Raw genomic sequence first — 115343 nt, forward strand, 5'->3', positions numbered from 1 at the left:
CACCGGCTTCGTCGTCCCGAACAGCTGGTCGGCCTCGGGCGCCTTGTAGAACGCGCTCAGGGCGCCGAAGCTGGTGTGCACGTCCCCGGCGGCCGAGGCGATCTTCGCCCCGCCCGTCGAAATCGACTTGACCTTCTCGTCGAGCGTGCCCAGGTTGCCCGTGAAGACCGGCACCTCGGCCGGGTTCACCGGATTCTCGTCGCTCACTTGCCCTTGTCCTCCGGCTGGATGCCGAGCGCCTTGAGGTCCACGGACTTCGCCGCGTCCTGGGCGTTCTTCGCGGCGGTCAGGTCGCCGGCGATGTACTCGTTGACGGCCTTGACCGTGCCGGTCAGGCAGGCCTCGATGCGCTCCGACATCGACTTCAACTCGGCCTGCCGGCCTTCCAGGTACTGCGAGAGGGCGGCCGCGACCGGGCCCATCGCGCCGTGCGACAACGAGGGTGCGCCCACGGGCACCGGGCCCTGGACCTCGACCGTCGCATGCGATCCCGGCACCGCCGTACCGGCGGCCTGCGCTGCCGCCTGCATGTCCGTCACCAGGTTGTTCAGCGCCGTCGAGAGGTCGCCGGCGTGTCCGCCGACGATCTTCAACTGGCCCTGGACGCCCTGCGGCTGGATATCCCAGTCACCCGCCATGTCGAGCTCCCCCGTTGTCCGTGCCTACTGGATCGGCCCGTGTCAGCCGATGTTGTCGACCGCGGTCTTGGCGCGGGCGACCGTCTGCTGCGCGGTGCTGTCGTTCTCCTCGAGCGTCTTGCGCAGCAGCGAGATGATGTTGCGCACCTCCTGGGAGACGTTCTTCCAGCGCAGCTCCTTGGCGTGGTACTCCTCGGACACGCCGTCGGCCTGGAAGTCGCCCATGACGGCCTTCACCTGCGCGTCACGCGCGGTCATCACCTGCTCCAGCTGCCCGATCACGCCCTGGATGTTGCGCTGCGCCTCGGACGAAGCACCGTGGTCGTAGGAACGACGGTCCGAACCCCCGCCACCGGCCATGACAGATCACACTCCCCGTTGAAGAACCTGCTGAAGAACCCGTTGAAGAACCTGCAGAGGACCTTGCGGAGCGCACCCTGCAGAGAAGGAACCGACGACCCGGTCGCGGTCAGCGGGCGCCGAAGCGCGCCGCGTCGAAGCGCGCGGACGTCATGTTCGTCTTCGCGTTCTGGCCCTGCTCCTGGTCACCCTGGCCGAAGGCCTGCTCCATGCCCGACTGACCGCCCAGGATCGCCGACAGCGACGAGTTCAGCGCGTTCGCGATCTCGTCCGCCCGCGACTTGAAGCTGTCGAACATCTGCTTGCCCTGACCGTTGAACTTGCCCTCCAGCGGCTCCGCCGCCGCCACGAGCTGCTTGACCAGCGCACCCAGATCCTGGTTCGAGGTCTTCGACCCCGACATCAGCGTCTGCAGCGCCTGGTTCCCCATGTCGAACTTCATACCGCTCCCCCGTCCGCTCGACGAATCGTAAGTATGTCCATTTCTATCAACCTATATCCCGCCCGCAAGGTGCGGCCCCCGGCTTGTGACCAACGTATGACACACCACCAGGCGTGTTGCCGCCGGTCGCCGCCGAGGCCTTCACTCACCCTTCAAATGCCGCACCAGACGCTCGAATTCCGTCCACCCGGAGAGGTCGGACGGATCCCCGGGCATCGGGTAGTAGTAGGCCGGCCGGGCCTTCGGACCCAGTCTGACAGGCTCCGCCGACAGCGGCGTCCGGCGGGCGCGGTCGTCCGGGACGGCCCGGACCTCCTCCGCGCCGAGCACGAAGGCCAGCGGCACGCCGGGGCCCTCGAAGTACGCGGGCACCGCCAGGTCGCGGCGGGCGCGGCGCAGCTGGAGCAGCATCGACTTGAGCCGGTGGCGGGTCACCAGTGCCTCGGCCATCCGCGGCAGGACGTCCAGCGGCGGCTCCTCGCCGGGCCCGTAGCCGAAGGCGAGGGTCACCTCCTCCTCGACGCCGGACTTGGTGCGGGTGACCTTCAGCGTGGCCAGGCCGGGGCGTTCGGGGCCGCCGACGACGACGAACCAGGTGGGCTCGGGTGCACGGGAGTAGGCGAGGTCGGTGAGCCGGCCCGGGGACCACGGCAGGTTGGCGGGCTCGGCGCTGCCCCAGCCGGCCGGCGGCTCGCCGGTCAGTTCGCGCCAGACGGTCTCCAGGGCGCCGCCGAGGACGAGGCGGGCGGCGGCCGGGTGGGCGGTGCGGAAGGTGACGGCCAGCTGGAGGTCGCCGGTGGCGGAGACGTCCTGGTAGGAGGCGGCGACCGGGGTGCGCGGGTCGTCCTCGGTGCCCTCCGGGTTCACCACGGTGGCGAACATGCCCTCCTGCCAGCGCAGGACGGCGCCGGTGAGGCCGTCGTAGTAGCCGTCCCGCTCGTCCTGGACGACCCAGCGGGACGGCCAGCCGGGCAGGTTGCCGCGGACGGCGGGGGACAGCGTGGTGCCGGCCGGGGTGACGATCTGCAGGCCGCGGTTGGACTCGGCGGCGGCCCGGAAGGCGTCGGAGAGCCAGGCGGTCATGGCGACCACCGGGCGGTCCATGATGACCACGGCGACCTTCTCGGTCAGCACGTCGACGGCGGGCTGCGCGGCGGCCGGGGTGGGCGCGGCGGTGATCCCGGCGGTGTCGACGACGGCCAGCGAGCGGGTCGCCTCCCGCGGCCACGCGGTGCCGTCGGCGAGGTGGGCGACGCGGGCCGCGAAGGTGCCGGCGAGCTTCTCGGCGTCCGGCACGCCGGTGGTGGCGCGGGCCTCGGTCCACCAGTACGGCACGCGCGGCGGGGTCGCGCCCAGCAGCCGCTCGGCCTCGCCCGGGACCTGCACCAGCAGCGGCGCCTCGACCGAGACCAGCGGCCGGGCCTGCTCGTCGAGGAGCTGGACGACCGCGCCCTCGCCCGTCGTGTCCAGGAGCTTGTCGGGGCCGCCGGAGAGGAGGCCGGCGAGCACCGTCCAGGCGTCCGGCATCCGCGGGGTGAGGGCGATGACGTCCTTGGTCATGTCGTCGAGTCCTTCGGTTACTCGGGCGTGTACACGGTCTGGACCAGCCGGTTCGGCTGGCCCCGGCGGACGATGACGCCGCGCCCGGCGGGCTGCAGCGCGGCGTACACGCCGGGGAACAGCTGCCCCTCGCCGCGGTCGCCGGTCATCACCAGCGCCGAGGCGCCGGACTCGCGCAGGCCCTGCACGAGCGGCTCGTACATGCCGCGCGAGGCGCCCGCGACGCGGCGGGTCACGACGAAGTGCAGTCCGATGTCGGCGGCGGAGGGCAGGTACGGCAGGAACGGCGCGAGCGGGCTCTGGCCGGCGGTGGTGAGGACGTCGTAGTCGTCGACGAGCACCACGATCCGCGGGCCGCCGCCGCGCCAGCGGCCCGGCTCCAGGTCCTCCAGCGGCGCGTTCTCGTCCGGCAGCCGCTTCTCCAGCTCGCCCGCGACGGCGGCGGCGAGGCCGGCGCACATCCGGGCGTTGTAGGCGTAGCCGCCGTTGTACTCCTCGGGGATCACGCCGCGCAGGCTGCGGCGCGGGTCCATCACGGCGAACACGATCTCGTCCTCGCCGTGCCGCTCGATCAGCCCGCCGGCGACGGTCTTCAGCAGGTTGGACTTGCCGCACTCGCTGTCGCCGAGGACCAGCAGGTGCTGGTCGTGGTGGAACAGGTCGAGCAGGACGGGTGCGAGCGCCGCCTGGTCCAGGCCGATCGGCACCCGCCGCGGCTCGGCGACCGGGCCGGGCAGCAGGTGCGGCTCCAGGACGTGCGGCAGCACGCGGACCGGCTGGGCGAGCTCGCCGGTCCAGGTGGCGCGGACGGTCCTGGCGCTCTGCTCCAGGACGGTGCCGAGCTCGCCGTTGTCGGCGAGGCCGTCGATCCGGGGCAGCGCGACCTGGGCGAACAGCCGCCCGTCGGTCAGGACGCGGCCGGGCTCGTCGGCGGAGAGGGTCTCGGAGAGCTTGCGCTCGATGCTGGATTCGCTTGGGTCGTTGAGCCGCAGCTCGGCCCGGGTGCCGAAGTTCGACTGGGCGGCGATCCGCACGTCGTTCCAGCGGAGCATGCCCGCCACGACGTGGATGCCGTAGCCGCCGCCGCGCTTGAGGATGTCGAGGACGGCGTCGTCCAGCTCCTCGAAGTCGTCGCGCAGCGCGCCGAAGCCGTCGATGACCAGGACGATCTCGGCGGAGGCGAGCTCCGGCAGCCGGCCCGCGGCGTGCAGGCTGCGCAGCTGGTCGACGGAGTCGATGTTGTGGTCGCGGAAGAGGTCCTCGCGGGCGGTGAGCATCGCCCGGACCTCCTCGACCGTACGGGCCGCGCGCTCGCGGTCGGCCCGGCCCGCGATGCCGCCGACGTGCGGCAGGCCGGCCAGCGCCTGGAGGCCGCCGCCGACCAGGTCGAGGCCGTAGACGCCGACCTCCTGCGGGGTGTGGGTGAGCGCGAGCGACAGGACCAGGGTGCGCAGCAGGGTGGTCTTGCCGGACTGCGGGCCGCCGATGAAGGCGACGTGGCCGCCGGCGACGGTCAGGTCCAGGACCCAGTTGCCCTGCCACTGCCGGGTGGGGTCGTCGAGCAGGCCGAGCGGCACCTGGAGGCGTCCGCGCCGGCCGGTGAGCTGCATGCCGCGCGGGCCGACGTCGAGCGGGCCGGCGACGCTGTCGAGCGCGATCGCGGCGGGCAGCGGCGGCAGCCAGATCCGCCGGACCGGGGGTGCGGCGTTCTCCAGCTGGCCGACGACGACGCCGAGTTCGGTCGGGCCGGTGGTGCGGCGGCGGGCGGCCGGCTCGGGGCCGTCCTGGTCCTCGGCCTTGGCCGGGGTGTTGAAGGCGCCGTACTCCAGGGCGAGCGGGCCGGCGTCCTCGTCCCCGCGCTGGACCGGGCCGCGGTAGGCGCCGGAGACGTAGCTGGCCTTGAACCGCTCGTAGTGGCTGGTGTCGACCTTGAGGTAGCCGAAGCCGGGCAGCGGCGGGAGGTGGAAGGCGTCGGTGGTGTCGAGGACCGTGCGGGACTCGTCGGCGGAGAAGGTGCGCAGGCCGAGCCGGTAGGACAGGTAGGTGTCCAGGCCGCGCAGGCTGCCGCCCTCGATGCGCTGGCTGGAGAGCAGCAGGTGCACGCCGATGGAGCGGCCGATCCGGCCGATGGACAGGAAGAGGTCGATGAAGTCCGGCTTGGCGGTGAGGAGTTCGCCGAACTCGTCGATGACGACGAACAGGTGCGGCAGCGGTTCGAGGTCGGGCCGGCGCTCGGCCCGCAGGGCGGCGTAGGAGCCGATGTCGGCGACGTTCCCGGCGTCCTTGAGGACCTGCTGGCGGCGCTTGACCTCACCGGCGAGCGAGGCGTGCACGCGCTCGACCAGGCCGGCCTGGTTCTCCAGGTTGGTGATCACGCCGGCGACGTGCGGCAGGTTCGCGAACGGGGCGAAGGTCGCGCCGCCCTTGTAGTCGACGAGGACGAGCGAGAGGTCCTCCGGCGGGTGGGTGGCCACCAGGGCGAGCACCAGGCTGCGCAGCAGCTCGGACTTGCCGGAGCCGGTGGCGCCGACGCACAGGCCGTGCGGGCCCATGCCCAGCTCGGAGGACTCCTTGAGGTCGAGCAGCACCGGCTCGTGGCCGTCGCTGATGCCGATCGGCACCCGCAGGAAGGCGCGTTCGCCGCGCGGGGCCCACAGCCGGGCGAGGTCGAGGTGGGCGACGTCGTCGATGCCGAGCAGGCCGGCGAACTCGACCGGGCCGCTCAGCGGGGCGTCGCCGAGCGACTCGGCGGACAGCCGCAGCGGGGCGAGCATCCGGGCCAGGCCCTCGGCGAAGGAGGGGCCGACCTCGTCCACGGTGCCGTGGGCGCTGATCGGCTGCTCCTGGCGGAGGTCCTCGATGAGCACCTGGTCGCCCTCGACCGTGATCCGCACGCCGATCTGGCCGGGTTCCTGGACGCGCCGTTCCAGCAGGTGCAGGACGGTGACGCCCATCTCGCGCAGGCCGACCGCGTCGTCCGGGCGCGGCAGGTCGACGGCGTCCTCGCCGTGCCCGTCGGCCACGACGAGCAGCCGGGAGGTCATCGACAGCGCGTCGGAGCCGGACAGGCCGCGGCGGACCTCGGTCGCGTAGGAGGCGCGGCGGCGCAGTTCGGCGCCGATCTGGCGGGCCAGCTGCGGCATCGAGGGGGCGATGCGGCGGGCGGCGACCGGGCCGTCGTACTGGTCGGTGTCGAGCAGGTGGGGGAGCCACTTGGCCCACTCCCAGTCGGGGAGGCGCTCGCCGGGCACGGCCAGGGCGACGGCGACGTCGTCGGGCGCGTGCAGGGCGGCGCTCTGGGTGAGCAGGGCGCGGGCGACCCGCAGGCAGTCCTCGCGCGGGCCGATGACGCTGACGTCGCCGACGCGGTCGAGCGGCACGGTGAGCGGGAGTTCGGTGCCGGTGCGGAAGCGGGTGGTGAGCGCCGAGGCCTCGTTGAGCATGAAGCGGTCGGGCGGGGTCATCGCGGAGGAGGCCTGCTGGCCGATCCGCAGGTCGCGCACGGGCATCTCGCCGGTGCCGACGCGGACCCGCAGGAAGTCGCCGTCGACGCGGCGGCGCTCCCACAACCGGGCCGGGTCGCGGACGATGTCGTACAGGGCGCCGGGCGGCGGGTTGAGCACGTCGGCGTGGTCGCCGCGGGCGCGCTCCTCGGCGGCGAGCTCCTCGCGCAGGTCCTCCAGGTAGGTGAGGTAGGCCTCGCGCTGGGTGCGGCGGGTGCGCTGGGCCTTGCCGCGCTGGGAGAACAGCAGGCCGACCGAGCCCAGGACGGTGACCAGCAGGATGATGGCGCCGAGTCCCGCGAACTGGCTGTTGCGGACGACGGTCATCATGATGACCGAGGACATGACGCCGGCCATCGGCAGCAGCGACATCGCGATGTTGCCGGCCTTGCCCTCGGGCAGGTTGGGCGGGGCCTCGATGGTGCGGGCCTCGGGGGCGGCCGGCGGACGGACCGTCCGGGCCGGGCGGTGGATCAGTCGGGTACTCATCGTCAGTGGCGCTTCTGGGAGAGCTGGAAGACGTCGGCGGCGAGCCGGGTGGCGGTGCTCCGGGTGGCGCGGGCGAGCAGGTCGGTCCGGATGACGCCGCCGGCCGCGAGGTGGCGGTCGTACGGGAGCACGTGGACGGCCGTGCCGGTGGCGCGCAGGGTGCGCACGGCCGCCTCGACGTCGACGCCCGCGTGGGGGGTCAGTTCGGTGACGACGACGACCGTCCCGGCGATGACGTGCGCGGGCAGGGCGCGCATCCACTGCAGGACGGCGTGGGTGCTGGCGATGCCGTCGAGGGTGGCCGGGGTGGTGATGACCCGGGCCTGGGCGGCGGAGAGCGCGACGCGGGCGACCTCGTCGGGCAGGGTCTGGCAGTCGACGACGGTGACGCCGAAGTAGCGGCGCAGCGCGACCATGACGCGCTGGTAGCCGCGGGCGTCGAGCATCGCGCCGATCTGGCCCTGACTGCCCGGCAGGAGCCAGGAGTTGTTCTGCAGCTGGACCAGGTAGCCGGTGATGTCCAGCAGCGACATCTGCGGCTTGACGATCTCGGCGAGGTCGCTGGCGGTCCAGCGCAGCGTCTCGGTGCCCAGCCGGATCGGCAGCGAGCCGAGCGCGGTGTCGGCCTCGACGAACAGGACCGGGTCCTGGCGGTAGTGGGCGTAGGTGGTGCCGAGCAGGGCGGCGACCGTCGACTTGCCGGCGCCGCCGCGGATCGAGGTGACGGCGATCTGGCGGCCGGTGGTCACCGGCTGCTGGAGGCTCTCGGCGATCCGCGTGATCTCGGCGACCTCGCGGGAGGCGGAGGAGGAGACGTTCTTCCACACCGCGTGCGCGGCCCGGGTGGCGAACGGCTCGCCGCCGCGCGGCTTGCGGCCGAGCGCGGTCAGGCTGCCGTCGACGGTGGGGCGGGACTCCGGCGTCCGCTGGGTCGTCACCTGCGGCTGCTGCTCGTACGGCTGCTGCGGGTACGGCTGTCGGCCCTGCGGCGGCTGGTACTGCTGCGCGGCGGGGTCCTGCGGCGGCGCCTGGTCGTACGGCACCCGGTCCTGCGGCGGTCCCGCGGGCGCGGGGCGGGCCCCGTCGGCCGGCGGTGGGCCCCACGCGGAACCGTCGAGCTGGGCCCGCAGATCGCGCAGGACGTCGCCCTGCCAGTTCTCCCCGTTCGACATGACTTCCTCTGCCCCTCCAGATCCGACCTGCTGACGGGTGGCTCAGAACTTGCTGAGCAGTTGCCCGTACACCCCGAACACCCCGACGGCCAGCGGGAACAGCCCCACCATGCCGATCGACTCCACCAGGTCGGCCACCCGGCGCAGCCGCACCTGGGTGTGCTCCGGCGGCTGCACCGCCAGCGCGACCAGCGGCAGCACCGCCGCGACGCACAGCACGGCCAGTGCCCCTGCCCCGCCGCCGTGCCCGACCCACAGCACCACCAGGCGCACCGTGAGCACCGCGGCCGCGGCGAGCAGCGCCACGACCTCGGCGACCAGCGGGAACGCCCGTGCCCGGGACAGCAGCACCACGGCGACGAGCGACGGTAGCACCACCGTCCAGGCCGTCGGCTTCGCGGCCAGCGTCAGCAGCCAGCCCGCGGCGGCGGCCGACGTGGCGGTCGCGATCGTGGCGAGCGCGAGGCCGCGGTGCGTCGCCGCGAGCGCGGTGCCCACCGAGTGCCGGCTGACCGACGCGCCGGCCGAGCGGCGGTCGTCCAGCGCGGTCAGGCCCGAGGCCATCAGGGCGAGCCGCGGCAGGACGCCGAGCAGCACCACCGAGAACAGCGCCATCAGGGCGCCCACCCGGGCCGGTTCGGTGTGGACGGCGGCCACCGCCTCCCACACCGCGGTGATCACGGTGAGGGCGCCAGCGCCGATCAGGCCGCCGCGGCCGAGCGGCGAGAAGAAGCCGAGCATGACGACGGTCACGGCGAGCGCGCCCGCCACCGCGGCCAGCCGCACCGGCGGCCCCCAGTGGTAGGCGTCCGCCGCGGTCCACGCGCCGAGGATGCCGAGCCCGCCCGAGGCCAGCAGCAGCGCCGTGGCCAGGCCCCGGTTGCCCTCCCCGATCTTCGACACCAGCGCGCCGGCGGCCAGCAGCACGGCGGCCACCGCGAGCAGTCCGCCGGCCAGCGGGGCCAGCGGGAACTCGTGCCGGGCCAGCACGGCGGCCGTCACGGCGAACGCCACCGTCGCGACCCCGGCGCTGCCCCGGCGCGCGGCCGGGCGCCAGCGCCAGGCGCGCAGGTCCAGGTCGTCGGAGACGAGGTCGACGACGTCGTGCACGACCGGGGCGGGCGGGGCGGAGTGCGCGCGGACCAGCCGCAGGACGGCGCCGTCGGCCACGCCCGCGGAGTCCAGGGTGCTGTCGTGCGGCAGCGCCGAGCCGTCCGGGGTCACCAGCTGGCGGGTCATCGGGCGGTTCGCGGCCCGGTCGTCGAGCAGCTGCAGCACGTCCGGGAGCAACATGCCGATCGGTGTGTCGGAGGGCAGGACCACGTCGGCCCGGCGCCGCTCCCCGATCAGGGTCACCCTGCTGAGACGGGCCGGGGAAGTCGTTGCTGTGCTCACCACTTGCGGGAACCTATCATCGCGACCTTTGCGACCTCTCGGGCCGATGCTTCTACGAATGGGCCGGTTCGGGGGACTTCGCGGCCTTTGTCGGTGCGGCCTGCTGCGTCGACTGCGGCCCGGCCTTCGGCGCCGACTGCGGGGTCACCGCGTGGGCCGCCGACGGGGACACCGACGGCGTGGGCGGGCGCGACGGGTCCGGCGAGTCGTGGGGCACCTGGAACTGTTGCTGCTGCTTCTGCTGGTCGGCCTTCTGCTTGGCCAGCGTGGTCTGCAGGAACGACCACCCGACGCAGCCGGCGCACAGCACGGCCGCGATCGCGATCCCCGCGAACACCTTCCCGAACCGCTCGTCGGCCGTCCGCCGCACCCGCTGCGCGCCGAAGAGCAGCGCGTCGCGCATCCTGCGCCGACGCACCGCCACCGACTCCAGCAGCTGACTGTCGTAGTCCCGTGCCATTCGCCGCCCGCCGTCTCCCCCGTGTCTTGCCTGTGCAACATAAGGCATGGGTCGGGCCGAAGCACACCCCGTCGGTGGGGGGAAGAGGCGGGGGCTTCGGGGCGGGGGGAGGAGATGGGGGGAAGGGGGACGGGAGCTGTGGGGGATTGGGGGAGAGGGGGAGGCGGCGTCGGGCGGGGGTCGGAGTGGGGGTCGGAGTGGGGGCCGGAGAGGGGGCCGGAGAGGGGGAGACGGAGTCAGGCGAGGGCCGGTGTGGGGAGGGAGCCGGCGGCGGTCAGGTAGGTGTGGGTGTCGGGGAGGGTCTCCAGCAGGGTGCGCTGGTGGCGCTTGATGCGGGTGAACGCGTCGTCGGCGGTGCGGATCGCGTGCGGGTGGTGGGCGAGGGACGGGGGCGGGGCGGCGGTGTGCGGGGTGAGGGCGGTGAGGAGGGCGCGCAGCGGGAGCTCGTCGGGGGTGGGGGCGAGGCCGGCGGCGTGGGCGTCGAGGACCTGGCGCAGGTGGTCGGGGGCCGGGACGGGCGGCGTGTAGGGGGAGGTGAGCCGGCGGAGCCGGGCGAGGTCGAGGGCCTGCTCGTGCAGGGCGGCGGCGGTGGCGTCGAAGCGGGCGGCCGGGGTCGTGCGGCCGTCGCGGGAGGGGAGGTCGCGCACCAGCCGGTCGAGCAGGGCGAGGGTGTCGGCGTGGTCCTCGTCCAGGGGGTCGGCACTGGCGGCGGCGGTGCCGAGGGCCAGGCAGTTCCCGACCCAGCTGCGGCGCAGCCGGCCCGCGGGGGTGGCGGTGTGGGTGACGACGGCGCCGGCCGGGGCGCCGAGGATCCGTTCGGCCTCGGCGGCGCCGGTGCGCCCGCTCGCGTAGGCGAGGCCGGTGGTGCGGCGGCCGAGGAGGGTGCGGTGCCAGGTGTGGCCCTCGGGGCGGGTCGTGACGGCGGTGTAGGGCGCGACGCCGTGGCGGGCGCTGTCGTGGGGGAGCGTGACGGTGGCGAGCGTGTCGGCGACGAGGCCGTCGGCGGCGGGCCGGAACGGTTCGCCGAGGATGCCGGTGAGCAGGCGGGCGGCGCGGCCGGTGCAGTCGAGGAAGAGGTCGGCCTCCTCGCGGCCGCGGGTCGTGTGCAGCGCGGTGACCAGGCCCGCCGGGTCGCGTTCGGCGCCGAGGATCTCCGCGCTGTGCAGTCGTACCCCGCAGGTCTGGACGGCGGTGCGGCGCAGGAAGTGGGTGAGCATCGCGGTGTCGGCGTGCCAGCCGTGGGGGAAGGCGGTGCGGCCGTCGAGCCAGCGCGGTGACTTCCGGGCGTCGAGCAGCGGCGGGGTGACGAAGCACGCGTGGTCGACGGGTTCCAGGGTGTGGCCGGTGCTGCGGCGCAGCTGCCAGAAGTCGGTGAGCGGGAAGCCTTCGCAGCTGGGGGTGGCGCCGGGGTTGGGCAGGTAGACCGGGTCGGGGCGCCAGCCCCGGTACCGGGTGGCCGCGTTGAAGGAGGCGCAGCAGGCGCGCAGCCACGTGCTCTCGGGGGTGCCGAGCCGGTCGAGGAGGTCGCGCCGGAAGGCGGGGGCGAGCGCGGTGACCTGCGCGGTGGGGCGTTCGGCGGTCTCGACGACCGTCACGCGGACGGTGTCCTGGAAGGCGGAGGCCAGCCGGGCCGCGGCGATCCAGGCGGTGAGCGTGCCGCCCGCGATGACGATGCGGTCGACGGGGGCGGGCGTGCGGGCGTCGAGGGTCATGGCGGGAGCGTCCAACGGCCGTGTATGGCGGGCCTATCGGGGATCTGTACCAGTGCTGCAAGACGGAGCGGAGGGCGGGTACAGACGGCGGTTCCAGTCTGTTGGTGCGGGGCCGGGGACGGCCCGACGCCACCGACGGAACGGAAACGAGGGAACGATGTTCGAGGAACTGAAGGTCGAGCACCCGCTGGACGTCCTGACCGAGATCGAGCGCAGCGCGGCCCTGGACCAGGACCTGCTGCTGCAGGACGGGGGGACGCCGTGGGCCGAGCTGCTGGCGGACTACGTCGACGCGCTGAGCGAACTGGCCGTGCGGGGCACCGCGGAGAACGGGTACATCGCGACCTACGGGCTGGACGAGGGCCACGCCGGTGGGTGCGGTTGAGGGCGGGCCGGCGGCCTGGTCCGGCGGCCTGACCCGGCGGCGGGAGCCTCGGGGTCAGGCCGCCAGGACGGCGGCGCGGCCGAGCCGGCCGAGGAGGCCGACGAGGGCCGGCATCCGGTAGCGGGCGGGGCGGTCGGCGCCGGAGCCGGGCTCCAGGAGCCGGGCGTCGCAGAGCCGCTCCAGGACGTCCTCGGCGTCGTCGAGGGGCAGGTCGAGCAGGGCCGCCGCGTCCGCCGCGGTGAGCGCGGCGAGGCCGGCGGCGGCCAGGACGGCGAGGGCGCGCGCGGCCGGGGCGTCGAGCGCGGCCAGGGCGGGGCGCAGCGCGGTGGTGATGTCCAGGCTGCCGATGCGCAGTTCGCCGAGCCGGCGTTCGGCGGGGGCCAGCCGGTCGGCGAGCCGGGCCGGGCGCCAGTGCGGGCGGTCGGCGAGGCGGGCGGCGGCGATCCGCAGGGCGAGCGGGAGGCGGTCGCAGTACTCGGCGATCCGGGCGGTGGACTCCGGGTCGGCGGCGAGGCGTTCGGGGCCGGCGATCGAGGCGAGCAGGCGGGCGGCCTCGGCGGGGCTCATCGGGCCGAGCCGCACCAGCCGGGCGCCCTCCAGGGCGGCGAGGTCCGGGCGCAGGCCGGTGACCAGGGTGCGGGTGGCGCCGCCGCCGGGCAGCAGCGGGCGGACCTGGGCGTCGTCGGCGGCATTGTCGAGCAGGACGAGCATCCGGCGGCCGGCCAGCAGGGTGCGGTAGCGCTGGGCGCGTTCGTCGAGGCCGTCGGGGACGTGGGCGGGCGCGGTGCCGAGGGCGCGCAGGAACCAGCCGAGGACCTGCCGGGGGCTGCGCGGGGTGCCGTCGGCGTCGCGCAGGTCGGCGTGGAGCTGGCCGTCGGGGAAGGCGTCGCGGGCGTGTTCGGCGGCGTACAGGGCGAGGGCGGACTTGCCGGTGCCGGGGGCGCCGGTGACGGTGACGTCCCTTCCGTCGTGCAACGCGTCGAGGACGAGCCGGAGTTCGGTCTCGCGGCCGGTGAAGTCGCGGGGCGCGGCGGGGAGCAGCGCCGGGCGGGCGACGGGCTCGGCGGTCGGCTCACCGACGGGTTCCGTGGCCCGCTCCGCGACGGTTTCGGCGGTCGGCTCCGCGACGGGTCCGGCGGCGACGGGCCTTTCGGCGGGCGCGGCCGGGGCGGCGGCGACGGCGACGGCCGCCCGCTCGGGCGCGGCCGGTCCGGCCAGGGTGCCGGTGAGGATCTCCTGGTGCAGGGCCCGCAGTTCGGGGCCGGGGTCGATGCCGAGCTCGTCGGCGAGCAGCCGCCGCGCCTCCTCGTACTGGGCGAGCGCGTCCGCCTGCCGTCCGGCCCGGAACAGCGCCGTCATCAGCTGGGCGCGGGCCCGCTCCCGGACGGGGTGGCCGGTGACGTGTCGGGTGAGGCCGGGCAGCAGTTCGTCGTGCCGGCCGAGCGCCAGGGCGGCCTCGGCGTGCTGCTCGACGGCGGCGAGGTGGGCCTCGGCCAGCCGGGGGCCCTCGGCGGCGGCCAGGTGCTCGGTGACGTCGGCGAGGGCCGGGCCGCGCCAGAGCGCGAGCGCGTCGGCGAGGCGGCGTTCGGCCTCGGCGTAGCGGGCGGCCCGCAGGTCGGCGCGGCCGGCGTCGGCGAGTTCGCGGAAGCGGTCCCAGTCGACGGTGGTGCCGTCGGTGTCCATCCGGTAGCCGGCGCCGTGGCGGTGCAGGCCGTGGCCGGCGCCGAGCCGGGTGCGCAGCCGGGAGACGTAGGTGTAGAGCTGGTTGGTGCTGGTCGCGGGCGGCTCCCAGCCCCACAGCAGGGTGGTGAGCCGCTCGTCGGGGACGACGCGGCCGCGGGCGAGCAGCAGGGCGGCCAGCGCGGTGCGCTGCTTGGCGCCGTCGAGCTCGACCGGGCGGCCGTCGACCGCGGCCGACACCGGCCCGAGAAGCGTGAAGTCCATGCCGGCCCCCGACCGTCCAGGGCCCGCGAACGCCCGCGGGCCGACCTGGGCGAAACGCTATTGACCTGCGGTTGTATCCGGCTGTTCGGTCGCTCTCGGATCGATTTCGACGGATCGAAAGCGCTTTGAAAGCGCCCCAAAACGCGGTCTCCGTAGCGTTCGTGTCGTACCGCAGGACACCGGGTCAGGCGGACGAACGAGAGGTCCTGGAGGCCACCGTGAACAGCGCTCTTCTCTCCGCCCGCAAGACCGCGCACACCGCGGTGGTCGCTCCGCTCGGCAGGCTCGCGGCGAGCGCGGCCGTGCTCCTCGTCGCGGTCGGCGGGGTGGCGGCCGGCCAGGGCAGCGCGGTCGCGGCGGACTCCTCGAACGCCTCGGTGCAGGCCGCCGCCATCAGCACCCACCCGGTCGGCTACACCCTGAAGAAGGACGACCCGTGGACCTGATCCCGCCGAGCGCCCGGACCGTCAGGGCTGCACGAGTTCGAACAGCCGCCCCGAGTCGACCGGTCCGCCGTCCGCGATCGCCACCATGAGCCGGTCGATCCGCTCCGACCAGCCGCCCGCGCCGACCTCGGCGAAGAGGCCCGACGCGGCCCGCAGCATCGCCACCGCGCCGTCGCGGTCCCCGCGCAGCGCCTGCACGCAGCCCAGCACCGCACCCGCCCTGGCCTGGAGGAACGTGTCCGGCACCGCCTCCGCGGCCTGGAGCGCGCTGCGCAGCACCGGCTCCGCCTCCTCGCCCCGGCCCTGGCACCACAGGGCCTCGCCCAGCGCCCTCAGCACGTGCGTCTCGCCGCGCCGGTCCCCGCTGCCGAGCACCAGCTCCAGCGCGCGCCGGCAGGCCTCCTCGGCCCGGACCCCGTCGCCCGCGCGGATCAGCGCCTCCGCCAGCCGGACGGTGCTCTGCGCCTCGCCCCGCACGGTGCCGAGCCCCCGGCTGCGCGCCACCGCCTCCGACGACAGCACCAGACTCGCCTGCGCGTCCCCGCGCTCCAGCTCGATCTGCGCCAGCAGGCCCAGCACATGGGCCTCGGCGTAGCGGTCACCGCCCCTGCGGAAGATCTCCAGGGAGCGGCGGCCGGTCTCCACGGCCCGGTCCAGGTCGCCGCGCTGGCGTTCGCACAGCGCCAGGTTGCGCAGGACCAGGGCGCGGCCCTGGTCCTGGCCCTGCTCCTCGAACAGGCGCAGGGCCAGGCCGAGCCGCCGGTAGGCGCTGTCGTGCTCGTACTGGACGATCTCCAGGGTGCCGAGCGAGTGCAGCATCGCCGCCTCGGCGAGGGCGTCGCCGGTGCGGTGGGCGGTGGCGAGCGCGGCCTCGGCGCCCTCGCGCCAGTCCTCCAGGTAGTTGCGGTTCTGGTAGAGGGTGACGGTGGTCATCACCAGGTCCCAGGCGTAGCCGGACTCGTCGTCGCGGGCGGCCTGCTGGATCAGTCCGTTGATCGCGGCGCGCTCGGCCTCGAACCACTCCATCGGGTCCTCGACCAGGTCGTCGGTGAGGTGGCGGGGCAGCGGGTGCAGCGGCGCGGTGCCCGGCACCACGGTGAAGTCGCCCCCGTAGACCCGGCGGTGGGCCTCCTTGGCGAGGCCCAGCCACACCGCGCAGGCCCGCCGCAGGGCCTGCCTCAGGTCACCTTCTCCGTCCTCGGCAAGCGCGCACTCGCGAGCGAAGAGGCGGAGGAGGTCCTGGAAGCGGTAGCGGACGTGGCCCGCGCTGGCGCTGAGCGGCTCCAGCAGCTGGGCGTCGACGAGCTGCTCGATGAGGTCCTCGGCGTCGACCGGGTCGATGTCGAGCACGGCGGCGCCGGCCCAGGCCGAGAACTCGGTGACGTTGAGCGAGCCGAGCAGCCGGAACATCCGGGCCGCCCCGGCCGGCAGGTCGCGGTAGCTGAGCCGGAAGCCGGCCCGCACGCCGCGGGCGTCCAGGCTGAGTTCGTCCAGCCGCCGGCGCTGGTCCTCCAGCCGGGCGACGAGGGTGCGCACCGTCCAGTGCGGTTTGGCGGCCAGGCGGGCGGCGGCGATCCGCAGGGCGAGCGGCAGGCGGTCGCACAGTTCGCTGAGCCGGGCCGCGCCGGCCGGGTCGGCGGCGAAGCGCTCGGCGCCGGCCACCCGGGACAGCAGCGCGACGGCCTCGTCCTCGCCGAGCGAGGGCAGGTGCAGCGGGACGAGCGCGTAGTCGCCGGCGAGCCGGCTGCTCAGGCTGTCGCGGCTGGTGACGAGCACGCAGCAGGTCGAACTGCCGGGCAGCAGCGGGCGGATCTGCTCGAAGGAGCGGGCGTTGTCGAGCACGATCAGCACCCGCCGGTCGTACAGGACGCTGCGGAACAGCGCGGTGCGCTCGGTCGGGTCGGCCGGGACCTGCGGCCCCGGCACGCCGAGGGCGCGCAGGAAGCGGTCGAGGACGGCGGACGGGCGGCGCGGCTCCTCCTCCTCGTCGTAGCCGCGCAGGTCGGCGAAGAGCTGGCCGTCCGGGAAGCGCGCGGCGACCTGGTGGGACCAGTGGACGGCGAGCGCGGTCTTGCCGACGCCGCCGGTGCCGATGATCGAGCCGACCGGCAGCGAAGCGCCGCCCTGGTGCTCCAGCAGCCGGTCCAGCGCGGCGAGTTCCTGGTGGCGGCCGGTGAACGCGGCGGGCACCGGCGGCAGGTGGGCGGGCACGGCCAGGGCCGGCGCCGCCGCGGGCGTCGTGGGCAGGGTGAGTTCGGGGGCGTCGTTGAGGATGTCCTCGTGCAGTTCCTGGAGCGTCGGCCCGGGGTCGATGCCGAGCTCGTCGGCGAGCAGCCGGGCGCCGTCGCGGTAGGCCTCCAGGGCCTCGGCGCGCCGGCCGGCCCGGTAGTGGGCGAGCATCAGGTGCGCCAGGGACTGCTCGCGCAGCGGGTGCTCGCGGACGAACGCGGTGAGGTCGCCGATGAGTTCGCGGTGCTCGCCGAGCTCCAGGCGCAGCGCGCTGAGCTGCTCGTGGACGTCCAGCCGCAGTTCGGACAGCCGGGCGGCCTCGGCCTCGACGGCGTCGGCGGTGATGCCGGCCAGGGCGGGGCCGCGCCACATCGCGAGGGCGTCCTCGTAGTGGGCGCGGGCCTCCTCGGCGCGCCCGCGCCGGGCGGCCTCCCGGCCCTCGGCGGCGCGCTCCTCGAACTCGACGGCGTCGATGCGGTGTTCGCCGGGGTGCAGCAGGTAGCCGGGGTGGCTGGTGACGATCAGGTCGTCGATGCCGATGGCGGTCTTGAGGGTCTTGCGCAGGCCGGAGACGCAGATGGCGATCTGGTTGCGGGCGGTGGCGGGCGGGCTGCCGTTCCAGACCGCGTCGGCCAGGGTGTCGACGGAGACCACCCGGCCGGGCGCGAGCAGCAGCATGGACATCACGGTGCGCTGGCGGGCGCCCTGGAGGGCGACCGGCCGTCCGTCGGCGCTGATGTCCAGCGGCCCCAGGATCCGGAACACCACCTGAAGCACGGCTGCCCTCCTCCACTCGGCCGCCGCCACATCCGGAATGGCCCCGACCTCTTCACTCTGAGTTACAGGTCGTCGGCGCGGGGCCGCAACGCGGACGGCAGCAAGCTGCCAGCGTTCAGCGGTGCGCGGCCCAGGAGGCGGGCGGGAGCACGCCGCCCGCCTCCCAACGGGCGGGCGGGGCCGGGTCGGCGGGGTCCCGCGCGGGCGCGCGGGTGCTCAGCAGGACGGCGATCGCGGCGAGCTCCTCCGCGGTGGGGCTGCCGCTGATGACCCGGAACAGGGCGGGCCCGAGCGGGCCTTCGAGCACGGACGCGGTCTCGCCGGGCATGACGCTCACTCCTTCGCTTACACCGGGGGGTTGCCGTGCTTGCGGGCCGGTCCGACGGCGTGCTTGGTCCGCAGCATGGCGAGGGCGTGGATCAGGGTGGCGCGGGTTTCGGCGGGATCGATCACGTCGTCGATCAGGCCGCGCTCGGCCGCGTAGTACGGGTGCATCAGCTCGGCCCGGTACTCCTTGACGAGCTGCCGGCGCATCGTCACCGGGTCGTCGGAGTCGGCGATCCGGCGCCGGAAGACGACGTTGGCCGCCCCCTCGGCCCCCATGACGGCGATCTCGTTCGAGGGCCAGGCGTAGGTGAGGTCGGCGCCGATCGACTGGGAGTCCATGACGATGTAGGCGCCGCCGTACGCCTTGCGCAGGATCAGCGAGATGCGCGGGACGGTGGCGTTGCAGTAGGCGTACAGCAGCTTGGCGCCATGCCGGATGACGCCGCCGTGCTCCTGGTCGACGCCGGGCAGGAAGCCGGGCACGTCGACCAGGGTGACCAGCGGGATCGAGAAGGCGTCGCAGAGCTGGACGAAGCGGGCGGCCTTCTCGCTCGCGCTGATGTCGAGGACGCCGGCCAGCCGCAGCGGCTGGCTCGCGACGATGCCGACCACCTGGCCGCCGAGCCGGGCCAGGGTCGTGATGACGTTGGTGGCCCACCGCTCGTGGACCTCCATGTGCTCGCCGTCGTCGACGAGCTCCTCGATCACCGCGCGCATGTCGTACGGGCGGTTGCCGTCGACGGGGACGAGCTCCAGCAGGCGGTCGTTGCGCCGCTCGGCCGGGTCGCCGGCGGGTGTGGCGGGCGGGGTCTCGCGGTTGTTCTGCGGCAGCAGGGAGAGCAGGTAGCGGACCTCGGCGAGGCAGGTCTCCTCGTCGTCGTACGCGAAGTGCGCGACGCCGCTGGTGCCGGCGTGGACGTCGGCGCCGCCGAGGCCGTTCTGGGTGATCTCCTCGCCGGTGACGGCGCGGACGACGTCCGGGCCGGTGATGAACATCTGCGAGGTCTCGCGGACCATGAAGACGAAGTCGGTCAGCGCGGGCGAGTACGCCGCGCCGCCCGCGCACGGTCCGAGCATCACCGAGATCTGCGGGATGACGCCGCTCGCCCGGGTGTTGCGCTGGAAGATGCCGCCGTAGCCGGCGAGGGCGGTCACGCCCTCCTGGATGCGGGCGCCGGCGCCGTCGTTGAGCGAGACGAGCGGCGCGCCCGCGGCCAGGGCCATGTCCATGATCTTGTGGATCTTCTGCGCGTGGGCCTCGCCCAGGGCGCCGCCGAAGATCCGGAAGTCGTGCGCGTAGACGAAGACCGTCCGGCCGTGGACGGTGCCCCAGCCGGTGATCACGCCGTCCGTGTACGGGCGCCTGGCCTCCAGGCCGAAACCCGTGGCGCGGTGCCGGCGCAGCGGCTCGACCTCGTGGAAGGAGCCCTCGTCCAGGAGCAGGTCGATGCGCTCGCGGGCGGTCAGCTTGCCCTTCGCGTGCTGGGCCTCGGTGGCCTTCTCGCTCGGCCCGTGCCGGACGTCCCGGCGGATCAGGTCGAGTTCGGCGACCCGGGCGGCCATGGTCATGAGGGGGGCTCCTTGGGTACGCCCGCGTCAGCGGGGGCGGAGGGCTAGCGGAGGGCTAGGTGCTCGCACAGGGCGAGGAGGGCGCGCCGGGCCGGGAGGTCGGGCAGGGTGTCCAGCGCGGTCCGGGCCCGGTCGAGGCGGCGGTGCATCACGGCCTCGGTCTCGGCGAGCGCGTCGGAGCGCTCGAACAGTTCCAGTGCGCGCGGCACGTCGGCGGCGGGCACGGGACCGGCCGCGAGCAGGGCGCGCAGTTCGGCATCGGCCGGGTCGGCGCCCTCGCGGGCGAGCAGGACGGGCAGGCTCGGCACGCCGGCGAGCAGGTCGGTGCCGCGCGGTTTGCCGCTGAGCTCGGCCGGCCGGCGCAGGTCCAGCAGGTCGTCGGCGACCTGGAAGGCGATGCCGAGCTGCTCCCCGTACTCGGTGAGCGCGGCGGCGGCGGAGGCGGGCGCGCCGGCCTGGACGGCGCCGATCGCCAGCGACATCGACAGCAGGGCGGCGGTCTTGCCGGCCGCCACGTGGAAGTAGTGGGTCACCGGGTCCACGTCGGGGCCGGGGCCGGTGAGTTCGCGCAGCTGGCCGGAGACCAGGCGCCCGGCGGTGCGGGCGTTCAGGTGGACGGCGGCCGGGCCGAGGTCGGCGGCGAGCTGGGCGGCGCGGGCGAGCAGCCAGTCGCCGCTGAGCACGGCGGCGCGCTCGCCCCAGCGGGCGTGCACGCTCGGGATGCCGCGCCGGGTGGCGGCGCCGTCCATGACGTCGTCGTGGCACAGCGAGGCGAGGTGGACGAGCTCGGCGATCGCGGCCGCCTGCGGGACGCCCGGCGCCCACGGGTCGCCGAACTCCGCGCCGAGCAGCACCAGCAGCGGGCGCAGCCGCTTGCCGCCGGCGGCGGCGAGGTGGCCGGTGAGGGGCCCGATGCGCGGGTCCAGGGCGTCGTGGGCGCTGGCCTGGAGCCACTCCTCGGCCCCGGCCAGTGCCGCGCGCAGCCGGTTCTCGAACTCGGGTTCGGCGAGTTCGAGCCGATCGAGCAGCTCGGCGGCGGACGGTTCCGGGGTGGTGCCCGGGCCGGTGACGGCCACGGCTTCGTACGTCTGTCCGGCCGTCATGCGGAAACCTCCTCCGCGGCCGCGCCGCGCTGGATTCAAGGGATCGTGCGCCAGCTTCGAACGGGTGCGCACCGGTGTTCAACAGCGCTGTCAGGAAGGTGCCACTAGGACCGTCGCGGGCGTTTTGACCAGGGAATCGTCAGCTTCCTGCCAAGATTTCCGCGGACCGGCCGACCACGAACGCCCGCCGCTTACGCTCCCTGGCGATCACCCACCAGGAAGGCACGGACAATTGCGCACCCGAATAGCCCTCGCCGCGGCCCTCGCCGCCGGCGCCCTCGCGCTGACGGCCGCCCCGGCCACCGCCGCCACCACCGCGACCGGGGCGGCTGCGGCCCCGGCCGCGAAGGACTGCGGCGAGCTGAAGCTGACCGGCGCCCTGCCGGCCCCGCCGGCCGGGATGGCCGTGCAGCAGCAGGTGTCCGTCGGCGCCGACTGCAAGCCGGTGCTGGGCGAGGTCAGGCTCGTCCCGGCCAAGTCCGGCGCCGTCGCGGCCCGTTCGGCCCGTTCGGCACAGGCCGCTGCGGAGGCCGGCACCACACGCCGGTTCAAGAGCGCCAGCGAGTGGTACGACTGCTGCAACATCCGGATGACCGGTCTGTATACGACCTCGTCGTGGACCACCGACGGCACCCGGATCAGCGCCGCGAACACCGACGCGACCCAGCAGTGGAACCGCGAGCCGTGGAATGCCGGCTGGTCCCTGAAGTCCGCGACGAAGAACACCGACTGCACCGCGGACTGCACCGTCTCGCACACCCAGGCCGACGCCGAATTCACCTACAAGGGGATATTCGACGTGACCGGTGCGTGGTACGCGAACACCATGCACTCGTTCATCGACCTCAATGCGGACGGCACCGCCACCTGCCGGTTCGAGACCGAGACCCGGCACACCTTCATCGGGTGGAACTGGCAGCACAGCTGTCAGTGACCCGATTTCCCTGAATTCGCGGATTCTCCGGACTTTCCGGACGTTCCGGAATTCGTGTGCGGGCTGGGCGCGGCGACCGTCAGGAGCCGCGCCCAGCTGTCGTGGCGGCCCTTCTCCCCGATCAGCCGGCCCTCGGCCTCCACCCACGCGTGCGCGGTGAACGGCGGCGCGGTGCGCACCCCGACGCACCAGGTCGGCCAACTGCCCCGGGCGCGGCACAGCAGGGTGACGGCGACCGAGCGCGGCAGGCAGCTGCGCAGCCCGTTCATGGCGAGGCTGGTGGCCAGGACGGCGTCCCGCACGGCCCCGGTCTCGTCCGCGCCGGCGGGCCGGGCGCCGCGGCTGAGCACGGCCAGCACGCGCTGGAGCCGGTGCGCGGGCAGCAGGACGAGCAGCCGGGCGAGGCCCACCGCCGTCCGGATCGCCAATCGCCTGGGCAGCGGCGGGCGTTGGCTGCGGTCCTGCTCAAGGGCGAAGGTGAAGCTCACGGCGCGACCAGCCCGGCCTCCCGCAGGCCGTCGACCAGGGCGGCCACGTCGGCGGCGGCCCGCTCCCGGTCGACGTCGAAGGCCTCGGTGAGGCCGTCGACGGCGTCGGCCTCCGACCCGCCGTCGAGCAGGGTGCGGGCCACCACGGTGGCGGTGGGGTTGAGCTGCCAGTACTGGCCGATCCTGGCGTCGAGCAGGACGCCGCCGTACTCGGTCTCGGCCACGGTGAGGTGTTCGTGGTTGCGCAGCTTCATCGGCGCTTCTCCGTTCGGCAGGTCGTCGGTGCTCAGGCGGTGCGGAGCCAGGCCTCGCAGGCGAGCGTGGACGTCAGGGGGTTGTAGGCGAGTTCGGGCGAGCCGGGGGTGCGGCAGAGGCGGCGCAGCGCGTCCGGGTCGACCAGGCCGGCGCGGGCCAGCGCGCTGTCCTCCCAGACCGCCGCCAGTTCCTCGCGGTGCCGGTAGAGGCCGAGCGTCGCCTCGGGCGAGCCGTCGCCCTTGGTGCGCCGGGCGAGGCTGCGGTCCGGGACGATCCCGCGCATCGCCTCGACCAGCAGGGGCTTGTACGCCCAGGGCGTGGCGCGGAGTTCGGGGCGGGCGCCCAGTGCGGCGTCGACGACCCGGTCGTCGAAGTACGGGTTGGCCACCGGCACGCCGGCCAGGCGGCCCATCTCCTCCAGGCCGCGCATCTCCTGGGTGCCGGCGTGGATGCCGGCGAGGTCGTGGTGGCGGCCGCGGGTCGCCGCGAGCGGTTCGACGGTGGGGGCGGCCTCGGCCAGGGCCTGCTCGACCCGTTCCAGGCAGTCGAGGGTGAACCACGACGCGATCACCGGGTCGTGCAGCCAGCCGAAGGACGGGCGGCCCGGGTCGAGGGAGCCGGAGGAGCGGGTGGTCAGGGCCGCGAAGCTCCTCCGGTACGAGCGGCGGTCCAGCAGTGCGCCCGCGACCGCGCGGCGGGACCAGCCGAACAGGGTGCGGTAGCCGCGCAGGGCGGCGAGCGTGAGCAGCGGCCGGGTGGGCAGCAGGGCGTGGTAGTCGACCGCGCTGCCGAGGAACAGGTGGTCGCCGCCGTTTCCGGTCAGGTGCAGCCGGGAGCCCCGCTCGGCCATCCGCTCGATGAAGTGGGTGACCCGGTCGCGGCTGACGACGATCCCGACCGGGGTGTCGTGCCGGCCGCCGTCGTTCATCGCCCCGCTGTAGAAGAGCGGGAGTTCGGAGGCGGGGGCGAGGAGGTGCTCGGTGTCCACGAGGCGTTCGGCGGCGAGCCGGGCCCAGTGGCCGTCGTCGTTCTCGGACTCGTCGCCGGTGGCGGTGCAGGCGATGAGCTTCGGGTTCCCCGGGCTACCCGCGGCCAGGAAGCACAGCGACGTGGAGTCGAGCCCGCCGGAGAGGTCCGCGCTGATCAGGCCGGAGTCCGCGGTGCGCAGGGCGACGGCCTCGGTCAGCGTCGACCGGACGTCGCGGGCCGCCTCGGCGAGGCCCAGGACCGGCTCGGGCGGCCGGTGCCAGCGCCGCTGCCTCGGCGGCAGCCCCTCGCGCAGCTCCAGGCAGTGGCCGGGCGGGACGGGCCGGACGCCGTGCCACATGGCGCGGTCGGCGAACGGCGCCGGCAGCGGGTTGAGCAGCCGCAGCGCCACGGAGGTGAGGTCGGGCCCGGCGCCGGCGAACCGGGCGAGCTCGGCGGCGCGGTCGCCCGCGACGACGGCGCCCGCGATCGTCGTCCAGGCGATCCGGCGGGTGCCGTACGCGGTGCCCTGGACCCTCATCGCGCCGTCGGTGGCGGCCAGCAGGTGGAACTGTCCGGGGAGTTCGAGCCCGAGCCGGTCCAGGCCGGCCGGCTCGCGCACCGGGGCGACCCGCCGGGCCAGGTCGGCCGCGGTGACGCCGAAGGTGCCGATCAGGGCGACCGTCAGGTGGGGGGACCGGACGACCAGGAGCTCCCCGGCGGACCAGTGTCCGACGATCCAGGGCCGCCCGGAGGCGTGGGGGATGACATCGAGTTCCGGGCGGTCGGCGCACAGGCGCCGGGCCACGGCGCACGCGGCCGCGCTGTCTGGGAACGCGAAGAAGAACGGTGTGCCGTGGCCGGACATCACATCAGCTCCAGTTTTCCGGCGGTCACATGATCTGGCCGTGGAAGAAATCCCAGCTGAAGATTCCCTTCCAGCCGGTGACGGCGCGGAACGTTCCGGCGGACTCGAAAACCGGGGTCTCGTACTGCTTCTTTGACATGTTTTCTTCCTTTCTCGGGAGGGATTGCAGGGATCGTCCGGAGTTCTCTCAGGAGTTTCCTCAGGAGTTTCCTCAGGAGTTTCCTCAGGAGTTTCCTCAGGGGTGTTTCCCCGACGAAGAGTCTTGGCTCGAACGGGCGGCCGCTCAACGGCGTTGGCCTGAAGTGCCGGGGAACGCGGAATTCCGCCGGGAATTCCAAGATCGGCTGGCAGTGAGTGGACATGTGATCGGATGGTGCACGGGTGGCCGGATCCTGGCAGCAAGCTGTCAGTGCCACCGGAAAGGCACAGGTCAGCGCCATACGATTTATGGCCAGCATGCACCTGACGATCTGATTGGCAGTGTCATATGACAATCGAAGCCAGCCGAGCCCTGGCCCCCGGAGCCGCCCTGGACGGCACGCCCCCGCCGCCGCCGCGCTGGGCGGTCTGGGTCGCGCACGCGGTGCCGCTGATCGCCCTGCCCTCCACGCTCTGGCGCCTCGCGATGGCCATCGGCGTGCCCGTCGGGTACAGCACGGAGGTGCTGCGCCACGACTACGGCATCCCCGGCAACGGCTACCTGGTGCTGCCCGCCATCTGCGTGCTCCAGGAGGGCGCCGCCCTGCTCACCCTCGGACTCGTCCGCGACTGGGGGATCGTCGCCCCGCGCTGGCTGCCGCTGATCGGCGGCAAGCAGGTCCGCACCTGGGCCGCCGTGACGGCCGCGCTGCTGGGCGCCGCCATCCTCACCGCCGTGACGATCAGTCAGGCCGCCGTGTGGGACAGCGTCGACAGCGAGAACCTCAAGGGCATGCACCGGGCTGTCATGGGCTGGCTCTACATGCCGCTGCTGCTGTGGGGGCCGCTGCTCGCCGTCGTGACGGTCAACTACGCCTCGCGCCGGCGCCGTCGGGCATGAGCGAGCGGATCGCGGAGGAGCGGGCATGAGCGAGCGGACTGCGGAGGAGCGACCATGAGCGCTGCCGCGATCGTCCTGCTGGGGGCGCTGTCGCTGTTCGTCTTCGTCACCGGCCTCGCCTCGGGCGCGCGCCGGCTGCTCGGGGTCCGGCTGGGCAAGGGGCGCGCGATCGCCACCGGCGCGGTCGGCCTGGCCAGCGGCAGTCTGGTCAGCTACCCGCTGCGCGACGTCCAGCCCTTCGCCCTGGTGACCCTGGAGATCGGGGTCTCGCTGGTCGTCGCCATGCTCTTCCTGGCGGCCACCGAGGTGTTGCTGCCCTCGTCCCCGATGCGCGGACTCGCCCGGCTGCCCGGCTCGCTGCGCCGCCAGGTGGCCCGCACCCGGCGCTACGGCCGGCTCAGCCGGATATTCGTCCGGCACGGCCTCGGCCGGTTCCTCAGCGGGCGCACCCGGCGCGGGCCGGGCGCCGCCGCCGAACGGGCCGTGCTGGCGGCCTCGTTGCGGCTCGCGCTGGAGGAGGCCGGGGTCACCTTCGTCAAGCTCGGGCAGGTGATGTCGACCCGCTACGACCTGCTGCCGCCCGAGTTCATCGCCGAGCTGAGCCTGCTCCAGGACCAGGCCACCCCGGAGCCCTGGGAGTCCGTCGAGCAGGTGCTGCGCGAGGAACTGGGCGCCGCGCCGGACGAGGTGTTCGCCGAGTTCGACACCAAGCCGTACGCGGCCGGCTCGATCGCCCAGGTCCACCGGGCCAGGCTGCCCGACGGACAGCACGTCGCGGTCAAGGTGCAACGGCCCGGCGCGCGCGAGATCGTCGTCGACGACCTGGACATCCTCTACCGCTTCGCCGAGCGCCTGGAGCAGCACACCGAGTGGGGCCGCAGCGTCGGCGCCGTCGCGCTGGCCCAGGGCTTCGCCGTCTCGGTGCACGAGGAGCTCGACTTCCGCATCGAGGCCCGCAACACGATGGCGGTGGCCGCGGCCATCGAGCAGGCCGGGGGCAACCCGATGGTCCGGGTGCCCGAGGTGCACGAGCGGCTCACCGGCAAGCGGGTGCTGGTCAGCGAGTGGATGACGGGCATCCCCCTGCACAGCGCCCCCAAGGTGCTCGACGAGCGCGGGCTCGATCGCAAGGCGCTGGCCGGCGCGCTGCTGGAGTGCCTGCTCGGCCAGATCATGACCAGCGGCGTCTTCCACGCCGACCCGCACCCGGGCAACCTGCTCCTGCTCGACGACGGCACCCTCGGCATGCTCGACTTCGGCTCGGTCGGCCGGATCGACCGCTCCCTGCGGGCCACCCTGCGCGGCATGCTGCTGGCCCTGCACCGCGGCGACCCGGGCGGCCTGTCCGACGCGCTGATCGAGCTCGTGGTCCACCCCGAGCACATCGACGAGCGCCAACTGGAACGCGCCGTCGGCCAGTTCCTCGCCCGGCACTTCGCCCCGGGGGTCAAGCCGGACCGCGAGATGTTCGCCGACCTGTTCGCGATCGTGGCCCGGCACGGCATCAACGTGCCGCCGGAGATCGCCGCCGTCTTCCGCGCGCTCGCCACGATGGAGGGCTCGCTCGACCGCCTGGTGCCGGGCTTCGACATCGTCGCCGAGGCCCGCTCCTTCGCCGTCACCCAGCACCTGCGCAAGCTCAAGCCCGAGACGCTCGGCCGCAGCATGGCGGAGGAACTCCTCGGCCTGGTCCCGATGCTGCGCCGGCTGCCCCGCCGGGTCGAGCGGATCGGCGCCGCCATCGAGGGCGGCCAACTGACCGTCGGCGTGCGGATGTTCGCCGACCCGGAGGACCGACGCTTCCTGCGCTCACTGGTCCACGAGATCCTGCTCGCCTTCCTTGGCGGAGTGATCGGCCTGGTCGGCGTACAGCTGCTGCGCACGGGCGGCGGGCCGATGCTCAGCAAGGGACTCGGCCTGTTCGAACTCTTCGGCTACAACCTGCTGGTGATCAGCTCGGTGCTGGTGATGCGGGTGCTCTTCCTGATGATCGGCCCCAAGCACAGACGGTGAGTTGATAGGGCTGCGGCCCCTGCACCCGGGAGATCCCGGGCGCAGGGGCCCTCTCATCGGACCGAAGCCGCAGGAATCAGCGGACCGGGGATACGGGTCCGGCGGCCCGCCTCAGCTCGGTCGGCGTGGCCAGGTGATCGTCTGGCCGTCCGGGGTGATGGTGATCTCGAAGCGGTCCAGGGACGGCGAGCCGTCGGTGAGCCACCGCGTCAGGTGTTCCTCGACGGCGTCCCAGAGGCGGGCCGGCCCGCCCTGGCGAACGGTCCACTTCTCGCCGTCCCGGGTGAGTACTGCCCAGGCGCCGGCCTCGACGTCGATGAGGACGTGCTGATCCCGGCCGTCGACATTCAGCGTGATCTTCTGGGACCTCGGGGCTGCTACCTGGGCGACGAAGCGGGCCGTCCAGTCGTCCAGGACGTCCGCCCCGTGGACGGCGCCGCGTTCGTCCCCGATGTTCAGATCGGGCAGCAGCCCGAGCGGCGGAGGCAGGTGAGGACGGGAGAGCATGAACGAGATCTGCCCGTTCAGGAAGCGCCCTTGAGCGGTGCCGTCCTTCCGGACGGTGAGTCGGGCGAGTTCGGAGGAGTACATCCAGCCGCACACGGTGGCCAGGATCAGCCCTCCCGGTTTCGTCTGCTCGATCCACGCGGGCGGGATGGCGAGGACGCCGCAGGTGGCGATGACCCGGTCGAACGGGCGGACGTCGGCGTGGCCGGTCAGGGCGTCACCGACGACGAGCTCGGGGAAGAAGCCGCACGCCCCCAGCGAGATCCCGGCCCGCGCGGAGACCTCCGGGTCGACCTCGACGGAGACGATCTGACCGTCGCCGAGGCGGTGGCAGCCCAGCGCCGTGGAGTAACCGGTGCCGGTGCCCGCTTCGAGGACCCGGTGGCCGTCCTCGACCTGGAGGTTCTCCCACATACGCACGACCAGGTTCGGCATGGTGCTGGAGGACGTGGGGGCCCGCATGATCTCGCCCCGCAGGTCGCCGGGCACGATCGTTCCGGCGACCTGGGTGACCAGGGATTCGTCCCGGTAGCACTGTCCGAGCCAGCCCGGCGAGTCGGGCAAGACGGGCGCCCAGGCGGTCGGCGCGGAGCCGGGGACGACGTCGAAGAAGCCGCCGCGCAGGAACTCCTCGCGGGGCACGGCCTCCACGGCGTGGCGCCACGGTTCGGTCCGCAGGAACCCACGCTCGGCCAGGCTATCGGCGAGTTCGCGGCGGAGGCGGGTGCTGTCGCCGGTGGTCGGGGTCATCCGGTCTTCCTCTCCAGCAGGTCGGCCATCGCCGTGAGCATCGGCAGACCGGTCTCGGGCTCCAGCCAGTACCACTGACCGGACGGGTTGCACTCCAGGAACCACCATCGGCCCTGCCGGTCCACCGCGAAGTCGAAAGCGCCGAAGACCAACCCGAAGTGGGCGAGGTAGGTGTGCAGGGCCTCGGTGACGCCGGGCGGCAGGGTGGCGACGGAGTAGGTGAGCTTGCTGTAGTCGGTCCGCCAGTCCAGCAGGTCGCAGTCGATCCGGACGGGGAAGACCTGGTCGCCGATGACGGTGACGCGGACGTCGGCGACCTTGTCGACGCGCTGCTGGAACAGGTGGGCGGTGCCGGCCACCGCCTCGTCGATCTCGTCCGCGGTCACCTCTGCGACCTCGACGGTGCACGAGATGCCGTCGACGCGGTAGAGCGGTGCCGACAACGGCTTGTAGATCACAGGGCCGTGTCGCTTGATGAACGCCCTCGCGGTGTCCGGTTCCGAGGTGATCAGTGTCGGAGGGATCGAGAAACCGGCTGCGGCTGCGGCGGCGAGCCCGGAGGGCTTGAACTCGGCGTCGCCGATGCGGTGCGGGTGGTTGACGTACAGGCAGCCGGGAAGGGACGCCATGATGCCGCCGAGGCCGTACCGGGCCTGGGTGACGGCGAAGCGGGCGTCCTGCTCGTCGAGGTGCGGGAACGCGAACCCGGACGGGCGCCGGTAGTACAGGGACCGGACCTTCGAGAGGTCGGCAGTTCGGGACGGCGTCGTGATCGAGCCCTCGACGCCGTCGGAGCTGATCGTGGCCGCGACCGACAAGGCGTGGGGGAAGTCCCCGGAGTCGAGCCGCACGACCGGGACGCCCCGGTCGTGCAGCTCGACGATCACCAGGTCGGCCGTGGGGTCGTCCTTGATGGTGACGACCAGCACCGGGCCGACGTCGGTCACTGATCGCCGTCGTTCCCCGTGTCCTGGTCGCCGCCGCCGGCCCCGCCGCCGCCGGAGCCGTCGGACGGGTTGCCGGTGTTGGTGGGCGGATTGGTACCGGTGCTGGTGCCGTGGCCGGGCATCTCCATGACCGCCCCGGTCGCGTCGAAGTAGCGACCGGCCTGGGTGGAGGGGTCGATCTCGACGCGGGCGTATCCGGGCGAGAACGCCGGGTACGGCGCCATCCTGCGGACGCCCCACGGCACGGCCGTGGTGACGCCGGTGGGCAGCGGGCTCCCGGTGAGGAGCCGATCGGAGTGGACGAACATGAGGTTGTACCTCCCTGTAGGTGATCCTTTTGGGGCCGCCCGGTAGGTGCGGCAACCGTGGCAATGCGGGCGGAATCTGTGGGTGTGCGAGTTTGTTAGTGCTGCGGTCGGGCGGATGGAGGCTCTCGCGTGGGGCGAGAGCCGGCGGGATGCGGCGCCAGTGCGGCGGCCACCCGCCACGGGCCTGTCAGGGCCGCCAGTAGCGGCGGTTGATCTTGCGGACTTCGGCACGAAGCCGTTGGAGAGTCGGCGATTCGGCCGCCGGTTCGAGGGGCGGCGTGGCCGGCCCGGCTTCCTCGATGTCGTCGTACCGGACGGGCCCGCCAAGGAAGTTGGTCCAGGGCGGGAGCGGGTTCTCCGGTTTATCCGTCATCGCGCGCCGCCAGGCATTCATCGTGCTCCAGGTGCAGGGCACGCCATTTGGCGACCTTGCGCCGGATGGTCGGGTGCTCGGTGTACTGGCGTTCGAGGTCGTCGAACCAGAGGCAGGAGGGACACTCGTCAGCGTCGGCGGCGGGTTCTTGCTTGTGCATCGCGATCTCACGCAGGGACATCGGCCACCGCCCTGCACGCCCCCATGTGCCGGGCGCGGATCTTTTCGAGCTCCGCCAACACGCCGGGCAACCGGGCCTCCGGATACCTCCTGCGCATCTCCGCATCCGCGATGCGCTCGAACGCCGCGCAGACGACGCACTTGGGCTTCGAGGGCATGGTTTTTGCGGCTCTCGGGACGTCGAGAGGACGCTCGGCAGTCGCCATGAGTGCTCCAGTTCGCTCGATCGGGTATCGATGCGACGGCTCTGCGCTGTATGGAACGCCTTGTCGAGCCGCAGCAATCACTCCGCAGGCGCCGGGGCCGGACGCTCGGCTGTTTCCGGTGGAGTGACTGTTAGCAAGTCAACGCCCTGGGCATGCCGTAGGAGAGGGCCGCAATGAGGGCCGGTGATTCGGCCCCGGGCCGCTTTTCGAGCCATAATTGAGACACCGTCACCTCAGAGCTAGGGGATGCCGTGACCCTCACCCCGAACGGGATCGGCGAGCTGTTGCGCAGGACCCGGGAGCGATCCGGACTGAGCCGGGAGGAGCAGGCTGCCGTCGTCGGCCGCGAAACGGGTGAGTGGTGCAGCCCGGACACGGTCAAGAATTGGGAGACGGAGAAGAGGATTCCGCGTCAGCCATCGCTCCAGGGCATCGCTGATGCTTACGGTCTTCCCGTGGACCAGGTGGCCGAGGCCGTAGCCCGCTCTCGGCGGCATCGGCGCGAACACGGCACGGAGGACAAGGTGGACCGGCGGAAGTTCATCGGGGTGGGCGCGGCGGTGGCAGGTGTCGTGGTTCTGCCCGGCATCGCCCAGGCCCGGGATGGGATCGATTCAGCGCTGACGCCGTCCGAGGACGGTGATCTCGCCTACTTGGAAGCGGCCTTCGAGCGGCACCGGGGCGGATACCGGGGTCGGTCGCCGGATCGTGTCCTCGGTGAGATGTTGTCCGACCTCGACCTCCTCCGGGATGTTCTCAACCGTCCGCACCCGACGCGAACCAGGGCGGAACTGGCCCGGACGGCTGCGGGGATCACGGGCCTGGTCGCCATCGTCCAGCACGACCGCGGGGACCAACGTGGCGCCTTCCAGTGGTTCGCGACCGCTGAGCGGGCCGCCCGGGAGTCGGGGGATCAGCGGATGCTCGCCTGGGTTCTGGCCCGGCACGCCATGGTGCCGCTCAACTACGGGGCACCCGAGACGGCGGCCCGGATCGCGGCCCGTGCACGGTTCGAAGCAGGGAGCGGTTCGACAGCGGCCGGTGCCCTGGCCGCGGCGGTCACCGCCCGCGCCCTTGCTGCCTCCGGTGACTACGAAGGTGCACGGCGCGCGGTCAACGATGTCCGTACCGTTGCGGAGCACTTGGACGGTGCCGAGGCGGCCGACACCTGGTTCGGCTACCCCGAGCAGAAGCATCATGTCCACCTCTCACAGGCGTACACGCTGCTCGGCGAGTCGCGCAACGGCTACGCCGCGCAGGACCAGGCGCTCGACCTCACGGACTCCCCATCGGTCATGACACGCGCTCTTTTGGCGATGGACACGGCCGCCTGCCTGCGGATCGACGGGGACCACACCGGAGCAGCCGAGATGGCGGTCGGGGTGTGGGAACGGCTACCGAGCGGCTACCGGGAGGGGTTGATCCGATCACGAGCCGAGTTGCTGCACGAGAAGCTCGCCGGTCAATCGCGTGAGGCGCTCGGGGAGGCACTGATCGCGAGCTGAGCGGGATGGACAAGACGAAGCGCCCCCGCTCGGCCGCTGCCGAGCGGGGGCGCCAGAATCAGGGGTTCAGCTTTCGGGCAGGAGATGATGCGCCGCAGGCGACGTGTGGACGATCCCGGAGGTGGAGCATGCCCAGGCGTGACTACGAGAACGATCCGAACGCTCCCAAGGCCAACAGCCTGGTGCCGGCCGCATCGGTGGTCGTGGTCGACGAGGCGGGCCGCATCCTCCTCCAGCGCCGCACCGACAACGGGATGTGGGGTCTTCCCGGCGGCATGATGGAAATCGGCGAGTCTCTCGGGGAGTGCGGCATCCGCGAGACTTTCGAGGAAACCGGCATCCACATCGAGATCACCGGGATCGTCGGCACCTACACCAACCCCGGGCGCGTCCTCGCCTACGACGACGGCGAGGTCCGGCAGGAGTTCAGCATCTGTCTCCTCGGGCGCCCGGTCGGTGGCGAACTCCGAATCTCGGAAGAGTCCCACGAAGTGGCGTGGTTCAGCCCCGCCGACACGGACGGGCTGCCGATGGTGCCCAGTGTCCGCAAGCGGGTGTCCGACTGGCGGTCCGGGGTCATTCCAGTTGTGCGCTGATCTGCCATGTCGGTGAGCAGTACTCTGCTGGACCGTGGCCGCGATCTGCCGATCAGTGGCCATCTGCCAGACCAATGACGGCCGGTGGGGCTGCATCTCGTATTGCTTGATCTGGGCCCCATGTCATCCGGAGGACCCGATGGTGAACTGTGCGCAGTGCTCCGCTCCCGCCGCGATCGAAGACCTCGACGAGCAGCCTCCGCAGGCCTGGTGCCTTGGGTGTGCCACCGCTCTCGTCCGGGCCGGTGATCCCGTCGTCAACTACCGGCCCTTCGAGGACCGGGACGAGTACGCGCGCGTCCTCGCCGGCGGCAGCACTGCCGTACTGCCCTTCGGCTGAAACGCCCCCGCTCGGCCGGGGCCGAGCGGGGGCGCGGCCGTACGGCTCAGCGCTTGGCGGCGGCGCGTTGGTAGGCGCGGCCTGCGAGCGGGATGACGATGGCCAGGAGTACGCCCATCACGATCGTGGCGGCGAGGATCGGGTGGTCGGACGGGAAGGCGCCGTCCGACGCGCCGCGGTCGTTGCCGAAGAGGTCGCGGGCGGCCGACACCACCGCGCTGACCGGGTTCCACTCCACGACGACCCGCATCCAGCCGGGCAGGCCCTGCGGCGGGACGAACGCGTTCGACAGGAACGCCAGCGGCATCATCACGACGCCCGCCAGCGCGCTCACCGCCTCCGGGCTGCGCAGCGAGAGGCCGACCAGCGCGCCCACCCACGACATCACGAAGCCCATCAGCAGCAGCAGCCCGAAGCCGGCCAGTGTCTGCAGGATGCCGTTGTGCGCCCGCCAGCCGATGAGGTAGCCGACCAGCGCCATGATCGCGGAGGTCCACGAGACGAGCACGAGGTCCGCGACGGTGCGGCCGAGGAGGACCGACGAGCGCGAGATGGGGAGGGCGCGGAAGCGGTCCACCAGACCGTTGTTGAGGTCCTCGACCACCCCGACCGCCGTGGTGGTCAGGTTGGCCAGCATCACCTGGGCGAAGATGCCCGCCATGATGTATTCCTTGTAGCCCCCCTGCCCCGGCACCTGCATCGCGCTGCCGAACAGGTACCCGAAGACCAGGACGAACGCCACCGGCATGACGGTGATGCCCAGGAGCTGCTCCGGCATCCGCCGGATGTGCCGCATCTGGCGGCCCGCGAGCGCGAACGTGTCGCTGAACACCTCGGTCATGCTGTCTGCAACTCCTTGGACTGGGCGGGGGCGGCAGCGGGCTCCGCGCCCTGCTTGCCGGTGAGGGCGAGGAAGACGTCGTCCAGCGAGGACCGGCGGACGGCGAAGTCCTGCGGCTCGATGCCGAGTTGCTGCAAGCCCTGGGCGGCGGCGGCGATGGTGGTCACCCCGCCGCTCATCGGCACGGACACCGTCCGGGCGTCCTCGTCCACGCTCGGTTCGCCGGAGGCGAGCCCGGCCAGGACCCGGGTGGCGTCGGCGAGGTCCGCGGCCGTGGCCAGCGACACCTCCAGGCGCTCGCCGCCGACCTTGCGCTTGAGCTCGTCCGGGGTGCCGTCGGCGATCACGACGCCCTTGTCGATGACCACGATCGAGTCGGCGAGCTGGTCGGCCTCCTCCAGGTACTGGGTGGTGAGGAGGACGGTCACGCCGTTGCGGACCTGTTCGTTGATCATGTCCCAGAGCGCGAGCCGGCTGGTCAGGTCGAGCCCGGTGGTCGGCTCGTCCAGGAACAGCACCGGCGGCGCGGCGACCAGGCTCGCGGCCAGGTCGAGGCGCCGGCGCATGCCGCCCGAGTACGTCTTCGCCGGGCGCCCGGCCGCGGCCGTCAGGTCGAACTTCTCCAGCAGCTCGTCGGCCCTGGCCTTGGCGCCGCGCCGGCCGAGGCGCAGCAGGCGGCCGATCAGCTGGAGGTTCTCGCGGCCGGTGAGCCGCTCGTCGACGGCCGCGTACTGGCCGGTGAGGCCGACGTTCGCGCGGATCTGCTTGGCCTGGGTGTGCAGGTCGAAGCCGGCGATGGTGGCCCGCCCCTCGTCCGGCGCGAGCAGGGTGGTGAGGATGCGCACGGTGGTGGTCTTGCCGGCGCCGTTGGGGCCGAGCACGCCGAGGATGGTGCCGGCCGGCACCTCCAGGTCGATGCCGTCGAGCGCCTGGTGGTCGCCGTAACGCTTGCGGAGGCCCTCCGCCGAGATCGCCGTTTCCATGACGGCTCCTTTGCTGTGTGAGGTGGTCAGTTGACGGAGGTCAGCCGGGCGAGCAGGACGCGGCCGATCTCGGCCGCCGGCTCCGGCTGGAGCAGGTGGCCGTGGTGCGCGTGCACCGGGTGGGTGGTGATGCGGCCGGCCACGTGCGGCCGCCAGGCCGCCGCGGAGGCCGCGATCCGCGCCTCGGGGTCGTCGGTGCCGACCGTCGAGACGAACAGCAGCAGCTCGCCGTCGAAGCGGCGCGGCCGGTAGCCGTCGCTCAGCGCGTGGTTGTTGACGCCGACCTTCACGAAGGCGGTGATGTGCTGCTCCGAGAGGCTGCCGAGCGCGCTGTCCCGGCCGCGGATCAGCTCCATCGCCCGCTGGTGGTCCAGGGGGCGGGAGCGGATCTCGTCGAGGTCGTAGCCGACGAAGTCGAGCAGCGTCTCCAGGACGTCCCGTTCGGTGGGCTTGGTGTAGCCCTCGTCGGTCGTCCAGGACTCGTCGAACGGGGTCTGGTCGAGGTTGGCGAGCAGCGCGACCTCGGCGCCCTGCTCGACGAGCAGGGTGGCCACCTCGTGCGCGACCAGCCCGCCGAAGGACCAGCCGACCAGGTGGTACGGCCCCTCGGGCTGCACCGCGCGGATCTGCTCGACGTAGTCCGCGGCCATCTCCTCGACGCTGGTCGCGATGCGGGCGTCCCTGCCGTCCAGGCCGCGGGCCTGGAGGCCGTAGACCGGGTACTCGGCGGAGATGTGCCTGAGGAGCGACGAGTACGGCCAGCTGAGGCCGCCGGCGCCGTGCACGCAGAACAGCGGGTGGCGGTCGCCGCCGGTGCGCAGCGGCAGCAGCACCTCGAAGCCGTCGCCGTCCTGGCCGGTGCCGAGCTTCTCGGCGAGGCGGGCGACGGTCGGCGTCTCGAAGATGCCCCGGTTGCCGAGCTTCACGCCGAGGACGGACCGGATCCGGCTGACCAGCTGGATGGAGGTGATGCTGTCGCCGCCCAGCTCGAAGAAGCTGTCGTCGATGCCCACCCGGTCCACTTTCAGGACCTCGGCGAACAGGCCGCACAGCACCTCCTCCTGCGCCGAGCGCGGGCCGCGCGCAGTGGTCGCCGACTCGGTTGCGGGGGCCGGGAGTTGCTTGCGGTCGAGCTTGCCGTTGACGCTCAGTGGGAGGGCGTCGAGGGTGACGAAGGCGGACGGGACCATGTAGTCGGGCAGGGCGGCGGCGAGGTGGGCGCGGAGGGCTTCGGTGTCGAGGGTGCCGGGGGTGGTCGGGACGATGTAGGCGACGAGGCGCTTGAGGCCGGGCTGGTCTTCGCGGACGACGACCGTGCTTCGGGCGACGGCTGCTTGGCGGGTCAACACGGTTTCGATTTCGCCGAGTTCGATGCGGAAGCCGCGGATTTTGACTTGGTCGTCGGTGCGGCCGAGGTAGTCGAGGTGTCCGTCGGGGGTCCAGCGGGCGAGGTCGCCGGTGCGGTACATGCGGGTGCCAGCGGGGCCGTACGGGTTGGCGGTGAAGCGTTCGGCGGTGAGGGCGGGGCGGCCCAGGTAGCCGCGGGCGAGGCCGTGGCCGGCGAGGTAGAGCTCACCCGTGACACCCGGGGGAACGGGCCGGAGGTGTTCGTCGAGGATCAGCGTGCGCGTGTTCGGGATGGGGGTGCCGATCGTGGGCACACCCGTGCCTGGAGCGAGCGGTGTGGAGATGGTGGCGGCGACGGTGGATTCGGTGGGGCCGTAGGCGTTGGTCATGCGGCGGCCGGGGGCCCAGCGGTCGACGAGTTCGGCGGAGGTGGCGTCGCCGCCGACGATGAGGCTGCGGAAGTGGGGGAAGTCCCCAGCGGGGACGCTGGCGAGGGCTGCCGGGGGGATCAAGGAATGCGTGACGCGCTCGCTCGTCAGGACGTCGGCGAGGACGTCTCCGGCGAGGGGACCGGCGGGCGGGACGATGAGGGTGGCGCCGGCGGCGAAGGTCATGACGAGTTCCAACACGGAGGCGTCGAAGCTCGGTGAGGCGAACTGGAGGACGCGGCTGTCGGGGGTGACGTCGAAGCGCTGGAGTTCGGCGGTGGCGAAGGCGGCGATGCCGGTGTGGGTGACGACGACGCCCTTGGGGCGGCCGGTGGAGCCGGAGGTGTAGATCAGGTACGCCGGGTTGGCCTGGTCGACTGGGACACCGGGACGCTCTGCCGATTCCTTCGAGACGGAGGGGAGTTCGCGTAGGACGAGTGCCGGCTTCGCGTCATCGAGCATGTAGCTGATGCGGTCGCTCGGGTAGTCGGGGTCGATCGGCAGGTACGCCGCCCCGGCCTTCAGCACGCCGAGCTGGGCGATGACGATGTCGACGGATCGCGGCAGCAGTAGCGCGACGATGCTCTCCGCCCCGACGCCCTGGCCGTGCAGCCAGTGGGCGAGCCGGTTGGCTCGCTCCTCCACCTCGGCGTACGTGAGGACGAGCTCGCCACTCGCGATCGCGGGCGCCGAGGGCGTGGCGTCGACAGCGGCCTCGAAGAGCCCGTGGAAGGTGGCCGGGGCCAATTCCCGATCGATGCCCGCCCATTCGCCGAGGACGAGCCCGCGCTCGTCCTCGGTCAGGACGTCGATGTCACCGACCCGGACCGACGGGTCCGTCGCGACGGCCTCCAGTACCGCGACGAGCCGCGCGCCCAACGCCTCCGCCGTCGCCCGGTCGAAGAGGTCGACGGCGTACTCGACACTCCCCGCCAGCCCCTCCGCCGACTCCGCGAGCTGGAAGGTCAGGTCGAACTTGGCCGCGTCGAACGTCGCCTCGTGCGGCGCCGCCCGCACCCCCGCGAGGTCGAGCGTCGCCGCGCCGGTGTTCTGGAACGCGAGCATGACCTGGAACAGCGGGTGCCGGGCCATCGAGCGCTCGGGGTTGAGGATCTCGACGAGGCGCTCGAACGGCACGTCCTGGTTGGCGTACGCCGCGAGGTCCGTCTCCCGTACGCGGCGCAGCAGTTCGCGGAAGCTCGGCCGCCCCGAGAGGTCGTTGCGCAGGACGAGCGTGTTGACGAAGAAGCCGACGAGGTCGTCGAGCGACTCGTCCGTCCGTCCGGCGATGACGCTGCCGAGCGGGATGTCGTCGCCGCCGCCGAGGCGGTGCAGCAGCGTGGCGAGTGCGGCCTGGACGACCATGAAGAGGCTGGTGCCCGTCTCCTTGGCCAGCGCCGCGAGGTGACCATGAACCGAGGAAGGGACCGTGAACGTGACGGTGTCCCCGCGGTAGCTCGTCCGGGCCGGGCGGGGCCGGTCGGTGGGCAGCGGGAGTTCCTCGGGCAGTCCGGCGAGTGCCGTGCGCCAGTAGTCGACCTGCCGGTTGAGCTCGCCGGCCGGGTCGTGCTCGTCGCCGAGGACCTCGGCCTGCCACAGTGTGTAGTCGGCGTACTGGACCGGCAGCGGCGTGAACTCCGGTGCGGTGCCGCCCAGTCGGGCCGCGTACGCCACCGACAGGTCGCGGGCCAGCGGCGCCATCGACCAGCCGTCCGCCGCGATGTGGTGCACGACCACCAGCAGCACGTGTTCCTCGTCCGAGACGATGAACAGTCCGGCCCGCAGAGGCAGTTCGCGCGCCAGGTCGAAGCCGCGCCCGGCCTCCGCCGCGACCGCCTCGGCGCTGTACGGCGCGCGGAGCAGCTCCGGCCGGGCCGCGTCGGCGGGCAGGATCAGCTGCTGCGGCCGCCCGTCGGCGTCGGGGAAGACGGTCCGCAGGCTCTCGTGCCGCGCAGTGACGTCGGCGAGGGCCGCCTCAAGAGCCGACGGGACGACCGGCCCGGTGAGGCGGACGGCGATCGGCAGGTTGTAGGTCGCGCCGGGGCCCTCGAAGCGGTCGAGGAACCAGAGCCGCCGCTGGGCGGCGGACAGCGGCACGGGCTCGGGCCGCACCCGGGCGGTCAGCGCCGGGCGGGTGCTCGCGGCGTCGCCGAGGCGTTCGGCGAGGGCGGCCGGGGTCGGTGCCTCGAACAGGGCGCGGACGGGGAGTTCGGCGCCGAGCCGGGCGCGGACCCGGCCGGCGACCCGCACGGCGAGCAGCGAGTGGCCGCCGAGGTCGAAGAAGCCGTCGTCGATCGAGACGCTCTCCAGCCCGAGGACCTCGGCGTAGATCGCGCACAGCGCCTTCTCCTGCGCGGTGCGCGGCGCCCGGCCGGTGCCGGCGGCGCGCGGGCCGGGGGCGGGCAGGGCGGCGCGGTCGAGCTTGCCGTTGACGGTGCGCGGGAGGCGGTCGAGCGGGACGATCGCGGCCGGGACCATGTAGTCGGGCAGCCGCTCGCCGAGCACGCGGCGCAGCTCCTCGGCGGCGGGCACGGCGCGCCCGGCGGCGGGGACGGCGTAGCCGACCAGCTCGCGGATGCCGGGGCGGTCCTCGCGGACGACGACGGCCGCGACGGCGACGTCGGGGTGGGCCTCGATGGCGGCGGTGACCTCGCCGAGCTCGATCCGGAAGCCGCGCACCTTGACCTGGTCGTCGGCCCGGCCGAGGCAGTCGAGGCGGCCGTCGCGGGTCCAGCGGGCGAGGTCGCCGGTGCGGTACATGCGGGAGCCGGCCGGGCCGTACGGGTCGGCGGTGAAGCGTTCGGCGGTGAGGCCGGGGCGGCCGAGGTAGCCGCGCGCGAGTCCGGCCCCGGCCAGGTACAGCTCGCCGGGCACGCCGGGGGCGACCGGGCGCAGGGCCGCGTCCAGGACGTACGCCCGGTAGTTGTCGAGCGGGCGGCCGATCAGCACCCGGCCGGCGTCGGTGATCCGCTGGCCGACGGCGTCGACGGTGGTCTCGGTGGGCCCGTACAGGTTGTAGGTCACCACGCCGTCGATCCCGGCGAGTTCGGCGCGCAGCGCCTCGCCGAGCGCCTCGCCGCCGAGGGCGACGACCAGCGGGCGGGCGGATCCGTCGGTGGTGAGGCCGAGTTCGTGGAGCTGCTGGTAGTGGCCGGGGGTGGTGTCGAAGTGGTCGATGCCGCCGACCCGGCGCGCGTAGGCGGCGAGCGCGGCGGGGTCGTGCCGGGCCTCGTCGTCGATCAGGTGCAGTTCGTGGCCGCGCAGCAGCCACAGCAGCGGGTCGATCGCGGCGTCGAAGGAGAACGACGCGGCCAGCGCGGCCTTGAGCCGGCGCCCGCCGGTCGAGGCGATCTCGCGGGCGTAGAGGCGCTCGAAGTGGTCGTGGTAGAGGTTGACGACGCTGCGGTGCTGCACGGTGACGCCCTTGGGGCGGCCGGTGGAGCCGGAGGTGTAGATGACGTACGCGGCGTTGTCGGGGCGCGGGGCGCCGGAGCGCTCGGCGGCGGTGAGCGGGGCGGCGGACCACCGGGCGTCGTCCCGGACGGCCAGCACCTCGGCGGGGTCGGCGAGTTCGGCGACCGGGCGGGCGTCGTCGGTCATGTAGGCGATGCGGTCGGCCGGGTAGTCGCGGTCGACCGGCAGGTAGACGGCGCCCGCCTTCATGACCGCGAGCAGCGCGACGACGTGCTCGGCGCAGCGCGGCAGCCGCACGGCGACGACCTGCTCGGGCCGGACGCCGTCGGCGACGAGCCGGCGGGCCAGCCGGTTGGCCCAGGCGTCGAGTTCGGCGAAGGTGAGCGCGGTGTCCCGGAAGACCAGGGCGGTGGCGTCGGGGGTGCGGGCGGCGGCCGCCTCGAAGAGGCCGGGGACGGTGCCGGTGGGGTGGTCGCTCGCGGTGTCGTTCCACTCGACGAGGACGCGCCGGCGCTCGTCCGCGGTGAGCAGGTCGAGGGCGGAGAGCGGCCGGTCCGGGTCGGCGACCAGCGCGGCGAGCAGCCGCACGAAGCGGTCGGCGAGGTCCTGGGCGGTCTCCCGGTCGAACAGGTCGGTGGCGTACTCGACGCCGCCCGCGAGGCCGTCCGGCGTGCCGTCGGCGGTGAAGCGCTCGGCGAGCACGAGGGACAGGTCGAAGTTGGACATCCGCAGGCCGACCGGCTGGGACGTGGTGCGCAGCCCGTCCAGGTCGAGGCTCGCCTCGGCGGTGTTCTGGAAGGAGAGCATGACCTGGAACAGCGGGTGGCGGGCCAGCGAGCGGCCCGGGTTGAGCACCTCGACGAGCTGCTCGAACGGGACGTCCTGGTGGGCGTAGGCGGCCAGCGAGACCTCGCGGACGCGGTCGAGCAGCTCGCGGAAGGTCGGGTCGCCGGAGGTGTCGGTGCGCAGCACGAGGGTGTTGACGAAGAAGCCGACGAGCTCGTCGAGCGCCTGGTCGGTGCGGCCGGCCACCGGGGTGCCGAGCGGGACGTCCTCGCCCGCGCCGAGGCGGGTGAGCAGGGCGGCGAGCGCGGCCTGGGCGGCCATGAAGACGCTCGCGCGGTGGCCCTGGGCGAGGACGGCGAGCGCGCGGTGGACGTCCGCGGGCACGGTGAGCCCGACGGTGCCGCCGCGGTGGGTCATCTCGGGCGGGCGGGGGCGGTCGGTGGGCAGGGCCAGCTCCTCGGGGAGGCCGGCCAGGGTGGTGCGCCAGTGCTCGATCTGGCGGGCGAGTTCGCCGCCGGCGGTGTGCTCGTCGCCGAGCACCTCCTGGTGCCACAGCGTGTAGTCGGCGTACTGGACGGGCAGCGGCTGCCAGTCCGGCGCGGTGCCGCCGCGGCGGGCGCGGTAGGCGGTGGAGAGGTCGCGCGCGAGCGGGGCCATCGACCAGCCGTCGGCCGCGATGTGGTGGATCACGAGCAGCAGCACGTACTCGGTGCCGTCGAGGGCGAACAGGCGGGCGCGGAGCGGGATCTCGCGGGTGAGGTCGAAGTCCCGGGCGGCGGTGGCGGCGAGCGCCCGGGGCAGCTCCTCCTCGGTGACGCCGACGACCGGGACGGCCGGCGCGGCCTCGGCGGGGGCGAGGACGTGCTGGCGGGGGTCGCCGTCGGTGTCCGGGAAGACGGTCCGCAGGCTCTCGTGCCGGGCGACGACGTCGGCGAGGGCCGCGCGCAGCGCCGGGACGTGCAGCTCGCCGGAGATGCGGATCGCCATCGGCAGGTTGTAGGTGCCGCCGGCGTCCTCGAACCGGCCGAGGAACCAGAGCCGCCGCTGGGCGGGGGAGAGCGGGACGGTGGCGGGCCGCGGGCGGGCGGTGAGCGCCTGGCGGGCGCGGTCGGCGCCGCCGACCCGCTCGGCGAGGGCGGCCACGGTCGGCGCCTCGAAGAGGGCCCGGACGGGCAGTTCGACGTCGAGCTCGGCGCGGATCCGGCTGATCAGGCGGGTGGCGAGGAGCGAGTGGCCGCCGAGGGCGAAGAAGTCGTCGTCGGCGCCGACGTCGGGTAGTCCGAGGACTTCGGCGAAGAGGGTGGCGAGGAGTTTCTCGCGTTCGGTGGCGGGTGCCCGGCCGGGTGCGCGGTCGGCGAAGTCGGGGGCGGGGAGGGCCTTGCGGTCGAGCTTGCCGTTGGTGTTGAGGGGCAGGGCGTCCAGCAGGACGATCGTGGCGGGGACCATGTAGTCGGGCAGGTCGGCGGCGATGTGGGCCAGCAGGGCGGCCGGGTCCGGGGTAGCCCCGGCGGCGGGGACGACGTAGCCGACCAGCAGTTTGACGCCGGGGCGGTCTTCGCGGAGGACGACGGCGGCGCGGGTGACGCTGTCGTGTTTGACGAGGACGGATTCGATTTCGCCGAGTTCGATTCGGAAGCCGCGGACCTTGACCTGGAAGTCGGTGCGGCCGAGGTAGTCGATGGTGCCGTCGGGGGTCCAGCGGGCGAGGTCGCCGGTGCGGTACATGCGGGTGCCGGGGGTGCCGTGGGGGTCGGCGGTGAAGCGTTCGGCGGTGAGGGCGGGGCGGCTGAGGTAGCCGCGGGCGAGGCCGGTGCCGGCGAGGTAGAGCTCGCCGGGGGTGCCTTCGGGGACGGGGCGCAGGGCCGAGTCGAGGATGTAGGCGCGGGTGTTGAGCATCGGGCGGCCGATGGAGGGGCTGGCCGTGGTGCCGTCCAGGACGGCGGTGGTGGACCAGATGGTGGTCTCGGTGGGCCCGTAGACATTCAGGACGGACTGCCCGGTGGCGGCCATGGCCTGGGCCAGGGCACCGGGCACGGCCTCGCCGCCGACGAGCATGCGCAGGCCGGCCAGGGCATCCGGGACGTCGGCGGTCAGGCTCTGCCAGAGGGAGGGGGTGGCTTGGAGGACGGTGGCGTCGGTCTTGGTGATGAGGGCGGCGAGGGCTTCGGGGTCGAGGACCTCGTCCTTGCTCGCCACCACCACGGCGGCGCCGTTGAGGAGGGGGAGGTAGAGCTCCAGGGCGGCGATGTCGAAGGAGACGGTGGTGACGGCGATCAGGCGGTCGGTGCCGTCCATCGGCACCCGTGCCGACATGTCGGTGAGGAAGTTGTCGAGCGCGGCGCGGGGGATGACGACGCCCTTGGGCCGGCCGGTGGAGCCCGAGGTGTAGATCACGTAGGCGGGGGTGCGGCCATCGTGCTGAAGCCGGAGCGGTTCGGCGGACTGGGCGGTGAGCTGCTCCCGCACTGCCGCATCGTCGAGCAGCAGCGTCGGCGTGCCGGGCAGGCCCTCCGCCGTGGCCCGGGTGGTGAGCAGGAGCGAGGGCCGGGCGTCCTCCAGGACGTAGCCGAGGCGCTCGGCGGGGTGCTGGGGGTCGAGCGGGACGTAGCCGGCGCCGGACTTCTGGATGGCGAGCAGCGCGACGAGCAGGTCCGCGGTGCGCGGCAGGGCGACGGCGACGTAGCCCTCCGCCCCGGCGCCGCGCTCGACGAGCAGGCGGGCCAACCGGCTGGAGCGGGAGTCGAGTTCCGCGTAGCTGAGCCGCTCATCGCCGCTGATGACGGCGGTGGCGTCCGGCGTCGCCGCGACCTGCCGGGCGAAGCGCCCGAGCAGCGGCTCCAGCACCGGCACCGCCTCCGCCGAACCGGCCCACGCGTCGAGCACCCGGGTCCCGTCCGACAACCGCAGCCGCCCGACGGGAAGTTCGGCCGCCGAAGCCGCCTCGCCGAGCAGGCGCAGCAGCGCGGCGGCGAGCCCGTCGACCCGCTCCTGCGAGAGCAGGTCGGGCCGGTGCGCGAGGTCCAGCGCCAGCGTGCCGCCGAGGCCGACGGTGAGGCTCAGCGGGTAGTGGGTGCCCTCGTGGTTGCGGCCGTCGACGACGCCGAGGCCGCCCGCCGAGCGGCGCAGGCCCTCGGTGTCCACCGGGTAGTTCTCGAACACGAGCAGGGTGTCGAAAAGTTCGCCGTGCCCGGCGGTGCGCAGCACGTCGCTGAGGCCGAGGTACTGGTGGTCCATGAGCCCGGCCTGCTGGTCCTGGAGGCGCTCCAGCAGGGCGCCGAAGGTCTCGGCCGGGTCGAGGGCCACGCGCACCGGCAGGGTGTTGATGAACAGGCCGACCATCGACTCGATGCCCGCGACCTGTGGCGGACGGCCCGAGACCGTCCCGCCGAAGACCACGTCGTCGCGGCCGGTGAGCCGCCCGAGGACGATCGCCCAGGCCGCCTGCACGACGGTGTTGACGGTGACGCCGCGCTCGCGGGCCCAGCGGACCAGGGCGGCGGTCTGCGCCGTCGGCAGCTCCGCCCGGGTGGCCACCGGGACGACCGGTGCGCGGGACGGGTCGGGGGCGGCGAGCAGCGTCGGCTCCTCCAGCCCGCCGAGTACCTCCCGCCAGGCGGCCTCGGCGGTGGCGCGGTCCTGGGCGGCCACCCAGGTGAGGTAGTCGCGGTAGGGAGCGACGGGCGGCAGCGCGCGCTCGTCGGAGCCGCGCCGCAGCAGCCCGTACAGCTCGAAGAGTTCGCCGATGACCGTCGCCCGGGACCAGCCGTCGACCAGGATGTGGTGCACGGTGACGAGGAACCGGTGCCGGTCCGCGCCCTGGGAGACCAGGGTGAAGCGGATCAGCGGCGGGCGGGCGAGGTCGAAGCGGCGGGCGCGGTCCTCGGCCGCGACGGCCTCGGCGGCGTGCGCCCACGCGCCGGATGGTCGGCCGGTGAGGTCGACGACGGTGAAGTCCGGGGCGACCTCGAACGGGATCAGCTGGACCGGCTCGCCGTTCTTGCGGTACCGGAACGCGGCCCGCAGGCCGGCGTGCCGGCGCAGCAGGGCGGCGCAGGCGCCGCGCAGCGCGTCGGTGTCCAGCTCGCCCTCGATGTCCAGCGCGAGCTGCATCGTGTAGACGTCCGGGCCCTGGGTGTCGTAGCGGGCGTGGAACAGCAGGCCCTGCTGGAGCGGAGAGAGCGGCAGGATGCTCTCGATGCGTGGCTTGGCCTTGGTCGTCGCCGCCATCGGCGCCGCCGTGGTCGCTGCCGTGGTCGCTGCCTTGGTCATGTCGCTTCTCTCCAACTCAGAACTCGAAGTCTTCTTCGAACGCGTCGATCTCGTCCTGGTCGAGATCCAGCAGCGGTGCGGGCCGTGCAGCCGAGGGAGCCGGTGCGGCGGGCCGGGGCGCGAGGGCCTCGACCGGTCCGGCCGAGGGGTCCGCGGCGTGGGCGACCAGCGCCCGCAGGGCCGAGAACCACGCGGCGGCAAGGGCGGCGACCTCGTCCTCGGCGAACAGCTCGCCGGGCCAGCTCCAGGAGGCCACCAGGTGCGGGCCGTCCGGGCGGTCCTGGGCCAGCGAGTTGAGCTCCAGGGCGTGGCCGGCGGGCATCGCGGCGTCGCTGCCGCCGAGGCCGCCGTCGCCGTCGTCCTCGCCGTCCCCGGCGCCGAAGCGGCCCAGGTAGTTGAAGCCGAGCTGCGGCTCGGGGAGGGCGGCGAGCACGCCCGCCGTCTCCGGGTTGAGGTGGCGCAGCAGCCCGTACCCGGCGCCGTTGTCGGGCAGGACGGCGAGCTGTCCGGCCACCGCGGCCAGGGCCCGCCCGGCGGCGGGGCCGCCGGCCAGCAGCTCCGGCCAGTCGGCGGCGGCGACCCCGGGGTCGAGCCGCAGCGGGAACATGCTGGTGAACCAGCCGACCGTCCGCGAGACGTCGGCGTCCGGCAGGACCCCGGCGAGCAGTTCCTCGCGGCCGTGGCCCTCCAGGTCCAGCAGGACGCCGGCCGACCGCTCCCGGCCGCGGGCGCGGTCCCAGCCGGTGACGGCGAGCGCGAACGCGGTGAGCAGCACCTCGTTGACGCCGGTGCCGAGCACGCTGGGCACGGTGGACAGCAGCGGGCCGGTGACGTCGGCGGGCAGCGTCACGGTGTACTGCCGGGCGCCGGCCGCGAGGTCGCGGGTGCGGTCGAGCGCCCTGGTGCCCAGCGGGGGCTCCTGGTAGCCGGCCAGCATGGCGGTCCAGACCGGGAGTTCGGCGGTGCGCTCCGGGGTGAGGGCGGCGCGGGCGAGGCCGCGGGCCCAGGCCCGGAAGGAGGTCCACACCGGCGCCAGGACGGGCTCCCGGCCGGCCGCGACGGCCTCGTACGCGGCCATCAGGTCCGGCATCAGGATCCGCCAGGAGACGCCGTCGACCACCAGGTGGTGCAGGACGAGCAGCAGCCGGCCGGGGGCCTGCGGGCCGGCGTCGAACCAGACCGCCTGGACCATGACGCCGTCGTCCGGGTCGAGCCGGTCCTGGGCGGCGCGGCCCTCGGTGTCCAGTCGGGCGGCGGCCTCGGCCGCGGTGAGGCCGGCGACGTCGACCCGGTGGATCAGGCCGGCGGCCGTCGGCGCGCCCTTCGGCGGCACCTCCAGGGTCCAGGCCGACGGGCCGCGGACCAGGCGGGCGCGCAGCGCGTCGTGGTGGTCCAGGACGGCCTGGAGCACGGCCGACAGCACGTCCGCGGTGAGCCCGGCGGGCACCGGCGCGAGCACCGACTGGTTGAACCCGTCGATTCGGCCGCCGAGTTCGCGCAGCCAGCGGATGATCGGGGTGGCCGGGAGCGCGCCGACCGCCGGGTCCGCGCCCTCCGGGTCGGGCGCGAGCGCGAGCTCGGCCGGGGACTCGGGCAGGGCGGCGGCCAGCGCCTCGACCGTCTTGTGCCGGAAGACCTCGCGGGGCGTCAGCACCAGGCCGGCCAGGCGGGCGCGGCCCACCAGTTGGACGGAGGTGATGCTGTCGCCGCCGAGGGCGAAGAAGCTGTCGTCGGCGCCGACCTCGGGTAGTCCGAGGACTTCGGCGAAGAGGGTGGCGAGGAGTTTCTCGCGTTCGGTGGCGGGTGCGCGGCCGGGTGTGCGGTCGGCGAAGTCGGGGGCGGGGAGGGCCTTGCGGTCGAGTTTGCCGTTGGTGTTGAGCGGCAGCGCGTCCAGCAGGACGATCGTGGCGGGGACCATGTAGTCCGGCAGCTCGGCGGCCACGTGGGCGCGCAGCCCGGCCGGGTCGGCGGTGCCGTCCGGCACGACGTAGCCGACCAGCAGTTTGACGCCGGGGCGGTCTTCGCGGACGACGACGGCGGCGCGGGTGACGCTGTCGTGTTTGACGAGGACGGATTCGATTTCGCCGAGTTCGATGCGGAAGCCGCGGACCTTGACCTGGAAGTCGGTGCGGCCGAGGTAGTCGATGGTGCCGTCTTGGGCCCACTTTGCGAGGTCGCCGGTGCGGTACATGCGGGTGCCGGGGGTGCCGTGGGGGTCGGCGGTGAAGCGTTCGGCGGTGAGGGCGGGGCGGCCGAGGTAGCCGCGGGCGAGGCCGGTGCCGGCGAGGTAGAGCTCGCCGGGGGTGCCTTCGGGGACGGGGCGCAGGGCCGAGTCGAGGATGTAGGCGCGGGTGTTGAGCATCGGGCGGCCGATGGAGGGGCTGGCCGTGGTGCCGTCCAGGACGGCGGTGGTGGACCAGATGGTCGTCTCCGTCGGGCCGTACACGTTGAGCACCGACCGCCCGGCCGAGGCCATCGCCTCGGCGAGTGCACCCGGTACCGCTTCGCCGCCGACCAGCATGCGCAGGGCGGAAAGCGCCTGCGGTACCTGGGCGGTGAGCGTCTGCCAGAGGGACGGTGTGGCTTGGAGGACGGTGGCGTCGGTCTTGGTGATGAGGGCGGCGAGGGCTTCGGGGTCGAGGACCTCGTCCTTGCTCGCGATGACGACGGCGGCGCCGTTGAGGAGGGGGAGGTAGAGCTCCAGGGCGGCGATGTCGAAGGAGACGGTGGTGACGGCGATCAGGCGGTCGGTGCCGTCCATCGGGACGCGTGCCGACATGTCGGTGAGGAAGTTGTCGAGTGCGGCGCGGGGGATGACGACGCCCTTGGGGCGTCCGGTGGAGCCCGAGGTGTAGATCGCGTAGGCGGGCGTCCGGCCGTCGTGGACCAGCTCAAGAGGCCCGTCCGGCTGCTCGGGGACCGCCGCGTCGTCGAGCAACAGCACCGGGGTGCCGGTCGCCGGGAGGGCGGCGGCGGTCTCCCGCGTCGTGAGCAGGAGCGAGGGCCGGGCGTCCTCCAGGACGTAGCCGAGGCGCTCGGCGGGGTGCTGGGGGTCGAGCGGGACGTAGCCGGCGCCGGACTTCTGGATGGCGAGCAGCGCGACGAGCAGGTCCGCGGTGCGCGGCAGGGCGACGGCGACGTAGCCCTCCGCCCCGGCGCCGTGCTCGACGAGCAGGCGGGCCAACCGGCTGGAGCGGGAGTCGAGTTCCGCGTAGCTGAGCCGCTCATCGCCGCTGATGACGGCGGTGGCGTCCGGCGTCGCCGCGACCTGCCGGGCGAAGCGCCCGAGCAGCGGCTCCAGCACCGGCGCCGCCTGCGCCGAACCGGCCCACGCGCCGAGGACCAGCGCCTCGCCCGCCGGTTCGCCCAGCCGCAGCCGCCCGACCGGCTCCTCCGCGAGCGCGGCGGCCTCGCCGAGCAGGCGGACGAAGGTCGCGGCGAGCCCGTCCACCCGCTCCTGCGAGAGCAGGTCGGGCCGGTGCGCGAGGTCGAGGCCGAGGGAGCGGCCGAGGCTCACGGTGAGGCTCAGCGGGTAGTGCGTGGACTCGTGGTTGTCGCCGCCCACGATGCCGAGCCCGCCGGCGGCCGTGCGCAGCCCGTCGGCGTCGAGCGGGTAGTTCTCGAACACCACGAGGGTGTCGAAGAGTTCACCGAGCCCGGCGATCCGCTGGAGGTCGGCGAGCGGCAGGTACTGGTGGTCCATGAGCCCGGCCTGCTGGTCCTGGAGGCGTTCCAGCAGCGCGCCGAAGCGCTCGGCGGGGTCGAGGGTCACGCGCACCGGCAGGGTGTTGATGAACAGGCCGACCATCGACTCGACGCCGGGGACCTGTGGCGGACGGCCCGAGACCGTCCCGCCGAAGACCACGTCGTCGCGGCCGGTCAGGCGGCCCACCACCATCGCCCACGCGGCCTGGACCACGGTGTTGACGGTGACCCCGCGCTCCCGGGCGAAGCGGGCCAGCGCGGCCGTCCGCTCCTCGGGCAGCTCCAGCCGGGTGCGGACCGGCAGGACGGGGGCGCGGGACGGGTCGGGGGCGGCGAGCAGCGTCGGCTCCTCCAGCCCGTCCAGCACCTGCCGCCAGGCGGCCTCGGCGGCGGTGCGGTCCTGGCCGGCGATCCAGTCCAGGTAGTCGCGGTAGGGCGTCACCCGGGCGAGCCCGGCGGCGTCGCCGCGCGTGCCGTAGAGGGCGAACAGCTCGCCGAGGAAGACCGGCATGGACCAGCCGTCCAGCAGCAGGTGGTGGTGGCTGACGACCAGCCGGTGCCGGTCGGCGGCGGTGCTGATGAGGGTGAAACGCATCAGCGGGGGCCGGTCGAGGTCGAAGCGCCGGGTGCGGTCCTCGGCGGTGAGCCGGTCGGCCGCCGCCGCCCGCCCGTCCTCGGGCAGGTTGGTGAAGTCCACCTCGCGCAGCGGGAGTTCGACGTCCGCCGGGATCACCTGGAGCGGCGCGGCGGTGCCGTCCTGGCGGAAGGCGGCGCGCAGGTTCGGGTGCCGGGCGAGGAGGGTGCGCAGCGCCGAGCGCAGCGCGTCCCGGTCGACGGATCCCTCGATGTCGAGGGCGAGTTGGACGGTGTAGACGTCCTGGCCGTCGGTGTCGTAGGTGGCGTGGAAGTAGAGGCCCTGCTGGAGGGGGGAGAGGGGGAGGAGGTCGGTGAGGGGGCCGTGGTCGGCCTCCAGGCGGTCGATCTGCTCCTGGGTGACGGTGACGAGCGGGCGGACGTCGGACGGGGTGAGGCCGCTGTCGTCGGTGGCGGCGAGGGTGCGCAGGGCGGTGAACCAGGCCTCGGCGAGCTCGTGGACGCGGTCCTCGGTGAAGAGGGCGTCGGGCCAGGACCAGTCGGCGGTGAGCTGCGGGCCTTCGGGGGTGTCGAGGGTGGCGGCGTTGAGGTCGATGGCGTGGGCGAGCGGCATGGCGGGGTCGCGGCCGTCGCCGAGCGCGACGTCGGTGCACAGCGTCCAGTCGGCGTCCTCCCCGGCGGCGGTGAAGCGGCCGAGGTAGTTGAAGCCGAGCTGGGGGCGCGGGGCGTCGGTCAGGGAACCGCGCAGCAGGCCGTAGCCGATGCCGTTGTCCGGGAGGGCGTGCAGTTGCTCCTTGACGGCCTTGAGTGCGCGGCCGGGGTCGCCGGGGGCGCCGGGGTCGAGGCGGACGGGGAACATGCTGGTGAACCAGCCGGCCGTGCGCGTGGTGTCGGCGTGCTCGACGACGTTCTCGCGGCCGTGGCCCTCCAGCTCCACCAGGACCTGTGTGGCGTCGCCGCCCCGCCAGGCGTTCACGGCGAGCGCGAACGCGGTGAGCAGTACGTCGTTGACGGTCGCGCGGAAGCGCGCGGCGGTGTCGGTGAGCAGCGTGCCGGTGACGTCCGACGGCAGGGTCAGCGACAGGTGCCGGACGGTGGCCGCCGTGTGGACGGCCGGGTCCAGCTCCGCGAGCGGCGCGTCCTCGCCCGCCGACTGGGCCTGCCAGAGCGGGAGTTCGGCGGATCGGTCGAGCGTGGTGAGCTGCTCGGCCCAGCGGCGGAAGGACGTGGGGACGGGCTCCAGCGGGGTGCCCTCGTAGGCGTGGGCGAGGTCCGGCAGCAGGATGCGCCACGAAACGCCGTCCACCACCAGGTGGTGCGCCATCACCAGCAGGCGGCCCTGCTGCTCTGACCAGACGGCCTGAAGCATCACACCGGTGTCCGGGTCGAGTCGCAGCTGGGCGGCGCGGGCCTCGGCGGCGAGGTCGGCGCCCTCGGCGCGGCGCAGGACGTCGGCGGCGCGGACGGTGCCCGGCTCGGGGACGTCGAGGTTCCACGCGTCGGCGCCGCGGACCAGCCGGGCGCGCAGCACGTCATGGTGGTCCAGGAGCGTCTGCAGCGCGTCGGCCAGGCGCTCGAAGGTGGCGCCGGCGGGCGTCCGCACGACCATGGTCTGGCTGAACCCGTCGACGGCGCCGCCGAGTTCGCGCAGCCACCTGACGATCGGCGTCTCCGGGACGAGCCCGTACGCGGCCCCGGGCTCCTCCACCGGCAGCGCGGCGGCGGTGCCGGCGACGGCGGCCAGCGCCTCCGGGGTGCGGTGCCGGAACACGTCGCGGGCGGTGAGGACCAGCCCGGCCTTGCGGGCGCGGCTGACGAGCTGGATGGAGACGATGCTGTCGCCGCCCAGCTCGAAGAAGCCGTCCTCGGCGGACACCTCGGCCACGCCGAGCAGGTCGCGGAAGATCCCGCACAGGACCTCCTCGCCCGGCGTGCGCGGCGGCCGTCCGCGGCCGGTGCCGCGGTACTCGGGCGCGGGCAGGGCGCGGCGGTCGAGCTTGCCGTTGACCGTCAGCGGCAGCTCGTCGAGCGCGACGAAGGCGGACGGGACCATGTACGCGGGCAGCGCGGCGGCCAGGTGGGCGCGCAGCACGGCCTCGTCGAGGGCGCCGCCGCGCGGTACGACGTACGCCACCAGGCGCTTGATGCCGGGCTGGTCCTCGCGGACGACCACGGCCGAGCGCAGCGCGCCCTCGTAGTGGGCCAGCACCGTCTCGATCTCGCCGAGTTCGATGCGGAAGCCCCGGATCTTGACCTGGTCGTCGGTGCGGCCGAGGTAGTCGAGCCGGCCGTCGGCGGTCCAGCGCACGACGTCGCCGGTGCGGTACATCCGGCTGCCGGCCGGGCCGTAGGGGTCGGCGGTGAAGCGTTCGGCGGTGAGGTCGGGGCGGCCGAGGTAGCCGCGCGCGAGTCCGGCGCCCGCGAGGTACAGCTCGCCCGCGACGCCCGCCGGGACGGGCCGCAGGCGCTCGTCGAGGACGAGGGCGCGGGCGTTGGCCACCGGGCGGCCCACCAGCGGCCGCGCGGTGTCCGCGGTGCTCGTGGCGGCGCTGTCGACGGTGGCCTCGGTCGGGCCGTACAGGTTGTAGCCGGTGACGCCCGGGGTGCGGGCGAGCTCCTGCCACAGCGCCGGGCTCACGGCCTCGCCGCCGAGGGCGAGGATCCGCGGCCGGGCCGACGCGTCCCGCACCAGGCCCTGCTCGACGAGCTGCTCGGCGTAGGACGGGGTGAGCTCCAGGAAGTCGATCCGGTGCTCCCGGACGTAGCCGATCAGGGCCTGCGGCTCGCGCCGGGTGTCGTCGTCCACGAGGTGCAGTTCGTGGCCGGCGACCAGCCAGAGCACCGGGTCGAGCGAGGCGTCGAAGGACACGGCGGCGGTGAGCGCCGCGCGCAGCGGGCGGCCGGCGGCGGCGATGTCCGCCGCGTACAGCTCGGTGAAGTGGTGGTGGAACAGGTTGCCGAGGCCCGCGTGCGGGACGACGACGCCCTTGGGCTTGCCGGTCGAGCCGGAGGTGTGGATGACGTACGCCGGGTGCGCGGGCCGCAGGGCGGCGGTGCGCCCGGCGTCGGTCAGCGGGGTGCCGGCCAGCTCGCGCAGCTCGTGGACGACCGCCGGGGAGCCGAGGTCGATCCGCTCGCCGCCGCGGTCGGCGGGCAGTGCGTCGCGGGCGCCGTCGCCGGTGATGACGGCGGCGGTGCCGGCGTCCTGGAGCAGCTGGGCGATGCGCCCGGCCGGGAGCGCCGGGTCGACGGGGACGTAGGCCGCGCCGGCCTTCATGACGGCGAGCAGCGCGACGACCAGGTCGGCGGTGCGCGGCAGGGCGACGGCGACGAAGCGCTCCGGGCCGATGCCCCGCCCGGCCAGCAGGCGGGCCAGCCGGTTGGCGCGGGCGTCGAGTTCGGCGAAGGTCAGCCGCTCGCCGGCGGCCGTCAGGGCGGGGGCGCCGGGGGTGCGGGCGGCCTGCGCCTCGAACAGCGCGGGCAGCGTGGTGGCGGGCACCTCGCGGGCGGTGTCGTTCCACTCGACGAGGACGCGGCGGCGCTCCTCGGCGGTGAGCAGGTCGAGTTCGGACAGCGCCCGGTCCGGCGCGGTGACCAGGGCGGTCACGGCGCGGGCGAACCGCCCGGCGAGGACGGCCGCGGTGTCCCGGTCGAACAGGTCGGTCGCGTACTCGATCCGGCCGCCGACGCCGGCCGGCGCGCCGTCGGCGCTGAACTCCTCGGCCAGCTGGAAGGACAGGTCGAACTTGGCGCCGTCCACCACGGCCGGGTGCGGTTCGACGGCCAGTCCGGGCAGGACGAGCTCGGCCGCCGCGTTGTTCTGCAGCGAGAGCATCACCTGGAACAGCGGGTGGCGGGCCAGCGAGCGCTCCGGGTTGAGCAGCTCGACCAGGCGCTCGAACGGCACGTCCTGGTGGGCGTAGGCGGCGAGGTCGGTCTCCCGGACCCGTCCGACCAGCTCGCGGAAGGTCGGGTCGCCGGTCAGGTCGGTGCGCAGCACCAGGGTGTTGACGAAGCAGCCGACCAGCTCGTCCAGGGCCTCGTCGGTGCGCCCGGCGATCGGCGAGCCGATCGGGACGTCCTCACCGGCGCCGAGCCGGCCGAGCAGGGCGGCCAGGGCGGCCTGGACGACCATGAAGACGCTCGCGTTGGCCTCGCGGGCCAGCGCGGTGAGCGCGGCGTGCGCGTCGGCGGGCAGGTGCAGCGGCACGGTGTCGCCGCGGAAGCTCTGCTCGGCCGGGCGCGGCCGGTCGGCGGGCAGGGCCAGCTCCTCGGGCAGCCGGGCGAGGGTGCGCTGCCAGTAGCCGGTCTGGCGGGCGAGTTCGCTCGCCGGGTCGGCCTCGTCGCCGAGGACCTCGGCCTGCCAGAGCGTGTAGTCGGCGTACTGGACCGGCAGCGGGGTGAACTCCGGTGCGCGGCCGTCCAGTCGGGCCGCGTAGGCGGCGGCGAGGTCGCGGGCGATCGGGGCCATCGACCAGCCGTCGCCGGCGATGTGGTGGATCACCACGAGCAGCACGTGTTCGGTGGCGGAGAGGGCGAACAGGTGGGCGCGCAGCGGCACTTCGGCGGCGAGGTCGAAGTCCAGCGCGGCGGCCGCGGCGAGCGCCGCGGCGTCGTACGGCGCGGTGTGCAGCACCGGGCGCGCCCCGGCGGCGGGGAGCACCTGCTGGCGCGGCCGGCCGTCGGCGTCCGGGAAGACGGTCCGCAGGCTCTCGTGCCGCGCGGTGAGGTCGCCGAGGGCGGTGGCCAGGGCGGCGGCGTCGAGCGGGCCGGTGAGGCGGACGGCGAGCGGCAGGTTGTAGGTGCCGGTGCGCTGCTCGAAGCGGTTGAGGAACCACAGCCGGCGCTGCGCGGCGGACAGCGGCACCGACTCCGGGCGCACCCGGGCGGTGAGCGCCTGCCGGGCCCGGCCCGCGGCGCCGATCCGCTCGCCGAGGGCGGCGACGGTCGGGGTCTCGAACAGGGCGCGCACCGGCAGCTCGACGCCGAACAGGGTCCGCACCCGGCTGACCACCCGGGTGGCGAGCAGCGAGTGCCCGCCGAGGTCGAAGAAGCCGTCGTCGATCGAGACCCGCGGCACGCCGAGCACCTCGGCGAACAGGCCGGCCAGCTGCTCCTCGCGCTCGTCGCGCGGGGCCCGCCCGGCCCCGGCCGCGGCCCCGAAGTCGGGGGCGGGCAGGGCGCGCCGGTCGAGCTTGCCGTTCGGGTTGAGCGGCAGCCGCTCCAGCGGGACGAAGGCGGACGGGACCATGTACTCCGGCAGCGCGGCGGCGGCCCGCGCGCGCAGCTCGGCGGGCTCCGGTTCGGCGCCGTTCGCCGGGACGACGTAGGCCACGATGCGCTGGTCCCCGGGGGTGTCCTCGCGGACCAGGACGGCCGCCTGGGCGACGGCGGGGTGCTTGGCGAGCACGGCCTCGATCTCGCCGAGCTCGATCCGGAAGCCGCGCACCTTGACCTGGAAGTCGGTGCGGCCGAGGTACTCGATCTCGCCGTCGGCGTTGCGGCGCACGAGGTCGCCGGTGCGGTACATCCGGGAGCCGGCCGGGCCGTACGGGTCGGCGACGAAGCGCTCGGCGGTCAGGCCGGGGCGGTTCAGGTAGCCGCGGGCCAGGCCCTCGCCGGCCAGGTACAGCTCGCCCGCGACGCCCGCCGGGACCGGCCGCAGGCCGGCGTCCAGGACGAGCGCCCGGGTGTTGCGGCGGGGGCGGCCGATCGGCGGGGTGCGCCCGGCGCCGTCCTCGCCCTCGTACCAGGCGGTGGCGTACACGGTGGCCTCGGTGGGGCCGTAGATGTTGGCGAGGCGCGCGCCGGGCACGGCGGCCCGGATCGCGTCCGCGGTGTGCGCGGCCAGGCCCTCGCCGGCCAGCACCACGAGGTCGGCGCCGAAGCGCGGGGCGCCGGCCTGGCCGAGGGTGTGGGCGAGCGCCGACGGGACGGCGCTGACCAGGCCGTAGTGCCGGCCCTCGGGTGCGTCCAGCAGCGCGAGCACGTCGCGGACCAGCTCGATCCGGCCGCCGGACAGCAGCGGGCCGAACAGCTCGAAGACGGACACGTCGAAGTTGAGCGAGGTCGCGGCGAGGACGTCGGACAGGCGCTCGGGGCCGATGTCGGAGGCCGCCCAGGCGGCGAGGTCGGCGACGTTGCGGTGCGGGATGACGACGCCCTTGGGGCGGCCGGTGGAGCCGGAGGTGTAGATGACGTACGCGGGGTGGCGCGGGTCCAGCGGGAGCGGCCGCTCGGCGTCGGTGACGTCGCCGTCCGGGAGGGCGGCGAGCCGCTCGTGCACGGCCGGGTCGTCCAGCCGCAGCGCGGGGACGTCCGCGGGCAGCGCGCCGGCCGCTTCGGTACTGGTGAGCACCAGCGCGGGCCGCGCGTCGTCGAGCATGTGGGCGATCCGGTCGGCCGGGTAGCCGGGGTCGACCGGCAGGTAGGCGGCGCCGGACTTGAGCACCGCGAGCAGCGCCACGACCAGCTCGGCGGTGCGCGGCAGGGTCAGCGCGACGAACCGCTCCGGGCCCGCGCCCTCGGCGATCAGCAGCCGGGCCAGCCGGTTGGCGCGGGCGTCGAGCTCGGCGTAGGACAGTTCGGTGCCGGCGTGCAGCACCGCCGGGGCCTGCGGGGTGCGGGCGGCCTGTGCGCGGAACAGCTCCGGCACGGTGGTCTCGGCGACCGGGCGGGCGGTGTCGTTCCACCCGTCCAGGACCAGGGCGCGCTCGGCGTCCGTCAGCACCTCGACGGCGGCGACGGGCAGGTCCGGGTCGGCGGTGACGGCTGCGAGCAGCCGGCCGAGGCGGTCGCCGAGGGACGTGGCGGTGGTCCGGTCGAAGAGGTCGGCGGAGTACTCCAGGACACCGGTCAGCCCGGCCGGTCCGCCGTCGGCGGTGAAGGTCTCCTCCAGCGAGAACAGCAGGTCGAACTTGGCCGCCGACAGCCGCACCGGCAGCGCGGTGGCGCGCAGCCCGTCCAGGTCGAGGGTGGCCGCCGCGTTGTTCTGGAAGGCCAGCATCACCTGGAACAGCGGGTGGCGGGCCAGCGAGCGGACCGGGTTGAGCACCTCGACCAGGCGCTCGAACGGCACGTCCTGGTGGGCGTAGGCGGCGAGGTCGCTCTCCCGGACGCGGGCCAGCAGCTCGGCGAAGGTCGGGTCGCCGGTCAGGTCGGTGCGCAGCACCAGGGTGTTGACGAAGAAGCCGACCAGCTCGTCGAGCGCCTCGTCGGTGCGCCCGGCGATGACGCTGCCGAGCGGGATGTCGTCCCCGGCGCCGAGCCGGTGCAGCAGGGCGGCGACGGCGGCCTGGACGACCATGAAGACGCTCGCGTCGTGCGCCCGGGCGACGGCGGCGATCCGCTCGTGCACCTCGGCCGGCAGCGCCAGCGGGACGGACTCGCCGCGGTAGCTGACGTCGGCCGGGCGCGGCCGGTCGGCGGGCAGCGCGAGCTCCTCGGGCAGCCCGGCGAGGGCCTGCTTCCAGTGCTCGACCTGACGGGCCAGCGGGCTGTCCCCGTCGCCCTCGTCGCCGAGCACCTCGGCGTGCCAGAGCGTGTAGTCGGCGTACTGGACGGGCAGCGGCTTCCACGCGGGGGCGGTGCCGGCCCGGCGGGCGTCGTAGGCGGTGCCGAGGTCGCGGGCGAAGGGCGCGAGGGACCAGCCGTCGCCGGCGATGTGGTGCAGCACGACGAGCAGCACGTGCTCGGTGGCGGAGATCCGGAACAGCTCGGCGCGCAGCGGGGGCTGGGTGGTGAGGTCGAAGCCCGCGGCGATCGCCCCGGCCAGCGCGGCGTCCAACGCGCCCTCGCCGTCGGTGAGTTCGGTCAGCGGCAGGCTGAGCGCGGTGGTGCCGGCGGGCAGCACCCACTGGCGGGGGCGGCCGTCGAACTCGGGGAAGACGGTCCGCAGGCTCTCGTGCCGGTCGGTGACGTCGCCGAGCGCGGCGGTCAGCGCGGCCCGGTCGAGCCCGCCCTCCAGCCGCAGCGCGAGCGGCAGGTTGTAGGAGGCGGTGGCGCCCTCGAAGCGGTTGAGGAACCAGAGCCGGCGCTGGGCGGGGGAGAGCGGGACCTCCTCCGGCCGTGGTCGGGCGGTGAGCGCGGCGCGGGCGTGCCCGGCCACGGCGATCCGCTCGGCGAGCGCGGCGACGGTCGGCGCCTCGAAGAGCGTGCGGACGGCCAGCTCGACGCCGAACACCGGGCGGATCCGGCTGACCAGGCGGGTGGCGAGGAGCGAGTGCCCGCCGAGGTCGAAGAAGCTGTCGTCGACGGAGACCGCGGGCAGTCCGAGGATCCCGGCGAACAGTCCGGCCAGGATCTCCTCCTGCGGGGTGCGGGGGGCGCGGCCGGCCGAGGCGGTGAGCGCGGGCGCGGGCAGCGCGCGGCGGTCCACCTTGCCGTTGCCGGTCAACGGCAGCGTCTCCAGGGTGACGTAGGCGGACGGCACCATGAAGCCGGGCAGGCCGTCGGCGGCGTGCGCGCGCAGCTCGGCCGGCTCGATCCGGGCGCCGGGCGCGGCCACCAGGTAGGCGACGAGCCGCTGGTCGCCGGGGACGTCCTCGCGGACCATCGCGGCGGCCTGGGCGACGGTGGGGTGCCGGGCCAGGACGGCCTCGATCTCGCCGAGTTCGATGCGGAAGCCGCGCACCTTGACCTGGTCGTCCGTGCGGCCGAGGTAGTCGAGCGCGTCCGCCGCGTTCCAGCGCACGAGGTCGCCGGTGCGGTACATGCGCGAGCCGGCCGGGCCGTGCGGGTCGGCGGTGAAGCGCTCGGCGGTCAGGCCGGGGCGGTTCAGGTAGCCGCGGGCCAGGCCGTCCCCGGCCAGGTACAGCTCGCCCGCGACGCCGCGCGGGACCGGCCGCAGGGCGGCGTCCAGCACGTACGCCCGCATGCCGTCCAGCGGGCGGCCGATCGGGACCGCGGCCGGCACCTCGGCGGCGGAGCCGATCCGGTGGGTGGTGGCGAAGGTCGTGGTCTCGGTCGGGCCGTAGCCGTCGACCACGGTCAGGCCGGGGCAGGCCGCCAGGACGCGGCGCACGGCCGCGGCGGGCACGACGTCGCCGCCGGTCCACACCTGGCCGACCCGGGCCAGGCAGCCGGGGCCGTCCTCGGCGATCAGCCGGAACAGGCCGGCGGTCAGCCACAGCGCGGTGACGCCGTGCCGGGTGACGGTCTCGCGCAGGCGGACGGCGTCGAGGTCCCCGGCCGGGGCGACGACGACCTGGCCGCCGCCGAGCAGCGGCACCCACAGCTCGTAGGTGGAGGCGTCGAAGGCGGTCGGCGAGTGCAGCAGCACCCGCTCGTGGCCGGACTCGAAGCGGCGGTCCTCGGCGAGCGCGACGACGTCGCGGTGGGTCACGCCGACGCCCTTGGGCAGGCCGGTCGAGCCGGAGGTGAACATCACGTAGGCGAGCTGGCCGGGCCGGACGTCCACGCCGGGGTCGTGGGTGGGGCCCTCGGCGAGCGCGGCGGCGGCCTCCAGGACGGTCAGGTCCGCGTCCTCGTCGAGGCCGTACCCGGCCGCGTCGTCCGCCGCGTCGGCGATCAGCACGGCGGCGCCCGTCTCGGCCAGGATGTGCCGCATCCGGGCGGCCGGGAAGCGCGGGTCGAGCGGCACGTACGCGCCGCCCGCCTTGAGCACGCCGAGGATCGCGGCGACCAGCTCGGGCGAGCGCTCCATCAGCAGCGCGACCCGGTCCTCGGGGCGGACCCCGGCGGCGATCAGCTTGTGCGCCAGGCGGTTGGCCCGGGCGTCGAGTTCGCCGTAGGAGAGGCTGCCGCCGTCCGCGACCACGGCCTCGGCGGCGGGGGCCCAGCCGGCCAGCTCGGTGAAGAGCCGGGTGATCACCGGCACGGCCGCGCCGGGGTTGCGCGGGGTGTCGTTCAGCCCGTGCACCAGCCGCTCCCGCTCCTCGGCGGCGAGCAGCGGGATCCGGCCGACGGGCGCGTCCAGCAGGCCGGGGGCGGCGGTGAGGACACCGGCCACCCGCTCCAGCAGGGCGGTCGCGGCGACGGCGTCGAACGCGCCGGTGCGGTGGTCCAGGCGCAGCTGGAGCCGCTCGCCGGGCACGGCGGTGAGGATCAGCGGGTAGTGCGTCGCGTCGTGGCCGGCCAGGCCGGTGACGCGCAGGCCGCGGCCGAAGTCCAGCACGTCGGCGTCGAGCGGGTAGTTCTCGAACACCACCAGGGTGTCGAAGAGTTCGCCGAGGCCGGTGGCGTGCTGGAGGTCGGTCAGGCCGAGGTACTGGTGGTCCAGCAGGGCGGCCTGCTGCTCCTGGAGCCGGTCCAGCAGGGCGCCGAGCGTCTCGGCCGGGTCGAGCGCGACCCGGACCGGCAGCGTGTTGATGAACAGGCCGATCATCGACTCGATCCCGGCGACCTGCGGCGGACGGCCCGAGACGGTGCCGCCGAAGACCACGTCCGCCCGGCCGGTCAGCTGGCCGACGACCAGCGCCCAGGCCGCCTGGAGCAGGGTGTTGAGCGTGGTGCCGCGGGCCCGGCTCACCGCCGTGAGGCGGGCGGTGAGCTCGGCCGGCAGCTCGGCGGTGACGCGGTCGGGCGTGCCGGCGGCGCCGTCCCGGTCCGCCGGGGCGACCAGGGTGGGCTCGGCCAGGCCGTCCAGCGCCCGCCGCCAGGCGTCCTCGGCGACGGACCAGTCCTGGCCGGCCAGCCAGCCCAGGTACTCGCGGTGCGGGGTGACCCGGGGCAGGGCCGCGCCCTCGCCCCGGTAGAGCGCGAACAGCTCCTTGACCAGGACGGGCATCGACCAGCCGTCGAGCAGGATGTGGTGGTTGGTCAGCACCAGCCGGTGCCGGTCGGCGCCGGTGCGCAGCACGGCGAAACGCATCAGCGGGGCGCGCGCCGGGTCGAAGCGTTCGGCCCGGTCCTCGGCGGTCCAGGCGTCGGCGTCCGCTGGTCGGCCGGTGAAGTCCAGCTCGCGCCACGGGAGTTCGACGGCGGCCGGGATCACCTGGAGCGGCGTCTCGAAGCCGTCCTGGCGGAACGCGGCGCGCAGCGTGCCGTGCCGGGCGAGCAGGGCCGTGGCGGCGGCGCGCAGGGCGGGGACGTCCAGCGGGCCTTCGATGTCGAGGGCGAGTTGGACGGTGTAGACGTCCTGGCCGTCGGTGTCGTAGGTGGCGTGGAAGTAGAGGCCCTGCTGGAGGGGGGAGAGGGGGAGGAGGTCGGCGAGGGGGCCGTGGTCGGCCTCCAGGCGGTCGATCTGCTCCTGCGAGACCTCGACCAGCGGGCGGACGTCGGACGGGGTGAGGCCGCTGCCGTCGGTGGCGGCGAGGGTGCGCAGGGCGGTGAACCAGGCCTCGGCGAGCTCGCGGACGCGGTCCTCGGTGAAGAGGCCGTCGGGCCAGGACCAGTCGGCGGTGAGCTGCGGGCCCTCGGGGGTGTCGAGGGTGGCGGCGTTGAGGTCGATGGCGTGGGCGAGCGGCATGGCGGGGTCGCGGCCGTCGCCGAGCGCGATGTCCGTGCACAGCGCCCAGTCGGCGTCCGTCTCGCCCGCCGCGAAGCGGCCGAGGTAGTTGAAGCCGAGCTGGGGGCGCGGGGCGTCGTCGAGCGCGCCGCGCAGCAGGCCGTAGCCGATGCCGTTGTCCGGGAGGGCGTGCAGTTGCTCCTTGACGGCCTTGAGTGCGCGGGCCGGGTCGGTGGCCGTGCCCGGGTCGAGGCGGACGGGGAACATGCTGGTGAACCAGCCGGCCGTGCGCGTGGTGTCGGCGTGCTCGACGACGTTCTCGCGGCCGTGGCCCTCCAGGTCGACGAGCACACCCGTCCCCTGGCCGGGGCGCCAGGCGTTCACGGCGAGCGCGAACGCGGTGAGCAGCACGTCGTTGACGGTCGCGCGGAAGCGCGCGGCGGTGTCGGTGAGCAGGGCGGCGGTGACGTCCGACGGCAGGGTGAGGTTCAGGTGCCGGGCGGTCGCGGCGGTGTGCACGGCCGGGTCCAGGACGGCGAGCGGCGCGTCCTCGCCGGCCGACTGGGCCTGCCAGAGCGGGAGTTCGGCGGAGCGGTCGAGCGCGGTGAGCTGCTCGGCCCAGCGGCGGAAGGACGTGGGGACGGGCTCCAGAGCGGTGCCCTCGTAGGCGTGGGCGAGGTCCGGGAGGACGATGCGCCAGGTGACGCCGTCCACGACCAGGTGGTGGGCCATGACGAGCAGGCGGGCGGTGTCCTCGAACCAGACGGCCTGGACCATCACACCGGCGTCCGGGTCGAGTCGCAGCTGGGCGGCGCGGGCCTCGGCGGCGAGGTCGGCGGTTTCGGCGCGGCGCAGGACGTCGGTGGCGCGGACGGTGCCGGGCTCGGGGACGTCGAGGTTCCACGCGTCGGCGCCGCGGACCAGCCGGGCGCGCAGCACGTCGTGGTGGTCGAGTACGGCCTGGAGGGCGTCCGCCAGGCGCTCGAAGGTGGCCGCCGCGGGGGTGCGGACCAGCATCGCCTGGTTGAACCCGTCGATCGGGCCGTCCACCTCGCGCAGCCAGCCGACGATCGGCGTCTCCGGCACGAGCCCGAGCCCGGCGCCCGCCTCCTCGGTGGGCAGCACGGTGGCGGTGGTGGCGACCGCGGCCAGGGCCTCCGGGGTGCGGTGGGTGAAGACGTCGCGGGCGGTGAGGACCAGCCCGGCCTTGCGGGCGCGGCTGACCAGCTGGATGGAGACGATGCTGTCGCCGCCCAGCTCGAAGAAGCCGTCCTCGACGGTCACCTCGGCCACGCCCAGCAGGTCGCGGAAGATCCCGCAGAGGACCTCCTCCGCCCTGCCGACGGGCTGCCGTCCCCGGGTGGTGCCGGTGTACTCGGGGGCCGGGAGCTGCTTGCGGTCGAGCTTGCCGTTGACGCTCAGTGGGAGGGCGTCGAGGGTGACGAAGGCGGACGGGACCATGTAGTCGGGCAGGGCGGCGGCGAGGTGGGCGCGGAGGGCTTCGGTGTCGAGGGTGCCGGGGGTGGCGGGGACGATGTAGGCGACGAGGCGCTTGAGGCCGGGCTGGTCTTCGCGGACGATGACGGCGCTTCGGGCGACGCCCTCGTGGCGGGCCAGCACGGTTTCGATTTCGCCGAGTTCGATGCGGAAGCCGCGGATTTTGACCTGGTCGTCGGTGCGGCCGAGGTAGTCGATGGTGCCGTCTTGGGCCCACTTTGCGAGGTCGCCGGTGCGGTACATGCGGGTGCCGGCGGGGCCGTGGGGGTTGGCGGTGAAGCGTTCGGCGGTGAGGGCGGGGCGGCCGAGGTAGCCGCGGGCCAGTCCGGCGCCCGCGAGGTAGAGCTCGCCGGGGACGCCGGGCGGGACGGGGCGGAGGTGTTCGTCGAGGATCAGCGTGCGCGTGTTGGGGATCGGCGTGCCGATCGAGGGCACACCCGTGCCTGGGGCGAGCGGTGTGGAGATGGTGGCGGCGACGGTGGATTCGGTGGGGCCGTAGGCGTTGGTCATGCGGCGGCCGGGGGCCCAGCGGTCGACGAGTTCGGCGGAGGTGGCGTCGCCGCCGACGATGAGGCTGCGGAAGTGGGGGAACTGGCCTGCGGGGACGCTGGCGAGGGCTGCCGGGGGGATGAGGGAGTGGGTGACGCGTTCGTTGGTGAGGACGTCGGCGAGGACGTCTCCGGCGAGGGGGCCGGGCGGGGGGACGATGAGGGTGGCGCCGGCGGCGAAGGTCATGACGAGTTCGAGGACGGAGGCGTCGAAGCTCGGGGAGGCGAACTGGAGGACGCGGCTGTCCGACGTGACGTCGAAGCGGTCGAGTTCGGCGGCGGCGAAGGCGGCGATGCCGGTGTGGGTGACGACGACGCCCTTGGGGCGGCCGGTGGAGCCGGAGGTGTAGATCAGGTACGCCGGGTTCGCCTGGTCGACCGCGACACCGGGACGCTCTGCCGATTCCTTCGAGACGGAGGGGAGTTCGCGCAGGACGAGTGCGGGCTTGGCGTCGTCGAGCATGTAGGTGATGCGGTCGCTGGGGTAGTCGGGGTCGATCGGCAGGTACGCCGCCCCGGCCTTCAGCACACCGAGCTGGGCGATGACGATGTCGACGGATCGCGGCAGCAGCAGCGCGACGATGTTCTCCGCCCCGACGCCCTGGCCGCGCAGCCAGTGCGCGAGCCGGTTGGCCCGCTCCTCCACCTCGGCATAGGTGAGGACGAGCTCGCCACTCGCGATCGCGGGCGCCGAGGGCGTGGCGTCGACAGCGGCCTCGAAGAGCCCGTGGAAGGTGGCCGGGGCCAACTCCCGATCGATGCCGGCCCATTCGCCGAGGACGAGCCCGCGCTCGTCCCCGGTCAGGACGTCGACGTCACCGACCCGGACCGACGGGTCCGCCGCGACGGCCTCCAGTACCGCGACGAGCCGCGCGCCCAACGCCTCCGCCGTCGCCCGGTCGAACAGGTCGACGGCGTACTCGACACTCCCCGCCAGCCCCTCCTCCGACTCCGCGAGCGTGAACGAGAGGTCGAACTTCGCCGTGTCCAGCCGGATCGGCTGCGTCTCGACCGCGACGCCGGGCAGCACCAGCCGGTCCGACGGGATGTTCTGCAGCTGGAAGGAGACCTGGAACAGCGGGTGGCGCGCCATCGAGCGCTCGGGGTTGATGGCCTCGACGAGGCGCTCGAACGGCACGTCCTGGTGGGCGTAGGCGGCCAGCGCCGTCTCCCGTACGCGGCGCAGCAGTTCGCGGAAGGTAGGCCGCCCCGAGAGGTCGTTGCGCAGCACCAGCGTGTTGATGAAGAAGCCGACGAGGTCGTCGAGCGACTCGTCCGTGCGGCCCGCGATCGGCGAGCCGAGCGGGATGTCCTCGCCGCCGCCGAGGCGGTGCAGCAGCGTGGCGAGTGCGGCCTGGACGACCATGAAGAGGCTGGTGCCGCTCTCGCGGGCCAACTCCTCCAACCGGGCGCGCAGTTCACTGGACACGTCGAACGGCACCGTCTCGCCGCGGTAGGTCATCCGGGCCGGGCGGGGCCGGTCGGTGGGCAGCGGGAGTTCCTCGGGCAGTCCCGCGAGCGCCGTGCGCCAGTAGTCGATCTGCCGGTTGAGCTCGCCGGCCGGGTCGTGCTCGTCGCCGAGGACCTCGGCCTGCCACAGTGTGTAGTCGGCGTACTGGACCGGCAGTGGCGTGAACTCCGGTGCGGTGCCGCCCAGTCGGGCCGCGTACGCCACCGAGAGGTCGCGGGTCAGCGGCGCCATCGACCAGCCGTCCGCCGCGATGTGGTGCACGACGACCAACAGCGCGTGGTCGTCCTCGGCGAGGGTGAACAGGTGGGCGCGCAGCGGGATTTCGGCGGTCACGTCGAAGCCGGCGGCCGCGGCCTCCGAGAGCGCGGCGTCGAGCTGCCCGGAGGTGACCTCGGCGCGGTGCAGCCGCGGCCGGGCGGCGGGGTCGGCGGAGTCGAGGACCAGCTGCTCGGGGTGCCCGTCGGTGTCGGGGAAGAGCGTGCGCAGGGCCTCGTGGCGGGCGGTGACGTCGGCGAGCGCGTCGGCCAGGGCGTCGGCCGAGAGCCGGCCGCGCAGGCGCAGCGAGAGGCCGAGGTTGTAGGTGCCGCTCGGGCCGTCGAAGTGGCCGAGGAACCAGAGCCGGCGCTGGGCGTGGGAGAGCGGGACGCGCGCTGGTCGGGCCTGCGGCCGCAGGGCGGCCCTGGCGCCGGCGGCGCCGGTCAGGGCGGCGGCGAGCGCGGCGACGGTCGGCGCCTCGAAGAGGGCGCCCACGGTGAGTTCGGCGCCGGCCTCGGTGCGGATCCGGCCGACCAGGCGGGTGGCGAGCAGGGAGTGCCCGCCGAGGTCGAAGAAGCTGTCGTCGGCGGAGACCGACTCCAGGCCGAGGACCTCCGCGAACAGCCCGGCGAGCAGCAGCTCCCGGGCGGTCTCGGGCGCCCGCCCGGTGCTCGCGCCGAAGTCGGGGGCGGGCAGGGCGCGCTTGTCGAGCTTGCCGTTGGCGGTGACCGGGAGCGCGTCCAGGACGAGGACGGCGGCCGGGACCATGTAGTCGGGCAGCGCGGCGCCGACGTGGGCGCGCAGCTCGGCCGGGTCGACGACGGCGCCGGCGGCCGGCACCACGTAGCCGACGAGCCTCTTGTCCCCGGGCCGGTCCTCGCGGACGATCACCGCGCTCTGGGCGACGGCCGGGTGGCCGAGCAGCGCGGCCTCGACCTCGCCGAGCTCGATCCGGAAGCCGCGGATCTTGACCTGGTCGTCGACCCGGCCGAGGTAGTCGAGCTCGCCGTGCGCCGTCCAGCGCACGAGGTCGCCGGTGCGGTACATGCGCGAGCCGGCCGGGCCGTACGGGTTGGCGGTGAAGCGCTCGGCGGTCAGGCCGGGGCGGCCGAGGTAGCCGTGGGCGAGGCCGGAGCCGGTGAGGTACAGCTCGCCCGCGACGCCGGCCGGGACGGGCCGCAGACCGGCGTCCAGGACGAGCACCCGGGTGTTGGTGATCGGCCGCCCGATGGTGGGCGCGCCGGCGCCGGGGACGAGCGGCGCGGACATGGTGGCGCAGACGGTGGACTCGGTCGGGCCGTACGCGTTGACCATGGCGCGGCCGTCGGCCCAGCGGGCCACGAGCTCGGCCGAGCAGGCCTCGCCGGCGGTGACCAGCGTCATCCCGGCGGGCAGCGCGGCGTCGCCCATGGCGGCGAGCACGACCGGCGGGAGGGTCGCGTGGGTGACCCGCTGCTCGGCCAGCAGGGCCGCCAGCGGCTCGCCGGCGGCCAGCCGTCCGGCCGGGGCGAGGACCAGCGCCGAGCCGTTGACCAGGGTGGTCAGGATCTCCCACATGGAGGCGTCGAAGCTGGGCGAGGAGAACTGGAGCACGCGGTGCCCGGCGCCGCCGCCGAACCGGAGCCGGTGGGCGGCGGCCATGCTGGCGACGCCGCGGTGGCTCACCACGACGCCCTTGGGGCGGCCGGTGGAGCCGGAGGTGTAGATGACGTAGGCGGCGTCGTGCACGGTCAACGGCCCGTCGGCCAGCGGCTGGGCGGGCAGCTCGACGGTGTCCAGGAGCAGCCGCGGGGTGTCGTCGTCCGCGGGGAGCGCGGCCTGGAGCGCGGTGCTGGTGACCACCAGGCACGGGCGCGCGTCGTCGAGGATGTAGGCGATGCGCTCGGCCGGGTAGGCCGGGTCGACGGGCAGGTAGGCGGCGCCGGCGCGCATCGCGGCGAGCAGGCTGACCACGGTGTCCACGCCGCGGCCGAGGGCGACCGCGACGGTCCGGCCGCGGCCCGCGCCGCGCTCGGCGAGCAGCGCGGCCAGCCGGGCGGAGCGCTCGTCGAGCTCGCGGTAGCTCAGCCCGGTGCCCTCGTGGAGGAGGGCGGGGGCGTCCGGGGTGCGGGCGGCCTGGGCGGCGAACAGTGCGGGGGTGGTGGCGGCCGGGACGTCGAGGGCGGTGTCGTTCCACTCGCCGAGGATCCGGGCGCGCTCGGCGTCGCCGAGCAGGTCGACGGCGCCGACGCGGACGGCCGGGTCGGCGGCGACGGCCTCGACCAGGCGGCGGAAGCGCTCGCCGAGCACCCGGACGGTGGCCTCGTCGAACAGGTCGCGGGCGTACTCGAAGCCGCCGGCCAGGCCGGCCGGGCGGCCCTCGGCGTCGAAGCGCTCGGCGAGCCGCAGCGACAGGTCGAACTTGGCGGTGTCGGTCTCCAGGTGGCGGATCGCCGTCTCCAGGCCGGGCAGCTCCAGCAGCGGCGCCGCGTTGTCCGCCAGCGCCAGGGTGACCTGGGCGAGCGGGTGGCGGGCCAGCGAGCGCACCGGGTTGAGCGCCTCGACCAGGCGCTCGAACGGCACGTCCTGGTGGCCGTACGCGGTGAGGTCGAACTCACGGACGCGGTCGACCAGTTCGCGGAAGGTCGGGTCGCCGGAGACGTCGGTGCGCAGTACCAGGGTGTTGACGAAGAAGCCGACCAGCTCGTTCAGTGCCTCGTCGGTGCGTCCGGCGATGACGGTGCCGACGGGGATGTCGTCGCCCGCGCCGACGCGGTGCAGCAGGGCGGCCAGCGCGGCCTGGGCGACCATGAAGAGGCTCGCGCCGGAGCCCTGGGCGAGCGCGAGCAGCCGCCGGTGGGTCTCGCCGTCGAGCTCGAAGGCGGTCCGCCCGCCGCGGTGGCTCGCCACGGCCGGGCGCGGCCGGTCGGCGGGCAGGGCGAGTTCCTCGGGCAGCTCGGCGAGGGCGGCGCGCCAGTGCTCGATCTGCCGGGCGAGCAGGCTCCGCCCGTCCCGCTCGTCGCCGAGCAGCTCCCGCTGCCACAGCGTGTAGTCGGCGTACTGGACGGGCAGCGGCGCGAAGCGCGGGGCCTCGCCGCGCAGGCGGGCGGCGTAGGCGAGGCTGAGGTCGCGGGTGAAGGGGGCGACCGACCAGCCGTCGCCGGCGATGTGGTGGACCACCAGCAGCAGCACGTGCCGCTCGGGGGCGAGCGTGAACAGGTGGGCGCGCACCGGGACTTCGGCCGCCAGGTCGAAGCCGAGGGCGGCGGCGCCGGCGAGCAGCTCGTCCAGGTCGTCCTCGTCGGCGACCTCGGTGACGTGGAGCGCGGGCCGCGCGTCGGCGGGGTCGAGCACGTGCTGGTGCGGGGTGCCGTCGAGGACGGGGAAGACGGTGCGCAGGCTCTCGTGCCGGGCGGCGACGTCGGCCAGGGCGGTGCGCAGCGCGTCGGCGTCGGGGCGGCCGGTGAGCTCGACGGTGAGGCCGTCGTTGTAGGCGGCGCGGCCGCTGCCGCTCTCCATCTGGTTGAGGAACCAGAGCCGGTTCTGCGCGGCGGACAGCGGCATCCGCTCGGGGCGCGGGCGGGCGGTGAGCGCGGCGCGGGCGGCGGGGGCGGGCTCGGCGGCGGTGCCGGCGCCCAGGCCGAGGGCCTCGGCGAGGGTGGCGACGGTGGCGTGCTCGAAGACCGTGCGCAGCGTGAGTTCGGCCTTCAGCTCCTTGCGGATCCGGCCGACCAGGCGGGTCACCTGGATCGAACTGCCGCCGAGGAGGAAGAAGTTGTCGTCGATCGAGCCGATCTGCTCGTCGAGCACCTCGCTGAACAGCCGGCACAGCGCATCCTCGGCGGCCGTGCGCGGGGCGCGGGCGACGGCGGGGGCCGCCTGGCCGTCCGCGTCACCGGCGGTGGCACGGGTGCGCGAGGGCAGTCCGGCGGTGTCCAGCGCGACGGAGTCCACGCGGTCGGTGGGCGCGGCGGTGCCGAGGCGGTGCAGGAAGTCCAGGAACGTCCGCTGGTAGGCGGCGAGTTCGCCGTCGCCGTAGAGGTCCGGGTTGGCGTCGAAGTCGATCTGCAGGCCCGCGCCGGTGCCGCGGTCGTAGACGATGAACGACACGTCGTCGGCCGGGCCGATCGAGATGTTGTGCGGGCGGGCCGGGTGCCCGCCGAACCGCAGGTCGTAGTCGAACATCATGATGTTGACGTGCGGGCCGACCAGCCGGCGGTCGTCGGCGAGCATGCCGAGGTCACGGCGCAGGTCCTCGAACTGGTAGCGCTGGTGCTTCATCGCCGCGCGCATCTCGCGCGAGACCCCGGCGAGCAGCTCCTCGACGGTCGCGCCGGGCTCGACGGCGATGCGCAGCGGCAGCACGTTGGAGACCATGCCGGGCACGCTGCGGGCGCTCTGGCCGAGCCGGGTGGAGACCGGCAGGCCGAGCACGACCTCGGGCGAGTCGGTGAGGCGGCCGAGCCACAGGGCGACGGCGGCGACCAGCGCGGGCGGCCAGGTGACGCCGGCCTCGCTCGCGAGCTCGCGCAGCCGGTCCGTGCCGGCCGGGTCGAGGTGGGCGGTGTGCCGGGCCAGCGAGCGGGCCAGCCGCGGCTGCTCGCCGGACAGGCTGACCGGCTCGGGGCAGCCCCGCATCCGTTCCGTCCAGTACGCGCGGTCGGCGGCGCGGCGCTCGGAGTCGCGGTACTCCTCCTTCTCGGCGAGCAGCTGCCCGAGCGGCGCGAAGGGGCTCTCCGGGACCTCTTCGCCGGCCGCGAGCGCCGAGTACACGGCGGCGGTGCGCCGGGCGACCATGTTGACGGTGAAGCCGTCGACCAGCAGGTGGTGGTAGCGGTGCAGCCACAGGTGGCGGTCCTCGGCCACCTTGAACAGCGCGAACAGGAACAGGTGGTCGTGCTCGGTGTCCAGCGGCCGGGCGAAGTCCGCGGCGATCCAGGCCCGGGCGGCGGCCCACGGGTCCGCCTCCGCGCTCACGTCGACCACGTGCAGGGACCACTCCAGCTCCTCGGCCGGCACGATCCGCGCCGCCGGCCCGGTCTCCGTCCCGGTGAAGCGCAGCCGCAGCGTCTGCGCCTCCGCGACCACCCGGCGCAGCGCCGCCTCGAACAGCCCCGCGTCCACCGGACCGCCGATTTCCAGGAATTCGCCGGTGTTGAAGATGGTGTTCTGCGGATTCAGCTGCTGCGCGTACCAGACACCCGACTGGGCGGCGGTCAGCGGCAGCAGGACATCCTGGAGGTCGGACACGGCCACTCACCCTCAATACCTCGACGAAAACCAACCGGAAACCATGTCTAACAGCGGCCCCGAAGCCCGGACAACGCTGCTTGCAGAAAGCTGCCACGCCTTGGTGGCCGCCGGGCCGCGTGCTAGCGTCGCGGCATGAAGGAGAACGGCACGAAGGAGTCCGGGCCGACCCCTCCGAAGGGGGAGCTGGTCGACCGCTACATGCCGGAATGGCATTTCCGCGAACACCACTGGGTGGCCGTCACCGCGCCCCCGGAGGAGGTGCTGGCGGCGGCCCGCGAGATGACCTGGCGGGAGGCCCCGGTGGCCCGCTTCCTGCTCGCGTTCACCAAGAACAAGCTGCGCCCGGACGGCCGCGTCCTGGACGACTTCGCGATGGGTGGCGAGACCGTACTCGCCCTGTCCGACGACGAGTTGGTGTACGGGGGGATCGGCTCGCCGGCCGGTCCCGTCACCCCGGAGCAGCCGATGGCCGAGGTCTTCAGGGACTACGCGGAGCCGGGCTGCACCAAGGTCGTCTTCACCCTGCGCTGCGCCGGCGGGGTGCTCTCCACCGAGACCAGGATCCTGGCCACCGACGACGCGGCGAAACGCAGTTTCGGGCGGTACTGGAAGGTCATCCGCATTCCCAGTGGAATGATTCGGATCGCGCTCCTGGCGGCGGTCAAGAAACGCGTCGACGGAACGGCCTGAAGGGCCCCGGGCGGTCAGCCCGGGGCCCTTTGCTTTCGGGCCCTTCCATTCTTCCCGGTATCAGCCCCTGGCGTCCCGGACGAGTTCCACGAACCGGCCCGCCGTCGAGTTCCGGTAGAAGTCCTGGGTGGTCACCTTGGGGAGTCCCTGGTCGCGCATTTCCCGGAGCACCCGGATCACCAGCAGGGAATTCCCGCCGAGCTCGAAGAAATTGTCCTGGAGCCCGACCTCGGCGCCGAGCGCGTGGCTCCACAGTTTGAGGACCTGGTCGGTCAGCGGGTCCGCACCGGCCGTGGCGGCGCCGGCCCCGGCCGGGGCCGCGGCGGCGCCGGGCGCGGGCAGTGCGGCGGTGTCCACCTTGCCGTTGATGGTCAGCGGGATCGCCGGCACGGCGGTGACCGAGGCGGGCACCATGTACCCGGGCAGCACCCCGCGGGCGTGCGCGAGGACGTCGGCCGGGGCGGCCGTGCCGCGCAGCGCCACGTAGGCGTCGATCCGGGCGGTGGCCGCGTCGCCGGGGGTCTCGTGGTTGAGCACGGTGGCCGCGCCGGTCACGTCGGGGTGGCCCAGCAGCACGTTGCGGATCTCGTCCAGCTCGATCCGGTGGCCGCGCACCTTGACCTGGCTGTCCAGCCGGCCCAGGTGGTCCAGGGCGCCGTCCGGGCGCAGCCGGCCGCGGTCGCCGCTGCGGTAGATCCGGCCGCCGCCGTACGGGTCCTCGACGAACCGCCGGGCGGTCAGCTCCGGCTGCCCGAGGTAGCGGTCGGCGACGCCGGCGCCGCCCACCCAGATCTCGCCGGGCACGCCGACCGGCAGCAGCCGCCCGCGCGGGTCGCGCACCGACAGCGACCAGCCGGGCAGCGCCGGGCCGACCTTGCGGCCGGTGGCGAGCACGTCGGCCGGGGTCACGGTGTGCGCGGTGACGTGCACCGTGGTCTCGGTGATGCCGAACATGTTGACCAGCCGGCAGGCGGTGGGCGAGTGCCGGGCGAACCAGGGGGCGAGCATCCGCACGTCCAGCGGCTCGCCGCCGAACACCACCAGGCGCACGGCGAGCGCGTCGGCGGGCGCCGGCCGGTCGGTCTCGACCAGCTGGGCGAAGGCCGACGGCGTCTGGCTCAGGACGGTGACCCGCTCGCGGACCAGCTGGGCGTGGAACAGCTCGGGGTCCCGGGTGGTCCAGTGGTCGACGACGACGAGCCGGCCGCCGGTGAGCAGGCAGCCCCAGATCTCCCAGACCGAGAAGTCGAAGGCGCTGGAGTGGAACAGCGTCCACACGTCGTCCGGGCCGAGCCGCAGGTCCCCGCGGGTGGCCTCGACCAGCGCGGCGACGTTGCGGTGCGGGATGACGACGCCCTTGGGGCGGCCGGTGGAGCCGGAGGTGTAGATGACGTAGGCGGGCGCGGCGCCGTCCTCGGCGCGGGGCGCGGCCGGGGCCGCGTCGCCGAGCGCGCGCAGTTCCGCCGGGGTGACGACGCGCACGCCGTCCAGGTCCGCCGGGAGGCCCCCGCCGGTGCCGATGACGACGCCCGCCCCGGCGTTGCCGACGGTGTAGCGCAGCCGGTCCTCGGGGTAGCGCAGGTCCATCGGCACGTACGCGCAGCCGGCCTTGAGCACGCCGAGCAGGCTGATCACCAGGTCCGCGTCGCGCTCCAGGGCGACGCCGACCATCGAGCCGGGGGCCACGCCGAGGGCGCGCAGCCCGGCGGCGGTGCGCTCGGCGAGGGCGTCCAGCTCGGCGTAGCGCAGGCTCGTCTCGCCGGCGGTGAGCGCGACGGCGTCCGGCCGCTCGCGGACCACGTCGGCGAAGAGCCCGTCGATCGTGCGGACGGCGGACGCGGGGCTCCCGGCCGGCGGGGTGACACCGAGGGCCAGGACGTGCTCCGCCTCGTCCGGGGTGAGCAGCTCGACGGTCTCCAGCGCCCGGCCCGGGTCCGCCGCCAACTGCCGTGCCACGTGGGCGACGTGGTCGGCGAATCGCGAGGCGACGACCGGCGCCAGCTCGCTCGGCCGGTGGCGCAGTACCCCGGCCGCCGTGCCGTCCGCACCGACCGTGAGGTGCAGCAGGCCGGGCAGTGCCGGCGCCAGCTGCGCCACCCGCCGCTGGCCCGCGCGGGCCTCCTCGACCAGCACGCCGATGCCGCCGAGGTCGAGCACGCCGCCCTCGTACGCGGGTCGTCCGGCCAGGTAGGCCGACACGTCCTGCGCCTCGTCCACCGGAGCGCCCGTGCCGTACCGGGCGAGCACCAGGGCGGCGGCGCCGACGAGCAGCGTGGCGTCACCCGGCAGGCCGTCCGGCAGCGGGAGCTCCGCGACGGCCCCGGCCGCGGCCGGCTCGCCCAGGCCCCACTCCAGCGCGACAGGCGGGACGGGCGTGGCGGAGGCCCCGGGCTCGGCCTCGGCGAAGGTCAACGCGGCACCGTCGACGGCCAGTTCGTGCCGCGCGACGAGCACCAGGTCCGCCGCGTCGTCGGCGTAGCGCAGCAACACCGCGCGCAGCGGCGGCCCGGCGGCCCGCAGCGGGCGTTCGGCCTCGCGCCGGGCCCGGGCGGCCGCCCGCGGGTGGCCGGCGGGCAGGCCCACCCGCTCCTCCCACAGCGGCAGGCCCGCCAGCTCGGCGCGGGCCCGGCCGGCGGCGGTGCGCAGCCGCCGCGCCAGCTCCCCGGCCTCGACGGCGCCCGGCAGCCGGACCACCAGGCTGTGGCAGGACGCGGCCTGACTTCTCGACATGGACGGACACTCCTGACGGTGGGGCGAACGGGCGTGCGGGACGTGGGCGGGCGGTCAGCGGGCGCTGAAGCCGCCGTCGACGGTGAGCGTGGTCCCGGTGACCTGCCGGGAGTCGTCGCCGGCCAGCCAGAGCGCGGCGCCGGCGATGTCCTGCGGCTCGATGAGGGCGTTCATCGGCTGCGCCTGGACGAAGATCTCCTCGTGCTCGTCGACGGCGACGTCCAGCGAGCGGGCGATCTCGGCGAGCATCCGGCCCTCGTGCAGCGGGTCGTCGCGCACCGAGCCCGGGCACAGGGCGTTGACCCGGACCCGGAAGGGCGCGTAGTCGAGCGCGGCGGCCTTGGTGAGGCCGATCAGGCCGTGCTTGGCGGCGACGTACCCGGCGAAGTGCCGGTAGCCGACCAGCCCGGCGGTGGAGGCCACGTTGATCACGCTGCCGGAGCGCTGCTCGACCATGGCGGGCACGACCGCCTTCATCATCCGCCAGGCGCCGGTGAGGTCGATGCCGACCATGAGGTCCCACTCGTCCTCGGCGATCTCGTGGACGGCCTTGCCCGAGGGCGCGGCGATGCCGGCGTTGTTGAGCAGCACGTCGACGGTGCCGAAGCGGTCCAGCGCCTGCTCGGCGGCGCGGGTGACGTCGGCCGGGTCGCGGACGTCGGCGGCGACGGTGTGGACGGCCGCGCCGTGCGCCCGGCAGAGCTCGGCGGTGTGCGCCAGCTGGCCCTGCGAGCCGAGCGGGTAGGGCACGCCGTCGAGGTCCCCGGCGACGTCGACCAGCACCAGGTCGGCGCCCTCGGCGGCGAACCGGACGGCGCACGAGCGGCCCAGGCCGCGGGCGGCGCCGGTCACGAGGGCCGTCCTGCCGCTCAGCCGGCCGGTGGCGGGCTCGTTCACGAGGCGGCGCCCGAGGGAGCGGCGAGCGCGGCCGCGACGGCGTCGACCACCGGCAGCGGCGACTCCGTGAGGTACATGTGGCCGCCCTCCGGCTCCACCAGCCGGAACGCGGCGGTGGTGGCCGCGCGCCACTCCCCGGCCTGCTCGCGGGTCACCAGGGTGTCCCCGGTGGCGCGCAGCGAGGTGATCGGGGTGCGCAGCGGCTCGTCCGTCGCGGGCCGGTAGTCCTCGTGCATCCCGACGTCCGCGCGCAGGATCGGCAGCAGCAGTTCGCGCATGTCCGGGTCGGCCAGCGCGTCGTGCTGGTAGCCGGCGAACTCCTGGACCCGGGCGAGGAAGGCGTCGTCGTCCAGGCCGGTGGCGCGGCGGGTGCGCGGGGTCCACGGGCCGGGCGAGCCGCTGACGAAGAGGTGGACGAGGTCGACTGCGGGCTGCTGCTCCAGTGCGCGGGCGAGCTCGAAGGCGAGCACCGCGCCGAGGCTGTGCCCGAACAGCGCGACCGGACCGTCGGCCAGCTCCGCGACCCGCGGGGCGAGCGCGGCGGCGGCGGTCGCCGCGTCGGTGAACGGCTCGTCGAGGAACAGCTCCTCGCGGCCGGGCAGTTGGAGCGGGACGATGCGCGGGGCGTGTGCGGGGAGGTTCTTCCACCCGCGGTAGAAGCCGGCGCCGCCCCCCGCGAAGGGCAGGCACACCAGGGAGTGGGTCATGAGCGGCATCGCTTTCTGGGAAGCTGCGTGGTGGCTGCACGGCGACCGGGGGCGTGGCCGCCCGGGGGCGGCCGGACGTCCACGCTGTCACCGGGCCCCGAGCGCGGGCAACGGGCGTTGCAGATTGCTGCCAACGCCCGCCGCCCGCCGGCCGGACGGGGTGGTTCAGGCGGCGTTCATGGCGTCGGCCAGGGACTTCGGCCGCATGTCGGTCCAGTGCTCGTTGATGTAGTCGAGGCAGGCCTGGCGGCCGTCCTCGCCGAACACGGAGGTCCAGCCGGCCGGGACCTCGGCGAAGGAGGGCCAGAGCGAGTGCTGGTTCTCCTCGTTGACGAGGACCAGGTAGCGGGCGTCGTCGTTCTCGAACGGGTTGCTGGCCATGGTGGGCCCTTCCTTCGGTGGTGGTGGGTCAGGAGACCTTGAGCGACTGCAGGCGCCGGAGGAAGTCCGGCAGCCGGTCCACGCCCCAGTACTTGTCGAAGCCGCAGATGAAGAACGGCACGCCGAACACGCCGTCGCGGTGCAGGGAGCCCAGCGCGGCCATCCCGAGCTCGCGGATCTCCGGGTCCTCGTGGGCCCGGGCCAGTGCCTCCGGGTCGGCGCCGATGGTCTCGGCGATCTTGCGCATGGTGTCGGGCCGCGAGATGTCCTCGCCGCGCTCCCACCGGGTGCGGTACGTCTCGGCGATGAACTCCCGCCCGACGCCCAGCCGCTCGGCGGCCAGGTAGGCGAGGTGCGAGACCTCCCAGCGCGGGGCCGGGTCGACCGGCCAGACCATTTCCAGGTCGCGGGCCCGGGCCAGGCGCCGGACGTCCTGCAGGATGTAGAGGTGCTTCTCCTTGGACATCGGGACGTACGGGAGCCGGATGTTGCTCTGCTCCAGCTCGTCCTGGGCGGACGGGTCCGGCTCCCAGAACGGCAGCCACTCGATCCGCTCGGCCTCCTGCGGGTGGTGGTCGACCAGGTCGCGGTAGGCCATCCAGGAGTAGGGGCTGCGGAAGGAGAAGTACCAGCGCGGTGCACGTCGTGCCATCGCCGCCTCCAGCCTTTCTGAACGGGTGGTTCGAACTGCCCGGCCGTCCGGGCTAGATGGTGATGCCGCCGTCGATCTGGAGGACCGCGCCGGTGATGTACGCGGCCCTGTCCGAGACCAGGTAGGCGACCAGGTCGGCGACCTCCTCCGCGGTGCCCATGCGGCGCAGCGGGATCGAGGTCAGTGCCTCCTTGCGGGCCTTGTCGTTCATCGCGGCGACCATGTCGGTCTCGATGAAGCCCGGGGCGACGGCGTTGACCCGGATGCCGGCGCGGCCGCTCTCCTTGGCCAGGGCGCGGGTGAAGCCGATGATCCCGGCCTTGGACGCCGAGTAGTTGGTCTGGGTGCCGTGGCCGTAGACCCCGGCGACCGAGGAGATGTTGACGATCGCGCCGCCGCGGCGCTTCATCATGCCGAACACCACGGCGCGGCAGACGTGGTAGACGCCGTCCAGGTTGGTGTCGATGACCTGGCGCCACTGCTCGTCCTCCATCAGGACGAGCGGGTTGTCGCGGGTGATGCCGGCCGCGGTGACGGCCGCGGCGACCGGGCCGAGCCCGTCCTCGGTGGCCTCGATCCAGGCCCGGACGGCGGCGCCGTCGGCGACGTCCACCCGGGTGCCGGTGATCCGCACGCCGTGCTCGTCGCCGGTCTTCTCCAGGCTGCGCGCCGCCTCGTCGTCCGAGCGGTAGCAGAAGGCGACGTCGAAGCCGTCCCGGGCGAGCGCCGTGACGGTGGCCCGGCCGATGCCGCGCGAGCCGCCGGTGACCAGGGCGACCCGGCTGGTGGTGTCCGACATGGTGGTGCTCTCTCCTCAAATGGTGGCCGGGCGCAGCGCCTCGGCGGGGCGGAAGGCCATCACGATCCGGCCGACGGTCATCACGGGTTCGCCGGCCGAGCGGGTCTCGCCCTCGAACAGCACGGTGTCGTCGACCCGGCGGTCCAGCCGGACGACGTGCTCCAGGACCTCGCCGGGCAGCACGGGGCGGTGGAACTCGACGCCGGTCATGCCGCCGAAGAGCATCACCTGCCCGCTCAGCACGTCCGGGTTGGGGTCGTCCCAGGTGGCCAGCACCCCGGCGGACTGGCACCAGGACTCGACCAGCAGCGAGGACGGGTAGGCGAAGTCCTCGGCGGGGGTGTCCGCGCCGAGCTTCTCGTACCAGGGCTCGTTGCAGGTGACGGCCTTGAGGGCGGTCAGCCGCTCGCCGGGGACGAGGTCGACGACCCGGTCCACCAGGAGCATCGGGAAGCGGTGCGGCAGCCGGGCGCGGATGTCGCGCTGGCCGATCACACCCGGCACGGAGAAGCCGGTCACGCCGCCACCTCCGCGAGGGCGTAGCGCAGCCGGACGCTCGCCGCCGGGCCGCGCCCGGTGGCCAGCTTGGCCCGGCACTGCCAGTCGCCGGCCGCGGTCCGCTTCCACTCCATGGCGATCTCCAGCTCGTCGCCGGGGAAGACCGGCCCGGTGAACCGGGTGGACTCCACGGCGGCCAGCGCGGCGCCCTTCGCCTCCGCGGGCAGGGTGGCGAGCGCGCCCTGGTGGGTGCACTCGACCAGGCAGACGCCGGGGAAGATCGGGAAGCCCGGGTAGTGGCCGGGCAGCACGGTCTCGGTGTCCTCCACCCGGAAGCGGGCCGCGGTGCGCAGCCCGTCGGTGGCGGGCAGCACCTCGACCGCGCCGCCGAGCGGGCCGGCGGCGGGCATCAGGCGGCCTTCGCCGCGTCGAGCCGGCCGAGCAGGACGTCGTAGGCGTTCCGCAGGGTGGTGATCTGCTTGAGGTCCGACTCGGGCAGCTTCACGCCGTACTTCTTCTCCAGCACGACGACGATCTCCAGGGCCATCAGCGAGTCGACCTCCAGGTCGTCGACGAAGCGGGCGTCGTCGGTGACCTCCTCGGCGTCGACGTCCAGCACCTGGGCGACCACGGCGCGGAGTTCTTCCTTGTCCAGCACGATTGCCGTTCCTTTCGGAGGAGTTCGGAGGAGTTCAGGGGGAGTGCGGAGGAGCCGGGGCTCAGCGCAGGCCGAGCAGGGCGCAGCCGACGGTGCCGCTGCGGTCCACGGAGGTGATCACGCCGATCCGTCCGGCCGCCCCGGCCGGGTGGTCGGCCGCGTACGAGAGCAGGGCGGTGGCCTGGAAGGCGGCCGCGGCCGCCCCGGTGTCGCCGATCAGCCCGGTCAGCGTCAGGTCGGCGTACCCGTCGGTGCCGAGCACCTCGCGGACGGCCTCGGCCTCGCCGCGGCCCTCACGGCCGGGCGCGCCGGAGCGGGCCACCGCGGCGACCTGCCCCGGTTCGACGCCGGCCCGCTCCAGCGCCGCGCGCAGGGCGGCGGCCAGCACGGGGGCGGGGTCGCCGTCGAGGACGACGCGCAGTTCGACGCCGAGGAGTTCGGCCAGCACCGGCTGGTCCGGGTCCCCGGGGGCGTACGGCTCGACGAGGAGCATCGCGCAGCCCTCGCCGAGGGCGGGCGCGCCGGCCTCGGCCGCGTCGCCGCTGTGGTGCTCCAGCCAGGACCGGGCCTGGCTGAACTCCTCGGCCGCGCCGCACAGGACGGTCCGGGCGCGGCCGGTGCCGAGCAGCCGGCGCGAGTAGTTGAGCGCGTGCAGGCCGGCGGTGCGGCCGCCGGCGATGGTCGCGTTGGGGCCCTTCAGCTGGTACCAGATGGCACTCTGGCCGGCCGCGCAGTTCATCACCGTGTTGGGGAAGCGCGCGGGGTCGACGAAGAAGGGCTGCTCGCCGGTGAGCGAGTCGCGGGTGAAGTCCATCATCGACTGGGCGCTGCCGGTGGTGGTGCCGAGGGCGAACGCGGCGCCCTCGCCGGTGCCGACGGCCCGGTTGCGCGGCCCGTCGTCGAGCAGCGCGCCGACGGCGGTGACGGCGAGGCCGGTGACCCGGTCCATCGAGCGGGTGCCCTTCTTGCCGAGCACCTCGCGGATCGCGAAGCCGGGCACGACGTGGCCGGTCCCGTCGGGGGTGGTGCCGTGTTCGGCGCCGAGCGCGGTGACGGTGCCGCGGCGCTCGCGCAGGCCCTCGGTGAAGGCGGTGCGGCCGATGCCGTAGGGCGACACGGCCGACCAGGCGGTGATCACCGGGCGTCCGGCGCCCGTGGTGAGGGTGGTCATGACCGTCACCGGTTCCTTTCGGTCAAGGGGTCAGTGGGGCGGGGCGTTCAGAGGAAGACGACCATCCGGTACTCGCCCCAGCGCGCGGCGGTCGCGCCCGCAGGGGCGAGCTCGACGCCGTCGACGAGCGGCAGCGGGGAGCGCAGCGCCGCGATGTCGGGCTCCTCGACGAGCACCCGCACGCCCGCGCCGAGCAGCGTGCGCAGGCCCTGGCGGGGGTCGGTGAGCGTGTCGACGGTGCGGTTGCCGATCCGCAGCGGGGGCGGCGGCGCGGCGTCCAGGGCGTAGCCGGCGGCCGAGCCGCGCAGCAGGACGTCCAGTCCGCCGAGCTGGCGGTGCAGTTCGGTGGCGAGGTACAGCTCGTCGAAGAACTGCTTGTCGAGCGCGCCGCGGTAGCCGCGTTCGACGATGGCCAGCACCCGGCCGTCCGTCGGGTCCGTCGGGTCGCCGGCCATCAGATCACCCCCATCAGCAGGGTCTTGTCCGCGGCGGCGACGTTGGCGGCGTAGCCGGCCGGCGGGCGGAGCACGACCTGGGGGAGGTGGTCCACGGCGCCGCGGTCGTCGCTGCAGAACCGGCAGCCGTACCAGTGGAGCCGGTCCGGGTGGGCGGTGAGCAGTTCCCCGGCGAGCGTGGCGAGGGAGGGGTACTCCCGGTTCCAGTCGGCGAGGTTGCGCGGCTTGTCCGGGCCGAGCGGCTTCTGGGTGAGCAGGGTGGCGTAGCCGCAGGTCCACACCTGCACGGTGGCACCGCGCTCCAACAGGGCCTGGGTCAGCCGCAGGGCGGTGGTGACCTGGTCCGATGCGTGGGGGGCACCCATGAGGGTGATGAGCACGTCCGTGTGCGGGATCCGTCTGGCCACCTCAGTGCCACACCACCCGGACGGCCGGATCGAGGATCCAGCCCGCCACGACGTCCATCCCGACCACCCGGAGCTCGGGGCGCAGGGCCGCGCCGTCCAGGCCGTGCTGGGCCAGCGAGAAGCTGTCCGCGGCGAGGACCCCGCCCTCCTCCTGGAAGCGGTCGAGGTCGGAGTCGCTGCCCGGGACGGCGAGCACGACGCCGTCCTGGACGAGGAAGAGGAGCGCCGACTGCCCGGTGAGCACCTGGGCGACCGCGTCGCGCCGGAAGCCGGCGTCCTGGGCGACGCGGCCCTGGCTCTCGATGAGCAGCAGGCGCGGCGTGGAGCCCTCCCACACCTCGACCCCGCTCGCGGAGATCTCGCTGGTCTCGTTCACGCCTGCTGCACTCCGTTGACGGCGTCGAGCACGCGCTGGTCGAAGCTCACCAGGCTCCAGTCGCGGCGGTTGCCGATCACCGCGTAGCCGTGCACGATGCGGCCGGTCGCGGTCTTGACCAGCTCGCCGTCGCGCAGGACGTAGAAGTCCATGCGGGAGGTGTAGGTGAAGTCCTTGAAGACCTCCTCGACGGTGTACACCGTGTAGAGGTCCTCCTCCATCAGCGCCTCGTCGAGGATGCGGATGTCGGAGCGCGGCACGACCGGGATCCACTTGCGGTCGTCCAGCAGGGTCTTGATGGAGATGCCGCGGTCCGCGACGAAGCGGTCCTTGCCCTCCTCCATCAGCCGCAGGTAGCCCGACATCTGGATGCGCTCGGTGAAGTGGCAGTACGGGTACGGGATGTTCCACTTCCACGCGTACGCGTTCTGCCCGGCCGTCAGCGAGGCGAGGACCTCCTCCTCGGCGGGGGCGGCGGTGCCGGCCGCGCGCTCCAGGTCGTCGCCGAGCTTGGCGACGGCGAAGCGGGCGAGCAGCGCGGGCACCTCGCCGGCCGCCTCCAGGTAGGTGTCGATCCGCAGCGAGACGCGGACCTTGGAGGTGACGGCCTTGAGGACCTCGCCGTCGCGCTCGACCCGGATGACGACCTTGAGGCCGATCGTGCCGTCCTCGTCCTTGGTCCACGGCACGACCTCGGCCTCGGCCACGTCGTCCATGTGGAAGGCGTGCAGGATGCGGGTGTCGATCGAGACCAGGTCGAGGCCGAGGCCGTGCTCCTCGTAGAGCGCGCGGGCCGGGAGCCCGGCCTGCCGGAAGTGGTCGAGGACGGCCTCCTCGACGAGGTAGTTGACGTGCTTGAAGCCGATCCAGGTGCAGATGTTGGAGCCCTCGTAGCGGGGGCGGACCTGGGTGGCGGTGGAGGTGGTCAGCAGCGCCTTGACGGCGGTGTCCGTGACGAGGGTCATCGCTGGAGCTCCAGGGCGGTTGGTCGGGCGTGGCCGTCGGACGGCGACAGGCCCGGGACGGTGTGGACGAACTCGGCGACGGCGGCGGCGAACCGCCCGGGCGCGTCGAGCATCGGGAAGTGCCCGCAGCCGGGCAGGACGAGGGAGCGGGCGTCGGGCAGGGCCCCGGCGAGCGCCACGCCCTCCCCGGGCGGGGCGGCGAAGTCGCTCTCGCCGGCCAGCACCAGGGTGGGCAGGGCGAGCCGGCCGGCCGCCAGCGCGGGCGTGCGCAGGTACAGGTCGAAGAAGCGGAACCAGCCGTACGGGCCGACGCGTTCGCGCACCCGCTCGCCCATGGCCCGCCGCAGGTCGGCCGGGACCCGGCCGCCGGAGTGGGCCCGGATCCCCTCCTCCATGATCAGGTGGAAGTCGTTCAGGTAGTAGCTGATGGTCTCCCAGTCGAACTGCTCGGCGCGCGAGCGGTAGAACGGCGAGACCAGGACGAGCGCGCGGAGGCCGTACTTGCGCGGCGCGTCCACGCCGGCCCGCAGTTCGCGGTCCAGCAGGTCGAGCAGCACGTTGGCCGCCATCGAGTGCGCGACGACGACCTCGGCGCCGCCGGGCACCGACTCCAGCGCCTGGGCGAGCCGGCCGGCCAGGTCGGTCTCGGTGCCGAGGCCGGTGATGGTCTCGGTGCGCCAGGGCAGCCGGGCGGTCCACATCTGCAGGCCGCCCGGCAGTTCGGGGAGTGCGGGCTCCCACACGCTGTCGTTGGCGGCCAGGCCGTGCAGCAGCAGCACGCGGGGGCCGGTGCCGTCGGTGCGCCGCTCGACGGAGACCGGGCGCAGGTCGGGCCCGCCCGCCACGGCGTCGCCGCTCATGCCGCTTCGGGGGCGAGCACCAGCAGGTCGGCCCGGGCGTCGTCGCCGGCGCCGCCGGTGACGGCCTGGACCGGGCCCGGCTCACCGGCGTCGAAGAGCCCGACCGCGGCCGCCACCTGGAGCAGCCCGGCGGCGCCGGAGGCCTTGCCGAGGTGCGCGGGCAGCTCCCAGCGCAGGCCCCGCTCGTCGGGTGCGGCGGCGCCGCGGCGGTAGCCGCCGAGCACGGCGCGGACGGTCGCCGAGCGGGCGGCGGCCGCCGCGCGGGACTCGACCACCAGGGCCGCCCCGCCGTCGACGGCGCGCTCGCCGCCGAGCAGCCGGCGCACCACCTCGTTGTCCGGTTCGACGCCGAGCACGAGGACGCGCTCGGCCCGGCCGGCGTTGATCAGGGTGGCGGCCCAGTGCAGCGCGTCCAGGCCGGAGGTCTCGCCGTTGCAGACCATCAGGTTGGGGCCGCGCAGCCCGTAGCGGATCGCCGCCGAGGAGGCGATGACGTTGCTGGAGGCGTTCGGCAGGTCCATCGGCGAGGTGGCCGTGACGGTGCCCTCGCGCAGGGTGTCCAGGGCGCGGGTGACGGTGTCCAGGTTGCCGAAGTTGGAGCTGGCGACCACGCCGACGCTGACGGCCGGCACGGTGATGCCCGCCTTCTCGTCCGCGCCGAGCAGTCCGGCGTCGCGCAGCGCGGCGGCGGTGAGCGCGTAACCGAGCTGGGTGGCCCGGTCCTTGTAGCGCAGGCCCTTCTTGCCGACGTGCGCGGCCGGCTCCACCGGGGCCCCGCCGGGGGCGGGCCCGTCGGCGAGGGCGCGGACCGTCTCGGTGCCGGGCAGCAGGACGGCGGCGCCGGTGACCACTACGTTCATGCGCCCGCCTCGCTTCGCTCGGCAGGGGCATTCACCCATGCGCACCCCTTGATGATGAGCTCACGTCGTTCGCTCATTGGGTCCCCTCCACGATGGCCACGGCGTTGATGCCGCCGAAGCCGAAGGCGTTCAGCTGCGCGAGCCGCAGCGTCCGGTCGGTGGCGGCCTCGCCGGTGACGAAGCTGAACTTCGCGGCCTCGTCCACCGGGTCCTCCAGGCCGACGGTCGGCGGCACCCGGCCCTCGTTCAGGGCCCGGACGCCGACGATCAGGTTGATCAGGCCGGAGGCGCCCGAGGTGTGGCCGGTCATCGACTTCACCGCGGTCATCAGCGGGCCGGAGGCGTCGTCGCCGAGCACGGCGGCCAGGGCGGTGGCCTCGGCCTCGTCGTTGAGCAGGGTGCCGGTGCCGTGCACCATCACCAGGTCGAGGTCGGCGGGCTTGACGCCGGCCAGCCGGTGGGCGGCGTGCATGGCCTCGGCGATGCCCTCCGGGGAGGGCGCGGTGACGTGGAAGGCGTCGCAGTTGACGGCCACGCCGCGCAGCCGGGCGTGCACCTGCGGGGCGCCCTCCTCGGTGCGGCGCAGCACGATCGCGGCGGCGCCGTCGCCCATCAGCACGCCGGTGCGGTTGCGGTCGAAGGGCCGCACCCGGTCCGGGGGCGTCGCGTGGACGCGCTCCAGCAGGCCGTACATGGACTCGGTGAGGACGTCGACCCCCGCCACGATGACGGTGTCGGGCGCGTCCGGGCCCTCCTGGTCGAGCAGGTCGCCGGCCAGCGCGAGCGCGTACAGCGAGGCCGAGCAGGCGTTGGAGAAGGTGTGGGTGACGTCGGCGTTGAAGCGTTCCTTCAGGCCGGTGCCGAAGTGCAGCCCGGAGTCGGCGAACGGCGAGCCGTCGGCCCACCACAGTTCCAGCGAGCGCAGTTCGCGCAGGCCGGTGCCGACCAGGATCGGGATGCCGGACAGGTCCTCGCCGAGGCCCGCGTCGGCGGCGGCCTGGGCGATCGCCTCGTGCAGCAGCCGGCCGGCCCGGCCCGGGACGTCCTCGCCCGGGGCGGGGCGGTCGTCGACCTCGTACGCGTGCTGGGCGCGGAACCTGGTGCGGTCGAAGCCGCGCAGTTCGGCGCGGCCGGAGACGCCCGCGCACAGGTTCTCGAAGAGCTCGCCGACACCGGTGCCGGTGGCGGCGACCGCGCCCATCCCGATGATGGGGCGGATCGTCATGACGCCTCCTTGGTCGCGTCGTACCGCCCGAGCAGGACCGCCGCGTTGTTGCCCCCGAACGCGAGACCGTTGTTCTGGACGATCCGCAGGTCGGCCTCGACCGCCTGGTTGGGCACGCAGTCGACGTCGCAGTCGGGGTCGGTGGTGACGTGGTTGATGGTGGGCGGGATGAACCGGTTGCGGATCGCGAGCGCGCAGCCGATCGCGCCGAGCGCGCTGGCGGCGCCCATGCTGTGGCCGAGCATCGACTTCATCGAGACGGTGCGCGGCGGGGTGTCGCCGAACACCTGCCGGATGGCGCCGGCCTCGGTGATGTCGTTGGCCTTGGTGCCGGTGCCGTGCGCGGAGATGAGGTCCACCTCCTGCGGCTTGACGCCGGCGTTGTCCAGGGCGAGCCGCATCAGCTCGGCGACGCTGTCCCGGTCCGGGGCCACCTGGTGGTGGGCGTCGCAGTTCAGCCCGTAGCCGAGCACCTCGGCGTAGATGGTGGCGCCGCGCTCCAGCGCCGAGTCCAGCCGCTCCAGGACGAGCACGCCGGCGCCCTCGCCGGTGAGGATGCCCTTGCGGTCGACGTCGAAGGGCTGGCAGCGGTCGGGGGCGATGGTGCCGAGCCGGTAGAAGCCGGTGAAGGTCTTGCGGCACATCGCGTCCGCGCCGCCGCAGAAGGCGAACTCCGCCTCGCCGGAGCTGACGGCGTCGAAGCCGTAGCCGATGGCGTAGTTGCCCGCGGAGCACGCGGTCGGAATGGTCAGCGCCTCGACGTCGGTCAGGCCCAGTTCCTGGGCGATGGCCGCCGACAGCCGCCCGGCCGGCACTCGCCGGGCGGCCGTCGGGTCGAAGGTGCCGGTGCCGTCGGCGAGTTCGCGCTCGACCAGCTGGTCGAGGTCGTAGCTCTCGCCGTCGGTGGTGCCGATGGAGATCAGTCCGCGCCGGCCGCGCAGCAGTGCCAGGTCGAGGCCGGAGTCCTCCAGGGCCATCCGGGCCGCCGCGGTCGAGAACTGCGCGGCCCGGCCGAGCTGTTCGACGTCCAGCGTGCGGATCCAGTCCCGCGGGTCGAAGTCGGTGATCTCGCACCCGTTGGCGTGGGCGAAGCCCTCGGTGTCGAACACCGAGATGGGCCGGGCCCCGCTGCGGCCCTCGCGGAGCCCCGTGAGGAACTCCCGGACGCCGAGGCCGATGCTGGACACCACCCCGAGCCCGGTGAGCACCACCCGGTGCCGCTGCGGCCCGGTGTGCCCGGTGCCGTTTCCTGCCGCCGTCATGGCGACCCTCCCCATCCGTCGCAGCGTTGTCGGGACTACCAGCCGGCCGGCTCCGAGACGACCTCGTAGACGCCCGTGAGGTTGACCATGCGGGGCAGCTCGCTCTGGTTGATCACGACGCCGAACTCCTTCTCCAGGGCGGCGAGGATCTCGATCGCGCGGAGCGAGTCGGCGTCGTGGTCCTCCTTGAAGAGGCTGGTCTCGGTGACCTCGTCCTCCTCGATCTCCAGAATGTCGCAGACGATTTCCTTGATGGTTTCGAGGCGCTCGTCGCGGGTGGCGGTGGTCATGGTCTTCTCCTTTGTCCGGCCCGGTTCCCGGGCCGCGCGGAATGCATTGCCGGATGTGGTGCGGGATGCGGCGCGGGGTGCCGCGCCGGATCGAATAACCGTGCGGATGGAATTCTGCGAGCCCGGTTTCCGGGCCCACAACGGCGGCTGCAACAACCTGCCACCGGCGTCCGGGAATTCAGCGGCGGACGGTCGCGGAAAGCCGTGCGCGGAGGTCCGCGACGAGCGCCTCGCGCTGCTCGACCAGGTAGAAGTGGCCGCCCGGCAGGACGGTCAGGTCGAAGCCGGCCGGGGCGATCCCGGCCCAGGCCGCGACCTCGTCGGGGGCGACGTCGGGGTCGCCGTCGCCGACGTAGCCGGCCACCGGGCAGGGCAGCGGCACGCCGGGCCGGGGCGCGTACCCGGCGACGGCCCGGAAGTCGGCGCGGATGGCGGGCAGGACGAGCTCGCGCAGGTCCTCGTCGGCCAGCAGCGCGGCGTCCGTGCCGCCCATCCGGCCGACCTCGGCGAGCAGTTCGTCGTCGCTGCCGAAGGCGGCGGTGCGCGGCGTCAGCAGGTGCGGGGCCTTGCGGCAGGAGACGGCCAGCAGCGCCGGGGCGATGCCGTGCCGCTGCGCGAGGCGCAGCGCGATCTCGTAGCCGACGGTGGCGCCCATGCTGTGGCCGAACAGCGCGAGCGGGGTGTCGAGGCAGGGGGCGAGCTCGGCGGTGATCGCGTCGGCGAGGTCCTCCAGGCGGGTCCACGGGTCCTCGGCGATCCGCTCCTGGCGGCCGGGGTAGCGCACGGCGAGGACTTCGACGTCCTCGCCGAAGGCGCGCCCCCAGCCGTGGAAGAAGCCGGCCGAGCCGCCGGCGTGCGGCAGGCAGAGCAGCCGCAGCCGCGGGGGTGCCGCGGTGGGGTACCGGCGCAGCCAGATGCTCTCGGTGGCCTGTGTCATCGGGGTGGTTCTCCTTGTCCGGTTCGGTGCTGGGGCCGGTCCTCGGACCCCTCCCGGCCCCGGTCAGCCCAGCGCGGCCGGGCTGTTCAGCGACACCACCCCGGTCTCCGGCGCGATCCGGCGGATCAGGCCGGCCAGGGTCTTGCCGGGGCCGATCTCGACCAGCCGGCGGCAGCCGAGCTCGCCGGTGAGGGTGCGCACGGAGGGCTCCCAGAGCACCGGCGAGGTGAGCTGGCGGGTGGCCAGGGCGGGCCAGTCGCAGTCGCCGGCGTACGCGCGGGCGTCCGCGTTGGCGACGACCGGCAGGTGGGCCGGGGCGAAGGCGGTGTTCTTCAGTGCGGTCCGCAGCCGTTCGGCGGCGGGAGCCATGTACGGGCTGTGGAAGGCGCCGCCGACGGACAGCCGGATCATCTTGGCGCCGATCGAGGGCGCCTCGGCGCCGATCAGCTCGATGCCCTCGGCGGAGCCGGAGACCACGGTCTGGCCGGGCGCGTTGACGTTGGCGACCCACACCTCGGCGCCCCGCGCCCGGATCCGGTCGGTGAGTTCGGCGACCTGCTCCAGCGGGGCGGCGACCAGGACGCCCATGGTGCCGGGGCGCTCGTCGGCGGCGTCCCGCATGGCCCGGCCGCGGGCCGCCACCAGCGCGGCGGCGTCGGGCAGGGTGAGCGCCCCGGCGGCGGTGAGCGCGGCGTACTCGCCCAGGCTGTGGCCGGCCACGGCGGCCACCGGCCCGTCGAGCGCGCCGCGGCGCACCGCCTCGGCGTACGCGACCATGGCCACCGTGAACACGGTGAGCTGCGCCAGGTCGGTGCGCCGCAGGTGTTCGTCCGGAGTGTCCAGGAGCAGTTCCGCGAGATCCTCCCCGGTGACCCCGGAGATTGCCGTGACGATTTCCCAGGACGGGGTTTCCCGCCAGGGCTCGCCCATTCCCGCTTTCTGCGTCCCCTGGCCGGGGAACACCAGACCGATCGGGTTCTGGTCCATTGACCCGCCTTCCGCGCCGAATTCACCGGTGGGTACGGGGGCCCGCCGCCGGAGGTTTTCCGGAGGGCGGGTCCCCGTGCCGACGGCCGGCAGTTTCGGGGGAGTACGGCAGGCCATCGGGAAGGGGATTTCCGGGTGCGTGCGGTACCCGGCCCCCTTTCCGCGGCCCATACAACCGAGGGCGCCGGGGGAGCGGCAACAGACCCTTCAGGAAGCTGCCACTCGCCCGGCGCCCGGTGGATCGTTGCGGCCTCAGGCGCCCGGGCCGCCGCCCGGGCCGCCGCCGGGCCCCGGCCGGGCGGGCCGCAGCAGGCCGAGTTCGGCGGCGCGCACGCCGGCCTGGAAGCGGGACTGCGCGCCGAGCATCGCCATGATCTCGGCGACGTGCCGGCGGTAGGTGCGCACCGAGACGGTGAGTTCGCGGGCGGCGACCTCGTCGGTGACGCCGGCCCGCAGCGCGCCGAGGATCTGCTGGGCGAGCGCGGCCCGGTCCCGGTCGCCGAAGACGATCCGCTCGCCGGCCGGGACGGCGTTGCGCCACACGCTCTCGTACAGCGAGCCCAGCGTGAAGACCACCTTGGGCTCGCGGATGACGGAGGCCCGGACGCCGGTGGCCGACTCGGCGACGACCAGCGCGGTCGTGCCGTCCACCAGCAGCGCCTGGAGCGGGGGCACCCGGGCCACCCGGATCGCCACCGGCCGCTCCTTGGCGAGCTGCTCGCGGACGAAGTCCTCGTCGATCATCGAAGGGTTCGTCAGCAGCCGCACGGAGATGGTCTCGGCGGCGCCGTAGATCAGTCTTCGCTCGGCGAACTCGCTGAGCCCGGGCTCCTGTTCCTCGGCGCCGGGCATCCGCGCGTGCACGATGTCGATGCTGCGCACGGCGCTGCGGATGAGGGCGGCGGCGGTGTCGAGCACCGCCCGGTAGCCGCCCTCCACCGTGGCGATCTGCTGGGCCCGGTGGCTGCGGTCGCGGTGGATGGCCACCGTCGACTCGATCAGCGACCGCACTTCCAGGAGTGCTCTTTCCAGTTCGTCCTCTGCCTCGATGGGCACGTCGTACTCACCAGTTTCCCCGTTGGTGTTACTCACTGCGCCGCGGCTGGTGGGCCGCGGTCCTCCCCGTGTGGTCGGGGACGGCGCCCGGCCCTGTCCCGCAGGGCCCGCAGGGGCGCCGAAGACAGGCTGTCACTCGTGGAGCAGGCCCAGCTCGACCGCGCGCACACCGGCCTGGAAGCGGGAGCTGGCACCGAGTTCGCGCATGATCTCGGCGACGTGGCGCCGGTAGGTGCGCAGGGACATGCTGAGGTCGCGGGCGGCCGCCTCGTCGGTGTAGCCGCTGCGCAGCCGCTCCAGGATGCTGCGGGTGAGGTCGCCGAGCAGGCGGGGGCTGAGCGCGAGGTGGTCGTCGAGCTTGCGGCCGAGCGACCAGGCGCCGGCGAAGAGCAGCTCCAGGGCGCGGACCGCGGCCCGGTCGTTGACCAGCGTGGCCTGGCCCTTGGCGTTGCCGGCGGAGGCGCGGACGAGGGCGGCGGCGCCGTCGGAGATGACGATGTCGCGCAGGTCGGCCTCGGAGACGCGGATCTCGAAGCGGGCGCCGGGCGCGTGGGCGAGCTTGGCCAGGGCGCAGTCGGCGACGCCGGGGGCGCAGAGGACCCGGACGACGGTGCCGGGGCGCATGGTGGTCAGGGCGTCGCGGGCGATCTGCTCGAAGGGCCCGGTGCCGGTGACGGCGACGCAGACCGAGTGCCGGGCGCCGTGCACGAGCTGTTCGACGGCCTCGCCGAGGGCGGTGACGTCGGTGTGCGGGGCGGGGGGGCCCTGGTCGGGGCGCTGCCGGTAGAGCGAGACGGTGGATTCGATCAGTGCCCGCGCCTGGAGCAGGGTCTTTTCGACGTGCGCGGCATGATCGCCCGGCGTCGATTCCTCCTGGCCAGGGCCGTTCGGCGAACCGGCTGCACTGGTCACTTGCGTCCCCCCTTACGGTGGTGGTCTTTCCGTTCATTCGACGTTCAACTGTTTAATCAAGAACATGTCAGATGACACCTGATCAGACCACCTGCGACTGACAGTAGTTCGGCTGTTCGAAGCCAGTCAACCTTTGCTCAAAACCGCAGGTCAAGGGCCTTTGAGCCCGCACTCGGCGGGTGCGTCGCGGGGTGGGCTCGAAGGACATCGCGAACGGCATCGCGAACGGCATCGCGAACGGCATCGCGAACGACATCGCGACGGGCATATATCAGGCCGGGATTTTCCCACCACCGACCTGGCGAATCTCCAGCCGCCCTGGCATCAACCTGCACTCGGGCACCGGAAAGGAGCGGTCGGCATTCCGTTTTCCTCACGAGAAGTAGCCCGCCCCTCACCGCCGGTCGCGGCCCTGTCCCCTTCCGGCCAACCCTGAACTCGCCCGGCCGGCCTGGACTGGTCCGACCTTACGGTAAGCGGCGTGACCATACGTCAGACGGGGACTTTTCGGCCCATAACTTTGCCGGCCCGGCCGGCCACCGGCGCGACGGCGCGGTGGCGGGCGGTGCCGTCGCCGGCGTCCCCGCGCTGAACCGTCCGGTCGCGCCACGCTGCGGACATCCGCACCCCTGTGGTCCTCACCCCTGTTCGGCGTGCCAGGCGGGCTGCCCCGGCGCGCCCCGAAGCCAGGAGACAGACGGCCCGTGACACGTCCCACCAACCTCACCGACCTGCTGCTGGACGTCGCCGAGCGGCATCCGGCGACGGGCCTCGGCCACGGCCCCGGCGCCGCCGACGCCGGTCCGACCGATCAGAGCTACCCGGCCCTGCTCGACGCCGCCCGGCGCGTCCTGACCGGCCTGCGGGCCCGCGGTCTGCGCCCCGGCGACCGGGTGGTGCTGATCCTGGAGCGCGCCGAGGACTTCCTGCCCGCGTTCTGGGGCGCCGTGCTCGGCGGCTTCGTCCCGTGCCCGCTGGCCGCGCCGGCCGCCGCCGACCCGGAGCGGTGGGCCGCCCGGCTCGGCCACGTCGACGCCCTGCTGGACGGTCCGCTGACGGTCACCACCGCCGGCCTGGCCGCCGCCCTCCCGCCCGACCGGGACCGCCCGCTCGCCGTCCTGGAGGAGTTGTCCGGCGAGCCCGCCGCGGAGCTGCACCGCGCCGCCCCCGGGGACACCGCCGTGCTGATGCTGACCTCCGGGTCCACCAGCAACTCCAAGGCCGTCATGCTCAGCCACGCCAACCTGCTGGCCTCGATGGCGGCCAAGAACGCCGCGCACCGGCTGGACGCCGCCGACGTCACGCTGAACTGGGTCTCCTTCGACCACGTCGCCGCGCTGCTGGAGTGCCACCTGCTGCCGCTGTCCGTCGGCGCCCGCCAGCTGCACGTCGCCCCCGCCGCGGTGCTCGCCGACCCGCTGGAGTTCCCGCGGCTGCTGTCCCGGCACGGCGTGACGATGACCTTCGCGCCGAACTTCCTCCTCGGCCTGGTCTCCGCCGCCGCCGACCGGCTGGACGCCGGGGACGAGCGGCTCGACCTGAGCCGGGTCCGGCAGATCATCAGCGGCGGCGAGGCCGTCCTGGTCAGCACCGGAGAAACGTTTCTGGAGAGGCTCGCGCCGTACGGCCTGGCCGGGGACGCCCTGTGGCCCGCCTTCGGCATGACCGAGACCTGTGCCGGCAGCGTCTACTCCCGCCACGGCTTCCCGGCCACCGACCGCGGCGCCGAGTTCGCCAACCTGGGCACCCCCGTCCCCGGCCTGTCCGTCCGCATCGCCGGCCCGGAGGACCGCCCGCTGCCCGAGGGCGCGGTCGGCGAGCTCCAGCTGACCGGCCCGATGATCACCGGCGGCTACTTCCGCGACCCGGTGGCCACCGCCGGGGCCTTCACCGCCGACGGCTGGTTCCGCAGCGGCGACCTCGGCCGGATCGACGGCGGCCGGCTCACCCTCGTCGGACGCAGCAAGGACAGCGTCATCGTCAACGGCGTCACGTACTTCAGCCACGACGTCGAGGCCGCCCTCGAACAGCTCGACGGCGTCGCCCGCTCCTACGTCGCCGCCTTCCCGACCCGCCCGGCGGGCAGCGACACCGAGCAGCTGGTGATCGCCTTCCACCCCGACCTGCCGGAGGGCGACGAGACCGCCCTGCACCGGGTGCTCACCGCCGTCCGCGCGACCGTCGTCACGCACTGGGGCTTCCGGCCGGCCCTGGTCCTGCCCCTGCCCGCCGAGGCGTTCCCCAAGACCAGCCTCGGCAAGATCCAGCGCGCCCTGATGCGCCGCCGCCTGGAGGAGGGGGCGTACGCCGGGCAGCAGTCCGCCGTCTTTGACCTGACGACGCGCATGCTCGGCGGGTACACCGCGCCCGAGGGCCCGGTCGAGCTCGCCCTCGCCGCGATCTACGCCGAGCTGTTCGACTGCGACCCGGCCGCGATCAGCGCCACCGCGGGCTTCTTCGACCTCGGCGGCACCTCGCTCGACATCCTGCGGCTGCGCGCCAGGGTGGCCGAGCGGCTCGGCGTCACCGGCCTGGAGGTCATCACGGTGCTCACCGCGCCGACCGTCCGCGCCCTGGCCGCCCGCCTCGCCGAGCCCGCCGCCGCCCCGGGCGCCGCCCGGCCGTACGACCCGCTGGTGCCGATGCAGACCGGCGGCGACAAGACCCCGCTGTTCTGCGTCCACCCCGGCGTCGGCGAGGTGCTGGTCTTCGTCAACCTCGCCCGGTACTTCGTCGGCGACCGCCCGTTCCACGCGCTGCGCGCCCGCGGCTTCAACGACGGCGAGAAGCCCTTCGTCTCCTTCGAGGAGATGGTCGACGCCTACGTGGACGCGATCCGCGCCGAGCAGCCCGAGGGCCCGTACGCGGTGGCCGGGTACTCCTACGGCGCCGCCGTCGCCTTCGAGATCGCCAAGGTCCTGGAGGCGCGGGGCGAGCGGGTCGACTTCGTCGGCAGCTTCAACCTGCCGCCGCACATCAAGTACCGCATGGAGGAGCTGGGGTACGCCGAGACGGCCGCCCACCTGGCGCTCTTCCTGGAACTGATCGACAAGAAGCAGTCCGTCGACCTCCCCGACGCGCTGCGGCACCTGCCGCGCGAGGAGCAGGCCGCCCGGCTGGTCGCCCTCGCCCCGCCGCACCGGCTGGCCGAACTCGACCTGGACGCCGACCGGTTCGCGGCCTGGGCGGAGATCGCCGACACCCTCACCGGCCTGGGCCGGGAGTACCGGCCGAGCGGCGCCGTCCGCTCGATGACGGTGTTCCACGCGCTCCCGCTGCGCGGTACCCGCCAGGAGTGGCTCGACAACGAGCTGCGGCGCTGGGACGAGCACGCCCGCGAGGAGAACCGGTACGTGGAGGTGCCGGGCGAGCACTACACCCTGATGGGCCCGCGCCACGTGGCCGCCTTCCAGGCGGTCCTGCGCCGCGAACTGGACCACGCGCTCGCCGGGGCCGACGAACTGGCCCGCCGGCGGGCCGCGCACCGATGACGAAGGAGCACAGCAGCACCATGCGGGGGAAGAAGATCCTGATCACCGGCGGCACCGGGCAGGTCGCCCGGCCGGTCGCCGAGGCGCTCGCCGAACACGCCGAGGTCTGGTGCATCGGCCGGTTCGGCACGCCGGGCGTCGAACGGGCACTGGCCGACCGGGGCATCCGCACCCGGCACTGGGACATGGCCGACGGCTCCGAGCGGGCGCTCGCCGGACTGCCGCGGGACTTCACCCACGTCCTGCACTCCGCCGTCCACCGCGGCGAGGACGGCGACTTCAACGCCACCGCCGAGATCAACGCCGTCGCCACCGGCCGCCTGATGGAGCACTGCCGCACCGCCGAGGCGTTCCTGTTCGTCTCCACCGGCGCGCTCTACAAGCGCCGGACCCTCGACCACGCCTACACCGAGGACGACCCGGTGGACGGCTCCGCCGACTGGCTGCCCGCCTACCCGATGGGCAAGCTCGCCACCGAGGGCGCGGTGCGCGCCTTCGCCCGGGTGCTCGACCTGCCCACCACCATCGCCCGGCTCAACATCGCCTACGGGCCCGGCAGTTACGGCGGCGTGCCGATGCTGTACTTCAAGGCGATGCTGGCCGGACAGCCGATCCAGGTGCCGCTGGAGGGCCAGAACTGGTGCTCCCTCCTGCACACCGACGACCTGGTGGCGCAGGTGCCCCGCCTCTGGGCGGCCGCCGCCACCCCGGCCACCGTCGTCAACTGGGGCGGCGACCAGTCCGTCGGCGTCACCGACTGCATCCGCCACATCGAGCGGCTCACCGGTGTGACGGCGGACCTCGTCCCGAGCGAGGTGACCCGCGAGACGTACCGGTTCGATCCCACGCTGCGCCGGAAGCTGACCGGCCCGTGCACCGTCGACTGGCGCGACGGCATCGAACGCACCCTGCGCGTGATGTACCCGCAGTACCTGGACGGCCGCCGCGTGGGCGGCGAGAGCATGACGAAGGGACGCTGACCGACATGACCGACACCGTTCTCACCGACACCGTTCTCACCGACACCGTTCCGACCGACATTGCTCTGACCGACATCGCTCTGACCGACACCGCTCTCACCGCCGATGCCGCCGCCACCGGCAGCCGCGCCCTGATCGAGCGCGCCTACCGGGCCTTCCACGACCGCGACGTCGCCGCGCTGCTGGACACCCTCGACCCGCGCGTCGAGTGGGTGCACCCCGACGGCATGGCCGAGTACGGCCTCGGCGGCACCAAGCACGGCCACGCGGGCGTGCGCGAGTTCCTCGCGAAGGTGCCCTCCGTGCTCGGCGGAATGCGCCTGCGACCACAGGAGTTCGTGGCCGCCGGGGACCGCGTCGTGGTCTTCGGTGTGCGCGAGGTCACGTCGAAGCGCGGCACGACCGTGACGCTGCCGTTCATCCACTCCTGGACCCTGCGCGGGGGCCGCGCGGTGCGCATGGAGGACGTCTTCGACACCGTGCTGTTCCGCCGCGTGATCGAGAGCTGAGACACCGCCCCACCTCCCGGGATCCCGGTTCGCGCACGGCGGGCCGGGCTCCCGCCCGCGCTGCGCCGCCTGTGCCGGAGACCTTGGTCACACGGTGCGCGATCGACCGGCTTGTATTCTCCGGTGATGGCCGTAGTTCTTATATGGCCTTCGTATTGTGCAACCCGGGTGCGGTCCCGACCGTCTCCCAGAGTACGGTGTGCCCGATCATCACGGGCAGCGCTTCCGGCGGTGAAAGGTACGCGGATGGCAGGCAAACGGGGCGAGAGCCCGGCTCGTGGCGAGGACGCGCCCGACGCGGCCACCACGGACGGCGACAGCGCCGTCCCGCAGCCGCGCGCCGGCGGACGGGCCGAGGCCCGCCGGGCCGCACAGGGCAAGGGCGGCAAGGGCGCCCCGTCCGCAGGCGGCGGCGGCCGCGCGGCGGCCCGCAACAGCCGGAAGCCGAAGAAGAACGTGAAGAAGATCGTCGCCTGGTCGGCGGCGGGCGTCCTGGTGCTGCTCGCCGGCACCGGCGGCGCGATCTACTTCAAGCTGAACGCCAACATCAAGTCCTTCGACGCGGACGCGATAGCCACCGACCGCCCGCCGGAGGCCCAGGCCGACGCGGACGGCAACAAGCCGGTCAACGTGCTGCTCATCGGCTCCGACAGCCGCGGCGGCTCCAACTCCGACCTCGGCGGCGGCGAGGACGGCGGCGCCCGCTCGGACACGACGATCCTGCTGCACGTCTACGCCGACCACAAGCACGCCGTCGGCATCTCGATCCCGCGCAACGCGATCGTCCAGATCCCGTCCTGCAAGCTGCCCAACGGCAAGTGGACCAAGGCCGGGAACGACCTGTTCAACGCGGCGTTCTCGGTCGGCGGCAGCGACGCCGGCAACCCCGCCTGCACCCAGAACACGATCGAGAAGCTCACCGGCATCCGGGTCGACCACACCATGGTCGTCGACTTCAACGGCTTCTCCTCGATGACCAAGGCCGTCGGCGGCGTCGACGTGTGCCTGCCCAAGGCCATCTACGAGGGCGACATCAACCCCAACCTGCACAAGAAGGGCGAGCTCGTCCTCCCGCAGGGCAAGCAGACCGTCGACGGGCAGAAGGCGCTCGACTACGTCCGGCTGCGGCACGGCATCGGCGACGGCTCCGACATCGGCCGGATGAAGCGCCAGCAGGCCTTCATGAGCTCGCTCGCCAACAAGATCAAGTCGGAGGGGCTGAGCCCCACCAACCTGCTGCCGCTGGCCGACGCCGCCACCAAGTCGCTGACCGTCGACCCCGGGCTGAGCTCCGCCGACAAGCTGCTGTCCTTCGGCCTGTCGCTGAAGAACATCGACATGCACAACCTCAAGTTCGTGACGGCCCCCTGGCGCTACCGCACCCAGGACGCCAACATCGACCTGGTCCAGCCGGACGTCCAGAAGCTCTGGGACACCCTCAAGGCCGACCACACCATCGACGGCCAGAACGCCACCGGCCAGCAGGACGGCGCCCCCGCCGCCCCGAGCTCGCCGCAGCCCGCCGCACCGACCTCGACCGCCCCGGCCGGCGACGCCTCCAACGAGTCCGTGAAGGTGGCCGTCTACAACGGCACGATCGCCAACGGCCTGGCCGGCAAGGCGACCGAGCAGCTCAAGGCCGCCAAGTTCTCCGCCACCACGGCGGGCCAGGCGGCCAGCACGAAGTACAAGACCACCACGATCGAGTACAGCGCCAGCCAGAAGGCGAACGCCGAGAAGGTCGCCGCGCTGTTCCCCGGCGCCAGCCTGGAGCCCAGCAGCTCGCGGGGCATCTCGGTGATCGTCGGCCAGGACTTCGCCGCCGCCAACGGCGCCGCCGCCCCCGGCGGCACGCCCGCGGCCGGCACCCCCGGCACCCCGGCCCCGCTGCCCACCACCGTCACCAACGACGCCCGCTCCGCGGACGACGACATCTGCGCGAACACCACCTACGGCAGCGGCGGCTGACCGCACCCGTACACCGCATCGCACGACTCCGGGGCGCGTCCGTCCCGGGGTCGTGCCATGGTGGCTGAGGGGGACCGCGGGCCACGAAAGGCGGATCCCATGCCCGAGATCGCCCTGCAGATCGACATCGCCGCCCCCCGGGACGTCGTCCTCGCCGCCCTCAACACCCACGACGGCCTCACCAGCTGGTGGACCACCGCCGTCGACCGCGACGACGACATCCTTCTCTTCGACTTCCCCGACGTCCCCGAGCCCTTCCGGCTGCGCCGCGAGCGCGCCGACCTCGACCGCGTCGTGTGGGCGAACACCGGCGCCTTCCCGCCGCACTGGGCCGGCACCTGGATCACCTGGGACCTCGCCGAACAGCCCGACGCCCCCGACCGCACCCGGCTGCTGTTCCGCCACGGCGGCTGGCAGCCCGGCAGCGAGGACGGCGTCCCGATGGTGGCCGGCACCTGGGCGGAACTGGTCGTCCGGCTCAAGGACTATGCGCAGAGCGGCAAGGTCCAGCCCTACTTCGTCACCGCCCGGCGCCACGACCCCGCCTGAGCCCCGCCCGAGCCCGCCGAGCCCCGCCCGAGCCCGCCGAGCCCCCGCCCGGTGGCGGGATCGCCGCCGCGGGCCGATCGTTGTCCTGTACCCCGAACCCGCCCCCGCCCCGCCCCCCGAGCCCACGGGAGGCCCCCGATGCCGCCACCCGTCCCGCGACGCGCCGCCGGGAAATCGGCGGCTTCCCCGGCATCACGGGCCATCCCGGGTAAGACTGCACCCATGCTGGGCCTACCGGACGACATCCGCGCCTTCCTCTTCGACCTCGACGGGGTGCTCACCCAGACCGCCGTGGTGCACGCCGCGGCCTGGAAGGACACCTTCGACACCTTCCTGCGCGCCGAAGCGGCCCGCACCGGCGGGCAGTTCGTCCCCTTCGACGCCGTCACCGACTACGACACCTACGTCGACGGCCGCCCGCGCCTCGACGGCACCCGCGCCTTCCTGCGGAGCCGGGGCTTCGACCTGCCCGAGGGCACCGACGACGACCCGCCGAACGCCCCCACCGTGCACGGGATCAGCCTCGCCAAGAACGACACCGTCCTGCGCATGATCCGCGAGCAGGGCGTCCAGCCGTACGACGGCTCGGTGGCCTACGTGCGACGGCTGCGCGCGCTCGGGCTGCCCAGCGCCGTGGTCTCCTCCAGCGCGAACTGCCGGGACGTGCTCCGGGCCGCGGGCATCGAGGACCTCTTCGACGTGGTCGTGGACGGGATCGTCGCCAAGCGCGAGGGCCTGCCCGGAAAGCCGGCCCCCGACACCTACCTGCACGCGGCCAAGGTCCTCGGCGTCGAACCCGCGCACGCCGCCGTCTTCGAGGACGCCCTCGCCGGCGTCGCCTCCGGCCGGGCCGGCGGCTTCGGCGCGGTGGTCGGCGTCAACCGCACCGGCCAGGCCGCCGAACTGCGCCGGGACGGCGCCACCGTGGTCGTCGACGACCTCTCGGAACTGCTGGGGGAGCGGGCATGACCGCGTCCGACACCTTCGTCGTCGACCCGTGGCAGGTTTCCGAACACGGCCTCGACCCGGCCGCGCTGGCCCGTGCCGAGTCCGTGTTCGCGCTCTCCAACGGCCACATCGGCCTGCGCGCCAACCTCGACGAGGGCGAGCCGCACGGCCTGCCCGGCACCTACCTCAACGGCGTCTTCGAACTCCGCCCGCTGCCCTACGGCGAGGGCGGCTACGGCTACCCGGAGTCCAGCCAGAGCGTCATCAACGTGACCAACGGCAAGATCATCCGGCTGCTCGTCGACGACGAGCCCTTCGACCTGCGCTACGGCGAACTCCTCGGCCACCGGCGCTGGCTGGACTTCCGCGACGGCCTGCTGCACCGCGAGGCCGAGTGGACCTCCCCGGCCGGCCGCACGATCCGGGTCCGCTCGACCAGGCTCGTCTCGCTCACCCAGCGCGCCATCGCCGCCGTCGAGTACTCCGTCGAGGCGGTCGACGGCCCGGTGCGGATCGTGCTCCAGTCCGAGCTCGTCGCCAACGAGCAGCTCCCCGGCGGCCCCGAGGGCGACCCGCGCGCCGCCGCCGTCCTGGAGGCGCCCCTCCAGCCCGAGGCCCACCACGCCGACGGGACGAAGGCCGTCCTGGTGCACCGCACCCGCTACAGCGGCATCCGGGTCGCGGCCGGCATGGACCACGTCATCGAGGGCCCGGAGCGGCTCGACACCGTGGCCGAGGCCGGCGCCGACCAGTGCCGGATCAGCGTCACCACCGTCCTCGCCCCCGGACAGCGCCTGCGGCTGGTCAAGTTCATGTCCTACGGCTGGTCCGCGACCCGCTCGCTGCCCGCCGTCCGCGACCAGGTCGAGGCCGCGCTGACCGCCGCCCGGTACACCGGCTGGGACGGCCTCGTCGCCGAACAGGCGGACTACCTGCGGGAGTTCTGGAAGACCAGCGACATCGAGATCGAGGGCGACGTCGAACTCCAGCAGGCCGTCCGGTTCGCCGTCTTCCACGTCCTCCAGGCCGGCGCCCGCAGCGAGGAGCGCGCCATCCCCGCCAAGGGGCTGACCGGCCCCGGCTACGACGGCCACAGCTTCTGGGACACCGAGACCTTCGTCCTGCCGGTCCTCACCTACTGCCTGCCCGCCGCCGTCAACCAGGCCCTGCGCTGGCGGCACACCACCCTCCCGCTCGCCCGCGAGCGAGCGGCCCAACTCGGCCTGGCCGGAGCGGTGTTCCCCTGGCGGACGATCCGCGGCGAGGAGTGCTCCGGCTACTGGCCGGCCGGCACCGCCGCCTTCCACATCGGCGCCGACATCGCCGCCGCCGTCGCCCGCTACGTCCGGGCCACCGCCGACGTCGAGTTCGAGCGCGAGTACGGGCTCGCACTCCTCGTCGAGACCGCCCGGATGTGGCGCTCGCTCGGCCACCACGACGCCGCCGGCAAGTTCCGCATCGAGGGCGTCACCGGCCCCGACGAGTACAGCGCCGTCGCCGACAACAACGTCTACACCAACCTCATGGCGCAGACGAACCTGCGCGCCGCCGCCGAGGCCGCCGGCCGCCACCCCCGCGAGGCCGCCGACCTCGGCGTCGACACCGAGGAGACCGCCGCCTGGCGCGACGCCGCCGCCGCGATGTACGTCCCCTACGACGAGAGCCTCGGCGTCCACCCCCAGGCCGACGGCTTCACCCACCACCAGGTCTGGGACTTCGAGCGCACCCCGCCCGAGAAGTACCCGCTGCTGCTGCACTACCCGTACTTCGACCTCTACCGGAAGCAGGTCGTCAAACAGGCCGACCTCGTGCTCGCCATGCAGGTCCGCGGCGACGCCTTCACCGACGAGCAGAAGGCCCGCAACTTCGCCTACTACGAGCGCCTCACCGTCCGCGACTCCTCCCTCTCCGCCTGCACCCAGGCGGTCATCGCCGCCGAGGTCGGCCAGCTCGACCTCGCGTACGACTACACCGCCGAAGCCGCCCTCATGGACCTCCACGACCTCGGCGGCAACACCCGCGACGGCCTCCACATGGCCTCCCTCGCCGGGGCCTGCATCGCCCTCGTGGCCGGCCTCGGCGGCCTGCGCGACCACGGCGAGACGCTCTCCTTCCGGCCCCGGCTGCCCGCCGGGCTCACCAAGCTCGGCTTCTCGCTGATGGTCCGCGGCATGCTGCTCGGCGTCGAGATCACCCACGACGGGACGACCTACACGCTGCGCCGGGGCGAGGTGATCCACCTGCGGCACGACGGCGACACGGTCCAGCTGAAGGCCGGGGAGCCGGTCACCCTCCCGACCACCGCCCCGCCCGCCCAGGAGCGCTGCGCCCAGCCCCCCGGCCGCGAACCCGCCCGCCGCCAGCCCCAGGCCGGTCTCGCGGCGGGCAAGGTCGGCGGCCAGAACCCCGACCACCTGGCGGCGGAGTAGCGGCGGCCCGACTTCCGGGCCTCCGCCCGTTCACCCGTTCGGCCTCCCCGCCGTGCACGTGCACCCCCCTCCCCGGAGGGTGCAGGTGTCCCGCGTCATCCGGCAGCCGATCGAGGAGACCCCGTGGCGAGCGTGGCCGAACAGATGGTGGAAGTGCTCCGGCAGGCCGGCGTGGAGCGGGTCTACGGCGTCGTCGGCGACAGCCTCAACCCGGTCGTCGACGCCATCCGCCGCGCGGAGGGCATCGGCTGGGTGCACGTCCGCAACGAGGAGGCCGGTGCGTTCGCCGCGGCCGCCGAGGCCGAGCTCAGCGGCCGGCTCGCGGTCTGCGCCGGCTCCTGCGGCCCCGGCAACACCCACCTCGTGCAGGGCCTGTACGACGCCCAGCGCAGCGGCCTGCCCGTCCTCGCGCTGGCCTCCCACATCCCGTCCGGGCAGATCGGCACCGGGTTCTTCCAGGAGACCCACCCCGAGCGGGTGTTCACCGACTGCAGCAGCTGGTGCGAGATGCTCTCGACCCCCGTCCAGCTGCCCCGCCTGCTGCGGATCGCGATCCAGCACGCGCTCGGCGCCCGCGGCGTCTCCGTCCTCGCCTTCCCCGGGGACGTCGCCGCGCTGCCCGCCGCCGGCCCGACCGGCAGCGGCCACTTCCTGACCGAGCAGGCCGTCGCCGCCCCGCCCTGGGCGCAGGTGCGGGCGCTCGCCGAACTGCTCAACCCGGCCCGCCGGGTGACCCTGTTCTGCGGCGCCGGCGTCCGGGACGCGCACGCCGAGGTGCTGGCCGTGGCGGAGGCCCTGAACGCGCCGGTGGGCCACTCGCTGCGCGGCAAGGAGTGGATCCAGCACGACAACCCGTACGACGTCGGGATGAGCGGCCTGCTCGGCTACGGCGCCTGCCACGAGGCCCTGCACGGCGCGGACCTGGTGATGCTGCTCGGCACCGACTTCCCGTACGACTCGTTCCTCCCGCAGGCCCGCACCGTCCAGGTCGACCACGACGCCACCCGGCTGGGCCGCCGGACGGTCCTGGAGCTGGCCGTCCACGGGGACGTCGCCGCGACCCTGCGGGCCGTCCTGCCGCTGCTGGAGCCGAAGCCGGACCGGTCGTTCCTGGACGAGATGCTGCGCAAGCACTGCAAGGCGCTGGAGGACGTCGTCGGCGCCTACACCCGGGACATCGAGGCGCACCTGCCGATCCACCCCGAGTACGTCGCCTCGGTGCTCGACGACGTGGCCGCCCACGACGCGGTGTTCACCGTGGACACCGGCATGAACAACGTCTGGGCCGCCCGCTACCTCCAGCCGAACGGCCGCCGCCGGGTGATCGGCTCCTTCCTGCACGGCTCGATGGCCAACGCCCTGCCGCACGCGATCGGCGCCCAACTCGCCTGCCCCGGGCGGCAGGTGATCGCGATGGCGGGCGACGGCGGGCTCGGCATGCTGCTCGGCGAACTGCTCACGGTGGCCAAGCACCGGCTGCCGGTGAAGACCGTGGTCTTCAACAACGGCGCGCTCGGCATGATCAAGCTGGAGATGCTGGTCTCCGGCTACCCCGAGTGGCAGATCGACAACGGCGACGTGGACTACGCCGGGATCGCGCGGGCGATGGGCATCCCGGCCAAACGGGTGACCGAGCCGGCCCGGGTGCGGGAGGTGCTGGCCGAGGCACTGGAGCGGCCCGGGCCCGCGCTGGTCGACGTGGTCACCGACCCGAACGCGCTGTCCATCCCGCCGCACATCACGGCCGCCCAGCTGAAGGGCTTCGCCCTGGCGGCGGGCCGCACGGTGCTCTCCGGCGGGGTGGGACGCATGATCGACCTGGCCCGGAGCAACCTGCGCAACATCCCGCGGCCCTGAGCCCTCCGGCGGATTTGCCTGAGGGGCAAATTTCTTGCCCGTGCGGCACGCGAGGTGTCCACTGGTCACATGACCACCAGCCCCACCGGCGCCCCCGCCGCAGGCGAGCAGCTCGACGACCAGGAGGTCGCCGGCCTCGCCGCCAGGCTCCGCGAGCACCGGCACAGCAGCCGCCTCACGCTGGAGGTGGCGGCCGCCCGGGTCGGACTGTCCCCAGCCTATCTGTCCCGGCTGGAGACCGGCCGGCGCCAGCCGTCGCTGCCCGTCCTGCTCGGCCTCGCCCGCGCCTACGGCACGTCCGTCTCCGGGCTGCTGGGCGAGGCGATGACCGAACCCGACCCGGTGGTCCGCGGCGGCGTCATCGAGCCCGGCCGGGCCGGCGGCTGGGGCTACCGGCGGGCCGGCGCCCCCGGCCGGGCCATGCAGGCCCTGCGGGTCCACGTGCCGCCGGGCGTGCAGGACGCCGTCGTCCGGGTCCACCCGGGCGAGGAGTGGCTGTACGTCCTCCAGGGCGCCCTGCGGCTGACGCTCGGCGACCGCGTCCACCACCTGGCCGTCGGCGACTCCGCCCACTTCGACTCGCTCACCCCGCACTGCATCGCCGCCGAGTCGGCGCACGGGGTCGAGCTGCTCTTCGTCCACACCCTGCTGCAGAGCCCCGGTGGCGAACTCTGCCTCGGCGGCGGCCCTGCCGCACCGCACTGAGGAGGCAACCATGGCCACTGACCCGACCACCCACACCTCGACGCCCGAGGCCCCCAAGACCATCGACGCCGGCAAGTGGGCCAACCGCCGCGTCGCCGTCCGCCTGGTCATCTACACCGCGGGCATCCACGCCTTCGCCGGCTTCATCATGCTGCTGTTCGAACTCGGCGGCCGCAACAAGTAGTTGAGACATGGGACAGCCGCTCCGATCCCCGCGTCCCTGTCCCCTAGCCATCCTCCTCAATCCCCTCTCTCTCGTTCCCTGGGCCCCGAAAGGGGCGCGGGGAACTGCGCGAAACGGAAGGCACGGAGCCGCACCCAGCCGCCGCGCAGCACCCTGCACTCACCTGCCGCGCAGCAACGTGCACAGCGCCGACAGCGCAGCCGGAAACGCGTGCTCCGCAGGAGTCCCGTACCCGATCACCAGCGACGGCGGCCCGCCCGCGACGCCCCCGTCCGCCCGGTGCCACGAGAGCCCGTTGAGCGACACCCCGGCGGCCGCCGCCCGCGCCAGGAGCTCGGCCTCCGACGGTCCGTCCGCCGGCAGTCGCAGCACCGCGTGCAGTCCCGCCGCGATGCCGGTGACGCGGACGTGCGGGGCGTGTTCGGCGAGGGCGGCCACGAGCCGGTCGCGGCGCCGCCGGTAGTGCAGCCGGCAGCGCCGCACGTGCCGGTCGTACGTCCCGGAGGCGATCAGTTCGGCGAGCGTCAGCTGGTCGAGCACCGGCGACATGATGTCGGCGAGCTGCTTCAGCCGGGCCACCGGTTCGACGAGCGCGTCCGGCAGGGCGAGCCACGCGAGCCGCAGGCCCGGGGCGAGGCTCTTGGCGGCCGTCCCGGCGTACACCACGCGCTCGGGGTCGAGCGCCTGCATCGCGCCGAGCGGCTGCCGGTCGTAGCGGAACTCGCCGTCGTAGTCGTCCTCGACGACGTACCCGTCGTGCTCGCGCGCCCACCGCACCGCCGCCGCCCGCCGGTCGGCGGCCAGCGGCGCGCCGGTGGGGAACTGGTGGGCGGGGGTGAGCAGGACGCCCCCGACCCGGTCGTCGAGCAGCTCCACCCGGGCGCCCGCGTCGTCCAGCGGGAGCGGTACGGTCGCGAGCCCGGCCGCCCGGGCGACGGCGAGCTGCGGCGGCAGGCCGTACTCCTCGACGGCGAGGGCGCCGGCCCCGCGGTCCCGCAGGGCCGCGCAGAGCAGCCCCAGGCCCTGCGTCACGCCGCTGCACACCAGCAGGCGGTCCGGGTCGGTGCGGACCCCGCGCACGCGCGCCAGGTAGTGGGTCAGCGCCTCCCGCAGCTCGGGGCGCCCGAGCGGCGAGCCGTACCCGAGGACCTCGTGCGGGGCGGTGGCCAGCGCCCGGCGGGCGGCGGCGAGCCAGGCGGTGCGCGGGAAGAGCGACAGGTCGGGCCGGCCGGACATCAGGTCGTGGCGCGCGGCCGGGCGTTCCCGCACCGGCGGGGTGGCCCTGGGCGCCGGCGGCCGGGGTGCCGCGCGCTCCGCGACGGTGGTGCCGGAGCCCTGCCGGGAGGTGAGCCAGCCCTCGCCGGTGAGCTGCCCGTACGCCTCCACGACGGTGTTGCGGGCGATCCCGAGGTCCTCCCCGAGCGCGCGTGAGGACGGCAGCCGGGTGCCGGGGGCGAGCCGCCCGTCCTGGACGGCCTCGCGCAGCGCGTCCTCCAGGGCGGCCCGCAGCCCGGTCCCGGCGGCGCGCCGCCCGGTGAGGTCGAGATGCAGGTCGCCGCCGAACGCGCTCCACGAAGTGCTCATCGACGGGATTATCCCGCGTCGGCGCCGAGCCGCGGGTGGTGGCGGTGCATCGCCGCGAGGACCTCTTCGAGCGGGACGGGGATGGTGTTGGCGGCGATGTTCGCGGGTCCGTACCCGAGGGAGCGGTTGAGGCCGGCGCTCGCCCGGACGAGCCGGGGCGCGCGGGACAGGTAGGCCGCCGGGTCGTGCAGCACGACCGCGATCATCCGCTGGGTGCTGCCGCGGACGGTCATGCTGCGGATCCCCACGGCGGCGATCTCGCTCCAGGCGATGCGGCCGAGCTGGACGTGCTCCAGGCCGTCGGCGTCCAGCACCAGTTCGGGCCGGTTGCGGACGAGCCGGCGGGCGAGCGCGAAGGAGCAGAACCCGAAGAACGGCACGGCCAGGGCACCGCCGACGAGCCCCTTGACGGTGGCGTGGTGCCAGAGCAGCAGCGCGCCGCCGACGGTGAAGCCGAGCGAGGCGAGCAGGAGGAGGAGCGCGTTGCGTCTCGACAGCGCGTAGACGGTCGGAGGCGGGTTTTCGTTGATCACGGCCGGTCACGGTAGCGCCCGGCCGGAGACCGGTCGGACCCGGGTGGGCCTGTCGTCCGTCGGCGGGCTCCGCCTGGGTGGTGTCACATCCTCGCGCTACCGTGCCGCCCATGGCGAACTATGTACTCGTGGCAGGCGCGTGGCTCGGCGCGTGGGCGTGGGACGAGGTGGCGGAGGAGCTGCGCGCGGCGGGGCACAGGGCGTACCCGCTGACGCTGTCCGGGCTCGCGGAGAGGCGCGGGGTGGCTCCGGCGGGGCAGGAGGTCCACGTGCGGGACATCGTGGCCGAGGTGGAGCGGCTCGACCTGCGCGACGTCGTCCTGGTCGGGCACAGCTACTCGGGCATCCCGGTGGGCCAGGCCGCCGAGCGGATCGGCGAGCGGCTGGCCCGGGTGGTGTTCGTGGACGCCGACGTGCCGCGGGACGGCGAGTCGTTCGTCTCGGTGGCCGGGAACGGCCAGGAGGTGGCGGTGGCGATCGCGCGGAACGGCGGCTGGTGGCCGCCGCTCGCGGCCGGGGACTTCGCCGGCCAGGGCCTCACCGACGAGCAGGTCGCCCGGATCGTCGCCGGTTCGACGCCGCACCCGGGCGCCTCGCTGACCGAACCGGCCGTGCTGGGCGACGCGTTGCCCGAGCTGCCGGTGACGTACGTCAAGTGCCTGCTGGACTGGCCCGAGCCGTTCGGCCGGGCCGCCGAGCTGCTGGCGGGCGAGCGGTGGCGGCTGGTCGAACTGGACACCGGCCACTGGCCGATGTTCTCCCAGCCGCACGAACTCGCCGCCGTCCTCCAGGAGTTGTGAGGAACTAGAGCGAGAGGTAGACCGCGCTGCCGACGCCGGCCACGAAGCAGTAGATCGCGAACGGCGTCAGGCTGCGGGTCTCGAAGTACTTGGTGAGGAAGCGCACCGACACGTACCCGGCGACGAAGGCGGCGATGCTGCCCGCCACGACCGGGCCGAGGACGGCGGAGTTCTCCGGCTTGAACAGCTCGGGCACCTTGAGCGCCGAGGCGGCGATGATCACCGGCGTGGCGAGCAGGAAGGAGAACCGGGCGGCGTCCTCGTGGTGCAGCCCGCGCAGGATGCCGGCGCTCATGGTGACGCCGGAGCGGCTGATGCCGGGGAAGAGCGCGAGGATCTGGGCGGCGCCGATCCAGACGCCCTGCTTGTAGCCGAGCCGGGCGAGCCGGTGGTCGGAGGCGATCGCCGGGTCCAGTCCGGGTTCGTCGGCCACCGGGGCGGCGTGGCCGGCCCGCCGGCGGCCGGTGCCGCCGCGCTTGAGGCGTTCGGCGCCGAGCAGCACGAGCCCGTTGAGGGCGAGGAAGACGGCGGCCGGGATCGGCTTGCCGAGGGCGTTGCGCAGGGCCTTCTCGAAGGCGAGGCCGGCGATGCCGACCGGGATGGTGGAGACGATGAGCAGCCAGGCCAGCTTCTCGTTGCGGGTCTCCACGCGGCGGTGACGGATCGAGCTGATCAGGCCGCTGATGATCCGGAGCCAGTCCTTGTAGAAGAAGACCACCAGCGCGAGCGCGGTGGCCAGGTGGAGGCCGACCAGCACGGAGAGGTACGGGGAGCCCTCGGCGGTCATGTCCAGGTCGTGCTGGATCTTCCCGCCGATGATCGCCGGCAGCAGGATGCTGTGGCCCAGGCTGGAGACCGGGAAGAGTTCCGTCACACCCTGCAGCAGGCCGACGCCTATCGCTTCCGGGTAGGTCAGGGTGGACATCGCGCACCTTCGCTCGGAGGTCTGATCAGGGGGAGCCCCGGCGAAGCTACTACGGGGATGTAGACGCCCGGCAGGTCTGAGGCCGGAAATTCACCGAGTGGACGTCTCGCCGAAACCCGGGCCGGGCGACCGGCGTTCGGGCACCCGGCGTTCGGGCGCCGCTCAGGCGGCGGCCGGGTGCGCGGCCGGCGCGTGGGTGAGCAGCACGTGCACCCACACGGCGAGCAGCACCCCGGACGACACGGCGCGCTCGGCCGCGTGGCTGAGCGCCAGCGCGGCGCCCGCGGCGACGAGCGCGGTGCCGGCCACCAGCAGGGCGGCGGGCAGCACGTCCGCGGGGCGGGGGCGGTTCATCGTGGTCCTCCCTCGTGGTCGACGAGGCACCACGATGCAACCTCCCGCTGCGGCAGGTTCAAGCGTTCGTTCGTCGACGGGCCCCGAATCCGCCGACGGCCCCCGAACCGGCCCGGGTCAGCCGAGCGCCACCCGCCGCCACGCCGCCTCCCCGGCGGCCACCGGCGCCGGCCCGAAGTCGTAGCGCAGCCGGTCCGGTCCGAGGGCGAGCAGCGAGATCGAGGACGAGCCCCAGATCCGCCCGTCGCCGAAGTCGCGCCGCTGGACGAGCGCCGCGTCGCCGTCCGGCGCGAGCCCGTCCCCGGAGACGACCGGCAGCCAGGCGCCCCACGCGTCCTCGACGCTCCCGGCGCCGCCCGGGTCGGGCCGGGGCTCGGCCTCGAAGCGGGCCCGGAAGTGCGCGGCGCGGGCGGCCATCACGGCGCGGATCCGCTCGGAGGTGGTCCGGCTGTGGGCGCGGCCCTCCAGGCCGTCGTTGAGCACGACGCTCAGGCCGGTGGGCAGGTGGTGCTCGACCAGCCGCCCGTCGCCCCAACTGGCCACCCGGGCGCCGTCGGGACCGGCCAGCACGAGGTGGAACGGGTCGTACGGGGTGAGGTCGAGGTGGCCGACGCCGCCCTCGCGCACGGCGGTGAGCGGCAGCCGGCCGCGGGAGAGCCGCGTCTCGGCGGGGGCGAGCGGCCCGAAGCCGTTGAGCAGGCAGGCGGCAGTGCGCCGCCCGGGGTCGGCGGCGAGCCAGGTGCCGCCGGCGGCGAGGTCGAGCCCGCCGACCAGCTCCGGGTGCTCCGGCCAGTGGTGGGCCGGCGGGAGCCAGCGGCGCCCGAGGTACTCGTCCCGGACGGAGAGGAGCAGGACGGGCACCGCCGACCCCGGCTCGATGCTGACGAACGCCGTACACACGATCCTGTCCCCCGGTTTCGCTCTGTTCAGCGATCCTCGCACGCCAGTTCGCCTATCGGAACAGTGGTGGGGGCCCGGAAAGTGGCCCAGGAACGCCGCACGTGAATGCACCAGGCGGTAGGGCCACTCCGTCCCTAGGCTGGTGATCATGACGACGACGAACGAGACCGCGGCGCACGGGACCGCAGAGGGCGCGGACGCGCCGGTCCCCGCGCCCGCTCAGCGCCTCGCGATGCACCGGCTCGCCCCTGAGTACTACTCCGCGATGATCGCCGTGGACCGCGCCTCCCGGACCGGCCTCGACCCCCGGCTCGCCGAGCTGGTCAAGGTCCACGCCTCGATGATCAACGGCTGCGCCTTCTGCATCGACATGCACGCCACCGACGCCGTGCAGGGCGGCGAGCAGGACCACCGCCTGATCTCGCTCCCGGCCTGGCGCGAGACCCCGTGGTTCACCGCGAAGGAGCGCGCCGCCCTGGCGCTCACCGAGTCCGTCACCCTGCTGACCCGGGGGCACGTGCCGGACGCCGTCTACGACGAGGCCGCCGCCCACTTCGAGGAGGCCGAACTCGCCCAGCTGATCGCCCTGATCGCGACCATCAACGCCTGGAACCGGATCGGCGTGACCTCGCGCCTCAGCCCGGCCGCGAAGTGAGGGGAACCGCCGTGACGAGCCAGCAGGACAAGGCCCGGCTCCTGCACGAGTTGCACCGCGCCGGCGAGCCGCTGGTGCTCGCCAACGCCTGGGACGCGGTGAGCGCCCGCCTGGTCGCCGACGCCGGCGCCCGGGCCGTCGCGACGGCCAGCGCGAGCGTCTCCTGGACGCTCGGCAGCCCGGACGGCGGCGGCGCCGACCGCGACCTGGTGCTGGCGCAGACCGCGCTGGTCGTCCGCGCGGTGGAGCAGCCGGTCACCGCCGACCTGGAGAGCGGCTACGCGCGGACCGCCGCCGGGGTCGGCGAGACGGTGACCGCGCTGCTCGGCACCGGCGCCGTCGGCGTGAACCTGGAGGACGAGGGCCGTCCGCTCGACGAGGCGGCCGAGCGGATCGCGGCGGCCCGGGCGGCGGCGGACGCGGCCGGCGTGCCGCTCTTCGTGAACGCGCGGACCGACGTCTTCCTGCACCAGCTCGGTGAGCCGGAGGGCCGGCTGGACGAGGCGGTGCGCCGGTTGCGGGCCTACGTCGAGGCAGGTGCGGACGGCGTCTTCGCCCCCGGCGTGGCGGACCCGCAGACGATCGCCGCGCTGGTCCGGGCGGTCCCCGCCCCCCTCAACGTCCTGGCCGCGCCCGGCTCGCCGTCCGTCCCGGAGCTGGCGAAGCTCGGCGTCGCGCGGGTGAGCCTCGGTCCCGGCCTCGCCAAGGTGGCGTTCGCGGCGGTCCGCCGGGCCGCCGAGGAGGTGTACGCGAGCGGCACGTACACCGCCCTCGACGGCGGGCTGACCTACCCGGAGCTCAACGGGCTCTTCCAGGGCTGAACGCCGTTGCCGGCGACGGCGGACGGGCTGACCGCACGGGGGTCGGTCAGCCGATCTGCCCGCTGAGCCCGGGGTGGGTCATCTGGTTGGTCCCGATCTTCTCCACCTCCTGGGCGGTGTGCCCGACCACCGGCAGCTGGCCGGCGGTGTGGATGGCGAGGTCGGCGGGGGAGACGGTGAGGCCGTCGGTGAGACCGCCGGTGGCGTCCGGGGAGGCGGCGGTCTGGCTGGTGGCGGAGGCGGCGGGCGCGGCGAGCGCGAGGCCCGCCATGGTGAGGGCGGCCAGGGTGGCGAGTTTCTTCATGCCCTGCCGAACGACCCGGGCCGCCCTCGGGTAACCGGACGGCTCAGACCGTCACCCTCAGGGTCCGCACGCTGTTGCTGACGAACGAGGCGATCGGCTCCGGCTCCGCGCCCTCCGCGTCCTCCGCGAGGGCGAGGCCGGGGAAGCGCTCGAACAGGTGGCGCAGCGCCGTCTCCGCCTCCAGCCGGGCCAGCCCGGAGCCGAGGCAGAAGTGCGGCCCGTGCCCGAGCGACAGGTGCCGGTTGGGCCGGCGGGTGAGGTCGAAGGCGTCGGCGTCCTCGTGGTGCCCGGAGTCGCGCCCGGCCGCCGCGTACGAGGCGAGCATCGCCTCCCCGCGCCGGATCACCACGTCCCCGACCTCGATGTCCTCGATCGCGTACCGCAGCGGGAACTGCCCGACCGGGGAGTCGTACCGCAGCGTCTCCTCGACCACCGCCGACCACGGCTGCTCGCCGTCCAGCACCAGCCGCAGCTGCTCGGGGTGGGCCAGCAGGGCGCGGACGGCGTTGGTGATCAGGTTGAGCGTGGTCTCGTGCCCGGCGACCAGCATCAGCAGCAGCGTGCCGACGAGTTCGGCCTCGCTCAGCCCGTCGCCGGCCTCGCGCGCGGCGATCAGGTCGGTGGTCAGGTCGTCGCCGGGCTCGGCCCGCTTGGCCGCGACGACGGACGCGAGCAGCGCGTTGAGGTCCCGTTGCGCGGCGACGGCGGCGGCCGGGGTGGCCGAGCTGGAGACGAGCGTGTCGGACAGCTCGTGCAGGTCGTCCTGCTGCTCGACGGCGAGGCCGAGCAGTTCGCCGATCACCTGCATGGGCAGCGGGTACGCGAAGTGCGCGCGCAGGTCGAACGGGCCCTCCAGCTCGGCGACGGCGTCGAGCAGGGCGACGGCCCGCGCCTCGATCGCGGGCGCCAGGTCGGCGATCCGGCGCGGCGTGAAGGCCTGGCTGACGAGCCCGCGCAGCCGCCGGTGGTCGTCGCCGTCGGCGGTGACCATCCCGGGCACGGTGACGAAGTTGAGCAGCGGCCAGCCCTCGGGCAGCCGGCCCTCCCGGAAGTCCGTCCACAGCCGGGCGTTCTTGCCGACGCGCGGATCGGCGAGCAGCGCCTGGAGCGTGTCGTGGTGGGTTATCGCCCAGACCACCACCCCGCCAGGGAGCTCCACCAGGACCGCCGGGCCGGCGTCCCTGAGCCGGGCGTTCTCGCTGTGCTGGTCCCGTCCGAAGGGGTCGAGTCGGACGGGCCGGGGGCCGGTTCCTCGGGGAGCGTCGGCGGTGTCCATGCGGGCCTCTCGGGGGCGGGCGGTCGGGGCGGGGTGAAGGCGCTGTAGAGCACCGGCAGGCTGAGCAGTGCCCGCGACCACGGGGAGGGACGCCAGGCCAGTTCGACCGGCGGGACGGCGAGCTGGAGGTCCGGCAGCCGGTGCAGCAGGCTCTCGACGGCGGTCTCGACGATGATCCTGGCCGGGTGCTGCGCCGGGCAGACGTGCTGGCCGGCGCCCCAGGCCAGGTGGGCGCGGTTGCCGCCGAGCGAGCCGTGCGCGGCGGCGGCGACGCCCTGGGCGGCCGGGTCGGCGTTGGCGGCGGCCAGGCCGAGCACGAGCATGTCGCCGGCGCTGATGTACTGGCCGCCGAGCACGGTGTCGGTGGTGGCCCAGCGGCCGGGGAAGTTCTGCGTCGGCGGGTCGCGCCAGAGCACCTCCTCCAGCGCGTCGGAGACGGTGAGCCGGCCGCCGGTGAGGGTGGCCCGGAAGCGGCGGTCGGTGAGCAGCAGCCGCAGTGTGTTGCCGGTCCAGTTGATGCTGGTCTCGTTGCCCGCGACCAGCAGCACCACCAGGTGGTGCACCGCCTCCTCGTCGGTCAGGCCGGCCGGGTGGGCGAGCAGCCAGGAGGTGAGGTCGGCGCTCGGGGCGGCCCGGCGGCGGCGCACCAGGTCGACCAGGATGGCCTGGAACTCGGCGTTGGCGCGCACCGATTCGGCGCCGCTGTCGACGAAGTGGCTGATCAGCTCGATCAGCCGGGGGCCGGCCGCGGCGGGCAGGCCGACCAGCTGGGTGAAGACCAGCAGGGGCAGCGCGCGGGCGTACTGCGCGACCAGGTCGGCGGTGCCGTCCGGGCCCCAGCTGTCGATGAGTCCGTTGGCGGCGGCCTCGGTGGTGCCGCGCAGCTGGTGGTGGTCGATCTGGGCGAGCGTGTCCGCGACGGCGGCGCGCAGCCGCTGGTGCTCGGCGCCGTCCAGGTTGAGCAGGGTGGGGCGCCACGCGGTCATCGGCAGCAGCCGGGAGTCGGCCGCCAGCCGGCCCTCGGCGGGCACCCGCCAGCGGCGCGAGTCCTTGGAGAACAGCGTCTCGTTGCGGGTGAGTTCGAGCAGCTCGGGGTAGCCGAGGACGAGCCAGGCCTCGACCCCCGGCTCCAGCTCGATCGGCGCGACCGGTCCGTAGCGGGCGCGCAGCCGGGCGTACAGGCCGTGCGGGTCCTCGGCGACGGCGGCGCCGTACAGCGGCGTCAGCGGGCCGCCGGCGGGCACTCCGGCGGGCAGGCCGCCGCCGTGGCCGACGGGGCACCCGGACGTGGTCGGCGGTTCGGGCGCGTTCATCCTTGGAGCTCCAGCACGGACGTCCGGTGCAGGTGGTCCACGAAGTCGATCAGCAGGTCGTAGGACTGCCGCCGGTCGCGCGCGTCGCAGTAGAGGATCGGCACCTCGGGCAGCACGTCGAGCGCCGAGCGCAGCTCCTCCTCCGGGTAGGTCGGCGTGTCCGGGAAGACGTTGACGGCCACCGCGAACGGGATCCGCTGCTCCTCCAGCCGGCCGAGCACCTCGAAGCTCTCGTCCGGCCGGCGCAGGTCGACCATCGCGATGGCGCCGAGCGCGCCGCGCGACAGGTCCTCCCACAGCGGCCAGAACCGCTGCTGCCCGGGCGTGCCGAACAGGTACAGCGCGAGCCGGGGGTTGAGCGTGATCCGGCCGAAGTCCAGCGCGACCGTGGTCGTCGTCTTGTCGCCGCGCCCTGCGAGGTCGTCGACGCCGCTGCTCGCGGCCGTCATCGTCTCCTCGGTGCGCAGCGGGGTGATCTCGCTGAGCGAGCCGACCAGCGTCGTCTTGCCGACCCCGAACGGGCCGGTGACCAGGATCTTCACCGCCCCCTGGACGGAGGACGGCAGGTACTGCGGGTCGGCGGGCACCTCGGCGGGCACGGCTTCGGCGGGCACGGCTTCAGCGGAGTTGGCGGAGGCCAACGAGCACCTCTTCCAGGAGTGTTGTGGGCAGGCGTTCGGCCTGCGGGACGGGCGGGAGCACCTGCACGGCGCCGAGGTCCCACAGGTCGCCGACCAGCACCTTGACGACGCCGAGCGGCAGCACCAGGTGGGCCGCCACCTCGGCGATGGACAGCAGGCTGCGGCAGAGGCCGAGGATGCGCCGGTGCTCCCGGTTCAGCGGGGCGTGGTCGGGGAGTTCGGGCAGGTCCGGTAAGGCGCTGACCAGACTCTCGACCGCCAGCTCGGGCCGGGTGGAGCGGCTGCGGCCGCCGGTGATGACGTACGGGCGGACCGGCCCGTTCACCGCGGGCCCCCCGCCGCGTGGTCGACCCGCGGCGGGCTGGTGAGGTGGGTGCCGATCCGCTCGACCAGGACCTGCATCTGGTAGGCGACCAGCCCGGCGTCGACCGCCTCGCCGGTCACCACGGCCAGGTGCGCGCCGGCCCCGGCGGCGACGATGAACAGGTACCCGCCCCCGTACTCGATGATGATCTGCCGGGTGGCGCTGGCGGGCCCGCCGAAGCCCACCGCGACCCCGCGCGCCAGCGACTGCAGGCCGGAGCAGGCGGCGGCGAGCCGCTCGGCGTCCTCGCGCACGATGCCCGGGGTGCGGCCGATCTCCAGGCCGTCGTTGGAGACGACGACGGCGTGCTGGACCTCGGGCACGGCGACGATGTCGGCGAGGAGCCAGCCGAGATCAGGGGTGGTGGTCATGGAACTCTCCGGAGCGCTGGGGAAGTCGGGGGGACGCGGGACGGAACGGGTCGTCGTGGGCCTGGGCCCGGGCGGCCGAGCGGCCGCTGGCGGTGCCGGCCTGGAACATCGCCATGAACGCCTGCGCGTCCCGGGCCGAGCGGTACGGCGGCGCGGGCGGCGGAGGCGGGGGAGCGGCGTGCTGCGCGGTCGTGCCGGCACGGTCGCGCCGGTGGCTCCGGCGGGGCAGCGGCGGCGGGGCCGGGTCGCCGGCGGGGAGACCGGCGAAGGGGGGACCGCCGGCGGGGAGACCGGCGGAGGGGGGAGGCCCGGCGGCCAGGGGGGGTGCGAGCGGTGGGGTGTCCAGCAGGGGGTGCCCGCCCACCACGGGGGAGTGGTAGGGGCCGGCGCCGAACACCCGGTCGTCCGGCCCGAGGCCGGGGACGGTCGGCGGAAGCGGTTCGGTGAGCAGCGCGTTCGGCAGCAGAACGACCACGCGCACGCCCCCGTACGGGGAGGGCGCCGAGCTGAGCGTGACCCGGAAGCCGTACTGCTCGGCGAGCCGGCCCACCGCCGCCAGGCCCAGCTGCGGCACCTCGCCCAGCCGGGACACCTCCAGCGTGCTGCCGCCGGCCAGCGCGGCGCCCGCCTTGGCGACGGCCTGTTCCGGCATGCCGACGCCACCGTCGTCGATCTCGATGACGGCGCCGTTGTGCACCGGCATCAGCGTGACGAACACCTGGGTGCTGGGCGGGGAGTAGCGGGTCGCGTTGTCCAGCAGCTCGGCGACGGCGTGGATCAGCGCCTCGGCGGCGGCGCCGACCACGGCGGTCTCGATCCGGCTGCGCACCACGACCCGCTGGAACGGCAGGATGCGCGACTGGGCGCCGCGGACGACGTCCTCCAGCGAGACGGGTTCGGGCCAGTGCCGTCCGGCCCGCGCCCCGCAGAGCACGGCCAGGGTCTGGGCCAGCCGGGCCTGTTGGGCCGCCGCGTGGTCGGCCTTGAGCAGGCCCTCCAGCAGCGCCGGGTCGTCGTGGGTGCGCTCCATCTCGTCGAGCAGGGCCTGCTGGTCGTGGGCCATGACGAGGATCCGGCGGGCCACGCTGAGGAAGGCCCGCTGGGTGGAGGCGGTGTGCTCCTGCTCCTGCTGGACGACGGCCAGTTCCTCGCCCCGGCGGGAGAGTTCGGCGGCCAGCTGCTCCTGGAGCCGGGCGACGTCGCGGCGCAGCCGCTCGGCCCGGCGCCGGTGGGTGACGGAGACCGCGTGGTAGCGGGCGGCGGTCACGAGGGCGAGCGCCGCGAGCACGCCGGCTGCCGTTGCGCACCACTGAGTCATCGTCACGCGGCGAATTCTAGGGCGATGATCCTACGAAGGTGTGAACGGATCTCGCCAAGTGACCGGATCTCGTCAATATCCAGTCAATTCGGCGCCAATCCAACCTCGTTCGCCCCCGACCGGGCCGCCGGGCGACCACACTTCCCCCGCGGTTCCTCCCTACTCGGACACTTCGGACACGTGCGGGATGGCCGAGTCGCGCCCCGGGATGTGTGGGGAACGTGTG

Annotated in this window: 86 protein-coding genes and 1 pseudogene; 23 read left to right on the forward strand and 64 right to left on the reverse strand. The window is 74.2% G+C overall.

Going from position 1 to position 115343, the window contains the following annotated elements; translation table 11 throughout:
• The 10 genes and pseudogenes from ACFV4G_RS05420 to ACFV4G_RS05465 all read right to left on the reverse strand — a co-directional run.
• Nucleotides 1-207: hypothetical protein (locus ACFV4G_RS05420; RefSeq protein ID WP_380436715.1), on the reverse strand; the 207-nt coding region annotated here is incomplete at its 3' end.
• Nucleotides 204-638 (reverse strand): DUF6507 family protein, encoded by a 435-nt coding sequence (locus tag ACFV4G_RS05425; RefSeq protein ID WP_380436717.1) that lies wholly within the window; start codon nucleotides 636-638, stop codon nucleotides 204-206. The genes ACFV4G_RS05420 and ACFV4G_RS05425, both read right to left, overlap by 4 nt.
• 42 nt (nucleotides 639-680) lie before the next feature.
• A complete protein-coding gene (locus ACFV4G_RS05430) occupies nucleotides 681-998 on the reverse strand; it encodes a pore-forming ESAT-6 family protein (protein WP_380436719.1) in 318 nt (105 codons plus the stop codon).
• A 109-nt stretch (nucleotides 999-1107) separates the two neighbouring features.
• Nucleotides 1108-1440, reverse strand: coding sequence for a hypothetical protein (locus ACFV4G_RS05435; protein WP_380436721.1), 333 nt, complete (start codon nucleotides 1438-1440; stop codon nucleotides 1108-1110).
• Between the two features lie 141 nt (nucleotides 1441-1581).
• The gene (locus ACFV4G_RS05440; protein ID WP_380436723.1) at nucleotides 1582-3000 is read right to left on the reverse strand and encodes a DUF6177 family protein; all 1419 of its coding nucleotides are present in this window, start codon (nucleotides 2998-3000) and stop codon (nucleotides 1582-1584) included.
• Nucleotides 3001-3017: 17 nt separating this feature from the next.
• On the reverse strand, nucleotides 3018-6992 hold the full coding sequence (eccCa, locus tag ACFV4G_RS05445; RefSeq protein WP_380436726.1) for a type VII secretion protein EccCa: 3975 nt from the start codon (nucleotides 6990-6992) through the stop codon (nucleotides 3018-3020).
• Between the two features lie 2 nt (nucleotides 6993-6994).
• Nucleotides 6995-8164: a MinD/ParA family protein gene (locus ACFV4G_RS05450; protein WP_380436728.1), complete on the reverse strand. Its 1170-nt coding sequence runs from the start codon at nucleotides 8162-8164 to the stop codon at nucleotides 6995-6997.
• 42 nt (nucleotides 8165-8206) lie between these two features.
• Nucleotides 8207-9562: a type VII secretion integral membrane protein EccD gene (eccD, locus tag ACFV4G_RS05455; RefSeq protein WP_380436730.1), complete on the reverse strand. Its 1356-nt coding sequence runs from the start codon at nucleotides 9560-9562 to the stop codon at nucleotides 8207-8209.
• A gap of 169 nt (nucleotides 9563-9731) precedes the next feature.
• A pseudogene (locus tag ACFV4G_RS05460) lies at nucleotides 9732-10019 on the reverse strand (hypothetical protein); the annotation flags it as partial.
• Nucleotides 10020-10255: 236 nt separating this feature from the next.
• Complete coding sequence (locus tag ACFV4G_RS05465) at nucleotides 10256-11731, reverse strand: tryptophan 7-halogenase (RefSeq protein ID WP_380436732.1); 1476 nt, start codon at nucleotides 11729-11731, stop codon at nucleotides 10256-10258.
• Between the two features lie 157 nt (nucleotides 11732-11888).
• On the opposite strand from ACFV4G_RS05465, the gene ACFV4G_RS05470 reads away from it, so the two are divergent.
• Nucleotides 11889-12116: a DUF6269 family protein gene (locus ACFV4G_RS05470; protein ID WP_359973862.1), complete on the forward strand. Its 228-nt coding sequence runs from the start codon at nucleotides 11889-11891 to the stop codon at nucleotides 12114-12116.
• A gap of 54 nt (nucleotides 12117-12170) precedes the next feature.
• Here the strand turns inward: ACFV4G_RS05470 and ACFV4G_RS05475 are convergent, their stop codons facing one another.
• Nucleotides 12171-14060 carry a BTAD domain-containing putative transcriptional regulator gene (locus tag ACFV4G_RS05475; RefSeq protein ID WP_380436735.1) on the reverse strand — a complete coding sequence of 630 codons (1890 nt, stop codon included), beginning with the start codon at nucleotides 14058-14060 and terminating at the stop codon, nucleotides 12171-12173.
• Nucleotides 14061-14278: 218 nt separating this feature from the next.
• On the opposite strand from ACFV4G_RS05475, the gene ACFV4G_RS05480 reads away from it, so the two are divergent.
• Nucleotides 14279-14506, forward strand: coding sequence for a hypothetical protein (locus ACFV4G_RS05480; protein ID WP_380436737.1), 228 nt, complete (start codon nucleotides 14279-14281; stop codon nucleotides 14504-14506).
• A gap of 21 nt (nucleotides 14507-14527) precedes the next feature.
• Here ACFV4G_RS05480 and ACFV4G_RS05485 read toward each other — a convergent pair whose 3' ends face one another.
• The 4 genes from ACFV4G_RS05485 to ACFV4G_RS05500 all read right to left on the reverse strand — a co-directional run bounded on the left by ACFV4G_RS05485 (nucleotide 14528) and on the right by ACFV4G_RS05500 (nucleotide 20511).
• Nucleotides 14528-17512, reverse strand: coding sequence for a BTAD domain-containing putative transcriptional regulator (locus ACFV4G_RS05485; RefSeq protein ID WP_380436739.1), 2985 nt, complete (start codon nucleotides 17510-17512; stop codon nucleotides 14528-14530).
• Between the two features lie 115 nt (nucleotides 17513-17627).
• Nucleotides 17628-17840, reverse strand: a complete 213-nt coding sequence (locus ACFV4G_RS05490) for an acyl-CoA carboxylase epsilon subunit (protein ID WP_380436741.1) — start codon at nucleotides 17838-17840, stop codon at nucleotides 17628-17630.
• 17 nt (nucleotides 17841-17857) lie between these two features.
• Nucleotides 17858-19402, reverse strand: a complete 1545-nt coding sequence (locus ACFV4G_RS05495; protein ID WP_380436917.1) for an acyl-CoA carboxylase subunit beta — start codon at nucleotides 19400-19402, stop codon at nucleotides 17858-17860.
• Between the two features lie 50 nt (nucleotides 19403-19452).
• Nucleotides 19453-20511, reverse strand: coding sequence for a polyprenyl synthetase family protein (locus ACFV4G_RS05500; RefSeq protein WP_380436744.1), 1059 nt, complete (start codon nucleotides 20509-20511; stop codon nucleotides 19453-19455).
• A gap of 232 nt (nucleotides 20512-20743) precedes the next feature.
• Between ACFV4G_RS05500 and ACFV4G_RS05505 the strand changes: the two genes are divergently transcribed.
• A complete protein-coding gene (locus tag ACFV4G_RS05505) occupies nucleotides 20744-21445 on the forward strand; it encodes a hypothetical protein (RefSeq protein WP_380436747.1) in 702 nt (233 codons plus the stop codon).
• Here the strand turns inward: ACFV4G_RS05505 and ACFV4G_RS05510 are convergent.
• From ACFV4G_RS05510 to ACFV4G_RS05525, 4 genes are read right to left on the reverse strand one after another with little or no spacing between them, the layout of a single operon-like run.
• A complete protein-coding gene (locus ACFV4G_RS05510) occupies nucleotides 21439-21933 on the reverse strand; it encodes a lasso peptide biosynthesis B2 protein (protein WP_380436749.1) in 495 nt (164 codons plus the stop codon). The genes ACFV4G_RS05505 and ACFV4G_RS05510 overlap by 7 nt on opposite strands.
• Entirely contained in the window at nucleotides 21930-22187 is a 258-nt protein-coding gene (locus ACFV4G_RS05515; RefSeq protein WP_359973877.1) for a lasso peptide biosynthesis PqqD family chaperone, read from the reverse strand. The genes ACFV4G_RS05510 and ACFV4G_RS05515 overlap by 4 nt, the downstream gene beginning before the upstream one ends.
• 32 nt (nucleotides 22188-22219) lie before the next feature.
• Complete coding sequence (locus tag ACFV4G_RS05520; protein WP_380436751.1) at nucleotides 22220-24022, reverse strand: asparagine synthase-related protein; 1803 nt, start codon at nucleotides 24020-24022, stop codon at nucleotides 22220-22222.
• Between the two features lie 25 nt (nucleotides 24023-24047).
• Nucleotides 24048-24161 (reverse strand): lasso RiPP family leader peptide-containing protein, encoded by a 114-nt coding sequence (locus ACFV4G_RS05525; RefSeq protein ID WP_380436753.1) that lies wholly within the window; start codon nucleotides 24159-24161, stop codon nucleotides 24048-24050.
• Between the two features lie 348 nt (nucleotides 24162-24509).
• Here ACFV4G_RS05525 and ACFV4G_RS05530 point away from each other — a divergent pair, with 348 nt between their 5' ends.
• Together ACFV4G_RS05530 and ACFV4G_RS05535 are read left to right on the forward strand one after the other, a co-directional pair.
• Entirely contained in the window at nucleotides 24510-25061 is a 552-nt protein-coding gene (locus ACFV4G_RS05530; protein WP_380436755.1) for a hypothetical protein, read from the forward strand.
• Between the two features lie 54 nt (nucleotides 25062-25115).
• Complete coding sequence (locus ACFV4G_RS05535; RefSeq protein WP_380436757.1) at nucleotides 25116-27074, forward strand: ABC1 kinase family protein; 1959 nt, start codon at nucleotides 25116-25118, stop codon at nucleotides 27072-27074.
• 111 nt (nucleotides 27075-27185) lie between these two features.
• Here the strand turns inward: ACFV4G_RS05535 and tgmC are convergent, their stop codons facing one another.
• From tgmC to ACFV4G_RS05565, 6 genes are all read right to left on the reverse strand, one after another.
• Entirely contained in the window at nucleotides 27186-28331 is a 1146-nt protein-coding gene (gene tgmC / locus ACFV4G_RS05540) for an ATP-grasp peptide maturase system methyltransferase (RefSeq protein ID WP_380436759.1), read from the reverse strand.
• Nucleotides 28328-29278, reverse strand: coding sequence for an ATP-grasp ribosomal peptide maturase (tgmB, locus tag ACFV4G_RS05545; protein ID WP_380436761.1), 951 nt, complete (start codon nucleotides 29276-29278; stop codon nucleotides 28328-28330). The genes tgmC and tgmB overlap by 4 nt, the downstream gene beginning before the upstream one ends.
• Entirely contained in the window at nucleotides 29275-29586 is a 312-nt protein-coding gene (gene tgmA, locus ACFV4G_RS05550; RefSeq protein ID WP_380436763.1) for a putative ATP-grasp-modified RiPP, read from the reverse strand. The genes tgmB and tgmA overlap by 4 nt, the downstream gene beginning before the upstream one ends.
• A gap of 187 nt (nucleotides 29587-29773) precedes the next feature.
• On the reverse strand, nucleotides 29774-29959 hold the full coding sequence (locus tag ACFV4G_RS05555) for a hypothetical protein (RefSeq protein ID WP_380436765.1): 186 nt from the start codon (nucleotides 29957-29959) through the stop codon (nucleotides 29774-29776).
• Nucleotides 29949-30119 carry a hypothetical protein gene (locus ACFV4G_RS05560; RefSeq protein ID WP_380436768.1) on the reverse strand — a complete coding sequence of 57 codons (171 nt, stop codon included), beginning with the start codon at nucleotides 30117-30119 and terminating at the stop codon, nucleotides 29949-29951. Before ACFV4G_RS05560 ends, ACFV4G_RS05555 begins: the two co-directional genes overlap by 11 nt.
• 7 nt (nucleotides 30120-30126) lie before the next feature.
• The gene (locus tag ACFV4G_RS05565) at nucleotides 30127-30345 is read right to left on the reverse strand and encodes a hypothetical protein (protein ID WP_380436771.1); all 219 of its coding nucleotides are present in this window, start codon (nucleotides 30343-30345) and stop codon (nucleotides 30127-30129) included.
• Between the two features lie 251 nt (nucleotides 30346-30596).
• Between ACFV4G_RS05565 and ACFV4G_RS05570 the strand changes: the two genes are divergently transcribed.
• The 3 genes from ACFV4G_RS05570 to ACFV4G_RS05580 all read left to right on the forward strand — a co-directional run bounded on the left by ACFV4G_RS05570 (nucleotide 30597) and on the right by ACFV4G_RS05580 (nucleotide 32786).
• Entirely contained in the window at nucleotides 30597-31850 is a 1254-nt protein-coding gene (locus ACFV4G_RS05570; protein ID WP_380436773.1) for a helix-turn-helix domain-containing protein, read from the forward strand.
• Between the two features lie 128 nt (nucleotides 31851-31978).
• Complete coding sequence (locus tag ACFV4G_RS05575; protein WP_380436775.1) at nucleotides 31979-32446, forward strand: NUDIX domain-containing protein; 468 nt, start codon at nucleotides 31979-31981, stop codon at nucleotides 32444-32446.
• 139 nt (nucleotides 32447-32585) lie between these two features.
• Nucleotides 32586-32786 carry a hypothetical protein gene (locus ACFV4G_RS05580; RefSeq protein ID WP_380436777.1) on the forward strand — a complete coding sequence of 67 codons (201 nt, stop codon included), beginning with the start codon at nucleotides 32586-32588 and terminating at the stop codon, nucleotides 32784-32786.
• A 46-nt stretch (nucleotides 32787-32832) separates the two neighbouring features.
• Here ACFV4G_RS05580 and ACFV4G_RS05585 read toward each other — a convergent pair whose 3' ends face one another.
• From ACFV4G_RS05585 to ACFV4G_RS05600, 4 genes are read right to left on the reverse strand one after another with little or no spacing between them, the layout of a single operon-like run.
• Nucleotides 32833-33627 carry an ABC transporter permease gene (locus ACFV4G_RS05585; protein ID WP_380436779.1) on the reverse strand — a complete coding sequence of 265 codons (795 nt, stop codon included), beginning with the start codon at nucleotides 33625-33627 and terminating at the stop codon, nucleotides 32833-32835.
• Complete coding sequence (locus ACFV4G_RS05590) at nucleotides 33624-34610, reverse strand: ATP-binding cassette domain-containing protein (RefSeq protein ID WP_380436781.1); 987 nt, start codon at nucleotides 34608-34610, stop codon at nucleotides 33624-33626. Before ACFV4G_RS05590 ends, ACFV4G_RS05585 begins: the two co-directional genes overlap by 4 nt.
• Nucleotides 34611-34636: 26 nt before the next feature.
• Nucleotides 34637-44854 carry an amino acid adenylation domain-containing protein gene (locus ACFV4G_RS05595; RefSeq protein ID WP_380436783.1) on the reverse strand — a complete coding sequence of 3406 codons (10218 nt, stop codon included), beginning with the start codon at nucleotides 44852-44854 and terminating at the stop codon, nucleotides 34637-34639.
• Between the two features lie 16 nt (nucleotides 44855-44870).
• Nucleotides 44871-69560 carry a non-ribosomal peptide synthase/polyketide synthase gene (locus ACFV4G_RS05600; protein ID WP_380436785.1) on the reverse strand — a complete coding sequence of 8230 codons (24690 nt, stop codon included), beginning with the start codon at nucleotides 69558-69560 and terminating at the stop codon, nucleotides 44871-44873.
• Between the two features lie 135 nt (nucleotides 69561-69695).
• On the opposite strand from ACFV4G_RS05600, the gene ACFV4G_RS05605 reads away from it, so the two are divergent.
• Entirely contained in the window at nucleotides 69696-70253 is a 558-nt protein-coding gene (locus ACFV4G_RS05605; RefSeq protein ID WP_380436787.1) for a hypothetical protein, read from the forward strand.
• A gap of 60 nt (nucleotides 70254-70313) precedes the next feature.
• On the opposite strand, the gene ACFV4G_RS05610 is transcribed toward ACFV4G_RS05605, so the two are convergent.
• The 23 genes from ACFV4G_RS05610 to ACFV4G_RS05720 form a co-directional block, all read right to left on the reverse strand.
• Nucleotides 70314-72983 (reverse strand): amino acid adenylation domain-containing protein, encoded by a 2670-nt coding sequence (locus ACFV4G_RS05610; protein WP_380436789.1) that lies wholly within the window; start codon nucleotides 72981-72983, stop codon nucleotides 70314-70316.
• Between the two features lie 54 nt (nucleotides 72984-73037).
• Nucleotides 73038-73880, reverse strand: a complete 843-nt coding sequence (locus ACFV4G_RS05615) for a mycofactocin-coupled SDR family oxidoreductase (RefSeq protein WP_380436791.1) — start codon at nucleotides 73878-73880, stop codon at nucleotides 73038-73040.
• Nucleotides 73877-74596, reverse strand: a complete 720-nt coding sequence (locus ACFV4G_RS05620) for a thioesterase II family protein (RefSeq protein ID WP_380436793.1) — start codon at nucleotides 74594-74596, stop codon at nucleotides 73877-73879. Before ACFV4G_RS05620 ends, ACFV4G_RS05615 begins: the two co-directional genes overlap by 4 nt.
• Before the next feature lie 156 nt (nucleotides 74597-74752).
• Complete coding sequence (locus ACFV4G_RS05625) at nucleotides 74753-74968, reverse strand: MbtH family protein (RefSeq protein WP_380436795.1); 216 nt, start codon at nucleotides 74966-74968, stop codon at nucleotides 74753-74755.
• A gap of 28 nt (nucleotides 74969-74996) precedes the next feature.
• A complete protein-coding gene (locus tag ACFV4G_RS05630; protein WP_380436797.1) occupies nucleotides 74997-75620 on the reverse strand; it encodes a 2-hydroxychromene-2-carboxylate isomerase in 624 nt (207 codons plus the stop codon).
• Nucleotides 75621-75672: 52 nt separating this feature from the next.
• Entirely contained in the window at nucleotides 75673-76419 is a 747-nt protein-coding gene (gene fabG, locus ACFV4G_RS05635; RefSeq protein WP_380436799.1) for a 3-oxoacyl-[acyl-carrier-protein] reductase, read from the reverse strand.
• A gap of 15 nt (nucleotides 76420-76434) precedes the next feature.
• On the reverse strand, nucleotides 76435-76866 hold the full coding sequence (locus ACFV4G_RS05640) for a 3-hydroxyacyl-ACP dehydratase FabZ family protein (RefSeq protein ID WP_380436919.1): 432 nt from the start codon (nucleotides 76864-76866) through the stop codon (nucleotides 76435-76437).
• A 68-nt stretch (nucleotides 76867-76934) separates the two neighbouring features.
• Nucleotides 76935-77327 carry a 3-hydroxyacyl-ACP dehydratase FabZ family protein gene (locus ACFV4G_RS05645; protein WP_380436801.1) on the reverse strand — a complete coding sequence of 131 codons (393 nt, stop codon included), beginning with the start codon at nucleotides 77325-77327 and terminating at the stop codon, nucleotides 76935-76937.
• Entirely contained in the window at nucleotides 77327-77575 is a 249-nt protein-coding gene (locus ACFV4G_RS05650) for an acyl carrier protein (RefSeq protein WP_359971072.1), read from the reverse strand. The genes ACFV4G_RS05645 and ACFV4G_RS05650 overlap by 1 nt, the downstream gene beginning before the upstream one ends.
• A 61-nt stretch (nucleotides 77576-77636) precedes the next feature.
• Nucleotides 77637-78746 carry a beta-ketoacyl synthase N-terminal-like domain-containing protein gene (locus ACFV4G_RS05655; protein ID WP_380436804.1) on the reverse strand — a complete coding sequence of 370 codons (1110 nt, stop codon included), beginning with the start codon at nucleotides 78744-78746 and terminating at the stop codon, nucleotides 77637-77639.
• A gap of 47 nt (nucleotides 78747-78793) precedes the next feature.
• A complete protein-coding gene (locus tag ACFV4G_RS05660) occupies nucleotides 78794-79201 on the reverse strand; it encodes a hypothetical protein (protein ID WP_380436806.1) in 408 nt (135 codons plus the stop codon).
• Nucleotides 79201-79608, reverse strand: a complete 408-nt coding sequence (locus tag ACFV4G_RS05665) for a hypothetical protein (RefSeq protein WP_380436808.1) — start codon at nucleotides 79606-79608, stop codon at nucleotides 79201-79203. The genes ACFV4G_RS05660 and ACFV4G_RS05665 overlap by 1 nt, the downstream gene beginning before the upstream one ends.
• 1 nt (nucleotide 79609) lies before the next feature.
• Complete coding sequence (locus tag ACFV4G_RS05670) at nucleotides 79610-79984, reverse strand: hypothetical protein (protein WP_380436810.1); 375 nt, start codon at nucleotides 79982-79984, stop codon at nucleotides 79610-79612.
• Nucleotides 79981-80949 (reverse strand): hypothetical protein, encoded by a 969-nt coding sequence (locus tag ACFV4G_RS05675; RefSeq protein WP_380436812.1) that lies wholly within the window; start codon nucleotides 80947-80949, stop codon nucleotides 79981-79983. Before ACFV4G_RS05675 ends, ACFV4G_RS05670 begins: the two co-directional genes overlap by 4 nt.
• Complete coding sequence (locus ACFV4G_RS05680; protein WP_380436814.1) at nucleotides 80946-81809, reverse strand: alpha/beta fold hydrolase; 864 nt, start codon at nucleotides 81807-81809, stop codon at nucleotides 80946-80948. Before ACFV4G_RS05680 ends, ACFV4G_RS05675 begins: the two co-directional genes overlap by 4 nt.
• On the reverse strand, nucleotides 81806-82669 hold the full coding sequence (locus tag ACFV4G_RS05685) for a beta-ketoacyl synthase N-terminal-like domain-containing protein (protein ID WP_380436816.1): 864 nt from the start codon (nucleotides 82667-82669) through the stop codon (nucleotides 81806-81808). Before ACFV4G_RS05685 ends, ACFV4G_RS05680 begins: the two co-directional genes overlap by 4 nt.
• A gap of 73 nt (nucleotides 82670-82742) precedes the next feature.
• On the reverse strand, nucleotides 82743-83894 hold the full coding sequence (locus ACFV4G_RS05690) for a beta-ketoacyl-[acyl-carrier-protein] synthase family protein (RefSeq protein WP_380436818.1): 1152 nt from the start codon (nucleotides 83892-83894) through the stop codon (nucleotides 82743-82745).
• Entirely contained in the window at nucleotides 83891-85156 is a 1266-nt protein-coding gene (locus ACFV4G_RS05695) for a beta-ketoacyl-[acyl-carrier-protein] synthase family protein (protein ID WP_380436820.1), read from the reverse strand. Before ACFV4G_RS05695 ends, ACFV4G_RS05690 begins: the two co-directional genes overlap by 4 nt.
• 35 nt (nucleotides 85157-85191) lie before the next feature.
• Entirely contained in the window at nucleotides 85192-85446 is a 255-nt protein-coding gene (locus ACFV4G_RS05700) for an acyl carrier protein (RefSeq protein WP_380436822.1), read from the reverse strand.
• 178 nt (nucleotides 85447-85624) lie between these two features.
• On the reverse strand, nucleotides 85625-86383 hold the full coding sequence (locus ACFV4G_RS05705) for a thioesterase II family protein (RefSeq protein WP_380436824.1): 759 nt from the start codon (nucleotides 86381-86383) through the stop codon (nucleotides 85625-85627).
• Nucleotides 86384-86446: 63 nt separating this feature from the next.
• On the reverse strand, nucleotides 86447-87370 hold the full coding sequence (locus ACFV4G_RS05710; RefSeq protein ID WP_380436826.1) for an ACP S-malonyltransferase: 924 nt from the start codon (nucleotides 87368-87370) through the stop codon (nucleotides 86447-86449).
• A gap of 252 nt (nucleotides 87371-87622) precedes the next feature.
• Entirely contained in the window at nucleotides 87623-88426 is an 804-nt protein-coding gene (locus tag ACFV4G_RS05715; RefSeq protein ID WP_380436828.1) for a LuxR family transcriptional regulator, read from the reverse strand.
• A 132-nt stretch (nucleotides 88427-88558) separates the two neighbouring features.
• Nucleotides 88559-89338: a DNA-binding response regulator gene (locus tag ACFV4G_RS05720; protein ID WP_380436830.1), complete on the reverse strand. Its 780-nt coding sequence runs from the start codon at nucleotides 89336-89338 to the stop codon at nucleotides 88559-88561.
• A 191-nt stretch (nucleotides 89339-89529) separates the two neighbouring features.
• Between ACFV4G_RS05720 and ACFV4G_RS05725 the strand changes: the two genes are divergently transcribed.
• From ACFV4G_RS05725 to ACFV4G_RS05775, 11 genes are all read left to right on the forward strand, one after another.
• The gene (locus ACFV4G_RS05725) at nucleotides 89530-89724 is read left to right on the forward strand and encodes a hypothetical protein (RefSeq protein ID WP_380436832.1); all 195 of its coding nucleotides are present in this window, start codon (nucleotides 89530-89532) and stop codon (nucleotides 89722-89724) included.
• 318 nt (nucleotides 89725-90042) lie between these two features.
• Nucleotides 90043-92829: an AMP-binding protein gene (locus ACFV4G_RS05730; RefSeq protein WP_380436834.1), complete on the forward strand. Its 2787-nt coding sequence runs from the start codon at nucleotides 90043-90045 to the stop codon at nucleotides 92827-92829.
• 20 nt (nucleotides 92830-92849) lie between these two features.
• A complete protein-coding gene (locus ACFV4G_RS05735) occupies nucleotides 92850-93809 on the forward strand; it encodes an NAD-dependent epimerase/dehydratase family protein (protein ID WP_380436836.1) in 960 nt (319 codons plus the stop codon).
• Between the two features lie 5 nt (nucleotides 93810-93814).
• Nucleotides 93815-94318: a nuclear transport factor 2 family protein gene (locus ACFV4G_RS05740; protein ID WP_380436838.1), complete on the forward strand. Its 504-nt coding sequence runs from the start codon at nucleotides 93815-93817 to the stop codon at nucleotides 94316-94318.
• Between the two features lie 246 nt (nucleotides 94319-94564).
• Nucleotides 94565-96286 (forward strand): LCP family protein, encoded by a 1722-nt coding sequence (locus ACFV4G_RS05745; protein WP_380436840.1) that lies wholly within the window; start codon nucleotides 94565-94567, stop codon nucleotides 96284-96286.
• Between the two features lie 99 nt (nucleotides 96287-96385).
• Entirely contained in the window at nucleotides 96386-96835 is a 450-nt protein-coding gene (locus ACFV4G_RS05750) for an SRPBCC domain-containing protein (protein ID WP_380436842.1), read from the forward strand.
• Between the two features lie 222 nt (nucleotides 96836-97057).
• Nucleotides 97058-97804 carry an HAD family hydrolase gene (locus tag ACFV4G_RS05755; protein ID WP_380436844.1) on the forward strand — a complete coding sequence of 249 codons (747 nt, stop codon included), beginning with the start codon at nucleotides 97058-97060 and terminating at the stop codon, nucleotides 97802-97804.
• On the forward strand, nucleotides 97801-100212 hold the full coding sequence (locus tag ACFV4G_RS05760; protein ID WP_380436846.1) for a glycoside hydrolase family 65 protein: 2412 nt from the start codon (nucleotides 97801-97803) through the stop codon (nucleotides 100210-100212). Before ACFV4G_RS05755 ends, ACFV4G_RS05760 begins: the two co-directional genes overlap by 4 nt.
• 144 nt (nucleotides 100213-100356) lie before the next feature.
• Entirely contained in the window at nucleotides 100357-102069 is a 1713-nt protein-coding gene (locus tag ACFV4G_RS05765; RefSeq protein ID WP_380436921.1) for a pyruvate dehydrogenase, read from the forward strand.
• A gap of 69 nt (nucleotides 102070-102138) precedes the next feature.
• Nucleotides 102139-102774, forward strand: a complete 636-nt coding sequence (locus ACFV4G_RS05770; RefSeq protein ID WP_380436848.1) for a helix-turn-helix domain-containing protein — start codon at nucleotides 102139-102141, stop codon at nucleotides 102772-102774.
• A gap of 10 nt (nucleotides 102775-102784) precedes the next feature.
• Entirely contained in the window at nucleotides 102785-102958 is a 174-nt protein-coding gene (locus ACFV4G_RS05775) for a DUF6126 family protein (RefSeq protein ID WP_380436850.1), read from the forward strand.
• Nucleotides 102959-103117: 159 nt separating this feature from the next.
• On the opposite strand, the gene ACFV4G_RS05780 is transcribed toward ACFV4G_RS05775, so the two are convergent.
• A complete protein-coding gene (locus ACFV4G_RS05780; RefSeq protein WP_380436852.1) occupies nucleotides 103118-104542 on the reverse strand; it encodes a PLP-dependent aminotransferase family protein in 1425 nt (474 codons plus the stop codon).
• Between the two features lie 8 nt (nucleotides 104543-104550).
• The gene (locus ACFV4G_RS05785; protein ID WP_380436854.1) at nucleotides 104551-105075 is read right to left on the reverse strand and encodes an STM3941 family protein; all 525 of its coding nucleotides are present in this window, start codon (nucleotides 105073-105075) and stop codon (nucleotides 104551-104553) included.
• A gap of 110 nt (nucleotides 105076-105185) precedes the next feature.
• Between ACFV4G_RS05785 and ACFV4G_RS05790 the strand changes: the two genes are divergently transcribed.
• Nucleotides 105186-105875, forward strand: coding sequence for an alpha/beta fold hydrolase (locus ACFV4G_RS05790; protein WP_380436855.1), 690 nt, complete (start codon nucleotides 105186-105188; stop codon nucleotides 105873-105875).
• 4 nt (nucleotides 105876-105879) lie between these two features.
• Here ACFV4G_RS05790 and ACFV4G_RS05795 read toward each other — a convergent pair whose 3' ends face one another.
• The 3 genes from ACFV4G_RS05795 to ACFV4G_RS05805 form a co-directional block, all read right to left on the reverse strand.
• Nucleotides 105880-106800, reverse strand: coding sequence for an undecaprenyl-diphosphate phosphatase (locus tag ACFV4G_RS05795; RefSeq protein WP_380436856.1), 921 nt, complete (start codon nucleotides 106798-106800; stop codon nucleotides 105880-105882).
• A 162-nt stretch (nucleotides 106801-106962) separates the two neighbouring features.
• Nucleotides 106963-107154 (reverse strand): hypothetical protein, encoded by a 192-nt coding sequence (locus ACFV4G_RS05800; protein ID WP_380436858.1) that lies wholly within the window; start codon nucleotides 107152-107154, stop codon nucleotides 106963-106965.
• 117 nt (nucleotides 107155-107271) lie between these two features.
• Complete coding sequence (locus ACFV4G_RS05805) at nucleotides 107272-108054, reverse strand: NRDE family protein (protein WP_380436860.1); 783 nt, start codon at nucleotides 108052-108054, stop codon at nucleotides 107272-107274.
• Between the two features lie 148 nt (nucleotides 108055-108202).
• Here ACFV4G_RS05805 and ACFV4G_RS05810 point away from each other — a divergent pair, with 148 nt between their 5' ends.
• Nucleotides 108203-108709, forward strand: coding sequence for a carboxymuconolactone decarboxylase family protein (locus ACFV4G_RS05810; RefSeq protein ID WP_380436862.1), 507 nt, complete (start codon nucleotides 108203-108205; stop codon nucleotides 108707-108709).
• Nucleotides 108710-108720: 11 nt separating this feature from the next.
• Nucleotides 108721-109530: an isocitrate lyase/phosphoenolpyruvate mutase family protein gene (locus tag ACFV4G_RS05815; RefSeq protein WP_380436864.1), complete on the forward strand. Its 810-nt coding sequence runs from the start codon at nucleotides 108721-108723 to the stop codon at nucleotides 109528-109530.
• Nucleotides 109531-109576: 46 nt separating this feature from the next.
• Here the strand turns inward: ACFV4G_RS05815 and ACFV4G_RS05820 are convergent, their stop codons facing one another.
• Genes ACFV4G_RS05820 through ACFV4G_RS05850 form a run of 7 tightly spaced genes read right to left on the reverse strand, consistent with a single transcriptional unit; the run spans nucleotide 109577 to nucleotide 115117 of the window.
• Entirely contained in the window at nucleotides 109577-109834 is a 258-nt protein-coding gene (locus ACFV4G_RS05820) for a hypothetical protein (protein WP_380436866.1), read from the reverse strand.
• A 43-nt stretch (nucleotides 109835-109877) separates the two neighbouring features.
• Entirely contained in the window at nucleotides 109878-110993 is a 1116-nt protein-coding gene (locus ACFV4G_RS05825; protein ID WP_380436868.1) for a cytochrome P450, read from the reverse strand.
• Entirely contained in the window at nucleotides 110957-112423 is a 1467-nt protein-coding gene (locus tag ACFV4G_RS05830) for a cytochrome P450 (protein WP_380436870.1), read from the reverse strand. Before ACFV4G_RS05830 ends, ACFV4G_RS05825 begins: the two co-directional genes overlap by 37 nt.
• A complete protein-coding gene (locus tag ACFV4G_RS05835; RefSeq protein ID WP_380436872.1) occupies nucleotides 112420-113037 on the reverse strand; it encodes an ATP/GTP-binding protein in 618 nt (205 codons plus the stop codon). The genes ACFV4G_RS05830 and ACFV4G_RS05835 overlap by 4 nt, the downstream gene beginning before the upstream one ends.
• A gap of 4 nt (nucleotides 113038-113041) precedes the next feature.
• Complete coding sequence (locus tag ACFV4G_RS05840; protein ID WP_380436874.1) at nucleotides 113042-113389, reverse strand: DUF742 domain-containing protein; 348 nt, start codon at nucleotides 113387-113389, stop codon at nucleotides 113042-113044.
• Entirely contained in the window at nucleotides 113386-113799 is a 414-nt protein-coding gene (locus ACFV4G_RS05845) for a roadblock/LC7 domain-containing protein (protein WP_363648005.1), read from the reverse strand. The genes ACFV4G_RS05840 and ACFV4G_RS05845 overlap by 4 nt, the downstream gene beginning before the upstream one ends.
• Complete coding sequence (locus ACFV4G_RS05850) at nucleotides 113783-115117, reverse strand: sensor histidine kinase (RefSeq protein ID WP_380436923.1); 1335 nt, start codon at nucleotides 115115-115117, stop codon at nucleotides 113783-113785. The genes ACFV4G_RS05845 and ACFV4G_RS05850 overlap by 17 nt, the downstream gene beginning before the upstream one ends.
• Nucleotides 115118-115343 lie beyond the last annotated feature (226 nt).

The sequence above is a fragment of the Kitasatospora sp. NPDC059747 genome (assembly GCF_042732955.1).
Taxonomy (GTDB): Bacteria; Actinomycetota; Actinomycetes; order Streptomycetales; family Streptomycetaceae; genus Kitasatospora.

Coding starts and splice junctions, on each gene's coding strand:
- ACFV4G_RS05845 (WP_363648005.1), bottom strand. CDS start 113,799: ATGACCACCACCCCTGATCTCGGCTGGCTCCTCGCCGACATCGTCGCC.
- ACFV4G_RS05795 (WP_380436856.1), bottom strand. CDS start 106,800: ATGTCCACCCTGACCTACCCGGAAGCGATAGGCGTCGGCCTGCTGCAG.
- ACFV4G_RS05780 (WP_380436852.1), bottom strand. CDS start 104,542: ATGAGCACTTCGTGGAGCGCGTTCGGCGGCGACCTGCATCTCGACCTC.
- tgmC (WP_380436759.1), bottom strand. CDS start 28,331: ATGACCCCGACCACCGGCGACAGCACCCGCCTCCGCCGCGAACTCGCC.
- ACFV4G_RS05755 (WP_380436844.1), top strand. CDS start 97,058: ATGCTGGGCCTACCGGACGACATCCGCGCCTTCCTCTTCGACCTCGAC.
- ACFV4G_RS05595 (WP_380436783.1), bottom strand. CDS start 44,854: ATGACCAAGGCAGCGACCACGGCAGCGACCACGGCGGCGCCGATGGCG.
- ACFV4G_RS05620 (WP_380436793.1), bottom strand. CDS start 74,596: ATGCCGCTCATGACCCACTCCCTGGTGTGCCTGCCCTTCGCGGGGGGC.
- ACFV4G_RS05625 (WP_380436795.1), bottom strand. CDS start 74,968: ATGGCCAGCAACCCGTTCGAGAACGACGACGCCCGCTACCTGGTCCTC.
- ACFV4G_RS05660 (WP_380436806.1), bottom strand. CDS start 79,201: ATGGCCGGCGACCCGACGGACCCGACGGACGGCCGGGTGCTGGCCATC.
- ACFV4G_RS05695 (WP_380436820.1), bottom strand. CDS start 85,156: ATGACGGCGGCAGGAAACGGCACCGGGCACACCGGGCCGCAGCGGCAC.
- ACFV4G_RS05770 (WP_380436848.1), top strand. CDS start 102,139: ATGACCACCAGCCCCACCGGCGCCCCCGCCGCAGGCGAGCAGCTCGAC.
- ACFV4G_RS05525 (WP_380436753.1), bottom strand. CDS start 24,161: ATGTCAAAGAAGCAGTACGAGACCCCGGTTTTCGAGTCCGCCGGAACG.
- ACFV4G_RS05555 (WP_380436765.1), bottom strand. CDS start 29,959: ATGACGGATAAACCGGAGAACCCGCTCCCGCCCTGGACCAACTTCCTT.
- ACFV4G_RS05565 (WP_380436771.1), bottom strand. CDS start 30,345: ATGGCGACTGCCGAGCGTCCTCTCGACGTCCCGAGAGCCGCAAAAACC.
- ACFV4G_RS05760 (WP_380436846.1), top strand. CDS start 97,801: ATGACCGCGTCCGACACCTTCGTCGTCGACCCGTGGCAGGTTTCCGAA.
- ACFV4G_RS05575 (WP_380436775.1), top strand. CDS start 31,979: ATGCCCAGGCGTGACTACGAGAACGATCCGAACGCTCCCAAGGCCAAC.
- ACFV4G_RS05745 (WP_380436840.1), top strand. CDS start 94,565: ATGGCAGGCAAACGGGGCGAGAGCCCGGCTCGTGGCGAGGACGCGCCC.
- ACFV4G_RS05610 (WP_380436789.1), bottom strand. CDS start 72,983: ATGTCGAGAAGTCAGGCCGCGTCCTGCCACAGCCTGGTGGTCCGGCTG.
- ACFV4G_RS05425 (WP_380436717.1), bottom strand. CDS start 638: ATGGCGGGTGACTGGGATATCCAGCCGCAGGGCGTCCAGGGCCAGTTG.
- ACFV4G_RS05440 (WP_380436723.1), bottom strand. CDS start 3,000: ATGACCAAGGACGTCATCGCCCTCACCCCGCGGATGCCGGACGCCTGG.
- ACFV4G_RS05800 (WP_380436858.1), bottom strand. CDS start 107,154: ATGAACCGCCCCCGCCCCGCGGACGTGCTGCCCGCCGCCCTGCTGGTG.
- ACFV4G_RS05590 (WP_380436781.1), bottom strand. CDS start 34,610: ATGGAAACGGCGATCTCGGCGGAGGGCCTCCGCAAGCGTTACGGCGAC.
- ACFV4G_RS05520 (WP_380436751.1), bottom strand. CDS start 24,022: ATGTCCGGCCACGGCACACCGTTCTTCTTCGCGTTCCCAGACAGCGCG.
- ACFV4G_RS05850 (WP_380436923.1), bottom strand. CDS start 115,117: ATGACTCAGTGGTGCGCAACGGCAGCCGGCGTGCTCGCGGCGCTCGCC.
- ACFV4G_RS05500 (WP_380436744.1), bottom strand. CDS start 20,511: ATGACGGCCGGACAGACGTACGAAGCCGTGGCCGTCACCGGCCCGGGC.
- ACFV4G_RS05810 (WP_380436862.1), top strand. CDS start 108,203: ATGACGACGACGAACGAGACCGCGGCGCACGGGACCGCAGAGGGCGCG.
- ACFV4G_RS05765 (WP_380436921.1), top strand. CDS start 100,357: ATGGTGGAAGTGCTCCGGCAGGCCGGCGTGGAGCGGGTCTACGGCGTC.
- ACFV4G_RS05735 (WP_380436836.1), top strand. CDS start 92,850: ATGCGGGGGAAGAAGATCCTGATCACCGGCGGCACCGGGCAGGTCGCC.
- ACFV4G_RS05430 (WP_380436719.1), bottom strand. CDS start 998: ATGGCCGGTGGCGGGGGTTCGGACCGTCGTTCCTACGACCACGGTGCT.
- ACFV4G_RS05645 (WP_380436801.1), bottom strand. CDS start 77,327: ATGCCCGCCGCCGGCCCGCTCGGCGGCGCGGTCGAGGTGCTGCCCGCC.
- ACFV4G_RS05495 (WP_380436917.1), bottom strand. CDS start 19,402: ATGGCCGCCCGGGTCGCCGAACTCGACCTGATCCGCCGGGACGTCCGG.
- ACFV4G_RS05605 (WP_380436787.1), top strand. CDS start 69,696: ATGAAGGAGAACGGCACGAAGGAGTCCGGGCCGACCCCTCCGAAGGGG.
- eccCa (WP_380436726.1), bottom strand. CDS start 6,992: ATGAGTACCCGACTGATCCACCGCCCGGCCCGGACGGTCCGTCCGCCG.
- ACFV4G_RS05700 (WP_380436822.1), bottom strand. CDS start 85,446: ATGACCACCGCCACCCGCGACGAGCGCCTCGAAACCATCAAGGAAATC.
- ACFV4G_RS05740 (WP_380436838.1), top strand. CDS start 93,815: ATGACCGACACCGTTCTCACCGACACCGTTCTCACCGACACCGTTCCG.
- ACFV4G_RS05450 (WP_380436728.1), bottom strand. CDS start 8,164: ATGTCGAACGGGGAGAACTGGCAGGGCGACGTCCTGCGCGATCTGCGG.
- ACFV4G_RS05690 (WP_380436818.1), bottom strand. CDS start 83,894: ATGACGATCCGCCCCATCATCGGGATGGGCGCGGTCGCCGCCACCGGC.
- ACFV4G_RS05675 (WP_380436812.1), bottom strand. CDS start 80,949: ATGACCCTCGTCACGGACACCGCCGTCAAGGCGCTGCTGACCACCTCC.
- tgmA (WP_380436763.1), bottom strand. CDS start 29,586: ATGTTCGTCCACTCCGATCGGCTCCTCACCGGGAGCCCGCTGCCCACC.
- ACFV4G_RS05680 (WP_380436814.1), bottom strand. CDS start 81,809: ATGAGCGGCGACGCCGTGGCGGGCGGGCCCGACCTGCGCCCGGTCTCC.
- ACFV4G_RS05490 (WP_380436741.1), bottom strand. CDS start 17,840: ATGCCCGGCGAGACCGCGTCCGTGCTCGAAGGCCCGCTCGGGCCCGCC.
- ACFV4G_RS05820 (WP_380436866.1), bottom strand. CDS start 109,834: ATGAAGAAACTCGCCACCCTGGCCGCCCTCACCATGGCGGGCCTCGCG.
- ACFV4G_RS05705 (WP_380436824.1), bottom strand. CDS start 86,383: ATGACACAGGCCACCGAGAGCATCTGGCTGCGCCGGTACCCCACCGCG.
- ACFV4G_RS05530 (WP_380436755.1), top strand. CDS start 24,510: ATGACAATCGAAGCCAGCCGAGCCCTGGCCCCCGGAGCCGCCCTGGAC.
- fabG (WP_380436799.1), bottom strand. CDS start 76,419: ATGTCGGACACCACCAGCCGGGTCGCCCTGGTCACCGGCGGCTCGCGC.
- ACFV4G_RS05640 (WP_380436919.1), bottom strand. CDS start 76,866: ATGCTCCTGGTGGACCGGGTCGTCGACCTCGTCCCCGGCGAGCGGCTG.
- ACFV4G_RS05515 (WP_359973877.1), bottom strand. CDS start 22,187: ATGAAGCTGCGCAACCACGAACACCTCACCGTGGCCGAGACCGAGTAC.
- ACFV4G_RS05790 (WP_380436855.1), top strand. CDS start 105,186: ATGGCGAACTATGTACTCGTGGCAGGCGCGTGGCTCGGCGCGTGGGCG.
- ACFV4G_RS05560 (WP_380436768.1), bottom strand. CDS start 30,119: ATGCACAAGCAAGAACCCGCCGCCGACGCTGACGAGTGTCCCTCCTGC.
- ACFV4G_RS05630 (WP_380436797.1), bottom strand. CDS start 75,620: ATGGCACGACGTGCACCGCGCTGGTACTTCTCCTTCCGCAGCCCCTAC.
- ACFV4G_RS05465 (WP_380436732.1), bottom strand. CDS start 11,731: ATGACCCTCGACGCCCGCACGCCCGCCCCCGTCGACCGCATCGTCATC.
- ACFV4G_RS05535 (WP_380436757.1), top strand. CDS start 25,116: ATGAGCGCTGCCGCGATCGTCCTGCTGGGGGCGCTGTCGCTGTTCGTC.
- ACFV4G_RS05470 (WP_359973862.1), top strand. CDS start 11,889: ATGTTCGAGGAACTGAAGGTCGAGCACCCGCTGGACGTCCTGACCGAG.
- ACFV4G_RS05580 (WP_380436777.1), top strand. CDS start 32,586: ATGGTGAACTGTGCGCAGTGCTCCGCTCCCGCCGCGATCGAAGACCTC.
- ACFV4G_RS05750 (WP_380436842.1), top strand. CDS start 96,386: ATGCCCGAGATCGCCCTGCAGATCGACATCGCCGCCCCCCGGGACGTC.
- ACFV4G_RS05830 (WP_380436870.1), bottom strand. CDS start 112,423: ATGAACGCGCCCGAACCGCCGACCACGTCCGGGTGCCCCGTCGGCCAC.
- ACFV4G_RS05435 (WP_380436721.1), bottom strand. CDS start 1,440: ATGAAGTTCGACATGGGGAACCAGGCGCTGCAGACGCTGATGTCGGGG.
- ACFV4G_RS05585 (WP_380436779.1), bottom strand. CDS start 33,627: ATGACCGAGGTGTTCAGCGACACGTTCGCGCTCGCGGGCCGCCAGATG.
- ACFV4G_RS05475 (WP_380436735.1), bottom strand. CDS start 14,060: ATGGACTTCACGCTTCTCGGGCCGGTGTCGGCCGCGGTCGACGGCCGC.
- ACFV4G_RS05710 (WP_380436826.1), bottom strand. CDS start 87,370: ATGGACCAGAACCCGATCGGTCTGGTGTTCCCCGGCCAGGGGACGCAG.
- ACFV4G_RS05775 (WP_380436850.1), top strand. CDS start 102,785: ATGGCCACTGACCCGACCACCCACACCTCGACGCCCGAGGCCCCCAAG.
- ACFV4G_RS05685 (WP_380436816.1), bottom strand. CDS start 82,669: ATGAACGTAGTGGTCACCGGCGCCGCCGTCCTGCTGCCCGGCACCGAG.
- ACFV4G_RS05655 (WP_380436804.1), bottom strand. CDS start 78,746: ATGACCACCCTCACCACGGGCGCCGGACGCCCGGTGATCACCGCCTGG.